Origin of the sequence: Mycobacterium florentinum (assembly GCF_010730355.1) — a bacterium.
Lineage (GTDB): Bacteria > Actinomycetota > Actinomycetes > Mycobacteriales > Mycobacteriaceae > Mycobacterium > Mycobacterium florentinum.
In genome coordinates, this window is the sequence record NZ_AP022576.1 from 1,206,400 (window position 1) to 1,321,742 (window position 115,343).

The 115,343-nt window shown below is 67.4% G+C and carries 109 protein-coding genes and 2 pseudogenes (2 of these 111 only partly in view); 38 read left to right on the forward strand and 73 right to left on the reverse strand.

Annotated features, from left to right (window positions below; translation table 11 throughout):
- The 7 genes from tkt to G6N55_RS05600 form a co-directional block, all read left to right on the forward strand.
- Positions 1-1,894, forward strand: partial view of a transketolase gene (gene tkt / locus G6N55_RS05570; RefSeq protein ID WP_085221798.1) — the 3' portion only. It extends 197 nt beyond the left edge of the window; 1,894 of the gene's 2,091 nt are visible here — the last part of the coding sequence; the start codon falls outside the window, past its left edge; its stop codon occupies positions 1,892-1,894.
- Positions 1,895-1,909: 15 nt separating this feature from the next.
- On the forward strand, positions 1,910-3,028 hold the full coding sequence (gene tal, locus G6N55_RS05575) for a transaldolase (protein WP_085221797.1): 1,119 nt from the start codon (positions 1,910-1,912) through the stop codon (positions 3,026-3,028).
- Complete coding sequence (zwf, locus tag G6N55_RS05580) at positions 3,025-4,566, forward strand: glucose-6-phosphate dehydrogenase (RefSeq protein ID WP_085221796.1); 1,542 nt, start codon at positions 3,025-3,027, stop codon at positions 4,564-4,566. Before tal ends, zwf begins: the two co-directional genes overlap by 4 nt.
- Complete coding sequence (gene opcA / locus G6N55_RS05585) at positions 4,566-5,477, forward strand: glucose-6-phosphate dehydrogenase assembly protein OpcA (RefSeq protein ID WP_085221873.1); 912 nt, start codon at positions 4,566-4,568, stop codon at positions 5,475-5,477. The genes zwf and opcA overlap by 1 nt, the downstream gene beginning before the upstream one ends.
- Positions 5,474-6,235, forward strand: coding sequence for a 6-phosphogluconolactonase (pgl, locus tag G6N55_RS05590; RefSeq protein ID WP_085221795.1), 762 nt, complete (start codon positions 5,474-5,476; stop codon positions 6,233-6,235). The genes opcA and pgl overlap by 4 nt, the downstream gene beginning before the upstream one ends.
- Before the next feature lie 175 nt (positions 6,236-6,410).
- On the forward strand, positions 6,411-6,809 hold the full coding sequence (locus tag G6N55_RS05595) for an ATPase (RefSeq protein WP_085221872.1): 399 nt from the start codon (positions 6,411-6,413) through the stop codon (positions 6,807-6,809).
- Entirely contained in the window at positions 6,810-8,111 is a 1,302-nt protein-coding gene (locus G6N55_RS05600; protein WP_232078929.1) for a cytochrome P450, read from the forward strand.
- Here the strand turns inward: G6N55_RS05600 and ppc are convergent.
- The 7 genes from ppc to G6N55_RS05635 form a co-directional block, all read right to left on the reverse strand.
- Positions 8,095-10,908 (reverse strand): phosphoenolpyruvate carboxylase, encoded by a 2,814-nt coding sequence (gene ppc / locus G6N55_RS05605; protein ID WP_085221794.1) that lies wholly within the window; start codon positions 10,906-10,908, stop codon positions 8,095-8,097. The genes G6N55_RS05600 and ppc overlap by 17 nt on opposite strands.
- A gap of 73 nt (positions 10,909-10,981) precedes the next feature.
- Positions 10,982-11,215, reverse strand: coding sequence for a preprotein translocase subunit SecG (gene secG / locus G6N55_RS05610; protein WP_085221793.1), 234 nt, complete (start codon positions 11,213-11,215; stop codon positions 10,982-10,984).
- Between the two features lie 54 nt (positions 11,216-11,269).
- Positions 11,270-12,055: a triose-phosphate isomerase gene (tpiA, locus tag G6N55_RS05615; protein WP_085221792.1), complete on the reverse strand. Its 786-nt coding sequence runs from the start codon at positions 12,053-12,055 to the stop codon at positions 11,270-11,272.
- On the reverse strand, positions 12,052-13,290 hold the full coding sequence (locus tag G6N55_RS05620) for a phosphoglycerate kinase (protein ID WP_085221791.1): 1,239 nt from the start codon (positions 13,288-13,290) through the stop codon (positions 12,052-12,054). The genes tpiA and G6N55_RS05620 overlap by 4 nt, the downstream gene beginning before the upstream one ends.
- A gap of 2 nt (positions 13,291-13,292) precedes the next feature.
- Positions 13,293-14,312: a type I glyceraldehyde-3-phosphate dehydrogenase gene (gap, locus tag G6N55_RS05625; RefSeq protein WP_085221790.1), complete on the reverse strand. Its 1,020-nt coding sequence runs from the start codon at positions 14,310-14,312 to the stop codon at positions 13,293-13,295.
- 170 nt (positions 14,313-14,482) lie between these two features.
- Positions 14,483-15,064 carry a hypothetical protein gene (locus tag G6N55_RS05630; RefSeq protein WP_232078930.1) on the reverse strand — a complete coding sequence of 194 codons (582 nt, stop codon included), beginning with the start codon at positions 15,062-15,064 and terminating at the stop codon, positions 14,483-14,485.
- A 65-nt stretch (positions 15,065-15,129) separates the two neighbouring features.
- Complete coding sequence (locus G6N55_RS05635) at positions 15,130-15,357, reverse strand: helix-turn-helix domain-containing protein (protein ID WP_139826802.1); 228 nt, start codon at positions 15,355-15,357, stop codon at positions 15,130-15,132.
- A 347-nt stretch (positions 15,358-15,704) separates the two neighbouring features.
- Between G6N55_RS05635 and G6N55_RS05640 the strand changes: the two genes are divergently transcribed.
- From G6N55_RS05640 to G6N55_RS05650, 3 genes are read left to right on the forward strand one after another with little or no spacing between them, the layout of a single operon-like run.
- Entirely contained in the window at positions 15,705-16,445 is a 741-nt protein-coding gene (locus G6N55_RS05640) for a lysophospholipid acyltransferase family protein (RefSeq protein WP_085221869.1), read from the forward strand.
- A gap of 3 nt (positions 16,446-16,448) precedes the next feature.
- Complete coding sequence (gene fadD12 / locus G6N55_RS05645) at positions 16,449-18,077, forward strand: acyl-CoA ligase FadD12 (RefSeq protein ID WP_085221787.1); 1,629 nt, start codon at positions 16,449-16,451, stop codon at positions 18,075-18,077.
- The gene (locus G6N55_RS05650; RefSeq protein WP_085221786.1) at positions 18,077-19,333 is read left to right on the forward strand and encodes an alpha/beta hydrolase; all 1,257 of its coding nucleotides are present in this window, start codon (positions 18,077-18,079) and stop codon (positions 19,331-19,333) included. Before fadD12 ends, G6N55_RS05650 begins: the two co-directional genes overlap by 1 nt.
- On the opposite strand, the gene G6N55_RS05655 is transcribed toward G6N55_RS05650, so the two are convergent.
- From G6N55_RS05655 to uvrC, 5 genes are all read right to left on the reverse strand, one after another.
- Complete coding sequence (locus tag G6N55_RS05655; protein ID WP_085221785.1) at positions 19,330-20,718, reverse strand: WS/DGAT/MGAT family O-acyltransferase; 1,389 nt, start codon at positions 20,716-20,718, stop codon at positions 19,330-19,332. The genes G6N55_RS05650 and G6N55_RS05655 overlap by 4 nt on opposite strands.
- Before the next feature lie 118 nt (positions 20,719-20,836).
- Positions 20,837-21,814, reverse strand: a complete 978-nt coding sequence (gene whiA / locus G6N55_RS05660) for a DNA-binding protein WhiA (RefSeq protein ID WP_085221868.1) — start codon at positions 21,812-21,814, stop codon at positions 20,837-20,839.
- Positions 21,811-22,887, reverse strand: coding sequence for a YvcK family protein (locus G6N55_RS05665; RefSeq protein WP_085221784.1), 1,077 nt, complete (start codon positions 22,885-22,887; stop codon positions 21,811-21,813). The genes whiA and G6N55_RS05665 overlap by 4 nt, the downstream gene beginning before the upstream one ends.
- Positions 22,884-23,816 (reverse strand): RNase adapter RapZ, encoded by a 933-nt coding sequence (rapZ, locus tag G6N55_RS05670; RefSeq protein ID WP_085221783.1) that lies wholly within the window; start codon positions 23,814-23,816, stop codon positions 22,884-22,886. The genes G6N55_RS05665 and rapZ overlap by 4 nt, the downstream gene beginning before the upstream one ends.
- Positions 23,813-25,765 (reverse strand): excinuclease ABC subunit UvrC, encoded by a 1,953-nt coding sequence (gene uvrC / locus G6N55_RS05675; protein ID WP_085221782.1) that lies wholly within the window; start codon positions 25,763-25,765, stop codon positions 23,813-23,815. The genes rapZ and uvrC overlap by 4 nt, the downstream gene beginning before the upstream one ends.
- Positions 25,766-25,940: 175 nt before the next feature.
- Between uvrC and G6N55_RS05680 the strand changes: the two genes are divergently transcribed.
- Complete coding sequence (locus tag G6N55_RS05680) at positions 25,941-26,279, forward strand: hemophore-related protein (protein WP_085221781.1); 339 nt, start codon at positions 25,941-25,943, stop codon at positions 26,277-26,279.
- 7 nt (positions 26,280-26,286) lie between these two features.
- On the opposite strand, the gene G6N55_RS05685 is transcribed toward G6N55_RS05680, so the two are convergent.
- Complete coding sequence (locus G6N55_RS05685; protein WP_085221780.1) at positions 26,287-26,970, reverse strand: hypothetical protein; 684 nt, start codon at positions 26,968-26,970, stop codon at positions 26,287-26,289.
- Between the two features lie 37 nt (positions 26,971-27,007).
- A pseudogene (locus tag G6N55_RS05690) lies at positions 27,008-27,229 on the reverse strand (PH domain-containing protein); the annotation flags it as partial.
- A 128-nt stretch (positions 27,230-27,357) separates the two neighbouring features.
- Between G6N55_RS05690 and G6N55_RS05695 the strand changes: the two are divergent.
- The 3 genes from G6N55_RS05695 (at position 27,358) to G6N55_RS05705 (ending at position 30,429) form a co-directional block, all read left to right on the forward strand.
- Positions 27,358-28,317: a LysR family transcriptional regulator gene (locus tag G6N55_RS05695; protein ID WP_085221779.1), complete on the forward strand. Its 960-nt coding sequence runs from the start codon at positions 27,358-27,360 to the stop codon at positions 28,315-28,317.
- 444 nt (positions 28,318-28,761) lie between these two features.
- Positions 28,762-30,000: a cytochrome P450 gene (locus G6N55_RS05700; protein ID WP_085221778.1), complete on the forward strand. Its 1,239-nt coding sequence runs from the start codon at positions 28,762-28,764 to the stop codon at positions 29,998-30,000.
- 63 nt (positions 30,001-30,063) lie between these two features.
- Positions 30,064-30,429, forward strand: a complete 366-nt coding sequence (locus G6N55_RS05705; RefSeq protein WP_085221777.1) for a hypothetical protein — start codon at positions 30,064-30,066, stop codon at positions 30,427-30,429.
- A 9-nt stretch (positions 30,430-30,438) separates the two neighbouring features.
- Here the strand turns inward: G6N55_RS05705 and G6N55_RS05710 are convergent, their stop codons facing one another.
- The 7 genes from G6N55_RS05710 to G6N55_RS05740 form a co-directional block, all read right to left on the reverse strand.
- Entirely contained in the window at positions 30,439-31,431 is a 993-nt protein-coding gene (locus G6N55_RS05710; RefSeq protein WP_163667700.1) for an IS481 family transposase, read from the reverse strand.
- A gap of 188 nt (positions 31,432-31,619) precedes the next feature.
- Positions 31,620-32,081, reverse strand: coding sequence for a PH domain-containing protein (locus tag G6N55_RS05715; RefSeq protein ID WP_139826824.1), 462 nt, complete (start codon positions 32,079-32,081; stop codon positions 31,620-31,622).
- A 5-nt stretch (positions 32,082-32,086) separates the two neighbouring features.
- Positions 32,087-32,566: a 6,7-dimethyl-8-ribityllumazine synthase gene (gene ribH, locus G6N55_RS05720; RefSeq protein WP_085222014.1), complete on the reverse strand. Its 480-nt coding sequence runs from the start codon at positions 32,564-32,566 to the stop codon at positions 32,087-32,089.
- Between the two features lie 73 nt (positions 32,567-32,639).
- Positions 32,640-33,917: a bifunctional 3,4-dihydroxy-2-butanone-4-phosphate synthase/GTP cyclohydrolase II gene (locus G6N55_RS05725; RefSeq protein ID WP_085222013.1), complete on the reverse strand. Its 1,278-nt coding sequence runs from the start codon at positions 33,915-33,917 to the stop codon at positions 32,640-32,642.
- 351 nt (positions 33,918-34,268) lie between these two features.
- Positions 34,269-34,631: a hypothetical protein gene (locus G6N55_RS05730; protein ID WP_085222012.1), complete on the reverse strand. Its 363-nt coding sequence runs from the start codon at positions 34,629-34,631 to the stop codon at positions 34,269-34,271.
- Between the two features lie 294 nt (positions 34,632-34,925).
- Positions 34,926-35,201, reverse strand: a complete 276-nt coding sequence (locus G6N55_RS05735; protein WP_085222011.1) for a hypothetical protein — start codon at positions 35,199-35,201, stop codon at positions 34,926-34,928.
- Positions 35,198-35,806, reverse strand: coding sequence for a riboflavin synthase (locus tag G6N55_RS05740; RefSeq protein WP_085222010.1), 609 nt, complete (start codon positions 35,804-35,806; stop codon positions 35,198-35,200). The genes G6N55_RS05735 and G6N55_RS05740 overlap by 4 nt, the downstream gene beginning before the upstream one ends.
- A 131-nt stretch (positions 35,807-35,937) precedes the next feature.
- Between G6N55_RS05740 and G6N55_RS05745 the strand changes: the two genes are divergently transcribed.
- The gene (locus G6N55_RS05745; RefSeq protein WP_085222009.1) at positions 35,938-36,642 is read left to right on the forward strand and encodes an LppX_LprAFG lipoprotein; all 705 of its coding nucleotides are present in this window, start codon (positions 35,938-35,940) and stop codon (positions 36,640-36,642) included.
- Positions 36,642-38,195 (forward strand): MFS transporter, encoded by a 1,554-nt coding sequence (locus tag G6N55_RS05750; protein ID WP_085222008.1) that lies wholly within the window; start codon positions 36,642-36,644, stop codon positions 38,193-38,195. The genes G6N55_RS05745 and G6N55_RS05750 overlap by 1 nt, the downstream gene beginning before the upstream one ends.
- Before the next feature lie 8 nt (positions 38,196-38,203).
- On the opposite strand, the gene ribD is transcribed toward G6N55_RS05750, so the two are convergent.
- Genes ribD through fmt form a run of 4 tightly spaced genes read right to left on the reverse strand, consistent with a single transcriptional unit; the run spans position 38,204 to position 42,262 of the window.
- Positions 38,204-39,193: a bifunctional diaminohydroxyphosphoribosylaminopyrimidine deaminase/5-amino-6-(5-phosphoribosylamino)uracil reductase RibD gene (ribD, locus tag G6N55_RS05755; RefSeq protein WP_276071941.1), complete on the reverse strand. Its 990-nt coding sequence runs from the start codon at positions 39,191-39,193 to the stop codon at positions 38,204-38,206.
- A 32-nt stretch (positions 39,194-39,225) separates the two neighbouring features.
- On the reverse strand, positions 39,226-39,924 hold the full coding sequence (gene rpe / locus G6N55_RS05760; protein ID WP_139826822.1) for a ribulose-phosphate 3-epimerase: 699 nt from the start codon (positions 39,922-39,924) through the stop codon (positions 39,226-39,228).
- 23 nt (positions 39,925-39,947) lie between these two features.
- Positions 39,948-41,333 carry an RsmB/NOP family class I SAM-dependent RNA methyltransferase gene (locus tag G6N55_RS05765; protein WP_085222006.1) on the reverse strand — a complete coding sequence of 462 codons (1,386 nt, stop codon included), beginning with the start codon at positions 41,331-41,333 and terminating at the stop codon, positions 39,948-39,950.
- A complete protein-coding gene (gene fmt / locus G6N55_RS05770) occupies positions 41,330-42,262 on the reverse strand; it encodes a methionyl-tRNA formyltransferase (RefSeq protein ID WP_085222005.1) in 933 nt (310 codons plus the stop codon). Before fmt ends, G6N55_RS05765 begins: the two co-directional genes overlap by 4 nt.
- 164 nt (positions 42,263-42,426) lie before the next feature.
- On the opposite strand from fmt, the pseudogene G6N55_RS05775 reads away from it, so the two are divergent.
- Positions 42,427-43,244, forward strand: a pseudogene (locus G6N55_RS05775) (class I SAM-dependent methyltransferase).
- A gap of 7 nt (positions 43,245-43,251) precedes the next feature.
- Here G6N55_RS05775 and G6N55_RS05780 read toward each other — a convergent pair.
- The 3 genes from G6N55_RS05780 to G6N55_RS05790 all read right to left on the reverse strand — a co-directional run bounded on the left by G6N55_RS05780 (position 43,252) and on the right by G6N55_RS05790 (position 47,179).
- Complete coding sequence (locus tag G6N55_RS05780) at positions 43,252-43,734, reverse strand: MarR family transcriptional regulator (protein ID WP_085222004.1); 483 nt, start codon at positions 43,732-43,734, stop codon at positions 43,252-43,254.
- Positions 43,735-44,351: 617 nt separating this feature from the next.
- Positions 44,352-46,295 carry a primosomal protein N' gene (locus G6N55_RS05785; RefSeq protein ID WP_085222020.1) on the reverse strand — a complete coding sequence of 648 codons (1,944 nt, stop codon included), beginning with the start codon at positions 46,293-46,295 and terminating at the stop codon, positions 44,352-44,354.
- 134 nt (positions 46,296-46,429) lie between these two features.
- Positions 46,430-47,179 carry a lysoplasmalogenase gene (locus G6N55_RS05790; RefSeq protein WP_085222003.1) on the reverse strand — a complete coding sequence of 250 codons (750 nt, stop codon included), beginning with the start codon at positions 47,177-47,179 and terminating at the stop codon, positions 46,430-46,432.
- On the opposite strand from G6N55_RS05790, the gene G6N55_RS05795 reads away from it, so the two are divergent.
- The 4 genes from G6N55_RS05795 to G6N55_RS05810 are packed head-to-tail and all read left to right on the forward strand — an operon-like array spanning position 47,178 to position 51,219.
- Entirely contained in the window at positions 47,178-48,146 is a 969-nt protein-coding gene (locus G6N55_RS05795; protein WP_085222019.1) for an alpha/beta hydrolase, read from the forward strand. The two genes, G6N55_RS05790 and G6N55_RS05795, sit on opposite strands and share 2 nt — an antisense overlap.
- 22 nt (positions 48,147-48,168) lie before the next feature.
- The gene (locus G6N55_RS05800) at positions 48,169-49,134 is read left to right on the forward strand and encodes an alpha/beta hydrolase (RefSeq protein ID WP_085222002.1); all 966 of its coding nucleotides are present in this window, start codon (positions 48,169-48,171) and stop codon (positions 49,132-49,134) included.
- 23 nt (positions 49,135-49,157) lie between these two features.
- Complete coding sequence (locus tag G6N55_RS05805) at positions 49,158-50,645, forward strand: flavin-containing monooxygenase (protein ID WP_232078931.1); 1,488 nt, start codon at positions 49,158-49,160, stop codon at positions 50,643-50,645.
- 10 nt (positions 50,646-50,655) lie between these two features.
- Complete coding sequence (locus G6N55_RS05810; RefSeq protein ID WP_085222000.1) at positions 50,656-51,219, forward strand: pyridoxamine 5'-phosphate oxidase family protein; 564 nt, start codon at positions 50,656-50,658, stop codon at positions 51,217-51,219.
- On the opposite strand, the gene metK is transcribed toward G6N55_RS05810, so the two are convergent.
- The 12 genes from metK to pyrR form a co-directional block, all read right to left on the reverse strand.
- Positions 51,216-52,427, reverse strand: a complete 1,212-nt coding sequence (metK, locus tag G6N55_RS05815; RefSeq protein WP_085221999.1) for a methionine adenosyltransferase — start codon at positions 52,425-52,427, stop codon at positions 51,216-51,218. The two genes, G6N55_RS05810 and metK, sit on opposite strands and share 4 nt — an antisense overlap.
- Positions 52,428-52,521: 94 nt before the next feature.
- Positions 52,522-53,772, reverse strand: a complete 1,251-nt coding sequence (coaBC, locus tag G6N55_RS05820) for a bifunctional phosphopantothenoylcysteine decarboxylase/phosphopantothenate--cysteine ligase CoaBC (RefSeq protein WP_085221998.1) — start codon at positions 53,770-53,772, stop codon at positions 52,522-52,524.
- Positions 53,773-53,825: 53 nt separating this feature from the next.
- Positions 53,826-54,149: a DNA-directed RNA polymerase subunit omega gene (rpoZ, locus tag G6N55_RS05825; protein WP_085221997.1), complete on the reverse strand. Its 324-nt coding sequence runs from the start codon at positions 54,147-54,149 to the stop codon at positions 53,826-53,828.
- 76 nt (positions 54,150-54,225) lie between these two features.
- Positions 54,226-54,852 (reverse strand): guanylate kinase, encoded by a 627-nt coding sequence (gmk, locus tag G6N55_RS05830; RefSeq protein ID WP_085221996.1) that lies wholly within the window; start codon positions 54,850-54,852, stop codon positions 54,226-54,228.
- A 58-nt stretch (positions 54,853-54,910) separates the two neighbouring features.
- The gene (mihF, locus tag G6N55_RS05835; RefSeq protein WP_003407240.1) at positions 54,911-55,228 is read right to left on the reverse strand and encodes an integration host factor, actinobacterial type; all 318 of its coding nucleotides are present in this window, start codon (positions 55,226-55,228) and stop codon (positions 54,911-54,913) included.
- A gap of 454 nt (positions 55,229-55,682) precedes the next feature.
- Positions 55,683-56,510, reverse strand: a complete 828-nt coding sequence (gene pyrF / locus G6N55_RS05840) for an orotidine-5'-phosphate decarboxylase (protein WP_085221995.1) — start codon at positions 56,508-56,510, stop codon at positions 55,683-55,685.
- Positions 56,507-59,872, reverse strand: coding sequence for a carbamoyl-phosphate synthase large subunit (carB, locus tag G6N55_RS05845; protein WP_085221994.1), 3,366 nt, complete (start codon positions 59,870-59,872; stop codon positions 56,507-56,509). The genes pyrF and carB overlap by 4 nt, the downstream gene beginning before the upstream one ends.
- A complete protein-coding gene (gene carA / locus G6N55_RS05850; RefSeq protein WP_085221993.1) occupies positions 59,872-61,008 on the reverse strand; it encodes a glutamine-hydrolyzing carbamoyl-phosphate synthase small subunit in 1,137 nt (378 codons plus the stop codon). The genes carB and carA overlap by 1 nt, the downstream gene beginning before the upstream one ends.
- A gap of 83 nt (positions 61,009-61,091) precedes the next feature.
- The gene (locus tag G6N55_RS05855) at positions 61,092-61,589 is read right to left on the reverse strand and encodes a PH-like domain-containing protein (RefSeq protein WP_085221992.1); all 498 of its coding nucleotides are present in this window, start codon (positions 61,587-61,589) and stop codon (positions 61,092-61,094) included.
- Positions 61,586-62,890, reverse strand: coding sequence for a dihydroorotase (locus tag G6N55_RS05860; protein WP_085221991.1), 1,305 nt, complete (start codon positions 62,888-62,890; stop codon positions 61,586-61,588). The genes G6N55_RS05855 and G6N55_RS05860 overlap by 4 nt, the downstream gene beginning before the upstream one ends.
- The gene (locus G6N55_RS05865; protein WP_085221990.1) at positions 62,887-63,855 is read right to left on the reverse strand and encodes an aspartate carbamoyltransferase catalytic subunit; all 969 of its coding nucleotides are present in this window, start codon (positions 63,853-63,855) and stop codon (positions 62,887-62,889) included. Before G6N55_RS05865 ends, G6N55_RS05860 begins: the two co-directional genes overlap by 4 nt.
- Positions 63,852-64,415 (reverse strand): bifunctional pyr operon transcriptional regulator/uracil phosphoribosyltransferase PyrR, encoded by a 564-nt coding sequence (gene pyrR / locus G6N55_RS05870; RefSeq protein ID WP_085221989.1) that lies wholly within the window; start codon positions 64,413-64,415, stop codon positions 63,852-63,854. Before pyrR ends, G6N55_RS05865 begins: the two co-directional genes overlap by 4 nt.
- A 261-nt stretch (positions 64,416-64,676) precedes the next feature.
- On the opposite strand from pyrR, the gene G6N55_RS05875 reads away from it, so the two are divergent.
- A complete protein-coding gene (locus G6N55_RS05875) occupies positions 64,677-65,309 on the forward strand; it encodes an SAM-dependent methyltransferase (RefSeq protein ID WP_139826823.1) in 633 nt (210 codons plus the stop codon).
- Here G6N55_RS05875 and G6N55_RS05880 read toward each other — a convergent pair whose 3' ends face one another.
- Positions 65,310-65,744 carry a cellulose-binding domain-containing protein gene (locus G6N55_RS05880; RefSeq protein WP_085221987.1) on the reverse strand — a complete coding sequence of 145 codons (435 nt, stop codon included), beginning with the start codon at positions 65,742-65,744 and terminating at the stop codon, positions 65,310-65,312.
- A gap of 150 nt (positions 65,745-65,894) precedes the next feature.
- Between G6N55_RS05880 and G6N55_RS05885 the strand changes: the two genes are divergently transcribed.
- Together G6N55_RS05885 and G6N55_RS05890 are read left to right on the forward strand one after the other, a co-directional pair.
- Positions 65,895-66,671 (forward strand): DUF6065 family protein, encoded by a 777-nt coding sequence (locus tag G6N55_RS05885; RefSeq protein WP_085221986.1) that lies wholly within the window; start codon positions 65,895-65,897, stop codon positions 66,669-66,671.
- A gap of 85 nt (positions 66,672-66,756) precedes the next feature.
- Entirely contained in the window at positions 66,757-67,584 is an 828-nt protein-coding gene (locus tag G6N55_RS05890) for a DUF6065 family protein (protein WP_085221985.1), read from the forward strand.
- 18 nt (positions 67,585-67,602) lie between these two features.
- Here the strand turns inward: G6N55_RS05890 and G6N55_RS05895 are convergent, their stop codons facing one another.
- Positions 67,603-68,766: a flavin-containing monooxygenase gene (locus G6N55_RS05895; protein ID WP_163667181.1), complete on the reverse strand. Its 1,164-nt coding sequence runs from the start codon at positions 68,764-68,766 to the stop codon at positions 67,603-67,605.
- Positions 68,767-68,906: 140 nt separating this feature from the next.
- Between G6N55_RS05895 and G6N55_RS05900 the strand changes: the two genes are divergently transcribed.
- The 3 genes from G6N55_RS05900 to G6N55_RS05910 all read left to right on the forward strand — a co-directional run bounded on the left by G6N55_RS05900 (position 68,907) and on the right by G6N55_RS05910 (position 73,909).
- Positions 68,907-70,112: a serine hydrolase domain-containing protein gene (locus G6N55_RS05900; RefSeq protein ID WP_169718488.1), complete on the forward strand. Its 1,206-nt coding sequence runs from the start codon at positions 68,907-68,909 to the stop codon at positions 70,110-70,112.
- A 4-nt stretch (positions 70,113-70,116) separates the two neighbouring features.
- On the forward strand, positions 70,117-70,656 hold the full coding sequence (locus G6N55_RS05905) for a GNAT family N-acetyltransferase (RefSeq protein ID WP_085221982.1): 540 nt from the start codon (positions 70,117-70,119) through the stop codon (positions 70,654-70,656).
- Between the two features lie 79 nt (positions 70,657-70,735).
- Positions 70,736-73,909, forward strand: a complete 3,174-nt coding sequence (locus tag G6N55_RS05910; RefSeq protein WP_085221981.1) for an ATP-binding protein — start codon at positions 70,736-70,738, stop codon at positions 73,907-73,909.
- Positions 73,910-73,914: 5 nt separating this feature from the next.
- Here the strand turns inward: G6N55_RS05910 and G6N55_RS05915 are convergent, their stop codons facing one another.
- From G6N55_RS05915 to G6N55_RS05940, 6 genes are read right to left on the reverse strand one after another with little or no spacing between them, the layout of a single operon-like run.
- Complete coding sequence (locus G6N55_RS05915) at positions 73,915-76,596, reverse strand: fumarate reductase/succinate dehydrogenase flavoprotein subunit (protein ID WP_085221980.1); 2,682 nt, start codon at positions 76,594-76,596, stop codon at positions 73,915-73,917.
- Positions 76,593-77,336 carry an ABC transporter ATP-binding protein gene (locus tag G6N55_RS05920; RefSeq protein WP_085221979.1) on the reverse strand — a complete coding sequence of 248 codons (744 nt, stop codon included), beginning with the start codon at positions 77,334-77,336 and terminating at the stop codon, positions 76,593-76,595. The genes G6N55_RS05915 and G6N55_RS05920 overlap by 4 nt, the downstream gene beginning before the upstream one ends.
- On the reverse strand, positions 77,333-78,205 hold the full coding sequence (locus G6N55_RS05925) for an ABC transporter permease (protein WP_085221978.1): 873 nt from the start codon (positions 78,203-78,205) through the stop codon (positions 77,333-77,335). The genes G6N55_RS05920 and G6N55_RS05925 overlap by 4 nt, the downstream gene beginning before the upstream one ends.
- Positions 78,202-79,590 (reverse strand): ABC transporter substrate-binding protein, encoded by a 1,389-nt coding sequence (locus tag G6N55_RS05930; protein WP_085221977.1) that lies wholly within the window; start codon positions 79,588-79,590, stop codon positions 78,202-78,204. The genes G6N55_RS05925 and G6N55_RS05930 overlap by 4 nt, the downstream gene beginning before the upstream one ends.
- Before the next feature lie 25 nt (positions 79,591-79,615).
- Entirely contained in the window at positions 79,616-79,846 is a 231-nt protein-coding gene (locus G6N55_RS05935) for a 4Fe-4S dicluster domain-containing protein (protein WP_085221976.1), read from the reverse strand.
- Positions 79,843-80,580: a GntR family transcriptional regulator gene (locus G6N55_RS05940; RefSeq protein ID WP_085221975.1), complete on the reverse strand. Its 738-nt coding sequence runs from the start codon at positions 80,578-80,580 to the stop codon at positions 79,843-79,845. The genes G6N55_RS05935 and G6N55_RS05940 overlap by 4 nt, the downstream gene beginning before the upstream one ends.
- A 239-nt stretch (positions 80,581-80,819) precedes the next feature.
- Here G6N55_RS05940 and G6N55_RS05945 point away from each other — a divergent pair, with 239 nt between their 5' ends.
- Positions 80,820-81,014: a hypothetical protein gene (locus tag G6N55_RS05945; RefSeq protein ID WP_139826820.1), complete on the forward strand. Its 195-nt coding sequence runs from the start codon at positions 80,820-80,822 to the stop codon at positions 81,012-81,014.
- Here the strand turns inward: G6N55_RS05945 and G6N55_RS05950 are convergent.
- From G6N55_RS05950 to G6N55_RS05985, 8 genes are all read right to left on the reverse strand, one after another.
- Positions 81,011-82,405, reverse strand: coding sequence for an aldehyde dehydrogenase family protein (locus tag G6N55_RS05950; RefSeq protein WP_085221973.1), 1,395 nt, complete (start codon positions 82,403-82,405; stop codon positions 81,011-81,013). The genes G6N55_RS05945 and G6N55_RS05950 overlap by 4 nt on opposite strands.
- Positions 82,402-83,715 (reverse strand): flavin monoamine oxidase family protein, encoded by a 1,314-nt coding sequence (locus tag G6N55_RS05955; protein WP_085221972.1) that lies wholly within the window; start codon positions 83,713-83,715, stop codon positions 82,402-82,404. Before G6N55_RS05955 ends, G6N55_RS05950 begins: the two co-directional genes overlap by 4 nt.
- A gap of 21 nt (positions 83,716-83,736) precedes the next feature.
- The gene (locus tag G6N55_RS05960; RefSeq protein ID WP_276071950.1) at positions 83,737-84,780 is read right to left on the reverse strand and encodes an ABC transporter ATP-binding protein; all 1,044 of its coding nucleotides are present in this window, start codon (positions 84,778-84,780) and stop codon (positions 83,737-83,739) included.
- Between the two features lie 81 nt (positions 84,781-84,861).
- Entirely contained in the window at positions 84,862-85,668 is an 807-nt protein-coding gene (locus G6N55_RS05965) for an ABC transporter permease (RefSeq protein WP_197747389.1), read from the reverse strand.
- A gap of 11 nt (positions 85,669-85,679) precedes the next feature.
- On the reverse strand, positions 85,680-86,573 hold the full coding sequence (locus G6N55_RS05970) for an ABC transporter permease (RefSeq protein WP_085221969.1): 894 nt from the start codon (positions 86,571-86,573) through the stop codon (positions 85,680-85,682).
- Positions 86,570-87,688 (reverse strand): polyamine ABC transporter substrate-binding protein, encoded by a 1,119-nt coding sequence (locus G6N55_RS05975; RefSeq protein ID WP_085221968.1) that lies wholly within the window; start codon positions 87,686-87,688, stop codon positions 86,570-86,572. The genes G6N55_RS05970 and G6N55_RS05975 overlap by 4 nt, the downstream gene beginning before the upstream one ends.
- Entirely contained in the window at positions 87,685-88,335 is a 651-nt protein-coding gene (locus tag G6N55_RS05980) for a TetR/AcrR family transcriptional regulator (RefSeq protein ID WP_197747390.1), read from the reverse strand. Before G6N55_RS05980 ends, G6N55_RS05975 begins: the two co-directional genes overlap by 4 nt.
- Positions 88,332-89,510, reverse strand: coding sequence for an aromatic ring-hydroxylating oxygenase subunit alpha (locus tag G6N55_RS05985; protein ID WP_085221967.1), 1,179 nt, complete (start codon positions 89,508-89,510; stop codon positions 88,332-88,334). Before G6N55_RS05985 ends, G6N55_RS05980 begins: the two co-directional genes overlap by 4 nt.
- Before the next feature lie 91 nt (positions 89,511-89,601).
- Between G6N55_RS05985 and G6N55_RS05990 the strand changes: the two genes are divergently transcribed.
- From G6N55_RS05990 to G6N55_RS06025, 8 genes are all read left to right on the forward strand, one after another.
- Positions 89,602-90,048, forward strand: coding sequence for a hypothetical protein (locus G6N55_RS05990; protein WP_085221966.1), 447 nt, complete (start codon positions 89,602-89,604; stop codon positions 90,046-90,048).
- Entirely contained in the window at positions 90,033-90,239 is a 207-nt protein-coding gene (locus tag G6N55_RS05995; protein WP_197747391.1) for a ferredoxin, read from the forward strand. Before G6N55_RS05990 ends, G6N55_RS05995 begins: the two co-directional genes overlap by 16 nt.
- Positions 90,236-92,287: an acetate--CoA ligase family protein gene (locus G6N55_RS06000; RefSeq protein ID WP_085221964.1), complete on the forward strand. Its 2,052-nt coding sequence runs from the start codon at positions 90,236-90,238 to the stop codon at positions 92,285-92,287. The genes G6N55_RS05995 and G6N55_RS06000 overlap by 4 nt, the downstream gene beginning before the upstream one ends.
- 9 nt (positions 92,288-92,296) lie before the next feature.
- Positions 92,297-93,466 (forward strand): acyl-CoA dehydrogenase family protein, encoded by a 1,170-nt coding sequence (locus G6N55_RS06005; protein ID WP_085221963.1) that lies wholly within the window; start codon positions 92,297-92,299, stop codon positions 93,464-93,466.
- The gene (locus tag G6N55_RS06010) at positions 93,467-94,291 is read left to right on the forward strand and encodes an SDR family oxidoreductase (RefSeq protein ID WP_085221962.1); all 825 of its coding nucleotides are present in this window, start codon (positions 93,467-93,469) and stop codon (positions 94,289-94,291) included.
- Positions 94,292-95,491: an acyl-CoA dehydrogenase family protein gene (locus G6N55_RS06015; RefSeq protein WP_085221961.1), complete on the forward strand. Its 1,200-nt coding sequence runs from the start codon at positions 94,292-94,294 to the stop codon at positions 95,489-95,491.
- Positions 95,492-95,495: 4 nt separating this feature from the next.
- Complete coding sequence (locus tag G6N55_RS06020; protein ID WP_085221960.1) at positions 95,496-96,239, forward strand: enoyl-CoA hydratase/isomerase family protein; 744 nt, start codon at positions 95,496-95,498, stop codon at positions 96,237-96,239.
- 116 nt (positions 96,240-96,355) lie between these two features.
- On the forward strand, positions 96,356-97,417 hold the full coding sequence (locus tag G6N55_RS06025) for a PPE family protein (RefSeq protein ID WP_085221959.1): 1,062 nt from the start codon (positions 96,356-96,358) through the stop codon (positions 97,415-97,417).
- Positions 97,418-97,420: 3 nt separating this feature from the next.
- On the opposite strand, the gene G6N55_RS06030 is transcribed toward G6N55_RS06025, so the two are convergent.
- A complete protein-coding gene (locus G6N55_RS06030) occupies positions 97,421-97,648 on the reverse strand; it encodes a hypothetical protein (RefSeq protein ID WP_139826818.1) in 228 nt (75 codons plus the stop codon).
- A gap of 1 nt (position 97,649) precedes the next feature.
- Between G6N55_RS06030 and G6N55_RS06035 the strand changes: the two genes are divergently transcribed.
- Positions 97,650-99,290, forward strand: coding sequence for a fatty acid--CoA ligase (locus G6N55_RS06035; protein WP_232078932.1), 1,641 nt, complete (start codon positions 97,650-97,652; stop codon positions 99,288-99,290).
- On the opposite strand, the gene G6N55_RS06040 is transcribed toward G6N55_RS06035, so the two are convergent.
- The 6 genes from G6N55_RS06040 to G6N55_RS06065 all read right to left on the reverse strand — a co-directional run bounded on the left by G6N55_RS06040 (position 99,280) and on the right by G6N55_RS06065 (position 105,296).
- On the reverse strand, positions 99,280-99,417 hold the full coding sequence (locus G6N55_RS06040) for a hypothetical protein (RefSeq protein ID WP_163667184.1): 138 nt from the start codon (positions 99,415-99,417) through the stop codon (positions 99,280-99,282). The two genes, G6N55_RS06035 and G6N55_RS06040, sit on opposite strands and share 11 nt — an antisense overlap.
- 108 nt (positions 99,418-99,525) lie before the next feature.
- Positions 99,526-102,372: an aminotransferase class I/II-fold pyridoxal phosphate-dependent enzyme gene (locus tag G6N55_RS06045; RefSeq protein WP_085222017.1), complete on the reverse strand. Its 2,847-nt coding sequence runs from the start codon at positions 102,370-102,372 to the stop codon at positions 99,526-99,528.
- 138 nt (positions 102,373-102,510) lie between these two features.
- The gene (locus G6N55_RS06050) at positions 102,511-102,897 is read right to left on the reverse strand and encodes an antitermination protein NusB (protein ID WP_085221957.1); all 387 of its coding nucleotides are present in this window, start codon (positions 102,895-102,897) and stop codon (positions 102,511-102,513) included.
- On the reverse strand, positions 102,894-103,412 hold the full coding sequence (nusB, locus tag G6N55_RS06055) for a transcription antitermination factor NusB (RefSeq protein ID WP_085221956.1): 519 nt from the start codon (positions 103,410-103,412) through the stop codon (positions 102,894-102,896). Before nusB ends, G6N55_RS06050 begins: the two co-directional genes overlap by 4 nt.
- A gap of 2 nt (positions 103,413-103,414) precedes the next feature.
- The gene (gene efp, locus G6N55_RS06060; RefSeq protein ID WP_085221955.1) at positions 103,415-103,978 is read right to left on the reverse strand and encodes an elongation factor P; all 564 of its coding nucleotides are present in this window, start codon (positions 103,976-103,978) and stop codon (positions 103,415-103,417) included.
- 199 nt (positions 103,979-104,177) lie between these two features.
- Positions 104,178-105,296 carry a M24 family metallopeptidase gene (locus tag G6N55_RS06065; protein WP_085221954.1) on the reverse strand — a complete coding sequence of 373 codons (1,119 nt, stop codon included), beginning with the start codon at positions 105,294-105,296 and terminating at the stop codon, positions 104,178-104,180.
- A gap of 33 nt (positions 105,297-105,329) precedes the next feature.
- On the opposite strand from G6N55_RS06065, the gene G6N55_RS06070 reads away from it, so the two are divergent.
- Positions 105,330-106,055 carry a B-4DMT family transporter gene (locus G6N55_RS06070; protein ID WP_179968122.1) on the forward strand — a complete coding sequence of 242 codons (726 nt, stop codon included), beginning with the start codon at positions 105,330-105,332 and terminating at the stop codon, positions 106,053-106,055.
- A 3-nt stretch (positions 106,056-106,058) separates the two neighbouring features.
- On the opposite strand, the gene aroQ is transcribed toward G6N55_RS06070, so the two are convergent.
- The 10 genes from aroQ to G6N55_RS06120 all read right to left on the reverse strand — a co-directional run.
- On the reverse strand, positions 106,059-106,499 hold the full coding sequence (aroQ, locus tag G6N55_RS06075) for a type II 3-dehydroquinate dehydratase (protein WP_085221952.1): 441 nt from the start codon (positions 106,497-106,499) through the stop codon (positions 106,059-106,061).
- Positions 106,496-107,584 carry a 3-dehydroquinate synthase gene (gene aroB, locus G6N55_RS06080; protein ID WP_085221951.1) on the reverse strand — a complete coding sequence of 363 codons (1,089 nt, stop codon included), beginning with the start codon at positions 107,582-107,584 and terminating at the stop codon, positions 106,496-106,498. Before aroB ends, aroQ begins: the two co-directional genes overlap by 4 nt.
- Positions 107,581-108,132, reverse strand: coding sequence for a shikimate kinase (locus G6N55_RS06085; RefSeq protein WP_085221950.1), 552 nt, complete (start codon positions 108,130-108,132; stop codon positions 107,581-107,583). Before G6N55_RS06085 ends, aroB begins: the two co-directional genes overlap by 4 nt.
- 7 nt (positions 108,133-108,139) lie before the next feature.
- Positions 108,140-109,351 carry a chorismate synthase gene (aroC, locus tag G6N55_RS06090; RefSeq protein WP_085222016.1) on the reverse strand — a complete coding sequence of 404 codons (1,212 nt, stop codon included), beginning with the start codon at positions 109,349-109,351 and terminating at the stop codon, positions 108,140-108,142.
- Between the two features lie 153 nt (positions 109,352-109,504).
- Entirely contained in the window at positions 109,505-109,912 is a 408-nt protein-coding gene (locus tag G6N55_RS06095) for a prepilin peptidase (RefSeq protein WP_085221949.1), read from the reverse strand.
- 10 nt (positions 109,913-109,922) lie between these two features.
- Entirely contained in the window at positions 109,923-110,762 is an 840-nt protein-coding gene (locus tag G6N55_RS06100) for a shikimate dehydrogenase (protein ID WP_085221948.1), read from the reverse strand.
- Positions 110,737-111,984, reverse strand: a complete 1,248-nt coding sequence (locus G6N55_RS06105; RefSeq protein WP_085221947.1) for an endolytic transglycosylase MltG — start codon at positions 111,982-111,984, stop codon at positions 110,737-110,739. Before G6N55_RS06105 ends, G6N55_RS06100 begins: the two co-directional genes overlap by 26 nt.
- The gene (gene ruvX / locus G6N55_RS06110; RefSeq protein WP_085221946.1) at positions 111,974-112,519 is read right to left on the reverse strand and encodes a Holliday junction resolvase RuvX; all 546 of its coding nucleotides are present in this window, start codon (positions 112,517-112,519) and stop codon (positions 111,974-111,976) included. The genes G6N55_RS06105 and ruvX overlap by 11 nt, the downstream gene beginning before the upstream one ends.
- Positions 112,520-115,225, reverse strand: a complete 2,706-nt coding sequence (alaS, locus tag G6N55_RS06115; RefSeq protein ID WP_085221945.1) for an alanine--tRNA ligase — start codon at positions 115,223-115,225, stop codon at positions 112,520-112,522.
- 89 nt (positions 115,226-115,314) lie between these two features.
- Positions 115,315-115,343: the 3' portion of a secondary thiamine-phosphate synthase enzyme YjbQ gene (locus tag G6N55_RS06120; protein ID WP_179968171.1), read on the reverse strand. Its footprint extends 361 nt past the window's final position; only the last 29 of its 390 coding nucleotides appear in the window; its start codon lies beyond the right edge, outside the window; the stop codon is at positions 115,315-115,317.

Genomic DNA, 115,343 nt, shown 5'->3' on the forward strand with positions numbered 1-115,343 from the left:
CGACCCGAGCGACCCGCACTGGCTCGGCCGCGACCGGTTCGTCCTGTCGGCCGGGCACAGCAGCCTGACCCTGTACCTGCAGCTGTACCTCGGCGGGTTCGGCCTCGAACTGTCCGACATCGAGGCGCTGCGCACCTGGGGCTCCAAGACTCCCGGCCACCCCGAGTTCCGGCACACCAAGGGTGTTGAGATCACCACCGGCCCGCTGGGCCAGGGGCTGGCGTCGTCGGTCGGGATGGCGATGGCATCGCGCTACGAGCGGGGCCTGTTCGACCCCGACACCCCGCCCGGAGAAAGCCCGTTCGACCACTTCATCTACGTGATCGCCTCCGACGGGGACATCGAGGAGGGCGTGACCTCCGAGGCGTCCTCGCTGGCGGCCGTCCAGCAGCTGGGCAACCTGATCGTGTTCTACGACCACAACCAGATCTCGATCGAGGACGACACCAACATCGCGTTGTGCGAGGACACGGCCGCGCGCTACCGCGCCTACGGCTGGCACGTGCAAGAGGTCGAAGGCGGCGAGAACGTCGTCGGTATCGAGGAGGCCATCGCCAACGCGAAGGCCGTCACCGACAAGCCGTCGTTCATCTCGCTGCGCACCATCATCGGCTACCCGGCGCCGACCATGATGAACACCGGCAAGGTGCACGGCGCCGCTCTCGGCGACGAGGAAGTGGCCGCCACCAAGCGGGTTCTGGGATTCGACCCCGACAAGAACTTCGAGGTCCGCGACGAGGTCATCACCCACACCCGGCGCCTGGTGGCGCGCGGCAAAGAGGCCCACGACCGCTGGCAGATCGGTTTCGACGCGTGGGCGCAGCGCGAACCCGAGCGCAAGGCACTGCTGGATCGGCTGCTCGCGCAGCAGCTTCCCGACGGCTGGGACGCCGAAATCCCGTACTGGGAACCGGGCTCGAAGGAACTGGCCACCCGCGCGGCCTCCGGCAAGGTGCTGTCCGCACTGGGTGCGAAACTGCCCGAGCTGTGGGGCGGCTCGGCCGACCTGGCGGGCAGCAACAACACCACCATGGATGGGGTCAAATCATTTGGGCCACCGTCGATTTCGACCGATGACTACACCGCAGACTGGTACGGCCGGACCCTGCACTTCGGGATTCGCGAGCATGCCATGGGCGCCATCCTGTCCGGCATCGTGCTGCACGGGCCCACCCGCGCCTACGGTGGCACCTTCCTGCAGTTCTCCGACTACATGCGTGGCGCCGTGCGACTGGCGTCGCTGATGGACATCGACCCCATCTACGTGTGGACGCACGATTCCATCGGTCTGGGCGAAGACGGCCCGACCCACCAGCCGATCGAGCACCTCGCGGCGTTGCGGGCCATCCCGAACCTCTCGGTGGTGCGCCCGGCGGATGCCAACGAGACCGCGTACGCGTGGCGCACGGTCATCGCCCGCGGCTCCAGCACCGGTCCGATCGGGCTGATCCTCACCCGGCAGGGTGTGCCGGTGCTCGAAGGCACCAATATCGAAGGAGTCGCCCGCGGCGGTTATGTCCTGGGCGATGCCGGAGACGAGGAGCCCGATGTCGTTCTGATCGGCACCGGCTCCGAGGTCCAGCTCGCGGTAGAGGCCGCAAAGCTGTTGGCGGACAAGGACATCATCGCGCGGGTCGTATCGATGCCCTGCGTGGAATGGTTCGAGTCGCAGCCGGCCGAGTACCGCGACAGCGTGCTGCCGCCGTCGGTCTCGGCGCGGGTGGCCGTCGAGGCGGGCATCGCGCAACCGTGGCACAAACTGGTCGGCGACACCGGAAAGATCGTTTCGATCGAGCACTACGGCGCATCCGCCGACGCCAAGACATTGTTCCGTGAGTTCGGCTTCACCGCGGAGGCCGTCGCTGCCGCCGCGGAAGAAGTAGTCGACAACTGAGAAAGGCTGATTCAGATGACCCAGAACCCGAACCTTGCGGCGCTGAGCGCCGCCGGCGTATCCGTGTGGCTTGACGACCTGTCGCGGGAGCGGCTGAACTCCGGCAACCTGCAAGAGCTGATCGACACCAAGAGCATTGTCGGAGTGACCACCAACCCGTCGATCTTCCAGAAGGCGTTCGCCGACGGCGACTCGTACGACCCGCAGATCGCCGAGCTGGCCGAGCGGGGTGCCGACGTGGACGCCACCATCCGCACCATCACCACCGACGACGTACGCACCGCATGCGATGTGCTTGCGCCGCAATGGGAGTCCTCCGATGGGATCGACGGCCGGGTGTCCATCGAGGTCGACCCGCGACTGGCCAACGAAACCGAGAAGACGATCGCGCAGGCCGTCGAGCTGTGGAAGATCGTCGACCGGCCGAACCTGTTGATCAAGATCCCAGCTACCAAGGCCGGCCTGCCGGCCATCACCGCCGTTCTGGCGGAAGGGATTTCGGTCAACGTCACGTTGATCTTCTCCGTGGAGCGGCACCGAGAGGTGATGGACGCCTACCTGGCGGGACTGGAGAAGGCCCGCGAGGCGGGACACGACCTGTCCAAGATCCATTCGGTGGCATCGTTTTTCGTGTCCCGGGTGGACACCGAGATCGACAAGCGACTGGAAAAGATCGGCTCCGAAGAGGCGCTCGGCCTGCGCGGCCAGGCCGGTGTCGCCAACGCCCGGCTGGCCTACGCGGCGTACCAGGAGATCTTCGAGGGTGGTGCGCGGTTCGAGGCGCTCAAGGCCAACGGCGCCCGGGTGCAGCGCCCGTTGTGGGCATCGACCGGTGTGAAGAACCCGGACTACTCCGACACCCTTTATGTCACCGAGCTGGTCGCGCCGAACACGGTCAACACCATGCCGGAGAAGACGATTGACGCCGTCGCCGACCACGGTGTCGTCACCGGCGACACGATCACCGGCACCGCCGACGCGGCCCAGGGCGTGTTCGACAAGCTGTCGGCGGTCGGGATCGACGTGGCCGACGTGTTCGTGGTCCTGGAGAACGAGGGCGTGGAGAAGTTCATCGAATCGTGGACTGAGTTGCTCGGCGAGACACAGAAACAGCTGAGCTCTCTTTCCAAATGACGGCGGGCGCTGATGGCGCGCAATGGCGTAACCCATTGCGGGACAAAGACGATAAGCGGCTGCCCAGGATCGCCGGCCCCTGCGCCATGGTGCTTTTCGGCGTCACCGGCGACCTGGCGCACAAAAAGGTGGTGCCCGCGGTCTACGACCTGGCCAACCGCGGGTTACTGCCTCCGACCTTCTCGCTGGTCGGCTTCGGCCGCCGCGACTGGGATCACGACGCGTTCGCCCAGGTAATCCACGACGACGTCAAGCAGTTCTGCCGCACCCCCTTTCGGCAGGCCATCTGGGAGCGGCTGGCCGAGGGACTGCGGTTCGTGTCGGGCGCCTTCGACGACGATGCCGCCTTCGCACGGCTGGCCGAGACGCTCGACAAGCTCGACGCCGAGCGCGGCATCGGCGGCAATCACGCGTTCTATCTGGCGATTCCGCCGAAGTCGTTCCCGGTGGTGTGCGAACAGCTGCACAAGTCCGGGCTGGCGCGGCCCCAAGAAGACCGATGGAGCCGGGTCGTCATCGAGAAGCCGTTCGGCCACGACCTGAAGAGCGCGTGCGACCTCAACCATGTGGTGAACTCGGTCTTCCCCGAGGAGTCGGTGTTCCGCATCGACCACTATCTCGGCAAGGAGACGGTCCAGAACATCTTGGCGCTGCGGTTCGCCAATCAATTCTGGGACCCGATCTGGAACGCGCACTACGTCGACCACGTGCAGATCACGATGGCCGAGGACATCGGATTGGGCGGCCGCGCCGGATATTACGACGGCATCGGCGCGGCCCGCGATGTCATCCAGAACCACCTGATGCAGCTGCTGGCACTCACCGCGATGGAGGAGCCGGTCAGCTTCAACGCGAAAGCGTTGCAGGCCGAGAAGATCAAGGTGCTCTCGGCCACCCAACTGGCCCAGCCGATCGACCAGACCACCAGCCGCGGTCAGTACGCGGCCGGCTGGCAGGGCGGCGAGGAGGTGGTGGGGCTGCTGGACGAGGACGGTTTCTCGAAGGATTCCACCACCGAAACCTTCGCGGCGATCACGCTCGAAGTGGACACCCGCCGCTGGGCCGGGGTGCCGTTCTACCTGCGTACCGGAAAACGCTTGGGCCGCAGGGTGACCGAGATCGCCCTGGTCTTCAAACGGGCCCCGCATCTGCCCTTCGACGCCACCATGACCGACGAGCTGGGCGAGAACGCCCTGGTGATCCGGGTGCAGCCCGACGAGGGCATCACGCTGCGGTTCGGTTCGAAGGTCCCGGGCGCGATGGAAGTCCGCGACGTCAACATGGACTTCTCCTACGGCTCGGCGTTCGCCGAAGACTCCCCCGAGGCCTACGAACGGTTGATCCTGGACGTGCTGCTGGGTGAGCCGTCGCTGTTCCCGGTGAACGAGGAGGTCGAATTGGCTTGGCAGATACTCGATCCCGTCCTCGCTCATTGGGCAGCGGACGGAAAACCCGACCCGTACGAGTCGGGCACCTGGGGCCCAGCCTCGGCCGATGAGATGCTGCACCGGACCGACCGCGAATGGCGGCGGCCGTAATGATCGTTGATCTGCTCGACACCACCACCACCGCGGTCAACAAGAAGCTGGATGCGCTGCGCGAGGAGGCCGGCGTGGTCATGATGGGCCGCGTCGGTACGCTGATCATCAAGTCGGACAACGACACTCTGCTCGAAGAGGCCATCGAGGCGGCCAACGCCGCCAGCCACGAACACCCGAGCCGGGTCCTGGTCGTGGCGGCCGGCGATACCGACGGTCGCGATGCCCGCCTGGACGCCCAGGTTCGAGTCGGTGGCGACGCCGGCGCCGGAGAGGTCGTGGTGCTCAGGCTGTCCGGCCCGTTGTCGGGTCACTCGGCCAGCGTCGTCATTCCCTTCCTGCTTCCCGACATCCCGGTCGTGGTGTGGTGGCCCGATGTCGCCCCAGCGGTTCCCGCTCAGGATCCATTGGGCAAGTTAGCGATTCGGCGCATCACCGATGCGACCAACACCGACGACCCGCTGTCGGTGATCAAGAGCAGGCTTCCCGGATATACCGCCGGGGACACCGATCTGGCCTGGGCGCGGATCACCTACTGGCGGGCCTTGCTCACCTCCGCGGTCGACCAGAAGCCGCACGAGAAGATCGAATCGGCGCTGGTTTCCGGTCTGCGCACCGAGCCCTCGCTCGACGTACTGGCGGGCTGGTTGGCCAGCCGGATCGACGGGCCGGTGCGCCGGGAGGTCGGCGAACTCAAGGTCGAGTTGGTGCGCAAGAGCGAAACGATCACCCTGAGCAGGCCGCAAGAGGGAACGACGGCCACCCTGAGCCGGACCGGCCGACCGGATGCACTTGTTCCGTTGGCGCGCAGGGAAACCCGTGAATGCCTGGCCGAAGACATGCGTCGCTTGGACCCCGACGAGGTCTACTTCAGCGCGCTCGAAGGAATCGATAAGGTGCAATACGCGTGAGCACAACCGTTGAAGTCTTCCCGGACAGTGCAACCCTGGTCGAGGCCGCGGGCCGCCGGCTGGTCGAGACCATCCGGGCCGCCGTGGCGGCGCGCGGGCGCGCCCAGATCGTGCTGACCGGCGGCGGCAACGGGATCGGCCTGCTGAAGTATCTGCGGGCCCAGGCCGACCAGGTCGACTGGTCGAAGGTTCATCTCTTCTGGGGCGACGAACGCTATGTCCCGTTAGCCGACGGCGAGCGCAACGAGAAGCAGGCCCGCGAGGCCCTGCTCGATCACATCGACATCCCCTCGAGCAACGTGCACCCGATGGCCGCCAGCGACGGCGAATTCGGTACCGACCTCGCCGCCGCGGCACTGGCCTACGAACAACTGCTGGCGGCCAACGCCGAACCCGGCGAGCAGGTACCGAATTTCGACGTCCACCTGCTCGGCATGGGCCCCGAGGGCCACATCAACTCGCTGTTCCCCGACACCGCGGCGGTGCGCGAGACCGCCCGCATGGTGGTGTCGGTCGACGACTCCCCCAAGCCGCCGCCGCAGCGGATCACCCTGACGATCCCGGCGATCCGGCGATCCCGGGAGGTGTGGCTGATGGTCTCCGGCAGCGCCAAGGGCGATGCGGCCGCCGCCGCCATCGGCGGCGCCCAGCCGGTCGACATACCGGCCGCGGGTGCGGTCGGGCTCGAGACGACGCTCTGGCTGCTCGACGAGGACGCCGCCGCCAAACTGCCCGCCCGGCCCGGGCAGCCGGACTAGGGCCCGGCCCGCTCCGCCTTCCGGTCGGCATAGCCGGCCGCATAATCACCCAATCGCCGCGTGACCGCGCACCCGCAGCCCCGGGTCAGCCGGCCCCGCCGGCCGCCGTCACAGTGTGGTCTGCTCACATCCAATTCGATGCATAGACGTTTTCCCCGGTTCCATCGCGGTCATAATTACCGTCATGGCAGACAGAACGGTGCGCAACGGGCCTGAGCGAAACCGGATCAAAACGCTCACTCAGGCGGCTCTGAACGCCGACAAGACGGTCGAGCAGGTCGAGGACGTCCTCGACAACCTCGGCAAGACCATGAACGAGCTGAGCAGCTCCCTGACCCGGTTGAACGGCACGGTCGAGCGCTTGGAGGGCGGCCTGGACCACCTGGAGGGAACCCTGGAAAGCCTCGACGAGCTCGCCAAACGACTCATCGCGGTGGTCGAGCCGGTGGAGTCGATCGTCAAGCGCATCGACTACATCGTGAGTGTGGGCGAGACGGTCATATCACCGCTGTCGATGACCGAGCACGCGGTACGCGGTGTGGTGGACCGGCTGCGGATCCGTCCGGCGCGGTAGATGGTGACCGGCGCCGACCCGGTGCCCGCACCGCCCTACGCCGACGGCACCGGTCTGCCGTGGGACGTCCCCGTCACCGACGCCGTCGCGGCGATCGCCGCCGCCCGCGCCCGACACGGCGACACGTTCGCCGTACACAGCGGCGACGATCGCTATCTGTTCACGTTCTCGCCCACCGGCGTCGAGTCGTTCTACGCGCTGCCCGAGGAGACCGCGAGCAAGGGCGTCGCCGACTACCTGATGCTGCGGCGCAAGCTGCCCGACGACATCTTTGCCGGCCGGCGCACCCTGCCGAACATGCTGTTTCGCCGCGGCGACGTGGCCAATTATCTGATCAACCTGGACCGGGCGCTCGAACAGACCGCGCTCGAGCTGGGCTCGGCGGGGTCGGTCGATGTGTTCGACCTGATGCGACGGCTCGGCCACCGGATGGGGCTGGCGTCGTGGGCCGGTCCCGGGTCGACCGACGGCGACACCTTCGAACGTCTGGTGCGCGCGTTCGACACCCTGGACGGCTCCGACGCGTTTGTCCACCCCGATCGGATGGCCGCGGTGGCGGCATCGGACAAGCGCGCCGAGCGGGCCGCGCTCGACGAGATCGCCGACGCCATCGGCGACGCGGTGCGCGGATTCGACGACGGCGACACCCGCGACCATGACCTCTTCGGCCGGATCGTGGCCGCCTGGTCGACGGAGGCGCAGCCGTCCCGGCTGCACGGGATCGCGTTCGACGTCGCGCTGATCCACATCGCATCCATGTCGAACCTGGCCGCCGCGTTGGGCTGGGCATTGGTCGACCTGCTCGAGCACCCGACCCAGCAGCAGCGAGTTCGTTTGGGCGACAATGCCTTTACCCAGAGTTGTGCGCTGGAGTCGACGCGCATCGCGCAACGCTCGATCATGTCGCGCAGCGTGCTGGCGCCGGTCTCGCTGGACACCGGCGCGATCACCTATCAGGTACCGCCGGGCTGGACCATAGCCACCCTGCTGCCGCTGCTCAACACCTCGGCGGCGCCGGGGCTGGCGCACTGGGATCCCGATCGATGGACCCGCCACCACCTGACCGAAAAGGACGCACTACCGTCGCCGATGCTGGTGACGGCGTTCGGACACGGCAGACATTCGTGCCCGGCCCAGCCGTTCTCGCTGTCGGCCATGACGGCGGCCCTGACTCACCTCGTGCGTGAGTACGAGATGACGCCACGGTGGACGTCGCATCCGCAACCCGTCGGAGCGCAGATCGGCGGTGTGGCGCGGGCGGCCGGGCCGTGTCCGGTCGACTACGTCAGCCGCTGTTCCTGAGCGCGCTGGCCAGCCCGTTCATCGTCAGCAGAATCCCCCGCTGCACCAGTTCGTCGTCGTCGCCCGAGCGGTAGCGCCGCAGCAACTCCACCTGAAGATGATTCAGCGGCTCCAGGTAGGGGAAGCGGTTGAACACCGAACGCGCCAGCGCCGCGTTGTCGGCCAGCAGGTCATCCTGACCGGTGATCAGCTTGTGCATCGCGATCGTGCGCTGGTGCTCGTCGGCGATCTTGTCGAACACCCTGTGCCGCAACGATTCATCGGCGACCAATTCCGCGTACCGCGCCGCCAGGCCCAGGTCACTCTTGGCCAGCACCTGCGCCATGTTGGACAGCACGCCGCGGAAGAACGGCCACCGCCGGTACAGTTCGCGCAGGACCGCGACCCGCTCCTGTTCGTCGCCGGCGGCGATCCACTGCTCGAATGCCGACCCGGTGCCGTACCACCCGGGCAGCATGACCCGCGACTGGCTCCAGGCCAGCACCCACGGGATGGCGCGCAGGTCGGCGATCGACTCGGTGGGCTTGCGCGACGCCGGACGGCTGCCGATGTTCAGCGACCCGATCTCGCTGACCGGCGTGGAGGCCTTGAAGTACTCGACGAAACCCGGTGTCTCGTGCACTAATTCGGAGTATGCGTCGCGTGCCAGCGACGCGATCTCTTCGAGCACCGCGTAGGCCGGCTCGGCCGCGTCGCCCAGGCCCTCCATGTCCAGCAGCGTCGACTCCAGCGTGGCCGCCACCAGGCTTTCCAGATTCCGTTGCGCCAGCAGCGGTTCGGCGTACTTGGCCGCGATCACCTCGCCCTGCTCGGTCAGGCGCAGCGAGCCGTTCACGGCGCCGGGCGGCTGCGCGAGGATCGCCTGATAGCTGGGGCCGCCGCCGCGGCCGACGGTACCGCCGCGGCCATGGAAGAGCCGCAACCGAATTCCGGTCTTGCGGGCCACCTCGGCCAGCGCCAGCTCGGCCCGGTAGACCGCCCAGTTGGCGGTCAGATAGCCGCCGTCCTTGTTGGAATCGGAGTAGCCGAGCATCACCTCCTGGCTGTCGCCGCGGGCGGCCACCACCGCTCGATAGATCGGGAGCTCTAGCATCGCGTGCAGAATCGAGGCCCCGTTGTGCAGATCGTCGATCGTCTCGAACAGCGGGGAAATGCCGACCGGACAATAGGGTTCGGGCCCGGAGACGTCCAGCAGTCCGGTTTCCTTGAGCAGCAGCGCGGCCTCGAGGACGTCCGAGACGGACTGGCACATCGAGATGACGTAGTTGGGCACCGCCGCCGGACCGTAGCGCTTGACGGCGTGCGCGGCCGCCTCGACCACGCTCAATTCCTTATGGGCCAGCTCCGATAACCGGGCGCGGTCGCTGAGCAGCGGGCGCCGGGTGGTCAGCTCGTCGGCCAAGAGTTCGACGCGCTGGTCTTCGGGCAGCGAACGATAGTCGGGATGCACCCCGGCCCAGGCCAGCAGCTCGCCGACCACTTCCTCGTGCACGTCGGAGTTTTGCCGCATGTCCAGGCCGCTGAGGTGAAATCCGAAGACGTGCACGCCTTCTCGTAACAACCCCAGCCGATCCTCGGCCAGCAGCGCGCTGCCGTGGGTGCGCAACGAGACGTCGACGATGTCGAGATCGGCCCGCAGTTCGTCCGGCGTGGCATACGGTTCCAAGCCCAGGTCGAGCAGCTGCTGCGGTTCGTCGTCGAGGATCTGGGCGGCCGTCGCGCTGAGCCGGCCGCGAATCACCCGCACCGCCCGCCGGTACGGCTCGTCGGCCCTGGCCTGTTCCGGGCAGCTGCGCTCCAGCTCCGCCAACTCGGTTGTGACACTGATCAATCGCGCCGACATCGAGAGCTCCTGCTCGAGATCGGTGAGCTCGGACAGGTAATGCGCCAGCGCGGTGAACGCGGCGCTGCTGGTGGCCCGCCGCACCACCGCGGCGGTCACGTTCGGGTTGCCGTCGCGGTCGCCGCCGATCCACGAGCCCGGCTGCAGGATCGGCGCGCAAAGCAACTCGGCATTGGGCCAGCGAGCGCGCAGCGCGTCGCGGACCTCGGCGTTGACCTGCGGGATCACCTCGAACAGCGCGGCCTGGTAGTACCGCAGGCCGACGTCGATTTCGTCGGTGATCTGCAGCCGGTGCAGCCGGATCAGCGCGGTCTGCCACAGCGTGAGCACCTGACGGCGCAGTTCGCGCTCGATGCTGCGGCCGTCGCTGGTCTCCCGGTGGCCCTCGGCGTGCAATCGCATCAGTTCGGTGATCCGGTGCTGGGCGACGAACACGGTGCGCCGGCGGGTCTCGGTGGGGTGGGCGGTGATTACCGGGGAAACCAGCGCGCCCTTGAGTGCCGCGGCCACGGTGGCCGAATCCAGTTCCGCGGAATCCAGTTTCGCGTAGGTGGCGGCCAGGCTGCTGTCTTGCGGGGGTTCCCCGGCGTCGACGTGGACATGGCGCCGGCGCTCGCGGTGGATGTCTTCGGCGACGTTGGCCAGCAGCGCGAAATGGCTGAACGCCCGGATGATGGGGATCGCCAGATGAATGTCGATGCCGTCGAACATGTGTGAGATCTCGGCCCGATCGATCTCCGAGCGACGCACCCGAAAGGATTCCACGCGGGCGCGTTCGACCAAGTCGAATACCTCGTCACCGCTCTGTTCGCGCACGGTGTCGCCGAGGATGGTGCCGAGCATCCTGATGTCGGCGCGCATCGGCTCGGTCGCCTCGCGACCGAGCCGGGTCCGCTGCACGGCACCGATCGGCGCCAGCGCGGCTTCGGAAACGTGCTCGGAGACCTCAACCATGCGTTCCAGTATCGGTGCGGATCGGGTAGTGCGCCCGCCGAGCGGCCGACGGGTGAGTGCTACTTGAGCAACGTCACTTGTATTTGATCTGCAGCGCCATGCCGATGATGCACACCAGCCAGATGCCGACCACGAACACCGTCAGCCGGTCCAGGTTCTTTTCCACCACCGTGGACCCGGACAGGCTGGACTGCACACCACCACCGAACAGCGTGGACAGGCCGCCTCCCTTGGCGCGGTGCAGCAGCACCAGCAGCACCACCAGGATGCTGGTGACCACCAGGGTGATCTGTAGGCCCAAAACCATGTGCGACAGCTTACCGGCTATCGCTCGAGCGGCCGTAACCGGCGCTCGCAGCGCTCAGGGCAGCGGACCACCGGCGGCGATGGCCGCCAGGGTGGCGAATTGCTCCCCGTCCAGCGACGCTCCCCCGACCAGCCCGCCGTCGACGTCGTTCTGCGCGACGATCTCGCCGACATTCTTCGCGTTCACCGAGCCCCCGTAGAGCACCCGCACGGTGTCCGCGATCTTGGGTGACGCCAGCTCGGCCAGCTGCCGGCGGATCGCCCCGCAGACCTCCTGGGCATCCCCGGAGCTGGCCACCCGCCCGGTGCCGATCGCCCAGACCGGCTCGTAGGCGATGACCACCTGGCCGATCTGGTCGGCCGAGAGCCCGGCCAGTGACTCGCGCACCTGCTTCTCGCAGTGGCTGACATGCTCGCCGGCCTCGCGGATATCGAGGTGTTCGCCGACGCACACGATCGGCGTCAGGCCGTTCTTGAGCGCGGCGGCGGCCTTCGCGGCCACCAGCGCGTCGTCCTCGTTGTGGTAGGTGCGCCGTTCCGAGTGGCCGACGACGACGTAGCTGCAGCCCAGCTTGGCCAGGAAGGTGCCGCTGATGTCGCCGGTGTAGGCGCCGGACTCGTGCGGGGACAGGTCCTGGGCGCCGTAGGTCAACCGCAGCTTGTCGCCGTCGACCAGGGTCTGCACGCTGCGCAGGTTGGTGAACGGCGGCAGCACCGTGACGTCGACCTTGTCGAAGTACTTGTCCGGCAACGCGAATGCGATCTTCTGCACCAGCGCGATGGCCTCGAAGTGATTGAGGTTCATCTTCCAGTTGCCGGCGATCAGTGGCTTACGGCTCACGAGTCCCCTCCGCTCGGCTGGGCACTACCCAACACTTCGATGCCGGGCAGCTGCTTGCCCTCCAGATATTCCAGCGATGCGCCACCGCCGGTTGAGATGTGCGAGAAGTCACCCTCGGGGATCCCGAGCGCACGCACGGCGGCCGCGGAATCACCACCGCCCACCACGCTGAAGGCGCCCTTCGCGGTCGCCGCGACGATCGCCTCGGCGACACCGCGCGTGCCGGCCGCATAGGCCGGGAACTCGAAGACGCCCATCGGGCCGTTCCAGAACACCGTCGCGGCGTTGGACAGCAACGCGGCGAACCGCTTGACCGAACCCGGGCCGATGTCCAGACCCATCAGGTCGTCCGGAATCGCGTTGGCGGCCACGAACTGTGGTGGCGAGTCGGCGCCGAACTTCTCGGTCACCACGATGTCGCCGGGCAGTCGCAACACGTCGACGTAGGTGTCCAGCAGGTTGCGGCAGGTCTGGACCATGTCCCCTTCGAGCAGCGACTTACCGACTGAATAACCCTGTGCGGCAAGGAAAGTGAAGCACATTCCGCCACCGATCACGATGCTGTCGGCCTTGGTCGCCAGCGACTCGATGACGCCGAGCTTGTCGGACACCTTCGACCCGCCGAGCACCACCGCGTAGGGACGCTTGGTCGAGCTGCACAGCCGCTCGAGCACCTCGATCTCGTCGGCCACCAGCGTGCCGGCGTAGTGCGGCAGCAGCGTGGCGATGTCGTACACCGAGGCCTGCTTGCGGTGCACCACACCGAAGCCGTCGGAGACGAAAGCGCCTCCCGGCCAAACCAATTCGGCCAGTTTCTTGGCCAGCGCCAACCGCTCGCCGTCGTCCTTGCTGGTCTCTCGCGGGTCGAAGCGGATGTTCTCCAGCAACAGGATGTCGCCGTCGGTCAGACCCTCGGCGCGGGCCAGCGCGTCGGTCCCGACGACATCACCGGCCAGCTGCACGTGCCGGCCCAATTGCTCACCCAGCGCCGCGGCGACCGGCGCCAGCGACAGCTTCGGGTCGGGGCCGTCCTTGGGGCGACCCAGGTGCGCGGTCACCACCACCTTGGCGCCGCCATCCAGCAACGCCTTCAGCGTCGGGACCGACGCCGTGATCCGGCCCTGGTCGGTGATCTCGCCGGCGTCGTTGAGCGGGACGTTGAGATCGGAGCGCACCAGCACGGCGCGACCCGAAACACCCTCGGACAGCAGATCTTCGAGGTTTGGGACGCCCACGGTTAGAGCGACTTGCCGACCAGCGAGACCAGGTCAACGAGCCGGTTGGAGTAGCCCCACTCGTTGTCGTACCACGAGACCACCTTGGCCTGGTTGTCGATCACCTTGGTCAGGCCGGAGTCGAAGATCGAGCTGTGCGGGTCGGTGACGATGTCACTCGACACGATCGGCGCGTCGTAGTACTTCAGGATGCCCTTCATCGGCCCCTCGGCCGCGGCCTTCATCGCGGCGTTGATCTCGTCGGCGGTGGCCGACTTCTTCAGCTCCGCGGTCAGGTCGGTGACCGAGCCGGTGGGGATCGGCACCCGCAGCGCGTACCCGTCGAGCTTGCCCTTCAGCTCGGGCAGCACCAGGCCGATGGCCTTGGCCGCGCCGGTGGAGGTCGGCACGATGTTCAGGCCGGCGGCGCGGGCGCGGCGCAGGTCCTTGTGCGGCCCGTCCTGCAGGTTCTGGTCCTGGGTGTAGGCGTGGATGGTGGTCATCAGGCCCTTGACGATGCCGAACTCGTCGTTGATGACCTTGGCCAGCGGACCGAGGCAGTTCGTGGTGCACGACGCGTTGGAGATGATGTTCTGGCTGCCGTCGTATTTGTCGTCGTTGACGCCCAGCACGATGGTGATGTCCTCGTCGCTGGCGGGCGCGGAGATGATCACCTTCTTGGCGCCGGCGTCCAGGTGGCCCTGCGCCTTGGCGCGGGCGGTGAAGATGCCCGTGGATTCGACGACGACGTCGACGCCCAAATCACCCCACGGCAGCGCGGCCGGGCCCTCGCGAACCGCCAGCGCCTTGATCTTCGCCGGGCCCACCACGATGGTGTCCTCGCCTTCGAGGCTGACGTCGTGCGCCAACCGGCCCAGGATGGAGTCGAATTTCAGCAGGTGCGCCAGGGTGCTGTTGTCGGTGATGTCGTTGACCGCCACCACTTCGATGTCAGCGCCGCCCTGCTCCTGCTGGGCCAACAACGCACGGTAGAAATTGCGTCCGATTCGACCGAAGCCGTTGATGCCTACTCGGACTGTCACTTGTGTCTCCCTCGTCTTCAAGTCTGGTGTCGAACCCCTGGCCGTCAGCCTAGATCAGTAGTCGCAACGGTTGCTGGGCCGGTAACAGTCCCGAAACCTCGAGAGCCAAACGCCGAGCTAGATGACACCTGCCGAGTCAGGCGGTGCGATTGCGGTAGGTCGTTGCGGCCCTAGTGGACCACGAGCCGCGGCGCCGGCGCGGCGTCAGATGTGGGCTGAGCCACAAATCGGCGCTGCAGATTTTCGATCAGGCCGTCCAGTGCCGTGCTCTCCTGCTCCTCGGCGCGTGCGGCGCGCCGGAAAACGCACGCGCTTTCGGCGTCGCCGCGGGCTTCGGCGACGGCAATCGCGTTGTAGTAGCTGTCGATCCGTTGGTCGATCAAACGGCGGTTCTGAGTGAGCAGACGCAGAAAGTAGTCGGCCTGGCGCTGATCCGCCGTGTCGGACACAACGGTGGCGCGGTCGAGAGCACCGGCAGGACGGCTCGCGGTCACCGCCGAGCCCGATTGATGGACATGTGCCGAGCCGGGACGGACTGCGGCGCCGCGAGGCTGACGTCCGCGGCGGTCACGGGCACCACTCGAAATGTGGGCTGTGACCGAGCGCGCATCACGCTCGTCAGACAAACCAGCGAAGTCCATCTTTTCTTCTCTCAACTGGCAGTTCAGTGTTTTGCGCGGTAACCATAACCCCCCGAATCCGGCCAGCGCCATACGCTTCGGCGACGAAGCGTAGGTCGCTTTTGCTAGCACGCGACAAATGGCAGGTCAGCCGCTCGGAGGCGGTGACTACTTCGGGGTCTGAGAGGCGGTGGCTACTAAGCACATTCTTGGGCCATGTGCAGCAGCGTCGGAGCCATCCACCGACAGGCCTCCAGCGCGATCTGTACTCGGAACATCGCGTCGGGGTCGCCGAAAGCCTGCCCGCACAGGTGCATGGCCCGCGCGACGGCCTCCTGAATGATGTTGGGAGGCAACTGTATTGCGTAGGCCGTCGCCACATGATTGCGACTTCGGGACAGATACTCACACAACGTCTCGCGCAACCACCCGGTGCGTTCTCGGCCCTGATCTCCTCGAAGACCGCGGCGATGAAGTCATCGCGGATGCGGTCCATCTCGCGGGCGATCACCGACATGGGATCCGCAACGACCTCGACCGTGCCGGCCACCTTCCCTCCCGTTGTCCCCGCCCATCACAGTGCGCGCGATCGCGAGAAGGCAAGAGAGTTTGCCTGTTAGCCCTCCACTAGAAAGCCCTAGCTACCATCTAGGGACTCAACGCGCGAACTCTCGAGCGACGCCAAAGGGGGCATTCGGTGAGCGAAGCGAGCGATACCGGCAGTGACGATCCCGAGCTCGGCAAATTCGACCCCGGTCTGACCCAGCGCCTGATGGGGGTGCTGCGCCCGGTATTGAAGAGGTACTTCCGCTCCGAGGTGCACGGACTGGAGACCTTCCCGCCCGGCGGCGCACTGGTGGTCGGCAACCACTCCGGCGGCATGTTACCGATGGACGTCCCGATCTTCACCGTCGACTTCTACGAGAAGTTCGGCTACGACCGCCCGGTCTACACGCTGAGCCACGACATCTTGTTCATGGGCGTCACCGGCGGGCTGTTCCGGCGGCTCGGCTATATCCGGGCCAACCGCGAGAACGCGGCCAGCGCCCTGCGATCCGGTGGCGTGGTGGTGGTGTTTCCCGGCGGTGATTACGACGCGTACCGACCGACGATGTCGGAGAACGTCATCGACTTCAACGGCCGCAAGGGCTATGTCCGCACCGCGATCGAAGCCGGCGTGCCGATCGTTCCCGCGGTGTCCATCGGCGGCCAGCAGACGCAGCTCTATCTGACCCGCGGCACCTGGCTGGCCGAGCGGCTGGGCATCAAGCGCCTGCTGCGCAGCTCGATCCTGCCGGTGTCGTTCGGCTTCCCGTTCGGGTTGAGCGCGGTCGTCCCACCGAATGTGCCGCTACCTACCAAGATCGTCACGCAGGTGCTCGAACCCATCGACATCGCCGCGCAGTTCGGCGAGGACCCCGACATCGACGAGGTCGACGAGCACGTGCGCTCGGTGATGCAAGAAGCCCTCAAAGACCTCGCCGCCAAGCGTCGCTTCCCGATTCTGGGCTGAGCCATGGCCTCTCCCCTGGACCAGGCTCGCGGCGTCTTGGGCGTAGTGGCCACGCTGCGACGCGCCGGAATGATCGCGCCGATGCGGCCCGACCGCTACCTGAAGATGGCCGCGGCGATGCGCCGCGAGGGCATGGGCATGACGGTCGGTTTCGCCGGCGCCGCGCAGCGCTGCCCGGACCGCCCCGCCGTGATCGACGAACTCGGCACGCTGACCTGGCGGCAGCTCGACGAGCGGATCAACGCGCTGGCGGCCGCGCTGCAAGCCCTGCCGGGCGGCCGGCCACGGGTCATCGGAATCATGTGCCGCAACCACCGCGGCTTCATCGAGGCGTTGGTGGCCGCCAACCGGATCGGTTCCGACGTTGTGCTGTTGAACACGTCGTTCGCCGGGCCGGCGATGGCCGAGGTGGTCAACCGCGAAGGCGTCGACGCCGCCATCTACGACGAGGAGTTCACCGACACGGTGGACCGGGCGCTGGCCGACAAGCCGGCCGCCACCCGCATCGTGGCGTGGACCGACGGACCGCACGAGCTCACGGTAGGGAAGCTCATCGCCGGCCACCTCGGCGAGCGGCCGGAGCGCACCGGCCGCAAGGGCAAGATGATCCTGCTGACCTCCGGGACCACCGGAAGTCCCAAGGGCGCCAAGCAGTCTGGCGGCGGTGCCGGGATCGGCACGCTCAAGGCGATCCTGGACCGCACGCCGTGGCGCGCCGAGGAGACGATCGTGATAGTGGCGCCGATGTTCCACGCGTGGGGTTTCTCACAGTTGATCTTCGCGGCGTCGATGGCGTGCACGATCGTCACCCGGCGCAAGTTCGACCCGGAGGCCACCCTGGAGCTCGTCGACCGCCACCGGGCGACCGGCCTGGCCGTGGTCCCGGTGATGTTCGACCGCATCATGGAACTGCCCGACGACGTCCGCAACCGCTACACCGGCCGGTCGCTTCGCTTCGCCGCGGCGTCGGGTTCGCGGATGCGACCCGACGTGGTCATCTCGTTCATGGATCAGTTCGGCGACGTGATCTACAACAACTACAACGCGACCGAGGCGGGCATGATCGCGACGGCCACCCCGGCGGATCTGCGCGCCGCGCCCGACACCGCGGGCAAGCCGGCCGGCGGGACCGAGATCCGGATCCTGGACCCGGAATTCAACGAGGTGCCCACCGGCGAGGTCGGCACCATCTACGTGCGCAACGACACCCAATTCGACGGCTACACCTCCGGCAAGACGAAGGATTTCCACGCCGGGTTCATGTCGTCGGGTGACGTCGGCTATGTCGACGAGGCCGGACGGCTGTTCGTCGTCGGCCGCGACGACGAGATGATCGTGTCCGGCGGCGAGAACATCTACCCGATCGAGGTGGAGAAAACGCTTGCCGCACACCCGGAAGTGGCCGAAGCCGTGGTGATCGGCGTGGACGACGAACAGTACGGCCAGCGGCTGGCTGCGTTCGTGGTGCTCGGGCCCGGCTCGGCGGCCACGCCCGAGACGCTCAAACAACACGTTCGCGATAACCTCGCCAATTATAAAGTGCCACGTGAGATTTCGGTTCTCGACGAGCTGCCCCGCGGCAGCACCGGCAAGATCCTGCGCGCCGAACTGCAAGCACGGGTGAACGGCTGATGCGCCGGCTCAAGCCCCGGCCGCTGGCCCGCGCGGCGCTGGAATTGGCCAACGCCGCCAACGGATTACGACCGCTGGCCCGCAAGGGCTATACCACCGTGCTGGTGTTCTGGTTCGGCTGGCCGACGTCGGAAGTGCCCGGCCTGTATTTCGCCGGCTCGTTGCTGGACGTAGTGCGGCGCGGCCGCCGCGGTGACTTCGCCGGGCGGCGGGGCAAGGCGGCGCTGGCCCTGACGGCGGCCTCCTGGGCGATCCTCGCGGTGATTCGCCATCGCAACGTCACCACTCCCGGCCCGGTGCTGGAGGCGGGGCTACGCGAACAGCTGGGACCCGATTACGCCGAGGCGGTGGCCGCGCTGCCGCAGAACAAGCCGGAGCGCAGAGGGCGGCTCAGCCTGCCGCTGGGCATCACGGTGGCGCGGCGGCACTATGTCGAGAAGACCAACGTCGTGTCCTACGGTCCGCATCGCGCCAACCGCGCCGACATCTGGCGCCGCCGCGACCTGCCCCGCGACGCCAAGGCGCCGGTGCTGGTGCAGATCCCCGGCGGCGCCTGGGTGATCGGGATGCGCCGCCCACAGGCCTATCCGCTGATGAGCCATCTGGCGGCGCGGGGCTGGGTGTGCGTGTCGGTCGGCTATCGGGTTTCCCCGAAGCACACCTGGCCCGACCACATCGTCGACGTCAAGAAGGCGCTGGCGTGGGTGAAGGAGAACATCGCGGCCTACGGTGGCGACCCGAATTTCGTTGCGATCACCGGCGGCTCGGCGGGCGGGCACCTGTCGGCGCTGGCCGCGCTGACACCCAATGACCCCGAATTCCAGCCGGGTTTCGAAGACGCCGACACGTCGGTGACCGCCGCGGTGCCGGTGTACGGGCGCTACGACTGGTTCTCGACCGCGGGCGAAGGCCGTCGCGAGTTCGTCGAGCTGCTCGAAAAGTTCGTCGTAAAGCGCAAACTCGAGACGCACCGCGAGGTCTACCTCGACGCGTCACCGATCCGGCAGCTGCGCGCCGATGCGCCGCCGTTCTTCATACTGCACGGCCACGACGACTCACTGATTCCCGTCGGTGAGGCGCGCGAGTTCGTCGAGGAGTTGCGAGCGGTATCGAAGTCCCCCGTCGCCTACGCCGAATTGCCTTACGCACAGCACGCTTTCGACATCTTCGGATCCCCGCGGGCCCACAAATCGGCCGAGGCCGTCGCGCGCTTTTTGTCCTGGGTGTACGCGACGACCTACCTGAACCGCGACTAGCCCGCCGGCGCGGCCTTCTCCAGCTCGGTCAGCGCCGGTTCGATCGCGTCGGCCATTTCGTCGATGTCACTGGCGACCTCGGGTGTCGTCACGAATCCGAAGTCCAGCGAGTCCTGATAGGAGAAGCAGGTGATGTTCAGCGCGACGTCCATCACCGGCGGTCCCAGGGGCGCCAGCATGTCCAGCTTCGCGCCCGCCATGTACAGCGGCATCGGCGGTCCCGGCACGTTCGACACCACCAAGTTGATCGGCGCCAGGTTCCTCGACAGCCCGCTGGCCGTGTAGGCCCGCGCGGCCAACTGCAGCAGCCCGGGCGGCGTGGTCTCGGTGAGCCCCATGATCTGATGCGCGGACAATGCCTGGGCCATCACCTTGGCGCTCGTGGTGCTTTCGTGGATGGCGCGCAGCCGCTCCGCCGGGTCGTCGATGTCGGTGGCCAGCGACGCCGTCATCGAGCTGATCTTGTTGCCGACGTCGTCCTTGGTCTCGTCGGTGCGGGTGGACACCGGGATCTGCGCGATCAGCGGCTTGGCCGGAAGCTCGTCGCGCTTCAGTAGGTATTCGCGGGCGGCGCCGGCCACCAGTGCCAGCACGACGTCGTTGAGCTTGACGCCGTAGGCGTCCTTGACGGCCTTGGCCCGGGCCAGCTCGACGCGAGCGCCGCTGATCCGCCGGTGCGGAGAAACCGCGGCGTTGAACCGTGTCTTGGGCGCTTCGAAGTAGCGCGGCGGGCGACTGGTCAGACCCAGCGCGGCGATCTGCTGGCGCACCGTCTGCTCCACCAACCGGGCAATCCGGAACGGCGTCTTGACGCCGACGTTGATCAGTGCGCCCACCGCGCGCCGCTCGATCCCCGGAATCTCGAGTCCCACCAGCGACCCCACCGTCTCCTGTTGCGGCGGACGGGGTTCCGGCGTGATGTCCAACAGGATTTCACCCAGCCCGGCGCCCGACACCCCGTCGACGATCGCGTGATGCATCTTGGTCAGGGTGGCTGTCCGGCCGCCCTCGACGCCCTCGATCACCCACAACTCCCACAGCGGCCGGGAACGGTCCAGCTTGTAGGACATCAACCTGCCGACCAGCTCTTCGAGCTCGCGCCGGCCACCGGGCCCGGGGACGCCGATGCGGCGCAGGTGGTAGTCGATGTCGAGGTCCTCGTCTTCGACGAACCAGGGCCGGTCCAGGCCGAGCGGCGCCCCGGTGACGCGCCACCGCAACTGCGGCAGTTCCGGCAATCGCTCGATCAGAATTTCCCGCAGTCGGGCAAAGCTGTAGTCGGGCGCATCGCTGGGATCGCAGATCGCCAGCGCGCCCACATGCATGTGCCAGCCCGAAGTCTCCGCCGACCAAAACGCCGCATCAACACTGGAAAGCCGCTTCATGCGATGACCGTAGTCCTCGCCAGCAAACCAAGTCGAGCAATCGCCAACAAACCCACCACGCGCCCCCGTTTCCCCCTCGCCGTCCCCCGCAAGCGGGAGGTGCCCCCAGTCGCAGCAGTTAAGCATCCTCCAACAGGTCCGGCGTCACCGCCGACTCGGTGTCAGGGATGCCTTCGACCTTCGCCTTGCGGTCGGCCATCGACAGCAAACGCCGAATACGTCCCGCCACAGCATCTTTCGTCATCGGAGGGTCGGCAAGTCGGCCCAGCTCCTCCAGCGAAGCCTGCCGGTGCTCGACGCGCAGCTTGCCGGCCGAGGCCAGATGGTCGGGGACGGTGTCGCCGAGGATCTCCAGCGCCCGCTCCACCCGGGCCGCCGCGGCCACCGCGGCCCGTGCCGAGCGGCGCAGGTTGGCGTCGTCGAAATTGGCCAGCCGGTTGGCCGTCGCCCGCACCTCGCGGCGCATCCGGCGTTCCTCCCAGACCAGCCGGGTGTCCTGGGCGCCCATCCGGGTCAGCAACGCGCCGATCGCTTCGCCGTCGCGCACCACCACGCGATCGGCACCGCGCACCTCGCGGGCCTTGGCGCTGACCCCGAGCCGTCGCGCCGCGCCCACCAGTGCCAGCGCCGCCTCGGGGCCGGGGCAGCTGACCTCCAGCGCCGACGAACGCCCGGGCTCGGTCAGCGACCCGTGCGCCAGAAAGGCACCCCGCCACGCGGCTTCGGCGTCCCCGACGCTGCCGCCGACCACCTGGGCCGGCAGACCGCGCACCGGGCGCCCCCGCATGTCGAGCAGCCCGGTCTGGCGGGCCAGCGCCTCGCCGTCGTTGGCCACCCGCAGCACGTAGCGGGTGCTCTTGCGAATCCCGCTGGCCGACAACACATGCACGACGGCGTTGTAGCCGTACAGGTCGAAGATGTCCTTGCGCAGCCGGCGCGCGATGTTGCCCAGGTCGACCTCCGCCTCGACGACCACGCGACCGCCCACGATGTGCAACCCGCCGGCGAAGCGCAGCAGCGAGGTGACCTCGGCTCGTCGCGCGCTGACCGATTTCACTACCAAGCGGCTCAGCTCGTCCTTGACTTCGGTCGTCATCGCCACGCGTCGTCACCCCTTGGTCCGCTGCCAGCCGGTCCGTTCACGCCCGTCGTTGAGCTTTCACCGTCAACCCGAATCTCTGCGGTGGCCTTCGCCGAAGGCGCTGCCGGACCCGTGCGGCCCGTTCGGACCCCGTCCAGGGCCGCCGCAAGCTTGCCCGGATCATGTAAAGGTGTACCAGGTCGGGACACGTCGGCGAAGTGGACCTCGGCCTTTAGCAGGGTCGCGGTGCGGCGCAGTTGCTCGCGCTCGCGCTCACTCGGCACCCGATCGGCGTCGATGATGATGTCGTTGACGGTGAACCCGGGTGCGTGCTGGGCCAATACGTGCAGATGTCGCTCCACCGAGAACCCGGCCGTCTCCCCCGGTTCGGCCACCAGGTTGAGCACCAGGGCGCGCCGCGCCGAGGTGGTCCGCAGCGCGGCGACCAGCTCCGGGACCAGCACGTGCGGGATCACGCTGGTGAACCAGGAGCCGGGCCCCAGCACCACCAGGTCGGCGGCCATGATCGCGTCGACGGCCTGCCGGGTCGCCGGCGGATCCGGCGGCAGCAGCCGGACCCGGCGCACCTTTCCCGGTGTGGTCGCGATGGCGACCTGGCCGCGAATCAGCCGGAACATCCGCGGGTCGGCCTCCAGACCGGACACGTCGGCCTCGATCTGCAGCGCGATCGGGCACATCGGCAGCACCCGGCCCTTGACGCCGAGGATGCGCCCCAGCTCGTCGAGGGCGGCGACCGGATCGGCCAGCACCTCGGACAGGCCGGCCAGCAGCAGGTTGCCGATCGGATGCCCGGCCAGGGCCCCGTTGCCGCCGAATCGATGCTGCAGGATGGTCGCCCACAGTCGCCCGTAAGGGCTGTCAGATGCCAACGCCGCCAACGCCATTCGCAGATCCCCTGGCGGGACCACGTCCAATTCGCTGCGCAGCCGGCCCGACGATCCACCGTCGTCGGCGACGGTCACCACGGCGGTGACGTAGGGCGTCAGCCGGCGCGCCGCCGACAGCGTCGCATACAAGCCGTGCCCACCGCCCAGCGCGACGATGCCCTCGCTCTGTGGTGGACTCATTCGCGGCCCAGATCCCGGTGCAGCACCCGCACCGACAGTTGTTCATCGGCCCGCAACAACTGCATCAATGCCTCCGCGATCGCGACGCTGCGGTGTTTACCGCCGGTGCAGCCGATCGCGACCGTCATGTAGCGCTTGCCCTCCCGGCGATAGCCGTCGACAACCAGAGATAGCAGTCGATGGTAAGCGTCGAGGAACTCCGCCGCCCCCGGTTGGCCCAACACATAGTCGCGCACGGCGGGGTGCTGGCCGGTGTGCGGCCGCAATTCGTCGACCCAGTGCGGGTTCGGCAGAAATCGCACATCCATCACCATGTCGGCGTCCATCGGCAGCCCGTACTTGAAGCCGAACGACTCGACCGTGACGCTCGTCGACAAACTCGCGGCACCGCCGAAGGAGCGCTCGATGCTTTCCCGCAGGCCCCGCACCGACAGCGTGGAGGTGTCGATGATCAGATCCGCGGTCGCGCGCACCGGTGCCAGCATCCGGCGCTCGGCCGCGATGCCCTCGGCCAGCGTCTGCTGGCCCTGCAGCGGGTGGCTGCGGCGGTTGTTTTCGTAGCGCCGCACCAGCATGTCGTCGGACGCTTCCATGAACACCACGCGCGGGTTGATGTTGCGGGTGGCCAGTTCGTTGCGGACCTCGTCGAGGTCGCCGGTGAATCCGCGCGACCGCACGTCCATCACGACGGCGAGCTGGGTGATCCGCGATCCGGCCGCCAGCCCGAAATCGACCATCCGGGTGATCAGCTGGGGTGGCAGGTTGTCGGCGACATACCAGCCGAGGTCCTCGAGCACCTTGGCCGCGGTACCCCGCCCCGCCCCGGACAGTCCGGTGACCAGAACGACGTCGATCCCGGCGGCGTCACCCGGGTGGCCGTCGCCCCGCTCCGCCTGCGCGGACCACTGCTCGCTGTCGTGACTCGTCATGCCGAGGCTCCGGGTGGTTCCGGTGGCTCGGGTCGTAGCGCCTCGAGAACGGCCGTGGCCGTTGCCACGCCGATACCCGGAACGGCGGTGATCTGGTCGACGGTGGCCTCCTTGAGGCGGGCTATCGATCCGAAGTGAGTGACCAGCGCCTTGCGGCGATGTTCTCCCAATCCTGGCACCGAATCCAGCGCTGAGGCGGTCATTCGCTTGGATCGCTTGCTGCGATGGTAAGTGATCGCGAACCGGTGCGCCTCGTCACGCACCCGCTGCAGCAAATAAAGTCCCTCGCTGTTGCGGGGCATGATGATCGGATCCGGCTCCGACGGCACCCACACCTCTTCCAGCCGCTTGGCCAGCCCGATCACCGCGACATCGGTGATGCCGAGCTCCTCGAGAACGGCGCTGGCCGCATTGACTTGCGGCGCCCCGCCGTCGACGACATACAGATTGGGCGGATAGGCGAACCTGCGTGATTTGCCTTCCGGGGAAAGTATATTCGGGTCGCTCTGATCGCTGAGGTGGCGCAAGAAGCGGCGCCGAGTCACCTCGGCGATGGACGCGACGTCGTCGGAGCGGCCCTGCCCGGCGGCTTCCCGGATGCCGAAGTGCCGGTAGTCCGACTTGCGGGGCAGACCGTCCTCGAATACCACCAGCGAGCCCACGACATCGGTGCCCTGCACGTGGCTGATGTCGACACACTCGATCCTCAGCGGCGCATCGGCCAACCCCAGTGCATCCTGAATGTTCTGCAGCGCAGCCGATCTGGCGTTGAAGTCACCGGCCCGCTTCAGCTTGTGTTGCTGCAGAGCCTCTTTCGCGTTGCGCTGCACGGTTTCAGCCAGCGCACGCTTGTCGCCGCGGCGCGGCACCCGCAGCGCCACCCGCGATCCGCGCAGCCCGGACAGCCAGCTGGTCAACTCGTCGGCATTGGACGGCAGGCACGGCACCAGCACCTCACGCGGAACCGGGTTGGTCGATTCGTCGGCGGCGCCGCCCAACTCCGCCTGATCGCCGTAGAACTGCGTCAAGAACTGCTCGACCAACTGCTCCTCACCGGAATCGCCTGCCTCTGCGGACTTTTCGACGATCCAGCCGCGCTGGCCGCGAACCCGGCCACCGCGCACGTGAAAAACCTGCACCGCGGCCTCGAGGTCGTCGTCGGCGAACGCCACCACGTCGGCGTCGGTGCCGTCGCCGAGCACCACGGCCTGCTTCTCCATCGCCCGCTTGAGTGCACCGAGGTCGTCGCGCAGCCGGGCAGCCCGTTCGAAATCGAGGTGATCCGACGCGGCGTGCATCTGCTGTTCCAGCTCGCGGGCGAACCGGTCGGTGCGGCCGGACAGGAAGTCGCAAAAGTCGTCGACGGTTTGGCGATGTTGCTCGGCGCTGACCCTGCCGATGCACGGCGCCGAGCATTTGTCGATGTAGCCGAGCAGACACGGGCGGTCGATCTGCTTGTGCCGCTTGAACACTCCGCCGGAACAGGTTCGCGCGGGAAACACCCGGGTGAGCAGATCCAGGGTCTCCCGGATCGCCCACGCGTGCGAGTACGGGCCGAAGTAGCGCACCCCCTTGCGCCGTGGGCCGCGGTAGACCATCAGCCGGGGAAACTCCTCGTTGAGGGTGACGGCCAGCACCGGGTAAGACTTGTCGTCGCGGTAACGCACATTGAAACGTGGATCGAATTCCTTGATCCAGTTGTATTCCAGCTGCAGCGCCTCGACTTCGGTGTTGACCACCGTCCACTCGACCTTGGCCGCGGTGGTCACCATCTGCCGCGTGCGCGGGTGCAGATTCGCGACGTCGGCGAAATATGACGTGAGCCGGCTGCGCAGGCTCTTGGCCTTACCGACGTAGATCACCCGCCCGTGCGCGTCCCGGAATCGGTAGACGCCCGGCTCGACCGGAATGGATCCGGGAGCGGGTCGATACGTGGCGGGATCTGGCACGTATCCAGGCTAGTAGCCGCTAAACGGGCGGCGGCGGATCGGGATCGCGTGGCGGAAATCGACCGCTTTTCGCCCGCCGTAAACAAACCGGACGGTTTGGCGGGCCCCGGTTCGGGCTAAGCACCGGGTTAGCTGTGACGCTACAGTGGGTGGCAATAGCTGGAGGGAGCTACACATGAGCAAACGACCGTTGGCCGGGCTGGCCGTGGGGGTTGGGTGTCTGGCACTGTCGCTGACCGCGGGGTCCGGGATCGCATCCGCCATCCCCGACATCGGCCCGATGGTGAACACCACCTGCACGTATGACCAGGCGATGCGGGCCGTGCACGCGGAAAACCCGATGGCCGCGCAGTACCTCGACCAATCGCCGCCGAACCAGCAATTCCTGCAGCAGTTCATGGCTTCGACGCCGGACCAGCGGGTGAACCTGCTCAAGGCGATCCAGAACAACCCGGGAGCCGACCAGGCGTTCCCGATCTTCCGGCAGATGATGATCAGCTGCAAGAACTACTGAGCAAACTTCAGGCCGGTCGGCTGTCCAGCTGCGCTCGGCGTTTCGCCGCCCAATCGGCCATCGGAAATCCGGGTTTGACGTCGCACGCCGAGAGCATCAGCGCGATGCGCGGGACCACGACCAGTCCGTAGTCGCAGGTCCAATCCGGGCGGGTCATGGTCCACACCAGGACACCGCTGGACGGGGTGCCGAAGGATTTGAGCCGCATCGGCCGGAAATCGCCGAGGGACGAATGGCCGATCGCGTCGCCGTGGCATTTCGCAACGGCGCCAAAGCCCTTCCACACCACGTCGTGGGCGTTCAGCTTCTTGTCGTACACATCGGCCGATTCCGCATACAGCGCCTGGCTGCTGAATTTGTATTCCGATTCGGCATGGTCGGCCGAGCGGGCCGGCGGCAGCGGCGAACCCTTGAACAGCATCGCCGCGGCGCACTCGGTGGGCTGCACGCTGGTGAAGTAGGTAGCACCCACCGGAACCGCCGACGCCACCCCGAACGGGGTGCTGTCGCCATCCTGCAGCAGCAAGTCGCGCGCCGGGATCCGTCCGGGCGACGGGTTGGCGGATGTCGAACCGCCGGGTGGGGACTGCTCGGGAGCGCGAATCGCACGGCCGCTGACCGACGTGGTGCATGCGCAGGTTGTCAACGCGATCAGGAACGCCGCGACAGCCCCGCGCATTTGCCGTGCCATCGGGCGATCGTACGGCAGATGTCGTCGCTCTCGGTGTTCAGCGCGCGCGCAGGTCAGGCCGATAGCGGGCCAGCGCCGACCGCACGGAGTCCATCGCATCGACGGCCCGGCCCTTGTCGACGGCCTGGATCGCCATCACCGGGATGTACTCGTCGTCCGGCAGGTCGATGTGCGCCCAGCGGCTGCCGACCGGGAACGACACGCCGACCAGATCTGACCAGATAATTAGTCTGTCCCCCAACAGATTTCGCACCGACAGTCGATACGCCCATCCTGGCGGGGCCAGGTGGGTCTCGCGAGGCGATGTGCCATTGAACGCAGGTGGAAGGAATACGCGCAATCGGCGGTTACACCTGTGGAGCAGGTCACCGGAGGAGGGCTGCGAGTATGACTGAGACAAATCCGGACGAGTCGGGCGATGTTGTCGGTGCCGCTGGTGCCGTACGCCGCGCCGACCTCAACCTCCTTCCAGCATTGGCTGCGCTGCTCCATGAGCGCCACGTGACGCGCGCTGCCGAAACTATCGGGATCGGGCAGCCTGCGATGAGTTCGGCGCTGAGGCGCCTGCGAAGGTTGTTCAAAGATCCCCTGTTGGTGCGGAACGGCCAGATACTCGAGCTCACGCCCTTGGGTCGCGCCTTGGTCGATCCCGTGCACGATGTACTCGCCGAGCTGGACCATTTGCTCAGAATCAGACCGACGTTCGATCCGGCGTCCGACCATCGATCCTTCACGATCGCCGCCAGCGACTATGTCACCCTGGTGCTGTTGCGGCCGCTGCTAGAGCAGCTCCACCGCGAAGCACCCAACGTCACCGTGAACGTGGTTCCGATCAATTTGTCGACATCGATCGCCATCGAGCGTGCCCAGCTGGACTTGGCAATCATTCCGGATCAGTACATGACCTCGAAAGCGCCGTATATCCGGCGCCGGCAGTTGTTCACCGACAACTACGTGCCCGTTGTTGCCAAGCAGAATCTTGAGGCCGGCCGTACTTTGGAACGCGAAGCGATGCAAAGCCTGCCGTATGTCTGCTATTACGACCAATCTTGCGGCCCAGCGTTGGTTGACCAAGCGCTTGCTGAGATGGGAATCGAGCCGCGGATTGCGCTTGCCACAGCAAGTATCACGATGGTTCCAGTGTTCGTCTCTGGCACACCCTATTTCGGGTTTGTACAACGACGACTACTCCGTCACTGCCACGTCCGCGACGACCTGCGCACGCTGCGCACACCGGTCCGCATCCCCTCGATTGTCGAGCACATGTACTGGCACCCGGTGATGCACCGAGATCCCGCCCATCAGTGGCTGCGCGAACGAGCGACCACGTTGTCCGCCAACATCTAACGACCGGTCATTGATCGGATCAATGACCGTCATCGTCGAATCCATCTGGCCGGGCGAGTCGAGTTCGGCCTAGCGTCGGTGGCGTAGAACGACGATAGAAAGCCACCCCATGTACACGCCTACCTCCGCATTGCCCTCGACGGCGAGGCCACCGCGAGTGATCTTCATCTATCTGCCGGGCGGCCATCCTCGGGTCTTTGGTCGACTGCGCGTCTTCGTTGGCGCTGTCATTGAAACCTTCAGGAGCACAACCGAAAACAAGGTGCGGAAGCTCGCTCCCCCATGGCTTTCGCAGGATATCGACGGTAACCGCCAAGGACCAGGTATGTCGGGTTGACAACCCGGACGAGGGAATCGAGCGCGCCCAGCTTGTCCTAACGCGAAGAAGCCTGAAGCAGGCCAACAACACATGTCATCGTCCCGTGCCATCTGAGGAGATCCTGCATGCCTACTAGCAGCGAATCGATATCCACCATCGTCGCCGGTGGCATCCAGAATCCCTTCCCGCTGTACAACGAACTACGCGAGCTCAACAACGGCATACACTGGGCCGGAGCACTCGGTGGTGGCTGGCTGTATACCCGCTACGAGGACATTCGCCGCATCTACACCGAGCACGAAACCTTCTCTAGCGAATACTATTCCGACCTGCATGACGGGGCGTACGGACCAGCGGTAGGTGAGGATCGCCGGTTCTTCGACATTTTTGTGCAGCAGTTCATGCTGACCGACCCGCCCGCGCACACCGAAATCCGGTCGATGCTGCGCGGCGCTTTCACCCGGCGCTACCTGCAACGCTGGCATTCGGTGATCACGGAGGTCACTGCGGCCACGCTGAATAAGTTCGAACCTGGCTCCGACGTCGATGTGATGACCGAGCTGGCCCCGGTCGTGCCGATCGCGGTGATCGCCGCAATGCTGGGCGTGCCGCCCGGGGACACCGAGCGCTTCCGCTGCTGGACCGACGCGTTCGTAGCCACCTTCAACCCGACGATCGCCGGCGCGGAGCGCGACCAGTACGTCGCAACTAGCCTGGAGCTATTCGACTATCTCGCAGACCTCGTCGAGTACCGACGGGTCAACCCCGCTGACGACCTGATCACGTTGGCAGGCACCACACCGCTGGGAAATGGTTCGCCGATGACGGTAACCCGGGCGGTTGCGCAACTTGCGCTGTTGTTGGCCGCAGGGAACGAGACGACGGCCAATCTCATCGGCAACGGCGTAACGTTGTTGATCGAAAACCCTTGTGCGCAGCGTGAACTCCGCGGTAATCCAGCCTTGCTGGCCGCCGGAATCGAGGAGATGCTTCGCCTCGACCCCCCGTTTCACCTACTGGTGCGCAAAGTTGTCAAGCCAACAACGGTGGGCGGTCAACCACTGCGTCCCGGTGAATTATGTTGGCAACTAATTGCTTCCGCGAACCAAGACCCGCGTGTCTTCACCGATCCGTATTCGTTCAGGTTGGACCGCCGCAATAACCCGCACCTCGCCTTTATTAACGGCATCCATTTCTGCATTGGCGCACCCTTGGCGCGCATGGAAGGTCAGATAGTGTTCAAACACCTCCTCGAGCGCTACACGCACATTCTCGCTGGCGCCGAACCAGCCGTCCGCAAGACCCAGGCGATCATCTCCCGCGGATGGCGTACTCGCCCGGTCTCACTCGCCGAGGCAAAGTGACGAAGGCAATGCCGTCGCTCTGGCTGTTGGACTGACCATGCGAGCGAAAGGCTGGAGCGGCCGATGAAGATGTCCGGAGCCGAAATGCGCGAAATCCTGGAGTCGCTTCAACGCGACTGGCCCCCACTAGAGGAAGCACGGACAACACGCGAGCGATTTGTTGCCACCTCGATCAAGACGGCGATTGTGATGCTCGACGTTTCGGGCCCTGGCCTCGGTGGGGTAACCGGATCAGCCGCGCTCCCTCGAGCGGTAAGGGATAAGGCGCTAGCGGTGGCTGTTGCGAACTACGAGTTGGTACGCAGACTGATCGATCAAGAAAGTGTTAGCAACAAAGCATTTTATGACCACGTTATACGCGAGGTTGCGATCCTCGCAGAACAGGGAGCGGAAGTGAGCCAGATGATCGCGAAAGCGATTGAGCAATAGTCCGTCGCTCTAGCTGTACTGCCCAGGCAGGTTGGTCAACCGTGTGATGGGCGGGACCTTCCCGATCGCTGAGTGTTGCCGATGGTGATTGTAGGTATGCAGCCAGGGTGCTAATGCGGACCGGCGCTGGGCTTCGCTGTGGTAGTGACGGCTGAATGCCCATTCTGCTGCCATTGTGCGGTGGAAGCGCTCTGCTTTGCCGTTGGTCTGAGGCCGATATGGGCGGGTGTGTTTTGGCTTGACGCCGAGCTCTGAACACGCGTGTCGCCAGGCCTTGGACTTATAACAGCTGCCGTTGTCGGAAATCACTCGTTCAACGACGACTCCCCGCGCGCGGAACCAACTCACTGCTCGGCGTAGGACCGCTATAGCAGTGTCGGCGGTTTCATCGTCGTGGATCTCGGCATAGGCCGCCCGGGAGTGGTCGTCGACGACGGTATGGACAAAGGCGTGGCCGAGCAGCTCATCGCGATTGCGGCTGCGGCGGATGCCAGGCGTCGCCGCGCGATTCTTGCTGCCCTGCGCACGTCCGACGAACCGCCACCCGCCGCCAACAGGAATGTTGCCCAGTTTCTTGACATCGACGTGGATCAGCGAGCCTGGGTGTTCGTGCTCGTAGCGGCGAATCCGCTCACCCGTGCGGATATCGATGTGGGACAACCGGTTCAGTCGACACCGAACCAGCACCGCGTGAACCGTCGAGGCCGGCATCGACAGACGCGACGCGATCGCCAACGGCGAGAGGCGGTGCCGCCACCGCAACGCCACGATCCGCCGGACAACAACCTCTGGAGTGCGGCTGGGACAGTGGTGTGGCCGGCTCGACCGATCGCCCATCCCGACCACACCCATGGCCACATAGCGGCTAGCCCAACGCTTGGCGGTTGGCCAGGACACACGGAAATGTTCGGCTGCCCGGGCAATCGGCCAGCCTTCGTCAACAATGCGGCGCGCGAGCAACAACCGCCCACGAGGGGTCAATACGGCATTAGCGTGGACCACGAAGGTCTCCTGTTCGTTGTGGGTGCAGTGGTAGCAGCTCCACTCCACGACAGGAGACCTTCACCCATCAACGACCGCTACAGCGTGTCGTCACACTTCCTCAACCAACCTGCCTGGGCAGTACATCTAGCGAGCCATAACCTGTGCCCGAACACCCTGGCCTCATCTCACGTCGTCGGTCCCGTTGTTCAGCGCGTGCGCAGGTCGGGCCGATAGCGGGCCAGCAGCGACCGCACGGAGTCCATCGCGTCGACGGCCCGCTCCTTGTCGACGGCCTGGATCGCCATCACCGGGATGTACTCGTCATCGGGCAGGTCGATATGGGCCCACCGGCTGCCGGCCGGAAACGACACGCCAACCAGCTCTGACCATGGAACTAGCCGGTCTCCCAACAGGTTTCGCACCGACAGCCCGGTGGGCCCGACGCGCAGCCGGGGCCGGGCGAACAGGAGTATGACGCCGGCGATGACCAGACCCAGAATTGCCATCGCCACCTGGTCGGCGGTTTGGAAGACCACGCCGCTGGCGCTCACCTTGAGTAGCAAGCCGACGGCAATGTGCGCCGCAGCGACCAGAAATGCCGCGCCGTAGGCAAAGATCGGTGTCCAATGCGGACGCAGTTCGGCATCCCACTCCGCGCGCGACGACAGTCGCGTCACGACCGAGCGCGCAGGTCACGCAATGTCAGCGCGGCGGTCAGCGCGGCCCCGGCCGCCTGAGCTCCCTTGTCCTCCGCGGACGTCGGAAGTCCGGCCCGGTCCAGGGCCTGCTCTTCGGTGTTGGTGGTCAGCACCCCGTTGCCGACCGGTGTGGCGGCGTCCAGCGAAACCCGAGTGAGACCCTGGGTCACCGCGTCGCACACGTATTCGAAATGCGGTGTGGCACCGCGGATTACGACGCCGAGCGCGATGACGGCGTCGTGGTTGCGAGCCAGCTCCTGGGCCACCACCGGGATCTCGATCGCCCCGTGCACGCGGACCACCGTCGGGCTGTCGATGCCCGACTTCGCGGCTACTTTCTGGGCGCCGGCCAGCAGCGCTTCGCAGATGGTGCTGTGCCAGGTGCTGGCGACGATGCCGAGCCGCATGCCGGACGCGTCGAGCTCCCCCACCTCCGGAACGCCGACTCCGCTCATTTGCGCCACCCTCCCCCGCAAGCCGGAGGTGCCCCCACAGCATCACGCCGTTCTGCATCGTCGCCGGCGCGGCTCACAAAGCACCACCGAATTCGCCTGGCAGATGGACGGATTCGTGGAAGTCGTCCAGCCCGGCCAAGTCGTGTCCCATCCTGTCCCGTTTGGTCATCAGATAGCGAATGTTCTCCGCGTTGGCGCGCACCGGAAGAGAGACGCGCTCGATGATGTGCAGCCCGTACCCGTCCAGCCCCACGCGCTTGGCCGGATTGTTGGTCAGCAGGCGCATCGAGCGGACCCCGAGGTCCGAGAGAATCTGCGCGCCGATCCCGTAATCCCGGGCATCCGCCGGCAGTCCAAGCTTGAGGTTGGCGTCCACGGTGTCGTCACCGGCGTCTTGCAGCTGATAGGCCTGCAGCTTGTGCATCAGGCCGATGCCGCGGCCCTCGTGACCGCGCATGTAGAGCACCACGCCGCGGCCCTCTCGCGCGACCATGGCCATCGCCGCGTCGAGCTGGGGCCCGCAGTCGCAGCGCCGCGAGCCGAACACGTCGCCGGTCAGGCATTCGGAGTGCACCCGCACCAGCACGTCGTCGCCCTCACCGTTGGGCCCGGCGATGTCGCCCCGCACCAGCGCGACGTGCTCGACTTCCTCGTAGATGCTCGCGTAGCCGATGGCGCGAAACTCGCCGTGCCGGGTCGGAATGCGCGCCTCGGCGATCCGCTCGATGTGCTTTTCGTGCTTGCGCCGCCACTCGATGATGTCGGCGATGGTGATCAGCGCCAGATCGTGCTCGTCGGCGAAGACGCGCAGCTCGTCGGTCTGGGCCATCGAGCCCTCGTCCTTCTGGCTGACGATCTCGCAGATCGCTCCCGCGGGTTGCAGGCCGGCCATCCGGGCCAGGTCGACGGCGGCCTCGGTGTGGCCGGGCCGGCGCAGCACGCCGCCGTCCTTGGCGCGCAACGGAACCACGTGGCCGGGGCGGGTGAAATCGTCGGCGACACTGGTGGGGTCGGCCAACAGCCGCATCGTGGTGGCGCGGTCGGATGCCGAAATCCCGGTACCGACACCGATTTTTGCATCGACGGTGACGGTGTATGCGGTCCCGTGCTTGTCCTGGTTGACCGCGTACATCGGCAGCAGGCCCAGCGTGTCGCAGATCGCGCCGTCCAGCGGGACGCACAAGTAGCCCGAGGTGTAGCGCACCATGAATGCCACCATCTCCGGCGTCGCCTTCTCGGCGGCGAAGATCAGGTCGCCCTCGTTCTCGCGTTCCTCGTCATCGATGACGACGACGGCCTTGCCGGCCGCAATGTCGGCAACCGCCCTTTCGACGGAGTCCAACCTCGTCATCTGTGCTGCCTTGCTCTCGTGCCGAGCAACGCGCGAAGCCCGCGCATTGCATCAAGTATGAACCACGCGGGGCACAGGGTTATTGCGCCTTCTTCGGGCACCACGTAGAGAGTGACGGCGCGGATTCGCGTGCCGTTCATACCGGCGGCGGGGAGCTTGCTTCGTCGTGCCTGCGTATACCGGTGTTCCGCCGCGTCACTACCCGTTCTGACCAGCGGTGACCGCGCGTCCGGGGGCCCGGGAGACAGGGCGCGTTGTGACGATTCTTACCGGAAATTGTTGAGCGCACGACGATCGATATCCGCGCCGGGCCGCGGCTGCTGGCGGCAACTGGGCGGCTGGCGAGACGTGCTAAACGCTGCGCCTCATCGGCATCTGGATGACCTGGCCGCCACCGCAATCGACCGCGTAGTGGGCCAACCACCTGCCGACCGAGCCGCCGACCTCGATGAAGTGCGTCCACTTGCTGACCGCGGCGGTGGCGGCGGGGTAAGTGGAGAACCGCCCGAGCGACACGTCGCGCCCGTCGTCGCCGACCAATTCGTAGCTCGTGTAGTCGCGCACCCGGTGCTCGACGATCGTCAGGGTGGTGTCGTTGACTTCCCTGCTCCACACCGCTCGTGATTGCGCTTCGGCCTTACGAGGGGCAAGTGTCGCTACCGCTTCGAATGCGAGGTCTTCGTAGACGGCCTCGGCCAACCTTTCGACGGACATTTTTGCAGCTCCTTCGCATAGTCCTTCGCGTAATAAAGGCGGCCGCCCTATGCGCTTGAGTATGGACCCGCGACGGGCCGCGTGGGGATTTAGAACAGGCGTGTCGCCATGGTGTAGTGGGATCGTGACTATTGTTACCAAAATGAAATCTTTCGCCCGGGGCAATATTGCGGCCGGGGATCACCCGAAAAGGGCATGAGGCGATCGAGGGCGACACCCTCAATTGCCGATCAAAGCCGCCCGCACCCCTATCTGGGGTCAGCAATTCACTTGCGGCAGAGCGGGTTTCGCTTTCTAGCGCCAGCCGGCCGGTAAGTCGATCACGTGATTCGGGCAGAAGTCCTGGGTCGCCAGCGAGATCACGTTTCGGGCGTCCCCGGCCGTCATCTTCCCGCGCAACACCATGAAGGCATATTCGGCCGGCTGATAGCCCAAATCATGTCCGGCGGGATCATCCATGAGCTGACACGCCTCTTGTTCCTGATCCGCGTTGGCATAAGCGCTGCCGGCGCCGCACAGCGAGGCGGTCCACAGCAGGGCGCCGGCGGCGATTGCCGCGACGGCCCTCATTCGTTCTTTGCGGTCATCAGCCGTTCGACGTATTTCGCGATCACGTCGACTTCGAGGTTCACCTGGGTGCCGACCGGAGCGGCGCCGAGGGTGGTCAGCTCACGGGTGGTCGGGATCAGCGAGACCTCGAACCAGTCCCGCGGTTGCGCGCCGAGCCCGGAGACCGTCAACGAGATCCCGTCGACGGTGATCGACCCCTTCTCCACGACGTAGCGCGCGACCGCGGCGGGAATCTCGATGCGCACCACTTCCCAGTGCTCAGAGGGAGTGCGGGCCACCACCTGGCCGGTGCCGTCGACGTGCCCCTGCACGATGTGCCCGCCGAGCCGGCTGTTGACCGCGGCGGCGCGCTCCAGATTGACGCGCTTGCCGACCTGCAACCCGCCCAGGTTGGACCGGTCCAGGGTCTCGGCCATCACGTCGGCGGTGAATTGGCCGTCGGCGAGCAGCTCGACGACGGTCAGGCACACCCCGTTGACGGCGATCGAATCCCCGTGGCCGGCGTCGGCGGTGACGACGGGCCCGCGGATGGTCAGGCGGGCGGCGTCGGCGAGCACGTCGCGGCCGGTGACCTCGCCGAGTTCCTCGACAATTCCGGTGAACATTCCATCAGGCTAATTCGCCGGTGCTTTGCCTGGTGAGCGCCCACGACCGACACGCGAAACGCCCACGTCGCGGGGCCGTGCCGACCCCGCGTTCCGGAGTCCGGTCATCGCGCTCCTCTACGATGCACGTTATGCAGACACGACGCCGACTCTCGGCCGTCCTCGCTTCCCTGACTGTCGCCACCGCCCTGATCGCGGGCTGCTCGTCGGGTTCGAAGCCGAGCGGTGGCCCGTTGCCCGACGCCACAACTTTGATCAAGCAGTCCGCCGACGTCACCAAAACCGTCAAGAGCGTGCACCTGGTGTTGTCGACTCAGGGCAAGATCCCCGGACTGCCGATCAAGCAGCTGACCGGCGACCTGACCACCGTCCCGAGCACCGCCGCGTCGGGCAACGCGCAGCTGTCGATGGCGGGATCCGACATCGACGCCAACTTCGTCGTCTACGACTCCGTGCTGTACGCCACGCTGACGCCGAACAAGTGGAGCGACTTCGGTAAGGCCTCCGACGTCTACGACGTCTCGGTGCTGCTCAGCCCGGAAAACGGCCTGGCCAATGTGCTGGCCAACTTCACCAACGCCAAGGCTGAGGACCGCGAAACGATCAACGGCCAGACCACGATCAAGATCAGCGGAAATGTCGCGGCGGATGCGGTGAACAAGATCATCCCGAGCATGAGCGCCAGCCAGCCGCTGCCCGCCACCGTCTGGATTCAGGAGAGCGGCGACCACCAGCTGGTCCAGGCCAACCTGCAGAAGAGCCAGGGCAACTCCGTTCAGATCACGGTGTCGGACTGGGGCAAGCCGGTCACGGTCACCAAGCCTCCGGTGAGCTGATGAGCACACGAGCAGGACGCGGAATCGCGATCAGCGCGGGCAGCCTCGCCGTACTGCTGGGCGCCCTGGACGCCTATGTCGTCGTCACGATCATGCGCGACATCATGAGCGACGTTCATATCCCGATCAACCAGCTGCAGCGCATCACCTGGATCATCACGATGTACCTGCTCGGCTACATCGCCGCCATGCCGCTGCTGGGGCGGGCGTCCGACCGGTTCGGCCGCAAGCTGGTGCTGCAGCTCAGCCTGGCGCTGTTCATCGTCGGCTCGGTGATCACCGCGCTGGCCGGGCATTGGGGTGATTTCCACCTGCTGATCGCCGGCCGCACCATCCAGGGCGTCGCCAGCGGTGCGCTGCTGCCGGTCACCCTGGCCCTGGGCGCCGATCTGTGGGCGCAACGCAACCGCGCCAGCGTGCTGGGCGGCATCGGTGCCGCCCAGGAGCTCGGCAGCGTGCTCGGCCCGCTATACGGGATCTTCATCGTCTGGGTGTTCCACCAGTGGCAGTACGTGTTCTGGATCAACGTGCCGCTGACCTTGATCGCGATGGTGGCCATCCAGTTCAGCCTGCCGTCGCACCAGCGCGTGGACCAGCCGGAAAGGGTCGACGTCGTCGGCGGTGTGCTGCTGGCCATCGCGCTGGGCCTGGCGGTCATCGGCCTGTACAACCCCCAGCCCGACGGCAAGACGATATTGCCCAGCTACGGATTGCCGTTGGTGATCGGGGCGGTCGTCGTCGGGGTGGCATTCATTCTCTGGGAGCGCTTCTCGCGTACCCGGCTCATCGAACCGGCCGGCGTGCACTTCCGGCCGTTCCTGGCCGCGCTGGGCGCCTCGGTGGCCGCGGGCGCGGCGCTGATGGTGACCCTGGTCAACGTGGAGCTCTTCGGCCAGGGCGTGCTGCAGATGAGCCAGACGCAGGCCGCCGGATTGCTGCTGTGGTTCCTGATCGCGCTGCCGGTCGGGGCGGTGCTGGGCGGTTTCATCGCGACCCGGATCGGCGACCGCGCGATGACCTTCATCGGGCTGCTGATCGCGGCGTACGGCTACTGGCTGATCCACTACTGGCGGATGGATGTGATGACCCAGCACCACGACGTCTTCGGGGTCAGCCTGCCGCTGGTGCACACCGACCTGCTGGTGGCCGGTCTGGGACTCGGCCTGGTGATCGGGCCGCTGACCTCCGCCGCGTTGCGGGTGGTGCCGTCGGCGCAGCACGGCATCGCCTCCGCGGCGGTGGTGGTGGCCCGGATGACCGGCATGCTGATCGGTGTCGCGGCGCTGAGCGCCTGGGGCCTGTACCGGTTCAACCAGATCATCGCCGGGCTGTCCGCGAATATCCCGGCCGACGCGACGCTGCTGGAACGAGTCGCCGCCCAGGCCACCCTGTACCTGAAGGCGTTCGCCCTGATGTACGGCGACATCTTCGCCGCCACCGTCGTCATCTGTGTGGCGGGCGCGCTGCTGGGTCTGCTGCTGGGCAGCCACAAGGAGCACGCCGAGGAGCCGGAAGTCGCCGAGCAGGAAGCTGTGTCACTCGGGGAGCGCTAGCCGCCCTGTTAGCCGCGCTGCGGCACCAGGCTGAGCAGCAGATCCGGGCCGACCCGGTCGGCGCCGTCGAAGCGCCACCGCAGGGCCCGCGCGATGGTGGGCACACCCACGTCGCCGACCGCGGTGACGGGTCCGCCGAGCAGGATCGGCGCGACGTAGGTCAGGATCCGGTCGACGGCGTCTTCGCGCAGGAAGGCACTCGCCAGGGTGGGACCGCCCTCCAGCAGGACGTCGGTGCGGTCCGAAAGCGCCTTGAGCACCTCCATCGGATCGCGGGTGCGAATCACCATGGTGCGCGAATCGTCGTTGAGAACCTTTGCCTCGGAATGTATTTCGCGCATGCCGACCACGACGCGCAGCGGTTGTCTGTCCGCCAGCGAACCGTCGGGCAGCCGGGCGGTCAGCGCCGGGTCGTCGGCCAGGACGGTGCCGGTCCCGACGATGATCGCGTCGGCGGCGGCGCGGCGGCGATGCAGATCCAGACGTGCCGCCTCGCTGGAGATCCACCGGCTGGTGCCATCGGCGGCGGCGCTGCGGCCGTCGAGGCTGCTGGCGTATTTCCATGTCACGTGCGGTAATCCGGTCCGCTGCTTGTGCAGCCACTCGCGCAGCGGACCGCCGGCGGCCTCGTCGGCGAGCACGCCGGACCGCACCTGCATGCCCGCTCCCGACAGCCGGGCCGCGCCGCCCGCCGCGATCTCGTTCGGATCGGTGACGGCGTAGACGACCGTCCGCACGCCTGCGTCGATCAGCGCGTTCACGCACGGCGGAGTCTTGCCGTGGTGGTTACACGGCTCCAGCGTGACCACCGCGGTGCCACCGGCCGCCAGGCCGCCGGCCCGGCGCAGCGCCAGCACCTCGGCGTGGTCGCCGCCGGCCGGCTCGGTGCCGCCGACGCCGACAACCCGGCCTCCGGCATCCAGGATCACCGCACCCACCGGCGGGTTCGGATAGGTGTTGCCCTTGACCAGATACGACTGTTCGATCGCCAAACGCATTGCGGCGTCCAGGCTCTCGACAGGCTGACCGCTCACAGCCGTAGATGCGGCGACACGGCGCCGGCCTGGCGTCGCAGCGCCTCGACCGCGGCCTCGGGGTCCTGCGCGCCGTAGACCGCGGAACCGGCAACGAAGCAGTCGACCCCGGCCTCGGCGGCCTCCTCGATGGTGTCCTCGTTGATGCCGCCGTCGATCTCGACCAGGATCGTCAACTCCCCCGCGTCGACCATCTTGCGCACGATGCGGACCTTGCTCAGCACCTCGGGGATGAAGCTCTGACCGCCGAAACCGGGCTCGACCGACATGATCAGCAGGGTGTCGAACTGCGGCAGGATCTCCAGATACGGCTCCAGCGGGGTGCCCGGCTTGACGCTGATCCCGGCCTTGGCGCCCGCGGCCCGGATGTCGCGGGCCACCCCGATCGGGTTCTCGGTGGCCTCGGCGTGAAAGGTGACGTTGTAGGCGCCCGCCTCGGCATACGGCGGCGCCCACCGGTCCGGATTGTCGATCATCAAATGGCAATCCATCGGAATGCGCGTGGCGGCCAGCAGGCTCTCCACCACCGGGAGACCGATCGTCAGGTTGGGCACGAAGTGACCGTCCATCACGTCGACGTGGAGCCAGTCGGCGCCCGGCACCGCCGCCGCCTCGTCGGCAAGCCGGGCGAAATCGGCGGCCAGGATCGACGGAGCTATCAGGGGTCCACCGGAGCTGCCAGCCATGTGCGCCACACTACTGAGCCCCGCGGGTTCCCTCACGCCAGGCGACCCAGCACGGCGGCAAACATCGCATCCGTACCGTGCCGATGCGGCCACAGCTGCACCTGTGGCCCCTCTCCGAGCTCCACCGGCTCGAACAGCGGCCGGGTATCCAAGGCCCGCACCGGATGACGGCGCAGCGCGTCGGCCACCACCCCGACCGTTTCGGCGAGATGCGGCGAGCAGGTCGAGTAGAGCACCACGCCGCCGGGGCGGGTCAGCGCGATCGCGGCGCCCAGCAGCTCGCGCTGCAGCTTGGCCAGCGCCGGCACGTCGGAGGGCTGACGGCGCCACCGGGCCTCCGGCCGGCGGCGCAGGGCGCCCAGCCCGGTGCAGGGCACGTCGACGAGCACCCGGTCGAAACCCGGCTCGAGGCCGGTCTCGCGCCCGTCGACCCGCAGCACGTCGACGTCTAGCCCGCGGGTGTTCTCGACGACCAGGTCCGCGCGACCCGACGACGGCTCGACCGCGGTGACCCGGGCTCCGCGTTCCACGGCCAGCGCGGCCAGCAGCGCGGTCTTACCGCCGGGGCCGGCACACAGGTCGAGCCAACGTCCGGTGTCACCGGGGACCGACGCCAGCGTCAGCGCACGCGCGACCAGCTGGCTGCCCTCGTCCTGGACCAGGGCCCGGGCGTCGCGCACCGGTGCCAGCGCTCCGGGATCACCGCCCGGCAGGTACACCGCGTACGGCGAGTAGCGGCCGACGGTGCCACCGACCGCCTCGGCCAGCTCCCCCGCGCTCAGCACGCCCGGGCGCGCGGCCAGGTGCACCTGCGGCCGTTCGTCGTCGCTGGCCAGCACCGCGTCGAGTTCGCCGGCGTCGGAGCCCAGCGCGTCGGCGAAGGCCTGCGCGATCCAGCGCGGGTGGGCGTGCACGAACGCGGCATGCCCGATCGGATCGCGCACCGGGTCGGGGGCCAGTTCGTCCACCCAGGACTTCTCGTCGCGACCCGCGATGGTCCGCAGCACGCCGTTGACGAAACCGGCTCGCGCCGAATCGAATTCGATCCCAGCTTGTTCGACGGTGGTCGACACCGCGGCGTGCGCGTCGACTCGGGTGCGCAGCAGTTGGTAGGTGCCCATCCGCAGCAGATCGAGCAGCACCGGGTTGATCGCATCCGGCGGGCGCTGCGCGGCAGCGCCGATGACCGCGTCGAGCAAGCCGCGGGTGCGGCAGGTGCCATAGGTCAGTTCGGTGGCGAACGCGGCGTCGCGTCCGGTGATGCCCCGGTCGCGCAACAGCGCGGGCAGCGCCAGGTTCGCGTACGCATCGCGCTCGCTGACGGCGCGCAGCACCGCAAGGGTGGCGGCCCGGGCCGGATCCAGCGGCTTACGCCTTTTGGGCGGTGCGGGCCGGCGTTGTTTCGGGGCGGGGGTCATGACGCCCGCGCCGTGGCGTCGAGCCGGGCGCCGCGCGCCCAGTCCACGGCGTTCATGAATTTCTTGCCGGGCGGCTGAATCTGGCCCAGCCGCACCGGTTCCGAGCCGGTGCCGATCCGCACGTTCTTGCGGTCGATGTGAATTGCGCCGGGCGCCAACGACTCCGGAGCATCGGCGTCGATCTGCACCGGTCCCAGTTTGATCCGCAGGTCGTCGATCATCGTCCAGGCCCCCGGGTTGGGTGTGACGGCGCGGATCCGCCGCTCGACGACCGCCGCCGGCAGATCCCAGCGCACCCGGGCCTCCTCGACGGTGATCTTGGGCGCGATGCTGACGCCGTCGGACGGTTGCGGTTGCGGCGTCAGCGACCCGTCGGCAATGCCGTCCAGCGTGGCCAACAGCAGCGCCGCACCCGAAATAGCAAGTCGTTCAAGCAGATCGCCCGAGGTGTCCGTCGGCTGAATCGTCTCGGTCACGACGCCGTACACCGGTCCGGAGTCCAGGCTGGGCTCGATCCGAAACGTCGTCGCCCCGGTGATCGCGTCGCCCGCGGCGATGGCGGCCTGCACGGGCGCCGCCCCGCGCCAGGCCGGCAGCAGCGAGAAGTGCAGGTTCACCCAGCCACGCGGGGGCATACCGAGCAGGCCGTCGCGCAGCAGCGCGCCGTAGGCCACCACCGGGCAGCACTCCGGCGCGAACTCCGACAGTTCGGCGACGAACTCCGCCGAGTTCGGGCGCGACGGCCGCAGCAACGGAATGCCGCGGTCGAGCGCCTCGCGGGCCACCGGCGACGGCTCCGGCTTGCCGCGGCGCCCGGACGCGGCATCGGGCCGGGTCAGCACCGCGACGACCTCATGACCGGGCGCGTCGATGAGGCGACGCAGCGCGGGAAGCGCGGGTTCGGGGGTGCCGGCGAAGACGAGACGCACGGGGACAGTCTAGGAAGCGCCGGATCCGGCTCGACGGCGCGAGTGGTTTCGAGTAGCGCATGTACAGTTTCCTATGCATACTATTGCTAGAGTATATGTTTGTACGGAATGCCGGCGACAACGAGGTCGGGTGCGCAGCTCTTTCTAACCGCTCAGGAGGACTGATGACTCTCGACGTGACCATCCCCGAAGACCTTGCGGCCACCCATCGCGCCATGTGGGCGCTGGGCGACTACGCGTTGATGGCCGAGGAGGTGATGGCTCCCCTGGGCCCGATCCTCGTCGCCGCCACCGGCATTGGCCCCGGCGTTCGAGTACTCGACGTCGCCGCCGGCTCGGGCAATATCTCGCTGCCCGCGGCCGGCACGGGCGCCACCGTCGTTTCGACCGACCTCACACCGGAGTTGCTGCAGCGATCCCAAGCGCGGGCCGCCGCGCAGGGGCTGACGCTGGACTACCGGGAAGCCAACGCCCACGCGCTGCCGTTCGGCGATGGCGAATTCGACGTCGTGATGTCGGCGATCGGCGTGCAATTCGCGCCCGACCACCAGCGCGCGGCCGGCGAACTGGCCCGGGTCTGCCGGCCCGGCGGGACGATCGGCGTGATCGGCTGGACCCCGGAAGGTTTCTTCGGCCGGATGCTGGCGACGCTTCGGCCCTACCGGCCGAGCCTGTCACCGGCGGTGCCGCCCGCGGCACTGTGGGACGTGAAAGCTACGTCACCGGGCTGCTCGGCGACCGCATCGTTCGCGTGACGGCGCTGCGCCGCATGCTGGAGGTCAACCGATTCGACTGTGCCACAGCCGTTCACGAGTACTTCAAGAATTACTATGGTCCGACGATCGAGGCCTACGCGAACATCGGCGACAATCGGGTGCTGGCCGCCGAACTCGACGCGCAGCTCGTCGAACTCGCCGAGGAACACCTGACCGGCACCACGATGCGGTGGGAATACCTGCTGCTCACCGCCGAAAAGCGCTGAGGCCCAACTACAGATCGATGTCCAGGTTGGCGTCGGGCTCGCCGCCGGCCGCGGTGAAGGCCGTCAGGGCCCGTACCAGCCCGTGGCGTTCGGCCTCCGGCATCTTCTCCACGATGGCGGCGATCTCGGCGCGACGGTAGGCGGTGACCCGACGCACCACCTCGCGGCCCCGGGTGGTCAGGGCGGCGATCAACTCGCGCCGCGACGTCGGGTGCGGCAGACGGTCGATCAGGCCGGCGGCGACGAGTCGGTCGACCATACGTCCGGTGGCCGACGGTTGCACGCCCAGCAGACTGGCCAGCGTGGCCAGATTGACCGGCCCGCGATTGGACAAAATCACCAGGGTGCGGAACTGCGCGATGGTGATGTTCTCGTCGACCTGTCCGATCGACCGGGCCGAGATGCCGACCAGCAACCGCGAAGCGGTGAGCAATGCGTCGGTGATGACGTCCAGCGACTCGCTGGCTTCCACCGTGTTTTCCGTGGACATCCTGGCTCCCCTTTCCAGGGCCCCTACGAATGCCGTAGGAAGGGACTATTGCTCATGCATACTATCGCTGCGGTAGGCGATCCGCGCGGTTAACCCGGAAATTGCTGTCCGGTTGGTGCAACCGTGCCGGCTAGCCGATGTGCGGCGCAAGGAAATTTGCTCTGGCATTCGCTGCGCGCTCACCCCGGCAACGTGCCAGGATGAGTCCCGGCCCGACCGCGACCCCTGCGCGCGGCAAATCAATTCCGTCGCACGGCTGCGTTTTTCACCTAACGCTCGCCAACGCCGATACTGGTTTGGGCTGCGAAATCCAGCCCGGCCGCCGGTCGGATTTCCGAAACGTGTTGCGCCCCAGTGCTATAGATTCCCTTCTAGCCGACCACCCGGCCCGAGTATCTGAAGTTCACCAACGTCCATATCGTGTTGCCGGCGGTGACCCGCGTGGTGCTGCCGACTTCGTGGCAATCGGTCTGCAGTTGTTTGCGATACGGGTGATTGCACAGGCTGGTCCTGATCTCGTTCTACTTTTGCTTATCATCCGCCGGCACGGTGATTTTCGTGCCCGGCCCGTCGGCGCTGGCCTTGACGTGTTCCCGGGTTTGCCCGCTCTCGCCGAGCTAACCGATTTGCAGCGGGTCGATCTGCACCCGTGCCGGTTCGTGAGCTTGCCGGGCGCTGAGCACGCCGACACCGCGGCGCAGGCTGGCCGCCAACTGAAGACCCTGTTCGCGACGGACCCGCACCAGCATCCTGACCACCGGCACGCCGGCCGGCGTGCCCGGCGGGCGGCGCACCCCGTGCGGCAGGTCGACCGGGCCGAGCAGTTCGGCCCCGTCGGGCAGCGCCGCCTCGTCCAGCAATGCCGTCACCGCGTCGGTGCTGCCGTCGATGGCCGCCATGTGCACACTCGGCGGCAGCCCGACTTCGGCGCGCGCCGTCAGGTCGGCGTCGGCATGACCCACGGGATCCCATCGGATCAGCGATTGTACTGTGGGAATGGATGATTCGGCGATCACCGTCACCACACCGCCGTCGCCGCGGGCGCGCACCAGCGCCCCGGCGCTCATCCAGCGCCATAGCGCGTCCTCGGCGGCACGCAGATCCTGACGGCCCAGCAGTGCCCAGGTGTCCAGCAGCAGCGCCGCGCCGTACCCGCCGTCGGCGCGGGGTTCGGCACCCGGCGTGGCGACCACCAGGGCCGGGTGGGCGGCGACCTCGGCCACGATCGCGTCGCCCGACGAGGTGATGACCTGCGTGCCGGCGAAGGCGCGGCCCAGCTCCTCGGCGGTGCGCCGGGCCCCGACCACCACCGCGCGCACCGCATCCGACCCGCACCGCGTGCACCGCAGCGCCGGCTCGGCCCGTCCACACCACCGGCACACCGCCCCGGGTCCGCGCTCCTGCAACGACATCGGCCCGGTGCAATGCCGGCACCGGGCTATCGCGCGGCACCGTCCGCAGGCCAGCGACGGCACGTAGCCGCGGCGCGGCACCTGGACCAGCACCGGCGCCCCGGCCTCCAGCGCCGAGCGAGCGGCGCGCAGCGCGATCGACGGAATACGCGCGGAGCGGGCCGCCGGGTCGCGTTCGTCGGCGTAGCCGGTGTCGTCGAGCGCGACCACCCGCGGCGTTCGGGACCGCACCACCTGCCGTGTCGCGACGATGTCGTGCGCCCAGCCGCTGCAAACCAGGGCGTGGGCCTCGGCGGTGCGCGCGTAGCCGCCGATCAGCGCGGCGCACCGCGCCTGATGCGCACGCAACATCGCGACCTCGCGGGCATGCGGGTAGGGCGCCCGCGGCTCGGCCAGGCTGTCGTCGGCGTCGGACCAGACCATGACCAGCCCCAGGTCGTTCAGCGGCGCGAAAACCGCGCTGCGCGTGCCGATCACCAGCCGCGCCTTGCCGCGCAGCGCCGCCAGCCAGCGCCGGTAGCGTGCGGCCGGCCCCAGGCCCGCCGACAGCGCGACCACGAAGTCCTCGTCGATCCGCGCGGTCGCGGCCAGCCACAGCGCGTCGAGATCTCGCTGATCGGGCACGATCGCCAGCGCCGCGCGCCCGGTGCGCACCGTTTGCGCGGCGGCCTCGGCGAACCGGTCCACCCACTGCTCGCCCGGCAGCGCCTGCCACACCGCACGCGCGGCGCGCGATTCGGCGAGCGCGGCCAGGAACTGCTCTCCGCGGCCGTACACCGCCCAGCTGGAGGGGTCGACGGGCGCCACCACCGGCGGTGGCGGGATCGCGATCGATTCCCGCTCCACCCGGGCGTGCCGGGCCGGGATGGCCAGTCGCAACACGTCCGGGCGGGTCCCCGCGTAACGCGCCGCGACGGCATCGACGAGCCGGAGGATTTCGGGGGTGAGCACCGGCTCGGGAGACACGACGCGATCGAGCCAGCCCAGCTTGCCGACGTGGTCGGTGTCGTTGCGGCGCTCCAGCACGAACCCGTCGACCAGGCGGCCGTGGAACCTGACCCGCACTCGCACGCCGGGCTGGGCGTCGTCGGATTGCTCGGCCGACACCAGGTAGTCGAACTCGCGATCCAGGTGCGGCACCGACAGCATCGGCAGCACGCGGGCGATCGGCTCCACCTCGAGGGGCGTGCGCGCGGCACTCACCGCGCCCTCGTATCACGAAATATATTGCCAGCCAACATTCTTACCGTCCGTGGCCATACCGTAGCGGCGACCACCGACAGTCAGCCCTCGGCAGGCTCGCGGTCATTGTCACCGGCGCCGGGGGCAACGTCACGGCCGAAGAAGAATCCCGCCGTGATCAGGATCAGGGCCGCGGCGTACAGCCACCAGATCGGCACCGCCAGCGCCTGGTGGCCCAGGATGAACCGGCTGATCGCGATCATCGCGTCCGAGGCCATGAAGCACACCGCACCCACCGGCACCCAAATCGTCGGCAGCCGTGCCGCTATCGCCGTGCACGCCATCGCGGTCAGCACCACGACGTAGACCGTCACCGGGAGCGTCAAGTTGTCCTCACCCAGATGCGGCCAGAACCACACCAGCAATGCGATCGCCGTCACGCACAGCACCGCCATCACCGCGATGCGCGCGCGGGTCACCGACTCTTTGTCCACCAACGGCAGCAGCGCGCCCATAATGCACAGGTGCGCGCACAGAAAAGCGGCCAGCCCCAAGACAAATGACATGGTCCACCACGGGATCGCCAGCAGCCAATCGCCGGTCGCCGACAGCAGCATCGCGGGCATCAGCCAGCGCCGCTCGCTGACGATGGGATGCGCGAACGCGGCGACGGTCAGCAGCAGCGCCATCAAGGCCTTGAACGGCGGCTGCAGAATCCAATGTCCGGTGAGTTCGGTGCCCGGCGCCGATTGCACCGCGATCACGGTCAGGAACACGCCGTAGGCGATGCCCGCCCAGCAGGCCGCCACCCAGCATCCAGCCATCACGCGGGGTGCGTACGGTACCTGCATGCCCAGCTTTGACAAAGCCGACGAGAAACCTCCTATCGACCCCATTCTGCTGAAGGTACTCGACGCGGTTCCGTTCCGGCTATCCACCGACGACGGCATCGACGCTGCGCGCCAGCGGTTCCGCGATCTGCCGCGCCGGCCGCTGCATCCCGAACTGCGCGTCGAGGACCGCACCATCGAGGGCCCGGGCGGCGTCATCCCGATCAGAATCTATTGGCCGCCAACAGATTCCGGTGACGGCACGCTGCCCGTCGTGGTCTACCTGCACGGCGGCGGCTTCGTGCTCGGCGACCTGGACACGCACGACGGCACCGCCCGACAGCACGCGGTGGGCGCCGACGCGATCGTGGTGTCGGTCGACTACCGGTTGGCCCCCGAGCACCCGTATCCCGCGGCCGTCGAAGACGCTTGGGCCGCAACGTTGTGGGTCGTCGAGCACGGCGCAGAGCTGGGCGCGAACCCCGCCCGGCTGGCCGTCGCCGGGGATTCCGCGGGCGGCAACATCGCCGCGGCGATCGCCCAGCAGAGCCGCGACGAAGCCGATCGGGGCGCACCGCCGATCGTCTTCCAGCTGTTGTGGTATCCCTCCACGCTGTGGGACCAGTCGCTGCCGTCCTTCGCGGAGAACGCGACCGCGCCGATTCTCGGCACCCGGGCCATCGCGCAGTTCTCCCGTTGGTACGCAGGCGATGTCGACTTGTCCAACCCCCCGGTGCGCATGGCGCCCGGTCGGGCGAAGGATCTGACCGGCCTGCCGGCGGCGTACATCGGCGTCGCCGGCTACGACCCGCTGCGCGACGACGGCATCGCCTACGGCAAGCTGCTGGCCGCCGCGGGCGTGCCCGCCGAGGTGCACAACGCCGAGACGATGGTGCACGGCTATCTCGGCTACGCGGGCGTGGTTCCGGACGCCACGGCCGGGTTGGACCGGGGGCTCGCGGCGTTAAGGAATGCGCTGTACAGGTAAACGGCAGGGGTACGGTGAACGAATGATCGAGCCGCCCCTCGCCCGACCGGGTATCGACCCGACCTTCAAAGCGTTGCTCGACGCCTTCACCATGACGTTCAACGCGGACGACGGCGTCGAACTTGCCCGCACCCGGCTACGCCAGCTCAAGGTGCCGGAGGAAATGCTGCCGCCGATGCGGATCGAGGACCGCACGGTCGGCCACGGAGATCTCACCGATATCCCGGTCCGGATCTACTGGCCGCCGGATACCGAGGCTCCCCCACCCGTCGTGGTTTTTTACCACGGCGGCGGTTTTTGTCTGGGTGATTTGGACACCCACGACCCCGTCGCGCGCGGGCACGCGCTCGGCGCCGAGGCCATCGTGGTGTCCGTCGGCTACCGACTCGCACCCGAACACCCGTTTCCGGCCGGCGTGAACGACGCCTGGGCCGCCTTGCAGTGGGTCGGCGCGCACGCCGCCGAGCTGGGCGGTGACCCGGGCCGGATCGCCGTCGCCGGTGATTCCGCGGGCGGCAACCTCGCGGCGGTCACCGCCCTGCTGGCCCGCGACAACGACGGGCCCGCGCTGACGTTCCAGCTGCTGTGGTACCCGGTCGCCACCGGTGACCTGTCGCTGCCCTCGCACACCGAGAACGCCGTCGCGCCGGTGCTGGACCGCGAGGTGATCGAGGCGTTCCTGGCCTGGTATCTGCCCGACATCGACATCGACGGCGATCCCAAGACGTTGCCCGTCACCGTGGCCCCGGCCAACGCCGACGACCTGTCCGGATTGCCACCTGCCTACATCGGGACGGCCGGGCACGATCCGCTGCGCGACGACGGGTCGCGCTACGCGGAGCTGCTCAGCGCCGCGGGGGTGCCCGTCGAGCTGAGCAACGAGCCGACGATGGTGCACGGGTACGCCAGCTTTGCCATGGTGATCCCGGCCGCCGCGGAAGCCACCGAGCGCGGGTTGCGGGCCCTGCGGAAAGCGCTGCACCCGTAAGCCGGACGTCGATGAGACCGGACGTGCCAGGGAACCCCGACCATCACATCGTGATCGTCGGAGCGGGATTCTCCGGTATCGGCGCCGCGATCAAACTCGACAAGGCCGGGCTAGGCGACTATCTCGTGATCGAAGCCGGCGACGGCGTGGGTGGCACCTGGCATTGGAACACCTATCCCGGTATCGCCGTAGATATTCCGTCGTTCTCCTATCAGTTCTCGTTCGAACAGAGCCGGCAATGGTCGCGGACCTACGCGCCGGGCCGGGAGCTGAAGGCCTACGCCGAACATTGCGTCGACAAATACGGGATCCGATCGCGAATCCGGTTGAACACCAAGGTTCTTTCCGCCGAATTCGACGACAAGCACGCGCTGTGGCGCCTCCAGACGGATCCGGGCGGCGAGGTCACGGCCAGATTCCTGATCAGCGCCAGCGGCGTGCTGACCGTGCCGAACCTGCCCGACATCGACGGCGTGGACTCGTTCGACGGCGTCACCATGCACACCGCGCGCTGGGATCACCGCCAGGACCTGACCGGCAAGCGCGTCGCGATTATCGGCACCGGCGCCTCGGCCGTCCAGGTCATCCCCGAGATCGCGCCAATTGTCAGCCAGCTCACCGTATTCCAGCGCACCCCGATCTGGTGCTTCCCCAAATTCGACGTCCCGTTGCCGGCGGCGCTGCGCGCGGCGATGCGGATTCCCGGCGGGCAGGTCTTACAGCGGCTGCTCAGTCAGGCGTTCGTCGAGCTGACCTTCACGATCGCCGCGCAGTACTTCACGCTGGTTCCGCTGGCCGGGCGGATGGGCGACGCCGGTCGCCGCTATCTGCGTGAGCAGGTCGACGACCCGGAGGTGCGCGCGCAGCTCACGCCGCAGTACGCGGTGGGCTGCAAACGGCCCGGCTTCCACAACGGCTACCTGGCCACGTTCAACCGCGACAACGTGCGGCTGGTCACCGAGCCGATCGACAAGATCACGCCCGACGCGGTGGCCACCACCGACGGCGAGAACCACGAGATCGATGTGCTGGTGCTGGCGACCGGATTCAAGGTGATGGACGCCGACCACATGCCGACCTTTGCGATCACCGGAAGCGGCGGCACCACGCTGACGGAGTTCTGGGACTCCCACCGGCTGCAGGCCTACGAGGGCGTCAGCGTCCCGGGATTCCCGAACATGTTCAGCGTGATGGGCCCCTACGGCTACGTCGGCTCTTCGTATTTCGCGTTGATCGAGACGCAGACCCACCACATCGTGCGGTGCCTGAAGCGGGCCCGGCGCACCGGCATGGCACGTGTCGAGGTCACCGAGAAAGCCAACAGCCGCTACTTCGACGAGATGATGCGCAAGCGGCACCGTCAGATCTTCTGGCAGGACACCTGTCAACTGGCCAACAGCTACTACTTCGACAAGAACGGCGACGTCCCGCTGCGTCCGGCCACCACGATGGAGGCCTACTGGCGCAGCCGTCGTTTCGACCTCGACGACTACCGATTCGCCAGCCGCTAGGCTCGGCGGCATGGCCAAGGAGTTTTCGCGTCTCGACGAGTCGCTCCGAGAATTCATCGACGGCCAGGCCATGTTCTTCGTCGCCACCGCCCCGTCCGAAGGCGGCCGAATCAACCTGTCCCCCAAGGGGTATCGCGATACCTTCGCAGTGCTCGACGATCACACCGTCGCCTATCTCGATCTGTTCGGCAGTGGCGTGGAAACCATCGCGCACCTGCGTGACAACGGGCGGATCACGCTGATGTTCTGTTCGTTCGCGCGCAATTCGCGCATCCTGCGGTTGTACGGTACCGGCCGCTCGGTCCGGCCCGACGACGCCGATTTCCCGGCTCTGCTAACGCATTTCGGGGATCAGCACGCCGGCGTACGGGCCGCCATCGTCATCGACGTCGAGCGGATCGCCGACGCCTGCGGATTCGCGGTGCCGTACTACGAACTCGTCGACGAACGGCCGGTGCTCGACACGTACCACGCGAAGGCATCCAAGGAAGCCCGCGTGCACGGCATCGAACGCAACCAGCGCAGCATCGACGGACTGCCCGGGCTAGAACCCGACCATCCCGTGCTCGGCTAGATGGCGCGCTTGAGCTCGTCGACCTTGTTCAGCTGCTCCCATGGCAGGTCGATGTCGGTGCGGCCGAAGTGGCCGTACGCGGCGGTCGGTGCGTAGATCGGACGCAGCAGGTCCAGGTCGCGGACGATCGCTCCCGGCCGCAGGTCGAACACCTCGGGCACGATCTTCTCGATCTTGACCGGGTCGACGGTGGCGGTGCCGAACGTCTCGATGAACAGGCCGACCGGGGCGGCCTTGCCGATCGCGTAGGCCACCTGCACCTCGACCCGCTCGGCCAGGCCGGCGGCGACGATGTTCTTGGCCACCCAGCGCATCGCGTACGCCGCCGAGCGGTCCACCTTGGACGGGTCCTTGCCGGAGAACGCGCCGCCGCCGTGGCGGGCCCAGCCGCCGTAGGTGTCGACGATGATCTTGCGGCCGGTCAGGCCGGCGTCACCCATCGGGCCGCCGACGACGAACTTGCCGGTCGGGTTGATCAGCACCCGCGTCGACGAGGAGTCCAGCGTCTCGTGGGCGAGGTCCGCCAGCACGGTCTTGATCACGTGCTCGCGCAGGTCAGGGTCCAGCGTCTGCACCAGGTCGATGTCGGCCGCGTGCTGGGTGGAGATCACCACGGTGTCCAGCCGGACCGGGACGTCGTCCTCGTAGGCGATGGTGACCTGGGTCTTGCCGTCCGGCCGCAGGTAGGGCAGCGTGCCGTTCTTGCGGACCTCGGTCAGTCGCCGCGACAGCCGGTGGGCCAGCGCGATGGGCAGCGGCATCAGCTCGGGGGTGTCGCTGATCGCGTAGCCGAACATCAGGCCCTGGTCGCCGGCGCCCTGGGAGTCCAGCGGGTCCGCGGCGCCCTCGACGCGCGTCTCGTGGGCGGTGTCCACACCCTGCGCGATGTCGGGCGACTGCCGGCCGATGCCGATGTTGACGCCGCACGTCTCCCCGTCGAAGCCCTTGGCCGAGTCGTCGTAGCCGATCTCGAGGATGCGCTCGCGCACCGTGTTGGCGATGTCGGCGAACGCCTCCTTCGCGGTCGTCGTCACCTCGCCGATGACGTGCACCTGACCGGTGGTTACCGCCGTCTCGACCGCCACGCGCGAGCGCGGGTCCACGGCCAGCAGCGAGTCGAGCACCGAGTCGCTGATCGCGTCACAGATCTTGTCCGGATGCCCCTCGGTCACCGACTCACTGGTAAACAGCCGACCCTTTTCGCTCACTGCGTCATCCTTCCGTACTCACTAATGTTAGTTAGGCAAATTATCTTAGGTGCCTTCAACTCAACCGGCTCGGTCGGGCGATTGCAACCTTGCGTTATCCGTTGTCGCCCTGCAGAAAAGTGACAATCGCGTCAACGATGCGACTGGCCATCAGCGTCTTCGACCCGTGCTGCAGCGCGGCCTCGGTTCCGTCGGACGCCAGCAGCCAGCCGTCGTTGCTGTCCACCTCGAACGCCCGGCCGTCGCCCACCGCGTTGACCACCAACAGGTCACATCCCTTGCGGCGCAACTTCGCTCGCGCATGGAACAACACGTCCCCGTTGGCGTCGCCGGTCTCGGCGGCGAAACCGACGATGGCCCGCATGTTGGGCAGCTCGCCGTGCGCTCGCGCGCGGACCGCGCCGGCCAGCACGTCGTCGTTGCGCACCAACTCGATGGTCGGCGCGTCGTCGTTATCGTTCGGGCCTTTTTTGATCTTCGCGGCGGCAACGTGCGCGGGCCGGAAGTCGGCGACCGCGGCGGCCATCACCAGGACATCGGCGGCTGGAGCGTGCTTGGAGACCGCGTCGGCGAGTTGCTGGGCCGAGCTGATGTGCACCACGTCGACACCGGCCGGGTCGATGAGCCCGACGGTGTGGCCGGCGATCAGCGTGACCTCGGCGCCGCGCTGGGCGGCGACCCGCGCGACGGCGTAGCCCTGCTTGCCGGAGCTGCGGTTGCCGATGAAGCGGACCGGATCGATCGGCTCGCGGGTGCCGCCCGCGGTCACCAGGAGCTTGCGGCCGGCCAGGTCAAAGGGCAGCGCGTCACCGCGTTCCAGCAGCAGATGGGCCAGGGTGGTGATCTCCTCGGCCTCGGGCAGCCTTCCTTTGCCGCTGTCAGCGCCGGTGAGCCGTCCAAACGCCGGTTCCAGCACAACAGCGCCCCGACGGCGCAATGTCGCCACATTGTCGACAGTGGCCGGGTGTAACCACATCTCGGTGTGCATCGCCGGGGCGAACAGCACCGGACATCGCGCCGTGAGCAGCGTGGCGGTCAGCAGATCGTCGGCCCGGCCGTGCACGGCGCGGGCCAACAGGTCGGCGGTGGCCGGTGCCACCACGACCAGGTCGGCGTGCTGACCGAGCCGAACGTGCGGCACCTCGGGAACGTCGGAGAACACACCGGTGTGCACCGGCTGCCCGGACAGCGCCTCGAACGTGGCGGCGCCGACGAAGCGCAATGCGGATTCGGTCGGGATGACGCGGACGTCATGGCCGGCCTCGGCGAGCTGCCGGACGACGGTGCACGCCTTGTACGCGGCGATACCCCCGGAGACACCGACGACGATCCGCTTGCGGTCCACCTATGCCGGCCCTTCTTCGTTGAAGCGGCTCTCCACGCCCGGCCCCCGACCTGTTACTCGCCCTCGGTGTGCTCGAGCAGGTCGGCGTGGATCTCACGCATCGCGATCGAGAGCGGCTTTTCCTGCAAACCGGGCTCGACCAGCGGGCCGACGTACTCGAGGATGCCCTCGCCGAGCTGGTTGTAGTAATCGTTGATCTGCCGGGCTCGCTTGGCCGCGTAGATGACCAGTGCGTACTTGCTCGAGACGCGGTCCAGCAATTCGTCGATGGGCGGGTTGGTGATGCCCAATGGGGTGTCGTAGGCGCGCTGCCCTCCTGCCGAAGGATCGAATTGATCCACGGCGGTCAGCGTCGCGTCGGACTGCGGAATACTCACTTAAGACATTCTCCTGGCGCGTAGAGCGGTTGAAACGGCTAGAAACTTGATTCGTGATCGCGTCTGACGAGTCGGCTCAGGCCGGACCAGGCGCGTTTCCCACCAGCAAGGATACCAATTCGGCGCACGCAGACTCCAATTGACTGTTGACCACTACCTGGTCGAAGTCGTCTTGAGCTGCCAGTTCCTCCCGCGCGGTCTCCAGGCGGCGCGCGATGGCCTCGGGCGTTTCGGTGCCACGCCCGAGGAGCCTGGCCTCCAAATCCGCCCAGCTGGGCGGGGCCAGGAACACCGTGATCGCCTCCGGCATCGCCTTCTTGATCGCCCTGGCTCCGGCCAGGTCCACCTCGATGAGCACCGGAAATCCCGACCTGGTCGCGGCCCGGACCGGTTCGGCCGGGGTGCCCGATCGCTGCAGTCCACCGTGGATTTCGGCCCACTCCAGCAGGGCGCCCTCGTCGATGAGCTGCTGAAAGCGGGCGGGACTGACGAAGTGGTAGTCGACGCCGTCGACCTCGCCCGGCCGCGGCGCCCGCGTCGTGGCCGAGACGCTGAAATGCAGGTCCGGTACCCGCTCTCGCAGACACCGGACCACTGTTGATTTACCGACCGCTGAGGGACCGGACAGCACCACCACACGTCCCTCGCCTGATGGTTCGAGACGTGCGCGGTGCCCGGCGTCCGGTCCCTCGTCGACGTTCACTGGCGCCCCTGAGTCGGCGCGCCCACAGGCCAATCGGCCTGCATCGCCGCAGATCGGGTTAGGCGGAGCCGAACTTTTCCAGCAAGGCCTTGCGCTGGCGATCGCCCAGACCCCGCAGGCGGCGGGTCGGTGCGATTTCGAGCTCGGTCATGATTTCCTGCGCCTTGACCTTGCCCACCTTCGGCAACGCCTCAAGCAGGGCCGACACCTTCATCTTGCCCAGGACTTCATCACTCTCGGCATCCTTGAGCACCTGGGTCAGGTTGGTGCCACCACGCTTGAGACGGTCTTTCAGCTCTGCACGCGCTCGACGTGCGGCAGCCGCCTTCTCCAACGCGGCCGCGCGCTGCTCGTCGGTCAACTGGGGAAGGGCCACGATTCCTCCGTATCTAGATCAATCTCGTGTCTCTGCCGGGTACTTGGGCCCAGCGGAGACGACCGTACTCACGCTTCCTGACGAAATCTAACCCGACCCCCTGGTTAAGACGATAAATGCCCAGCTTGCGCCGCGCCCACAGATGCTGTCAGCGGCCCGCTTCGGCATCGCTGGCAGCGTCCCGATCGGGCCCTTCGGCGGCGGCGCGCCGTCCCCGGCAAGGACCCGGATTATGCCGTTTACCTGCGGTTTTATGTCCGCCGGGCGAGGCGCCGGACGTCGGGTGAGGGACAGCCGCGGACCGCGAAAACTGATAGCCGTGGGGCCCGTGCGGGCCATCACGATTTGCCATGGCGTGTCGCGCGTGTCGCGGCGCGGACAAACACCAGGTCGCCGGGTGGAAGTTGGTGGGGAAAGATTCCGATGCTGTTAACCGGGGCCCCGAAGGTGCCCGTTATTCGACGCCGAGATAGGCGACGGAGTCCAGCATTCGTTCGCCGGCCGCCCGCAGGTCCGAGACGCTCGGTCCGGCCCGCAACACCTCGCGGGCCACCGCGGGCAGCAATTGGCCCGGAGCGGCCCCACCCAGGCCCGCCAGGGCCTCAGGACGGCCGCCCTGGACGCCGACGCCCGGCACCAGCACCGGTCCGCCCAGCGCGCTGACGTCGGGCGCCTCGAAAACCGTCGCACCGACGACCACGCCGACGTATCCCGGTTCATTCGGCGTCGACGACCGGTTGACCACCGCCGCCTGGTCGATGACCAGCTGGGACACCGTGCGGCCGTCGAAGGTGGCCCGCTGCACGGTGGCGCCCTCCGGGTTGGAGCTGGCCGCCACCACGAACACCCCCCGGCCGTGCGCGGCGGCGGCCTCCAGCAGCGGGCGCAGCGAGCCGAACCCCAGATAGGGCGACGCGGTCACCGCGTCGGCGGCCAGCGGCGAATCGCCGGCCCAGGCCGTGGCGTAGGCCGCCATCGTCGTCCCGATATCGCCGCGCTTGGCGTCGGCCAGCACCAGCACCCCGGCCGAGCGCAGCGCGGCGATCGTGCGTTCCAGCACCGCGTAGCCGACGGAGCCGTAGGACTCGAAGAACGCCACCTGGGGCTTGACGACGGCGAAACCGGAAAAGGCCTCCACGCAGATGTCGCAGAACTTGGCCACGCCGTCGGCGGTGGTGGGCAGGTCCCAGGCCCGCAGCAGCTCGGGGTGCGGGTCGATGCCCAGGCACAACGGCCCGCGACTCGCCTTTGCCCCGGCCAGCCGGGCGCCGAACCCGGTCATCGAGCGTCCTTTTCGGCTGTCCCGTTGGGCCCGATCATGCTGTGCAGCTCCTGCAGCGACCGCACCCCGATATCTCCGCGGATGCCGGCCTCGATGCCCTGTACGGCCGCCGATGCGCCCTGCACGGTCGTCACGCAGGGGATGTTGGCCGAGACCGCGACGGAACGGATTTCGTAGCCGTCGATACGCGGACCGGAGTTGCCGTACGGCGTGTTGATCACCATGTCGACCTGGCCTGCCTTGATCGCCTCGACCGCCGACATCTCGGGACGCCCGGGCTGCGGTGGCTCGAAATGCTTGCGCACCTCGTCGCAGGGAATTCCGTTGCGGCGCAACATCTCCGCGGTGCCTTCGGTGGCCAGCACCCGAAAGCCCAGGTCGGCGAGGCGCTTGACCGGAAATACCAGCGATCGTTTGTCGCGGTTGGCGACCGACACGAAAATGGTGCCCTGGGCCGGCAGCGAGCCGTACGCGGCGGTCTGGCTCTTGGCGAAGGCGCTGCCGAAGTCGCGGTCGATGCCCATCACCTCACCGGTCGACTTCATCTCCGGGCCCAGCAGGGAATCGATGGCCGATCCGTCGGCGCGGCGGAACCGGTGGAACGGCAACACCGCCTCCTTGACCGCGATCGGGGCGTCCAGGGCGGCGTTGGCCCCGTCCCCGGTCGGCACCAGCATGCCCTCGTCGCGAAGCTGGGAGATGGTGGCGCCCAACATGATTCGGGCGCACGCCTTGGCCAGCGGGATCGCGGTGGCCTTGGACACGAACGGCACGGTGCGGCTGGCCCGCGGATTGGCCTCCAAGACGTAGAGCACATCGTCTTTGAGGGCGTACTGCACGTTGAGCAGGCCGATCACACCGATGCCGTGCGCGATGGCCTCGGTGGCCCGGCGCACCTTCTCGATGTCGCTGCGCCCCAACGTCACCGGCGGCAGCGCGCACGCCGAGTCGCCGGAGTGGATGCCCGCTTCCTCGATGTGCTCCATGATGCCGCCGATGTACACCTCGGGGCCGTCGCAGAGCGCGTCGACGTCGATTTCGACCGCGTCCTCGAGGAAACGGTCGACGAGCACCGGATGCTCCGGGGAGAGCTCGGTGGCGCGGGTGATGTAGCTCTTCAGCGTCTCTTCGTCGTAGACGATCTCCATGCCGCGCCCGCCCAGCACGTAGGACGGCCGCACCAGCACCGGGTAGCCGATCTCGTCGGCGATCCGGCGGGCCTGCGCGAAAGTCGTTGCGGTGCCGTATTTCGGCGCCGGCAGACCCGCGGTGGTCAGCACGTCACCGAAGGCGCCGCGGTCCTCGGCCAGGTCGATGGCCTCCGGCGGGGTGCCCACGATCGGCACGCCGGCGTCGGCGAGCCGCTGGGCCAGCCCCAGCGGGGTCTGCCCGCCGAGTTGCACGATGACGCCGACCACTCCGGGGCCTCCGAGCGCCGACTGCGCCTCGGCGCGGTACACCTCCAGGACGTCCTCGAACGTCAGCGGCTCGAAATACAGCCGGTCGGCGGTGTCGTAGTCGGTGGAGACGGTCTCCGGGTTGCAGTTGACCATCACGGTCTCAAAGCCGGCCTGGCTCAACGTGGTTGCCGCGTGCACACAGCTGTAGTCGAATTCGATGCCCTGCCCGATCCGGTTCGGCCCCGACCCCAGGATCAGCACCTTGGGCCGTTCGGTCTGGGGTGCGACCTCGCTCTCGGCGGCCGGGTCGAGCTCGTAGCTGCTGTAGTGATAAGGCGTCTTGGCTTCGAACTCCGCCGCGCAGGTGTCGACCGTTTTGTACACCGGGTGGATGTCGAGCCGCTCGCGCAGCGACCGCACCCCGTTTTCGCCCGCCAATTCGGGCCGCAGCGCGGCGATCTGACGATCGGACAGCCCACTGTGCTTGGCCTGGCGCAGCAGATCGGCGTCGAGCACCGGCGCCGACACCAGCTCGGCGCGCAGGTTCTCCAGCTCCCCGATTTGCGCGATGAACCACGGGTCCACCCCGCTGGCCTCGGCGACTCGCTCGACCGACGCGCCCAGCCGCAACGCCAACTCGATGTCGTAGAGCCGGCCTTCGGTCGGGGTCCGCAGCCGCGTCAGCACCTCTTGGACGTCGCCGTGCTCGTCGGGCTTGGTCCAGAAGCCGGCGCGGGTGGTCTCCAGCGACCGCATCACCTTGCCGAGCGCCTCGATGAAGTTGCGGCCCAGCGACATTGCCTCGCCGACGGATTTCATCGTGGTGGTCAGGGTAGGGTCGGCGCCGGGGAACTTCTCGAACGCGAACCGCGGTGCCTTGACCACGACGTAGTCCAGGGTGGGCTCGAAACAGGCCGGCGTTTCCTTGGTGATGTCGTTGACGATCTCGTCGAGCGTGTAGCCGATGGCCAGCTTGGCGGCGATCTTGGCGATCGGGAAGCCGGTGGCCTTGGAAGCCAGTGCGCTGGAACGGGATACCCGCGGGTTCATCTCGATGACGATCAGCCGGCCGTCGGTCGGGTTGATCGCGAACTGGATGTTGCAGCCGCCGGTGTCGACGCCGACCTCACGCAGGATCGCGATGCCCAGGTCGCGCATCCGCTGGTATTCCCGGTCGGTCAGCGTCATGGCCGGCGCGACGGTGACGGAGTCACCGGTGTGCACGCCCATCGGGTCGACGTTCTCGATCGAGCACACCACCACGACGTTGTCGTTGCCGTCGCGCATCAGCTCGAGCTCGAATTCCTTCCAGCCGTAGATCGATTCCTCGATCAGCACGTTGGCGCTGGGGCTGGCGGCCAGCCCGGCGCCGGCCATCCGGTCGACCTCCTCGACGGAGCGTGCCATGCCCGAACCCAGGCCGCCCATCGTGAAGCTGGGCCGCACCACGACCGGCAGGCCGAGCTCGTCGACCGTCTCCCCGACCTCTTCCATCGTGAAACAGACTCGGCTGCGGGCGGATTCACCGCCGACCTTGGCGACGATGTCCTTGAACATCTGCCGGTCCTCGCCGCGCTGGATGGCGTCGAAATCGGCGCCGATCAGCTCGACGCCGTGTCGTTCCAGCGCCCCGTTCTCGTACAGCGCGACCGCGGTGTTGAGCGCGGTCTGCCCGCCCAGGGTCGCCAGCACCGCGTCGATCTTGTTGCCGCGCTCGGCCTGTTGCACGATCACCTTCTCCACGAAGGCGGCGGTGATCGGCTCGACGTAGGTGTGGTCGGCGTACTCCGGGTCGGTCATGATGGTGGCCGGGTTAGAGTTGACCAGGCTGACCTGCAGACCCTCGGCGCGCAGCACCCGGCACGCCTGGGTGCCGGAGTAGTCGAATTCGCAGGCTTGACCGATGACGATCGGCCCGGAACCGATCACCAGCACGTGGTTGAGGTCGGTGCGACGTGGCACTAGCGGCCCCTTCCGCTTTCTCGGGAAGCCATCAGTTCGGCGAATTGATCGAACAGGTATTCGGCATCGTGGGGGCCGGCGGCAGCCTCCGGATGGTACTGCACCGAAAACGCCTTTCCGTCAAGCAGTTTGACGCCTTCCACCACTCCGTCGTTGGCGCAGGTGTGGCTGACGATCGCTTGGCCGAACGGCGTGTCGAACCGCTGGCCGGCCTCACCTTCCAGCGCGAAGCCGTGGTTCTGCGCGGTCACCGCGACCCGCCGGGTGGCGTGGTCGATGACCGGGATGTTGATGCCGCGGTGACCGAAGACCATCTTGTAGGTGGACAGCCCGAGCGCCCGGCCCAGGATCTGATTGCCGAAACAGATGCCGAACAACGGGATTCCGGCGCCCAGCACGGCGCGGGTGAGCGCGACGACGTGGTCGGCGGTGGCCGGGTCGCCGGGCCCGTTGGACAAGAACACCCCGTCCGGCTTGAGATCGGCGATCTGGTCGAAGGTGGCCGACGCCGGCAGCACGTGGCTGCGGATTCCGCGCCGGGCGAAGTTGCGTGGCGTGTTGGTCTTGATGCCGAGGTCGAGGACGGCGACCGTAAAGCGCTGCGACCCTTCGGGTTCCACGACATAGCTGCCCGGGGTGCTGACCTCGCCGGCGAGATCGGCGCCCAGCATCGACTGCTGGTCGCGCACCCGGTCCAGCAACTCGCCGGGCTCGGCCAGCGCACCGCCGGAGAACACCCCGGCCTTCATCGAGCCGCGGCTGCGCAGGTGGCGCACCACGGCGCGGGTGTCGATGCCCGCGATCCCGACGATGTCCTGGCGGATCAGCTCGTCCTCCAGGGTTCCGGTGGCACGCCAGTTGGAGGCGCGCGGCGACGGGTCGCGGACCGCGTAGCCGGCGACCCAGATCTTGTCGCCCCGGCTTTCGGCGTCCTCGCCGTTCCACCCGGTGTTGCCGATCTGCGGCGCGGTGGCCACCACGATCTGGCGGTGATAGCTGGGATCGGTCAGCGTCTCCTGATAACCCGACATGCCCGTGGAGAACACGGCCTCCCCGAGAGTCTGGCCGATCTTGCCGAACGGCCTCCCGGTGAAGACGCGGCCGTCTTCCAGCACCAGTTGAGCTACTTCGGTCACGGGCGCCGCCCTCCCCCTGGCCGTTTCACGGCGGGGAGGTACCCCCACCTCGTTACTGCGTGCCGCATCGTCGTGGGCGCGGCTCACGCGGCCTCCTCCAGCCAGCCGTCGTATCCCTCGCGATTGCCGGCCCGGAACCCGGTGTCGATTTCGACACCGGACGGTAGCCGCCAGCGGATGGCCAATACCCCACTGCGGGCGGCGAGCTTGCCGGCCATCACGCGTTCGGTGCGCACCTCGGAAATCGCGCTCTGCGGAATCCAAATCGGATTGGCGCCGATGCGTTCCAGCAGGATTCCCTCGGGATAGCGGCTCAGCACCGCCTTGCTGCGGAACCCGAGATCGCCGGCCGTGACCCGTTCATTGGATTCCGGGGCCAGCGTCGACCCGACGTAGACGCCGCGCAGCGTGGTGGTCGCCGTGCCCACCTCGTCGGGTATGGCGGGCAGGTTGCCGATCAGCTCCTGCTGGCGCAGCGACCGCCGGCGCCAGCCCAGCATCATCAGCTGGATCACCACCGCGATGACCACCACCAGCACAGCCGCGAAGATCAGCGATCCCACCAGAGTCGGAGAATTCATGCGGGGCTCTTCCCATCCCGAGCGGTGATCTTTCCGCGCAGCAGCGTGGCCGTCACGGTGGCGGGCAAGCTCATCGACTCGAAAGGAGTGTTGGCCGAGCGGCTGGCGAGGTCTCCTCCAGTCACGGTCCACGTCGCATCCGGGTTCACCACGGTGAGGTTGGCCGGCTCCCCCACCTCCAGCGGCCGGCCGTGATCGGGCAATCCGACTATGCGCGCCGGGTTTTCACTCATCACCCGCGCGACGTCGCGCCAGCTGAGCAGTCCGGGTGCCACCATCGTCTGCACCACCACCGACAGCGCGGTCTGCAGCCCCAGCATGCCGGGGCGGGCGGCGGAGAACTCGCAACATTTCTCGTGCTCGGCGTGCGGGGCATGGTCGGTGGCCACACAGTCGATTACCCCCTCGGCCAGCGCGTCACGCAACGCGATCGTGTCGGCGGCCTCGCGCAGCGGCGGATTGACCCGGTTCACCCCGTCGTAGCTGACCAGTCGGCTGTCGTCGAGCAGCAGATGATGCGGCGTCACCTCGGCGGTGATGGAAATGCCTTGCCCCTTGGCCCATTTCAGCAGCTCCACGGTTCCCGCAGTCGAGGCGTGGCAGATGTGCACCCGGGCGCCGGCGTCGCGGGCCAGCAGCGCGTCGCGGGCGACGATCGATTCCTCGGCCGCCCGCGGCCAGCCCGCCAGCCCGAGCCGGGCGGCCGTCGGCCCCTCGTGCGCCACCGCGCCGACGGTCAGCCTCGGCTCCTCGGCGTGCTGGGCGATCAGCACGCCCAGCCCGGTGGCGTATTCCAGGGCGCGGCGCATGATCAGCGGGTCGTGCACGCAGCTGCCGTCGTCGGAGAACATCCGCACCTGTGCGACGCCGGCCGCCATCATGCCCATCTCGGTGAGCTCGGTTCCGGCCAGCCCGACCGTGACCGCGCCGACGGGGTGCACGTCCACCAGGCCGACCTGCTGGCCGCGATGCCAGACGTGATCGGTGACCACCGGGCTGTCGGCCACCGGCTTGGTGTTCGCCATCGCGAACACCGCCGTGTATCCACCCAAAGCGGCTGCCGCCGAACCGGTTTCGATGTCCTCGGCGTATTCGCGGCCGGGCTCGCGCAGGTGGGTGTGCAGGTCGACGAACCCGGGCAGCAGCACCTGATCCGTGGCATCGATGACGTCGGCCGTATCCGGGATAGCCAGCTTGACCCCGATTTCGGCGATCTGGCCTGCAAAACCGGGACTGTCGATCAGGACGTCGACCCGGTCGCCTTCGCCGTACAACCGGACCCCGCGAAGCAGCACGGTCACGCGGCACCCTCACTTCCAGCAGATTCGGTACCCACCAGCACGTGGAACAGCACGGCCATCCGCACGTGCACGCCGTTGGAAACCTGTTGCAGCACCGCGGATTGCGACGAATCCGCCACCGAGGACGCGATCTCCATGCCGCGCACCATCGGGCCGGGGTGCAGCACCACGGCGTGGTCCGGCAGCATGGCCTGGCGCCGGTCGGAAAGGCCGTAGCGCACCGAGTATTCGCGCACCGACGGGAAGAACCCGCCGTTCATCCGCTCGGCCTGCACCCGCAGCATCAGCACCGCGTCGGCGGCGGGCAGTTCTGCGTCGAAATCGTAGGAGACGGTGGCCGGCCAGCCGTCGACGCCGACCGGCAGCAGTGTCGGCGGCGCCACCAGCACCACCTCGGCGCCCAGCGTGGCCAGCAGCATCACGTTGGAGCGGGCGACCCGGCTGTGCAGGATGTCACCGACGATCACCACACGCCGGCCCTCGATCTCGCCCAGCCGCTGGCGGATGGTCAGCGCGTCCAGCAGCGCCTGCGTCGGGTGTTCGTGCGTGCCGTCCCCGGCGTTGATCACCGACGGGCCACCGTATTCGCTGTTGGAGTGAGCGGTCCAGTCGGCCAGCAGGTGCGCGGCACCGGAGGCCGGGTGCCGGATGATCAGCGCGTCGGCGCCGGCCGCGTGCAGCGTCAATGCGGTGTCGCGCAGCGACTCCCCTTTGCTCACCGACGATCCGGACGAGCTGACGTTGATCACGTCGGCGCTCATCCACTTGCCGGCCACCTCGAACGACACCCGGGTGCGGGTGGAGTTCTCGTAGAACATCGTGACCACGGTGCGCCCGCGCAGGGTGGGGAGTTTCTTGACCTCGCGCCCGACCAGTGCCTGCGCGAACCGGTCGGCGTCGTCGAGGATGGCGGTGGCCTGATCGCGACTCAGATCGCCCGCCGCCAGGAGGTGTCGCGTGCTCATCGGGAGATCACCACCCCGTCGTGGCCGTCGTGCTCGCGCAGCTGGACGTGCACACTCTCGGTGCGCGAGGTCGGCACGTTCTTGCCGACGTAGTCGGCACGCACCGGCAGCTCGCGATGGCCGCGGTCGACCAGCACCGCGAGTTGCACGGCCCGCGGCCGGCCCACGTCTCGCAGCGCGTCCAGCGCGGAGCGCACCGAGCGACCGGAATACAGCACGTCGTCGACGAGGATCACCAGCGCGTCGTCGATGCCGCCGGCCGGGATCGAGGTGACCTCCAGCGGCCGGGGCGGCTTGGTCATCAAATCGTCACGGTACAAAGTGATGTCGAGCCCACCATGGCCGACTTCGACGCCACAGAATTCGCCGATATTGGCAGCCAGCCGCGCGGCCAGCGTCACCCCGCGGGTTGGGATTCCCAACAGCACCACGCGGGGCGCGTCGGGACCGTCCAGCGCGGTCTTTTCGATGATCTGATGCGCGATACGGGAAATGGTTCGGCCGACGTCGGCCGCCGACATCAATTCGCGGCCCGTTGCGGAATCACCCGCGGCACTCATGCGAAACCTTGACCTCCTTCTCCGCCTCTCCGGACGGATCGTTAAAGGATGTCGACTGTCGGGCAGCGTAGCATTTCGCGGCTCGCGCGACGATGGCGGACGCGCCCGGCCCCGAACGCCGGGCCGTGATGACCGTGCTGCTGCGCCGAAACAAACGCTGGTTCTGGTGGCCCCGCCAGGTCCGCACCCACCACCGAATGAGGTTCGGCGGCTACGCTGGCGGAAATGACAGCCAGCAACCCCTCCGGCTTTCCGTCCGGATTGCAACGCATGGATTTCGACGCCCTGTACCGCGGCGAGAGCCCGGGCGAGGGTATCCCGCCGATGACCACCCCGCCGTGGGATACCAAGGCGCCCAAGGAGAACGTCATCGGCTGGCACACCGGCGGCTGGGTGCACGGCGATGTTCTGGACATCGGCTGCGGGCTCGGCGACAACGCCGTGTATCTGGCCAAAAACGGCTACTCGGTGACCGGCTTGGACATCTCCCCGACCGCGCTGATCACCGCCGAGCGGCGGGCCAAGGACGCCGGAGTCGACATCAGGTTCGCGGTGACCGACTCCACCAAGCTCGAGGGCTACACCGGCGCGTTCGACACCATCGTCGACAGCGGCATGTTCCACTGCCTCGACGACGAGGGCAAGCGCAGCTATGCGGCCGCCGCACACCGGGCGACCAAGCCGGGCGCCACGCTGCTGATCAGTTGCTTCTCCGACGCCAACCCGCCCGATCCGGACCGGCCACGGCCCGCGGTATCCGAGCAGACGCTGCACGACGTCCTCGGCGGCGCCGGGTGGGATATCGAAGCCCTGGAACCCGCCACGGTGCGACGCGAGGTCGACGGCAGCGAAATCGAAATGGCGTTCTGGTACGTCCGCGCGCGGCGCCGCTGACTACCCCACGGTGCAAGAGTATTGCCCGTTGACCACACAATTCGACGGCGGCGTGTAGGTACCACTCAGCACGCCCCGGAAACCACCCGTGGCTGTACCACCGGGACCGATCTCGCGATCCCAATTCGCGGGGGTGACCACATAGTGCGTGCCGGATTGGGTAACGGTGCTATTCCACGCGTGCAGGACCGATTGTCCCGCCGGCATGTCGAAGTCGATCCTCCAGTCGGCCAGCGGCGACATGTTCGGGTTGGTGACGGTGAAGTGGGCGATGAAACCGGTCTGCCAGGTATGTTCCACCTGCAACGTCGCCATGGCCGCGGCCGCGTCAGCCGCGGGTGCGCTGGCGAGTCCGAGGGTGGCAACTATCGCTGCCGACAGGGCTATGTGAAGCGCTGCGCGACAGCGCTTCACATAGCTGATAAGTCTGGCCATAGCAGCCAACACTAGAGCCAGACAGGCGATATCGGCCCTCGCATCGCGGGGTAGCTGCAGCAACTTTGCCCAACCGAAACCGTTATGAAATTTTCAGCCCCGATCCGACGCCGTGGTCATCGCGGCGCGTTCGCCGCTAATCTGACTCGCGTGAGCGACAACGCCGACGGGCCGGCCCGCCCGCTGATCGGGTTCATCACCGGCGACAACGCGCCGCAGATCACCCCGGCACCGGCCGGCCGGGCCTGGATGACAGCGCAGGCGGAGGCGGACAAGGGTTGGCCCAGTCGGTGTTTGCCGATGCTGATCGCCAACCAAAGCGGCTGGGAGTTGCGCAATCCGTGTGCCTTCACCGCCACCTGGATAGCTCAAGACGGCATGGACGTCATGATCGAGCCCGATCGGTACGTACCCGATCAGTTCCTGCCGGCCGGCCATTTCGGCAACGGCATCTTCACCTGGCGTCTGCCGATGCTGTTTCGCACTCCCCCGGGCTACAACCTGTTGGTCCGCGGGCCGGCGAACTATCCGAAGGACGGCGTGTGCGCGCTGGAGGGCATCGTCGAAACCGACTGGGCAAGTGCCAGTTTCAGCATCAACTGGAAAATCACCCGCAAATCGATGCCGGTGCGATTCGACATCGACGAGCCGATCTGCATGATCGTGCCGCAGCGGCGCGGCGAGCTCGAAGAGTTCGCGCCCGAAATCAGGCCCATCGCGGCCGATGAGGAGCTACAGCGCAAACATCAGTTGTTCCTTCGCGAACGCGACGCCACCAAGCACGCCGAACAACTCGCGCGAGTCGCCGCGGGAGAGCGAGTGGACTGGCAGGGTGACTACACGCGAGGCAAGCACCGAGATGGTGAGGCGGGCGCACCGGATCACCAGACTCGCCGTCAGCTGCGTCCCTTCGACGCGCCGGAATAGGCTGACACCGGCTGTTTTCTCGCATCGACCAGGTCTGACCCAAACCCCAAGCGAACTCCCAGGTTTCCCTTTTAGTCTCACTCAAGTGAGTGACAGGTCCGACGAGACGCCCCGTCCGTTGATCGGCTTCACTACCCGCGACAACGCGCCACCCATTGCCCCGGCACCCATTGGCCGCGCCTGGATGCCCGAGATGTCCAAGACGCGTACGGGTTGGCCGAATCGGTGTTTACCGATGCTGATCGCCAATCAAAGCGGCTGGGAGTTGCGCAATCCGTGCGCGTTCACCGCCACCTGGATGGGTCAGCCGAATGGCGTGGATGTGATGATCACACCCCATCAGCGCAACACCGGTCACCTGCTGCCGGCCAGCCATTTCGGAAACGGCATCCTGACCTGGCATCTGCCGATATTGTTTCGAACCCCGCCGGGCTACAACCTGTTGGTCCGCGGACCGGCGAACTATCCCAAGGACGCCATCTGCCCGTTGGAGGGCATCGTCGAAACCGACTGGACAAGTGCGAGTTTCAGCATGAACTGGAAGCTCACCCGCAAACTGATGCCGGTGCGATTCGACGTCGACGAGCCGATCTGCATGATCGTCCCGCAGCGCCGCGGCGAGCTCGAAGAGTTCGCCCCGGAACTCAAGAGCATCGAGTCCGATGAAGAGCTACACCGCAAGTACGAGTTCTTTCTTCGCTCCCGCAGCAGGGCAAAGCAAATCGAGCAACTGGCCCGGATCGATGCCGGAGAACAAGTGGAATGGCAGGGCGACTACACGCGGGGCAAACATACCGACGGCGAGGCGGGGGCACCGGATCACCAGACTCGCCGTCACCTTCGTTCCTTTGCTGAGCAACATCATGCGCAGCGCCACGAGGCGTCCTGGGACTTGGGCGCGCAACAGGGCTAGCAAGACAGCTCGGTTGATTCACCTGTGCTTCAACACCTCTCGCGGATACCGGGCGTACGAAGTCGACTGCGCGGCGATCTGCTTGGCGAGCTGCCGTGACTGCTTGCCCACATGCCTGATCAGCGACGGACGCAACTGGTAACCGATGAACCACAGCCCGGGCGCGGCCGGTTCGGGCGCCAGTCGCATCGGATAGCCCCTGTGGTCGAGGAGGCCGAGATGACCGACGACGGCTTGGAGCCCGGAGCGGAAGCCCGTCGCGCAGATCACAACATCGGGCTCTAACCGAGAGCCGTCGACCAGGGACACGGTGCTCCCGTCGAAGCTGTCGATCGTCTTGACCACCTCGATGGATCTATTCCTGATCGACTCGATCACGCCGGTATCGACAACGGTCGGCGGATCGTTGCGCGCCGCGCAGGCCGCGAACGGACCGTCGTCCGGGATGGGCAAGCCATACGGGGCGAGATCGCCGACGGTGCGCAGTCGGACGAAACGGGCGACCGCGTCGGCCACGGCAAGCGGGGCGTGATAAAGCGGAGCTGCGATGAGCTCCGGCGAGATCCCCTGGAACCCATTGCGTATCAAGATATTCGGTGGATTTCGAATCGCGAGCCATACCTTTGCCGCCACCGGCGCCACCGCGTGAGCGGCCTCCAGGCCGCCCGGGCCCGAGCCGACCACCAGTACCCGCTTGGCGGCGTGGTCGGCAGCATCGCGGAATTCCGACGAGTGCAGCAGTTCACCGGTGAAAGTGTTCAGCCGCGCCCACGCCGGAATGTACGGGGTGTTCGCATGGCCGGTCGCGATGACGACGTTGTCGGTGGCGATGTCGCCGTCGGACGTCACCACGGTCCAGCCACCCGGTTGCGAATCGATGCGCTCAACCGTGGTTCCCAGCATTAGCCTGATGCCGTCTTGGTGTGCGTAGCGATCGAAGTAGTCGGCGACCTGACCGCAGGTTGGAAATGTGGGCGTGCGCTTGGGATACGGGCGACCCGGCATATGCGAGAGTCGGTTAGGGGTATTGAGTCTGTCCATCTCGCCGCGGCTTCGCCACCAATTCGCCACCCGGTCCGCGCGCTCCAGCAGAATCGGTGCCACTCTCCGATCCCAAAGGCTGACCGCCGTGGAAACGCCGGCCGGGCCCGCGCCGACGATCACCGCACGTTCTTGGTGCATTTTCCTGGCCTCGACCTCATGACCCCAAGTTATCTTTATCTGATGGCATATGCAATCAGATTGCATGTGATCTCAGATACTCCCGTCATTCGGCCGGTGTGCTGCCGAGGACCTGACAACGCGCCGCTACCCTGATTCGCGTGAAGCTCGACGGCAATCAGACCTCCATCCGCGAGGTCTGCGATGCCGGCCTGCTCGCCGGTGCGGTAACGGTGGTATGGCAGCACGGAGAAACCCTGCAGGTCAACGAGATCGGCCACCGGGACGTCGGCGCGGGCCTGCCGATGCAGCGAGACACGCTGTTTCGCATCGCGTCGATGACCAAACCGGTCACCGTGGCCGCGATCATGAGCATGGTCGACGAGGGCAAACTGACGCTCAAAGACCCGATCGCGCGCTGGGCGCCGGAACTGGCCGGCCCGCGGGTGCTCGACGACCCGCGTGGTCCGCTGGACCGCACGCACCCGGTCAACCGGGCGATCCTGATCGAGGATCTGCTGACCCATACCAGCGGTCTGGCCTACGGATTTTCGGTATCCGGGCCGATCTCCCGGGCCTACCTGCGGCTGCCGTTCAATCAGGGCCCGGATATCTGGCTCGAGGAGCTGGCCAAGCTTCCGTTGGTGCATCAGCCGGGCGAACGGGTCACCTATAGCCACTCCATAGATCTGTTGGGCGTCATCGCTTCTCGTGTCGACGGCAAGCCGTTCCACGAGGTGCTCGACGAGCGGATCCTGGGCCCGGCGGGCATGCCCGACACCGGATTCTTCGTCACACCCGAAGCCCGGCGACGTGCCGCGACGATGTATTCGCTCGACGACGATCACCAACTGCGCCACGACGTGATGGGGCCGCCGCACATCAGGCCACCGTCGTTCTGCAATGCCGGCGGCGGATTGTGGTCGACCGCGGACGACTACCTGCGGTTCGTCCGGGTGCTGCTCGGCGACGGGACCGTCGACGGCGTGCGGGTGTTGTCGCCCGAATCGGTGCGCCTGATGCGGACCGACCGGCTCACCGACGACCAGAAGCGGCACGACTTCCTGGGGGCGCCGTACTGGATGGGACGCGGGTTCGGGTTGAACCTGTCGGTGGTGACCGACCCGGCGAAGTCAGCACCGCTGTTCGGGCCGGGCGGCATGGGAACGTTCAGCTGGCCGGGCGCCTACGGGACGTGGTGGCAGGCGGATCCGTCGGCGGATCTGATCCTGCTGTATCTGATTCAGAACATGCCCGACCTGACCGTGGACGCGGCCACCGCCGTCGCGGGCAACACGTCGTTGGCGAAACTGCGCACCGCGCAACCGAAGTTCGTCCGCCGCACATATCAAGCGCTCGATCTCTAGTGCCGTGGTCGCCCACCCACCCGATCGCATCGTCGGCCCGCGGCTGGTGCTGCGGCTGCCCACGCTCTCCGACGCCGGCGCGCTGTACCAACGGGTCGCCCGCGATCGCGCGGTGACGAAATATCTGCTCTGGTCGCCGCATCCCGATGTGGCGACGACGCGGCGGGTGATCGCCGAGAAGCTCAACGCCAGCGACGACGAGCGAACCTGGGCCGTCGAACTGCGGCATAGCGGCGACGTCATCGGGCTGACCAGCTGCCGGCGCTCGGCGCCCGACTCGGTCGAGATCGGTTACTGCCTGGGCCGGAAGTGGTGGGGCAAGGGTCTGATGTCCGAGGTGCTGGACATGCTGCTGACCGCCCTGCGCGCCGACCCGGAGTTATCGCGCGTCTGGGCGACCTGCAGCGTCGACAACGTGCGATCGGCGCGCCTGCTGGAGCGGGCCGGGTTCGTGCTGGAGGCCCGGCTGGCACGCCACGCCGTCTACCCCACGATCGGACCCGAGCCGCGGGACGCCCTGCGCTACGGCATGACCCTGCGCTGAGTGTGCTGCCCCGACTTCGGCGCCGGACCTTATTCTGGGAAGGCCCGAAGCTGTGGGACCCGGATTGTCGGAGGCGTGCATGACGGCCGCAATTGTCTGCCACACCTGTGGGATCGAACCGCTGGAGAGCGCCCGGTTTTGTCACGGATGTGGCTCACCGGTTGCCCAGGCCGATACCCCCGCGGAGTACAAGCAGGTGACGGTGCTGTTCGCCGACGTGGTGCGTTCCATGGACATGGCGACGGCCGTGGGTCCGGAACGGTGGCGCGAGATCATGGCCGAACTCGTCACCCGCTCGGCGGCCGTGGTGCAGCGTTACGGCGGGACACTCGACCAGTTCACCGGTGACGGCATCATGGCCGTATTCGGCGCGCCGACCGCTTTGGAGGATCACGCCTTACGGGCGTGTCTGACCGCGCTTGGTGTTCTAGAGGAAGCCAAGCGTCTGGCCGTCGAAATCCTTGGCCGCGACGGTGTCGATTTGCGGCTGCGGCTGGGCCTCAACTCCGGCCAGGTGGTCGCCGGCAAGATCGGTTCTGCCGGTTTGCGTTACACCGCGATCGGCGTACAGGTCGGGATGGCCCAGCGAATGGAATCGGTCGCATCGCCCGGCACGGTCATGCTGAGTGAGTCCACCTCGCGGCTGGTTGAGGGCGCGGCGGTGCTCGGAGAGCCGCAGCTGGTGCGGATCAAGGGCAACGAAGATCCGGTGCCGGCCCGCCAGCTGCTGAGTGTGCCCGGACAACTCGAACGGACCGGTGCCGCCTATGCGCCGTTGGTGGGCCGCGAATGGGAAGTGTCGGCGTTGGCTGCGATGCTCGATCGCTCGATCGGCGGACGTGGGTCTGTGGTTTCGGTGGTGGGTCCGGCCGGCGTCGGGAAGACCCGACTCGTCCGGGAGGTCATGCAACTGGCGAAAAGCCGTGGCGTTGAGGTGTTTACCACCTTTTGTGAATCGCACGCCACCAATGTCTCGTTCCGCGTAGTGGCGCGCCTGTTGCGCGCCTTCGGCCATTTGCGCGGCCTCGACGATCAGGAGGCGCGGGCGCGGATACGCGAGCAAGTTCCCGACGCCGATCCGCAGGACCTGCTGCTGCTCGATGAGCTACTTGGCATAGCTGATGCCGCGGTTGCGCTGCCCAAGATCGATCCGGCCGCACGGCGGCGGCGGCTGACCGCGCTGATCAACGCGGCCCAGCTGGCCCGCAGCGAACCCGCGGTCTTCGTCGTCGAGGATGCGCACTGGATCGACGAGGTAAGCGAATCCATGCTGATGGACTTGCTTGCGGTGATCGCGCACACCCGTTCGATGGTAATGGTGACCTTCCGTCCCGAATATCGGGGAGCGCTGGGGCGCGTCGCGGACGCGCAGACGATCGCCCTTGGGGCACTTACTGATTCGGAGACCTCGACCCTGGTAGCCGAATTGCTGGGCGCCGACCCGTCAGTGGACCAGATCGGCGACATCGTCGCCGGGCGTGCCGCCGGCAACCCGTTCTTCGCCGAGGAGATGATCCGTGAGCTCGCCGAACGGGGCGTGCTGGTGGGCCGGCGCGGTAGCTACGCCTGCAACACCGACGTCGGAGATGTCCGGGTGCCGGCCACGGTGCAGGCGACCATCGCCGCCCGCATCGATCGGCTGGGCCCGGCGGCCAAGCACACGCTCAGCGCGGCGGCGGTCGTCGGGCCCCGCTTCAGCCTTGATCTGCTGGCCGGCCTGGGCATCGATGCATCGGTCGACGAATTGATCTCCGCCGAGCTTGTCGACCAAGTACGGTTCACGCCCCGAGCCGAATATGCGTTCCGGCACAACCTGATTCACGCTGTGGCCTACGAATCGCAACTGAAATCCGATCGCGTCCAGATGCATCGACGGCTGGCCGGGGCGATCGAAGCCCGCGAGCCACAATTGGCCGACCAAAACGCCGCGCTGATCGCCGAACATCTAGAGGTCGCCGGCGATCTGCACGCCGCCTACGGCTGGCACATGCGCGCCGGATCGTGGGCCCACAAGCGCGACATCAACGCCGCGCGGCTGAGCTGGGAGCGCGCCATCCGGATTGCCGATTCCCTACCCGTCGACGACCCGAACCTGGCGGTCATGCGGATCGCTCCCCGCACCATGCAGTGCGGGCTCGCGTTTGTGGCCCGCGCCGACGTCGCGGGCGCCCGGCTGGACGAATTGCGCGAGCTGTGTGGCGCTGCCGGGGACAAGGCGTCGCTGGCCATAGGGATGGCGGGGTTGGTGATGCATCACGCGTATCAGGCGCGGACACCCGAGGCGTCGCGGCTGGCGTCCGAAGCGATGGCCCTCATCGAGTCGATCGACGATCCGAATTTGACTGTGGGACTGTCCTTTGCGGGCATCTACGCCAAGGCCATGAACAACGAGTGGAGTGACACGCTGCGATGGTCGCAGCGGGTGGTCGAGCTGGCCGACGGCAACCCGTCCAAAGGCAAAGTGATTTTCGGTTCGCCGGTAGCGCTTGCCTTCACGACGCGCGGAATCGCCCGGTACTGGCTGGGTCTGCCGGACTGGTCCGATGACCTGGAGCAGGGCCTGACCCTGGCCCGCGGCGCCGACCACATGTCCTATGCCACGGTCGTCAGCTACGTCTACTTCATGGGGATACCGATTGGCGCCCTGACGGCCGACGATGCGGCGGTGCGCGAAATCGAGGATGCCCTCCGAATCGCCGAACGATCCAGCGACGACCTCGCGTTGGCCTTCGCGCAGATGACGTTGGGTGTCGCGTTGGTCGAGCGACCAACAGCCACCGAACGTGAACGTGGACAAGCGGTTTTGACCGAAGTCGCCGAAGTCTTCCAGCTTCGGGGGCATAACCTCGGTGAGCTACCGTTGGTGAATGTCTACCTGGCCCGGGAGATGGCGCGGCGCGGAGATCGTGACAGCGCCATACCGCTGATGCGTACCGCCGTCGACAAGCTGTTCCGGGACGGACGACCGCTGGCGTGGGCGGTACCGGCGGCAGGGGTGCTGGCGCACACATTGCTCGAGAGCGGGACCGAAAGTGATGTGGCCGAAGCCCAGGCCACAATCGAGCGGTTGGCGACGGCACCGCCCGACGACGGCCTGAACATGCGCGAGATCGTGCTGTTGCGGCCGCGAGCGCTGCTGGCGCGGGCTCGTGGCGATACGGCAACGTATGAAAGCCTGCGGGATCGCTACCGCGACCTGGTGACGTCGGCCGGCTTCGACGGGCATATCGCTTGGGCGAAGGCGATGCCGTAACTTCCTCAGGCGTGATCCAACGCCCGGCGCGCATACGCCCGCACGTCGGCGTCGCTGTCCTTGAGCGCGATCCCCAGTGCATCACGCGCGGCGGCGTCATCGGCCCAGCGAGTCAGGCTCAGGACCGCCGCCTTGCGCACGTCGAGGTGTGCGTCGGACAGCGCATCGGCCAGCCGCGGCACCGCGAGTTCGGTCGCGGCCCCGGCCAGCGCCCGGGCCGCGCCCTCGCGTATCTGCCATGCCGGTGCCTGCAACGCACGTTCGACGGCAGCGAAATCATCTTGACTGCACCCTAATTCACCCAGTGCCGCGAGTGCGGCCGCACGCACCAACGGATCGGGGTCGGCAATCAGCGCGCTGACCGCCTCGACACCGGCCCGCAACGTGGCCAGGCCGGCGGCCGCGGCGATGCGGACCTCCCGGCTCTCGTCACGAGTCGCCGCCTCCACCCCGTCGACGTCGTCGACCGAGACCAGCGCGCGCACCGCCTCGATCCGCACCCGGTGGTCGGGATCGTCGAGCGCGCGCCGGTATTGGCCGGCCGCACCGGCCCGGCGTGCGGACAGCAGGTAGACGGTGGCCGCACGCACGACCGTATCGGCCGACAGCAGATACGGCTCGGCTCCGGCCGGGTCGGGCAGCACCTCGACCAGTTCGCGGATGCCCTCGGCGCTGGTGCGGCGCACCCCCGCGTCGGCGTCGTCGAGCGCGGCGAACAGCGCGGGCGCATAGCCGTCCGGAATGGACTCGGTGAGCGTCGCCACGGCGGTCCGGCGCACCCCGGGATCGGCGTCGGCCAGATACGGTTGCAGGTCGGCGATCGTCGGCTCCTCGAGGGCGAGGACCTCGGCGATCCGCGGCGACGGCGGCTCGAACGTGGTTGCGGCCGAGGCGATTCGCGAGCCGGCGGTGGCCGGCGCTTTGCCGCCGACCAGCGGCGGCTGCTCCACCTCGTGCACCTTCTGGTCGGCCGGCGGCAGCCCGTCCAGCTCCGGGACCGAGACCAGGTACGGGGCCACCGGGCGCTTCAGGAATGCCATCTCGCCGTCGGGTCCCTTACGCAGATTCAGGTGATAACCCCACTCGCTGTCGTCACGCACCGGCATGTCGGCGCGTTCGTGGTAGAGGCCCCAACGAGATTCGGTGCGGGTAAGCGAGGATCGCGCCGCCATCTCGGCGCAGTCCCGGATGAACGACACCTCGACGGCCCGCATCAGCTCGTGCGGATTGCGGGCCCCCATCCCGGCGATCTCGTCTTGCATCCGGTCGAAGGTGCGCACCGCGATCGACAGCTTGGCCGCCGTCTTCGGCGGGGCCACATAGTCGTTGACGAACCGACGCAGCTTGTATTCCACCTGCGGCTGCGGCGGCCCGTCCGGGTGCCGCAACGGCCGGTAGATCAGCTCATGCGCGTCCCGCAGCTGGTCTTCCGGGAGTTGCTGTGGTGCAGCGACTTCCGTCCGTATCGAGGCGGCGTGCGTGCCGGCCAGATCGCCGAACACGAAGGCCCCGATCATGTAGTTGTGCGGGACACAGGCCAGATCACCCGCGGCATACAGGCCGGGCACCGTGGTCCGCGCGTGCTCGTCTACCCAGACCCCCGAAGCAGAATGTCCACTGCACAGCCCGATTTCGGAGATATGCATCTCGATGTCGTGCGTCCGGTAGTCGTGCCCGCGGTTGGCGTGGAAGGTGCCCCGGGTGGGCCGCTCGGTGGTGTGCAGAATGTTCTCCAGCGCGGTCAGCGTCTCGTCCGGCAAGTGCGACACCTTGAGATAGATCGGCCCGCGCGCCGAGTCGATCTCGCTTTTGACCTCGGACATCATCTGCCCCGACCAGTAGTCGGAGTCGACGAATCGCTCGCCGTCGGCATTGACCTGGTATCCGCCGAACGGATTGGCCACATAGGCGCAGGCCGGGCCGTTGTAGTCCTTGATCAACGGATTGACTTGAAAGCACTCGATACCGGACAGCTCGGCGCCCGCGTGATAGGCCATCGCGTACCCGTCACCGGCGTTGGTCGGGTTCTCGTAGGTGCCGTACAGGTAGCCCGACGCGGGCAGCCCGAGCCGGCCGCACGCTCCCGTCGACAGGATCACCGCCTTGGCGCCGATGGCGACGAATTCGCCGGTGCGCGTGTTCAATGCGGCGGCCCCGACGGCCCGGCCCTCGTCCACCAGCACGCGCACCGGCATCAGCCGGTTCTCGATCTGGATCTTCTCACGCATCGACCGTTGCCGCAGCACCCGGTACAGCGCCTTCTTGACGTCCTTGCCTTCGGGCATCGGCAACACGTAGGAACCCGAGCGATGCACCCGGCGCACCGCGTACTCGCCGTGCTCGTCCTTCTCGAACTTCACCCCATAGCGTTCCAGCCGCTGCACCATCGCGAAGCCGCGGCTGGCCGTCTGATAGATAGTGCGCTGGTTGACGATTCCGTCGTTGGCGCGGGTGATCTCCGCGACGTAGTCCTCCGGTTCGGCCTTGCCCGGGATGACGGCGTTGTTGACCCCGTCCATGCCCATTGCCAGCGCACCGGAGTGCCGCACGTGGGCCTTCTCCAGCAGCAGCACCTGCGCGCCGTTCTCGGCGGCCGACAGTGCCGCCATGGTTCCCGCGGTGCCACCGCCGATCACCAGCACGTCACAGTCCAGGCGCACCGGCGTCAGATCTGGGGCTTCCATCATGCTGCCACCGCCGAATGATCGAGCGCGGCAATGACTTCGGCGCGCAGCGCGGTGCGCTGCTGATCGATGCGCGGCTCCGGGACGTCGACCAGGGCACGCAGCGGCCGGCCGGCCTTGCCGAGTACGGCGATGCGGTCACCCAGCAGCAGCGCCTCGTCGACGTCGTGGGTGACGAACACGATCGTCGTCGGATGCGCGCTCCAGGTCTCGATCAGCAATCGCTGCATGGCCGTGCGAGTTTGGGTGTCCAGCGCGCCGAACGGCTCGTCCATCATCACCGCACGCGGCGTCCCGGCCAGGCCGCGGGCCAGTTGCACCCGCTGACGCATACCGCCGGACAGGCTCTTGGGCAGGTAGTCGCCGAAGCCGGTGAGTCCGAGCTCGGCGATCCAGCGGTCGGCCTCCGCGCGGCGGCCGGCCCGCGGCACCCCGCGCAACCGCAGTGCCAGCTCGATGTTGGACCGCACGGTGCGCCACGGCAGCAAGGCGTTGTCCTGGAACACCATTGCGCGGTCGCCCGAGGTGGTGGTCACGTCGGCGCCGTCGGCCAGGATCCGGCCGGCGTCGGGTCGCAGCAGTCCCGCCACGGCACGCAGCACGGTCGACTTGCCGCAGCCCGAGGGGCCGGTGAGCACCAGGATCTCCCCCGGGCGCACGGCCAGGCTCAGCCCGTCGATCACCGGACCTCCGGTGTAGGACAAGCGAACTCGTTCCAGCTCCAAGCTCATACCGACAGTCATCGCTGCTCCTCCTCTGCGCGCGGCAGCCAGCTGGTCACCCGGCGGCCCATGACCTCGACGGCCGCGGCGGTCGCGAATCCGAGCACACCGATCGTGATGATGCCGACGAACACCTGGGGGTAGGCCAGCACGGTGTAGTCCTGCCAGGTGCGATAACCGATGCCGAGACGGCCCGAGATCATCTCCGCGGAGATCACGCAGATCCACGCCACCCCCATGCCGACCGACAAGCCGCCGAACACTCCCGGCAGGATGCCCGGCAACACGACCTGTTTCAGCACGTCCCACCGGTTGCCGCCCAGGGTGCGCACCGAGTCCTCCCACAGGGTGGGCAGCGCCCGAACAGCGTGCCGGGTGCTGACCATGATCGGGAAGTAGGCCGCGAGGAAGGTGATGAACACGATCCCGGCCTCGTCGGTCGGGAACAGCAAGATCGCCACCGGAACCATCGCGATCGCCGGGATGGGCCGGGCCAGTTCGGCGAGCGGACCGAAGGTGTTGGCGAACAACCGGGAACGGCCCAGCAGCACGCCCGTCGCGACGCCGATCACGGCGGCCAGCCCGAAGCCGGTGAGAATCCGGATCAGCGACTGCGCCAGGTCAAGCCAGTACTCGTAGGTGCCGAGCCGGCGCTGCAGCGCGTGGACGATCTCGGTGACGGTGGGCAGCGTGTCGAATCGCAGCAGCAGCCGCACCTTGTCGGCGGTGAGCACCTGCCACAACCCGATCGCGGCGGCGACCGAGGCGAGCCGCAACAGCCGCCATTGCCAGGGCGAGGTGGTCCGCCGCGGTGTGCGGATCGCGGGGACCGCGTCGACGACGTGGCCGGTGACCGGGGCTGCCGGATCGCCGGTCAGGTAAGCAGTCATACCGAACCTCCAAGGGCCTGCTGGTAATTGACGATTGTGCCGCCGGGGTGGGTGGCAAGATAGCGATGCGCGCCGGCCGGGGTTCCGAACGGCAGGTAGTGCTGGCCGTCTTGCACCCAGACCGCCTTGTCGGCGAACCAGCGGGTGCCCAGTTCGGCGTCGGGAACATAGGCGGCACGCACTTTGGCGCCGTGGGCCGTCGCGTCCCGCACCGCCCGCAGCAGGCCGGTCGGATTGGCGAGTGTCTGGGTGGCGTCGGATCCGTCCAGCCACAGCTCGCTGGCCAGGGCGGGATCGCCGCTGAGCACGGACGGATTGGCGGTCGCGGCCCGGGTCGCGTCGTAGTTGCGCCCGCGGGCGCCGAACACGGCACGCAACGGCGCGTCCTGGACGAAGCCGGCGACGTCGAGTTCGGCGAAGTCGCCGATCGACTTCAGGTACGGCACATCGTTTTTCAGCGCCTCGACGAGTGCTGGTTTGAGCGTGGTGTCGAATGACGTGCCGCCGGGACCGTTGTAGAGGTAGACCACTTCGGGCGGTAGCCCGCTGGCCTGCGCGACGATCCGGGCCGCCTCGAGCGGCTTCTGGTTGAGGAAGTCGGTGGCGTCGAGCTGCGACTGCAGGAAAGCTGCCAGCACCTCGGGATGCGACGACGCATACGCGCGACGTACCACCACGCCGTGCAGGGTCGGCAGGTTCAGCTCGGCGCCGTCGTACAGCAGTTTGGCCTTGCCCTGGAACACCAGCAGTCCGGGCCAGGCGACGAATTGCGAAAGCCCCTGTACCTGACCGGACTCCAGGGCAGACGCGCCGACCTGCGGCTGCTGGTTGAGCACCTCGACACCCTTGATCCCGCCCCTGTCCAGGGCGCGCATCAGCGTGCCGTGACCGGCCGAGCCCACACTCGCCGAGACCTTCGAGCCGGCCAGGTCGTTCAGCGTGGTGGCCAGCGAACCGGGCGCCACCACAACCATGTTCAGCGCGCCCTTGGGGTTGTAGCCGGTGATCGAGACGATTTCGGTTTTCGCCAGCGGATTGGCCTGCGTCTTGGAGCCGTTGATCAGCATGGGGTAATCCCCCATCGAGCCGATGTCGATCTTTTCGGCCAGCATCTGCGCGGTGATCGGGGCGCCGGTGTCGTAATCCTGCCAGCGGACCGCGTATTTGGTGCCGGTGCGGGTGGTGATGTCGGCGAGCCGGCGCTCCAGGTAGCCCTGGGCGCGCAGCAGCGTCCCGGCGGTCACGGTGTTGATCGTCTTGGACTGGTAGCCGATGACGACGTTGACCACACCGGAGGACGCCGAGAGTGATTCCAGCGAGCAACCGGACACCACCGCGATGATCACGGCCGCGACCGACACCAGCGCAGTGGCGTGTCGTTTCATGAAAAATCCTGGGCTGTAGGGTATTTCAGCGAAGTAGATACGGCATGTTGACCGTGACGGCACCGGTCGGGCAGCGGGCCGCGCAGGGGCCGCAGTACCAGCATTCGTCGACGTGCATGAACGCCTTGCCGGTGTCCGGATTGATGGCCAGCGCGTCGAGCGGACAGACGTCGACGCAGAGCGTACAGCCGTCGATACACAGCGACTCGTCGATCGTGACCGGCACGTCGACCCGGTTGTTGTTGACCAGCGTCATGGCTTGCTCCTAATGAGGTGGCCGCGCATCGTGATTCGATCGCCGCGCATCCGGATGTATTCGAGGTCGACGGGCCTGCCGTCGTCGAGACTGGTCAGACGCTCGAGCATCAGCAGCGCCGACCCGTCGGGCACGTGCAGGGTGGCCGCCGAATGCACATCGGCGGGGATGGCCTCCAGCGCCAGCGATGCCTCGCCCAGCCGGTGTCCGCTCACCTGCTCGATCAGGGCGAAGAGGTCGTTGGTTTCCAGCGGGTGATCCAGAATCTGCGCTCCGATATCCGGGGCGAGATAGGTCAGGTCGAGGCTGAGCGGCAAATCACCGAGGTAGCGCAACCGCTCGATGAACACCGCCTGCTCGCCGGGCTCCAGCCGCAGCCGGCTGGCCACCGCCGGCGGAGCGACCACCGGCATGGCGGCGCGCACCTCGTTGCGGACCTCGCCGATGTGTTTGAAGGTCTCTTTCAATCCCAGCAGCGAGTCGATCCGGTGGTCGTACTTGCGCTGGGCGACGTGGGTGCCGACCTTGGGTCCACGGTCGATCAAACCCTCGTGCTTGAGGATGCCCAGCGCCTCGCGAATGGTGTTGCGGGACACCGTGAACTCGGCCGACAAGTCGCTGTCGGGCGGCAGGCCGTCCGGATAGGCGCCGGCGTGGATCTGCTGGCGCAGCACATCGGCCACCCGGCGGGCACGGTCGGCCCGGGGTCCGCGAATGGGTATCGCCTCAGCCACGCCGCCACGCTAACGCAGCTCAGGGCCATATTTCGGGTGGGCAATCGGCGCCCGCCGCCGCCTTGCGTATTGCGCCACGGGATGTTCGGCTACGACCAGCTAAAACCTGGACCTGTAGGGATATTGCGCCACCTTGGAGCGGACGTGCCCTTTGTGATCGCGATGAGCGGAACCGATTGCGCCCTGCGAGGAGCGCGGCATTATCCGCATTCCGCCAAAGTCATTGCAACCGGTTGGTTTTGCTCACGCTGCACGAACCGCCGCTGGGCTTCATTGACCGGCATGGCCAAGTGATGTGCCGTGCGCAGGATTTCCGCGGCGCGCTCGCCGACAACGACGCATGGCGCCTGGTCGAAATCACACCGGCGGTGCTGCGGGCCGTGCTGGAAACGGGCCTTGATCCGTGGGCCGAACAGCAGCATCGGCGATGCTAGCGCCGACCGTGATTGAGGTAGATGTGTTTGGACTCGAGGTATTCCTCTAGCCCGTGCGCGCCCAGCTCACGACCGATGCCGGACTGTTTGAACCCACCCCAGGGTGCCTGCAGCGGCGCTGCCTGCGTCTCGTTCACCCACACCACGCCCGCCCGGATCGCGCGGCCGGCTGTCAGGGCCAGGCTCAGGTCCGAGGTCCACAGCGTCGCGGCCAGACCGTACGGACTGTCGTTGGCCATCCGGAGCACCTCGTCGGTTTCGGTGAATCGCACCACCGCCATGACCGGGCCGAAGATCTCTTCCCGCGCGACGACCGCCGTGTGCGACACCTCCAGCACAGTGGGCGCCACGAAAAAACCGTTCTCGAGGGCAGGGTCGGTTGGCAGCCGACCGCTGACGGCGACGTTGCCTTCCTTCTCGCCGATGCGGATGTACTCCGTTACCCGCTCCTGCTGAGCCCGGCTCACCAAGGGACCCATCGTAGTATCTGGATCCAGCCCGGCGCCCAGTTCGAGGTCGGCCGCAATTGCGCAAATACCTTCCAGCACTTCGTCATACACGTCCGCGTGGAGGTAGACGCGCGAACCCGAGGAGCATATCTGCCCCTGGTTTGCGAACACCCCCGCCGCGGTGCCGGCGATGGCCGCCGCAACGTCGGCGTCCGGGAAGACGATGTTCGGCGATTTGCCTCCCAGCTCCACCCCGACCCGCTTGATCGAATCCGCCGCCGAACGCAACACAAGCCGGCCCACCGCGGACGACCCGGTGAACGACACCTTGTCCACCCCGGGGTGTGCGACGAGGGCGGCGCCCGCTCGGGCGCCGCCCGTCGCCACCTGAAACACCCCGTCCGGCAATCCCGCTTGCGCGAAGATCTCCGGCAACCGCAACGAGGTAAGCGGTGTCTGCTCGGCCGGTTTCAGGATCACGCTGCAACCGGCAGCCAATGCTGGAGCTACCTTTTGGGCGGCCAGCATCAGGGGGTAGTTCCACGGGGTGATCGCGGCAACAACCCCGACGGGTTCATGGATGACGATGCTCAACGCCTCGGCCGACACGGGGAAGCTCTCCCCCGCCAATTTTGTCGGCCAGCCGGCGTAATACTCCAGAATCCGGGCGGCTTCCGCCACGTCCCACTGCGCTTCGGCCAGCGGCTTGCCGACATCCAGCGACTCGAGCCGGGCCAGCTCGTCGGCGTTGGCGCGCACCAACTCCGCGGCACGTGCGAGCACTCGCCCACGCTCGTCGTCGGGCGTACCCGGCCACCACTGGCCGCCGTCGAACGCACGGCGCGCCGTGGCCACGATGCGGTCGACGGCGCCTTCGTCCATGTCTTCGATGGACGAGATCTGTTGCGCGGTGGCCGGGTCGAGAACCTCGATCGTGTTCATCCGTGCACCAACGCTTCGGCTGCCGCGGCGCGACCGGTGCGAACCGCACCTTCCATATAGCCCGCCACCCACTGATCGGAGCCGCACACGTAGAACGGTGGCTCGTGGGTGCCGTGCAGTGGGCCCACTCGATGGACATCGCCGGGACGCCACTGGGTCACGTATCCCTGTGTCCAGGTATCTGTCCCCCACAACCGTTCGAAAGTCGCGACGGGGCTCAACGCCTGCGCTCCGAACCAGCTGGCGAGTTCGGCAAGCGCCTCCTCCCGGCGGTACTGCGTCGACGTGGACAGGTAGGCGGCGATCCGCTCGGGCGGAACCAGGCAAGAGAGCACACCCTCGGTCTGCGGCCACGAGGACCCCAGGATGCCTTCGGATTCCGTCAAACCGTTCTGTCCCCGATCGCGCCAGAACGGCCGCGTATATGCGGCAACGAATTTCGCGGCCAGGGCGTGCCGCTGCCGGTGCAGCGACTGCATCCGGGCATCCGACACGCCCTCCACCGTGATGTCGCGCAACGGTCCCGCCGGCAGCGAGCTCACCACCGCATTCGCCTGGATCAACTCGCCCGAGATCAGTTGCACGGTGCTGCTTCCCGGCGCCACCTTGATCGCGCGGACGGGGGAATTCAATCGAATGCGGTCCCCCAACTCGGCGGCCATCCGCAGCGCGACCGTCGCCGAGCCCTCGGCCACCCGAAGGTTTTCCCATTCGTCATACGAGTACAGCTCCTTGCTCGGCATGCTGGCCGCCTTGCGCAGCAATGCGAGCAGCGAAGTGCGTTCGAACGAACCCGAACTCAGCCCCAACTGGCCGGCCTCGAGCGCACGCCGTACGTTCGGTGTCGCACCGATGCTGCCCAGCCAGCTCATCACCGGCATGGTGTCCAGCGACATCGCGTCCGGGTGCGACCACGGGTCGTCGGCATCGACGGTCGCGGCGAGCGCCGCGAACTCCCGCTTGACGGCGTGCATGCTGCGGTGATCCTCGTCGGAGAACCACGACGGCTCGTCACCGACGTAGACATCGTCATGCAGGATGTAGGTGAGCTCACCCGGCTCGGCGACGTAACTCGGAATCAGGGTGAGTCCGAGTTCGGCGACCAGTTGCTGATATGCGGTGTGCCCGTTGCCCACTACCTCACCACCGAGCTGGACGATGCGGCCGTCGTCGAGCGTAACCTGCTCGACACGTCCGCCCACTCTGCCGCGGGCCTCGAGAACGACAACGTCGGCGCCGGCCCCCATCAGGTCGCGGGCAGCGGACAGGCCGGATAGGCCGGCACCCAGAACTGCTACATCGTAAGGCATTGTCTTAGTTCCTGATTCGGCTCATAGTGCGAGACAGTGTTCGGCGCGCCAACCGATTCGAACGCGCTCACCATCGGCCCAACGTTCCTCGGTGCGCGCCGCGTCCACGTTCTGTTCCAGTACCGAAAGCTCCACTCCCGGTGCGACTTCGAACAGGTAGGTGGTGGTGGCTCCCCCGTAGACGGTGGCCTTGAGGATGGCGTCGGTCTGCACCATGTTCGGGGTGAGGCCAGAAATCCAGATCTTCTCGGGGCGCACGGCGATCGACACCTCGTCGCCGACGGCACGGCCGTCGAGCGGGCCGGTGCGCAACGATACTCCCCCGGGCAGCGTGAGACCCGTTCCCACGTATCGCCCGGTCATCAGGTTGGCGGTGCCGATGAACTCCGCGACACAACGGTTCGCGGGTCGCTCATAGATGTCCTCGGGTGTGCCGCACTGCTGGATGGCGCCGCCGCTCATCACCGCGATGCGGTCCGACATCGTCAGCGCCTCCTCCTGGTCGTGCGTGACGAACACGAAGGTGATGCCGACGTCACGCTGGATGCGTTTGAGTTCCACCTGCATCGTCTTGCGTAACTTGAGATCCAGCGCGGCCAGCGGCTCGTCGAGCAACAACACCGATGGACGGTTGACCAGGGCCCTGGCCAGCGCGACACGCTGGCGCTGCCCTCCGGACAGCGCATTCGGCTTGTCCTGGTCCCGACCGGTGAGCCGCACCATTTCGAGCATCTCGCCGACGCGCCGGGTGATCTCGGATTTGCCTACCTTGCGGCGGCGCAAGCCGAACGCGACGTTGTCCCAGATACTGAGGTGGTCGAAGAGTGCGTAGCTCTGGAAAACCGTGTTGACGTCCCGGCGATTCGGCGGCAGATGCGTGACGTCGTTGCCGGCCAACCACACCTGGCCGGACGTGGGATCGACAAAGCCACCGAGCATCCACAGCGTGGTGGTCTTACCGCAGCCGGAAGGCCCGAGCAGCGAACAGAATTCACCCGCCGCGATGTCGAGGTTCAGCCCCCGCACCACGGTGCTGCCGCCGTACGACTTCGAGATGTTGCGCAGCGAGACGGCGGCGGGCGGCGCCGGAGGCGGTGCCGCGCCGACCGCGACCGTGCTCACATCACCGATTGCTGTAGACAATTCTCATCCTCCTAATAAGTTGAGGCCGCTGCCGCGCCTGCCGAAGAATCGCGGGACGAGTAGGGCGATCGCGATGAGAGCCAATGAGGCGACCAACATCAGCGTGCCGACGGCGTTGATGGACGGCTGGATTCCGAACCGGATCGCGGAGTAGATGCGCACCGACAGCGGTTGAGGATCGACACCGCTGGTGAAGAACGCCAGCACGAAGTCATCGAAGACCAGGGTGAAAATCAGGATCAGGGCCGACATGATGGCCGGCAACATCATCGGTAGCGTCACCAAGCGAAGCGACTGCAAGCGCGTGGCGCCGAGGTCCATTGCGGCGGCCTCGACCTCCGGATTCAGCTCCGCGACCCGGGCCCGCAGGATCACCGTCACATAGGAGATCGAAAACGTCGCCTCGGCGAGGATCAGGGTCGTCAACGACGGTTGCAGCCCAACACCTTTGAACAGCATCAGCGATGCGACACCGGTGACGATCTCCGGGGTGATCAGGGGGATCAGCATGATCGCGTTGGCGGCGCTGCCCAGCCTCGAGCGCGCCCGGACCAGGCCGAAGGCCAGCGGGACGCCGATCGCGACCGAACCGATCATCGCCGCGATCGCCACGATGACGCTCGTATTCAGGGATTGGATCAGCTCGGTGTCGTTGAAGAACGCCTCATACCAACGAAGCGACCAGCCGTCGAACACGGTGAGCGATTTCTTGTTGTTGAAGGAGAACAGCACTACGGCGATGATCGGCAGGTAGAGCAACACGAAGAACAGCGCCGTGACCGCAATGGCAAAGCGTGGCTTGCGATTCATGCCCGAGCCCCTCATCGGCGTGCCGCCTTCGCATCGCGTGCCGTTTGCCGCAAGTAGCCGAGCATGCAGATCAGCAGCAAGATCATCAACGCCATGGTCAGTGCGGCCCCGCCCGGCCAGTTCTGGCCGGCGAAAAACTGGTTCTGAATGAGGTTGCCGATCATCAGGTTGTCGGGGCCGCCCAGCAACTGCGCACTGATGAAATCCCCCATCGCGGGCAGGAATACGAGTGCGAGCCCCGCGTAGGCGCCCGATCTCGACATCGGCACGGTCACGGACAAGAAGGTGCGCAGCGACGTTCCATAGAGGTCGCGCCCCGCTTGGATGAGCGCGCCGTCCATGCGTTCCAGCGACGCGTAGATCGGCAGGATCATGAAGACGACATAGCCGTAGACCAGTCCACCGATCACCGCCACGGAGGTATTGAGGATCTGGAAGTCCGCCGAGAAGCCCAGCCCGCGCAGCCAGGTCATCACTATCCCCTCGTCGGACAGCAGCGTCTGCCAGCCGTACATCCGCACCAGGTAATTGGCGAAGAACGGCACCACGAGCAGTGCTACCAGAGCGTTCTTGTAACGCCCGCCGTGGCGGGCGATCGCGTAGGCGACCGGGTAGGCGATGAGCAGGCAGATCAGTGTCGCGACACCGGCGTACACCAAACTGCGCACGGCAACCCGAAAATAGGTTGGGGTGAAGATGCGCACGATGTTGTCGAGTGTGCTGCCGAAGCGCGGGTTGCCCAGTGCGTCAGTGGTTCCGAAACTCAGCGCGATGAGCAGCAGGAGCGCGAAGACGAAGAACGCCGACATCCACAGCGCGCCCGGCACCAACATCGCAGTCCACATGCGTTCGCCGCGGGCGCGCGGTGGCGCCGGGGCGGTGGCCTGAACCGTTGTGGTGGTCATCCCCCGACCGTCATTTCCGTGTAGGCGGCGTCGCGGGCTTGGGTCTTGGCCACACTGTTGTTGGCGTAGAAGAGATTGCGCGATAGATCGTCGACGGTGACGGCACATGACGGGAACGCCGCGACGATCCCGGCATAGGTGTCCTCGGTCCCGTGTACCGGCATCGGGTAGCCGATGTGATCGATGTTCTTCCTGACGTTCTCCGGGCGCAGCATGTAGTCGATGAAGAGCAAGGCGGTGCCGGGATGGCGCGCGTTGACCGGGATGGCGTAGGCATCGGTATTGATCGGCGCGCCTTCCTTGGGCGCCTCGAATCCGTAGATCGACGGGTCCGGCGCCTGCCGAAGCAGCGCGGCGATGTCTCCACTCCAGGTCTGGTGCATCCAGGCGTCGCCGGACAGCAGGTTGTTGTAGTCGTCGCTGGAAAACCCGCGCAGGTAGGGACGCAGGCCGCGAAACTTCCGGACCATCGCCGCAAGTTCGCGGTCATCGGCGGTGTTGAGGTCATACCCGAGCAACAGCGCCAGCATGCCGAGCACTTCGTTGCGGTCGGCCAGCACGAACGTGTGTCCTTTCGACGCCTCGTTCCACAGATCCGACCAGCTGCCGGGCAGCTTTTCACCGAGTTTGTCTTTTCGCCAGGCGATTCCGGTTTTGTACATCGTGAACGGGATGGAGTGCGCCGAATGCTGGTCGTACCAGGGATTCCGGAAGTACGAGTAGTGGTCGAAGATCAGCGAAGCGTTCTTCAGCGTCGACGGGTCGATAACGCGTAACTGATTGGCAGCGACCATTTTCTGCACCCACTGCGCCGAGGGAAAGATGATGTCGTAGCAATTTCCCGCGGAGAGCTTGGCCTGCATGCTTTCCATCGAGTCGAAATTCGACTGGATCACCTTGACGCCGTACTCCCGCTGGAACCCCTCGAACACGGCGGGATGCACGTAATCCGCCCAGTTGAAGTACACGAGGTCACCGTCGATCCGCGGCTTGACGGGCTCGGTCGCGACTGCCTGCAGCTTGGGCGTCAGGTAGGCGCAGCCGGGCGCGGCAAGAACCGCCGCGACGGCCGCACTGCCGGCGAGGAATCTGCGACGATCAATACGGGTACTCATCGCCAACCGTAGTCAGGGAATTCGCCGGTGACCCCCAGCACAGCGCCGACCTGCTCCCAGATCGCCGCACGAACGGAATCGACAGTCAGCGACGGGTTCTCGAGCATCAACTGTCCACCGAAGCCGTCACACAACGCGCTGATCAGCCGGGCGTGCGCACCGATGTCACACGGATTGAACTCCCCCGAAGCCACACCATCGGCGATGGTTTCGGCGATCCAGTCTTGCTGCGCGCGGTCCAGTTCGATGGCCAGAGCGCGCGACTCCGGGTTGCGAAGCGCTCGACACCACAACTCCTGATACATGGCCCATTCTCGGCGCAAGGCTTCCGTGCTCGGCAGCGACGCGGAGATGATGCGCGCCAGGCGCGCTGTCGCGCTATCGGTTTCGTCGTTCGACTGGTAGACGTCTCGGCCGGTGTTCTCGAAGGAATACCGCAGCGCTTCGGCGAAGAGCTTCTCCCGGTTGTCGAAGTGGTAGTGCAGCGCCGCGGTGGATACCCCGGCCCGCTCGGCGACCATCCGCATCCGAATGCTTTCAAAGCCCTCTTCGCTGATGATCGCGCACGCGGCGGACAGGATCGCTTCCCTGGTCTCGGCCGCGATTTCGGCTCTGGTGCGCCTGGTGGTTTCGGACGCCATCATCATTTGCGGCCGTCCTCCCCGTCCAGGTCGCCCAGGTCGGCACGGATGCGGCCCGCGAACCAGGCGACACCCCGCTCCCGCAAGGACAGTGGCCCCGGCTGAAAGTCGATGTTGCCCATACCGATTTGCATCCGCTGCACGAGATCTTCGTCCTCACGCGTGGTGATCGCGCTGATGTAGAAGTTGAGCCGTTGCGCGATGCGGGTGCGGGTGTCGCAGTTCGCCCGTCGCAGATAAGCGCCGGGAACGTCGACCCGGTCGACACCACGCGGGTTCATCTTCCAGACGAGCACGTGATCGGGATACAGGTCGATCATGGTGTTCGGGTAGATCGCGATGTAGCGAAAGACGCGGCGGTCTTCCTCGAGCAACCCCGGCATCGGGCGTACCACTCGCTGATAGAGCCGCTCGGCCCAGTTGTCAGAAGCCTTGTCGCGCAACGGCGCATCGTAGACGGCGTAGAGATCGGCGGTGTCCACCGAATAGCGCTTGTAATCGAGCAGCCGCATCAGGCCAGGGTGCGCGACCGGGACGTGGTAGCCCTCGAGGTAGTTGTCGACCGCCACCTTCCAGTTCGACTCCTGCGCGTCCTGCGGGTTGTTGATGTGCACTCGCGCCTTGCCGAACGGCTCCATCGTGCCGCCCAGGTAGCGCTCCAGCAGGGGGCGGACGCCTTCTAGCTGCGGTCCGAGCGGTTCGGCGGCCATGTCGAGATTGACGAAGATCAGTCCGCAGAACACCTCGGCCCGGGCGCCGAACAGCGACAGTTTCGATTTGTCGAGGCAGGGGATCGTGCGGTTCTCCGGCGCGCCGACGAGCTTGCCGTCGAGGTGATATGTCCACCCGTGATACGGACAGCGCAGCGCCTTGCCCTCACCCGGCTCCGCGACCAGGCGGGTACCGCGGTGCCGGCAGGTGTTGAGGTGTGCGCGGATGCCGCCGTCCTCGGTGCGGACGACCACGACCTCTTTGCGCCCCACCGTGCCGACGATGCGCGACCCCGGGTTCGGCAGGTCCGTCACGTGTCCAACCAACTGCCAGGTGCGGTCGAAGATCCGTTTCTGCTCGAGATCGGCGACCCGCGGATCGGTGTAGTAACGCGAATCCAGCCCCGGCTCCAGCGGCTTGACGTCGCCTTTTACCAGGCGTGGTCGGGCCTTGACGGATGTCTCGTTCATCTCCTGCGACGCGTCCTTCTGCTCGGCTTCCGAAATTTGGAACTAGCTGACTAACTGATTAGTTTGTTACTCTGCCAGTGTCAGGCATCACATGTCAAGGGTTAGGAGGTTCGGCATCACTCCGCAAAAGTGGCCACAAGCTCGGGAAAAGCCATTCCGGGCGCCAACCGCCTGGCTGGGACTGACCCCCGAGCCCGAGCGGTCGCTTCCCGCGCTGCTGGCCGGCCTGCAAGGCGAGGCGACGGTTGCGCGGGAGCGCAATTACGTCACCAGGCTCATCCTGCGGGGCACCAGCCGGCGCTGGTTGCGCTATCTGGACCGAGCGGCCCAACTCGCGCTCGATGTCGCCGGCGGCCACCGCCAAGGCGACCCGCAGTTGGCGCTCGCCGTCGCGCACGTCGTGCTCGATCACGACCGGATGCTGATCGGGTTACCGGGCAACGCCTACTACCGCACCGCCGAACGCCGCAAGCGCCTCGCCGCGGCCATCCCCGAACTCGAAGCACGTATCAACACCGACCCATGGGAGATCTCGTGAAGCTGCTCCTCGACCAAGACACCTGTCAGGGCTACGGCCTGTGCCAGGTAGCCGCTCCGGCGCTCGTCGACCTCGACGATTCCGGCTATGCCCGATTGATCGGCGGCGACAGCGTGCCAGCATCCGAGCGCAACCATGCCCACGACGCGGTGGCCGCCTGCCCGGCGCGAGCCTTGCGGGTGCGCGCATGAGCCGGGATCTGCGGAGCTTGTTCGACCCGGCCTCGATCGCGGTCGTCGGTGCCAGTACCGATCCGGCCAAGTGGGGCAATGCCGTTACGCTGCAGGCGCTTCGCGGCGCGTACCGGCACCGGGTGCAGCTGGTCAACCGAAGTGGCGCAGATATCCTCGGGCAACCGACCCTCACGTCGGTCGCCGACCTGGACGGGCCCATCGACCTGGCTGTCATCGCGGTGCCCGAGGCCGGATTCGAAGAAGCCGTCGACGGCGTACTTGCCAAGGGCGCGCGTGCCATCGTCGCGATCACCGCGGGCCTGGGCGAAGCCGACGAAACGGGACGGGCCCGCGAGGATGCCCTGATTGCCCGCGTCCGAGCGGCCGGCGCGGTGCTGGTGGGCCCCAATTGTCTTGGCCTGGTCGATAACACGACCGCCACATATCTGTCGTCGAATCAATTCGCAACCGGTGACATCGCGCTGCTGAGCCAGAGCGGCAACCTCGCCATCGAACTGGATCGGCTGTTCAGCAGCCGGGGACTGGGGATCTCGCGGTTCGTCTCGCTGGGCAACCAGGCCGACGTCAACGTTGTCGAGTTGATCGACGCGTGCGCGGCCCATCCCTGGACTTCGGCGATCGCCGTGTACATCGAGGACTTCCGGGACGGTCGCGGGTTCGTCGACGCCACCGCGGCCGCGGTCGCCTCGGGAACGCCGGTGGTGGTGCTGGCCGCCGGTGCGAGCACCGCCGCGGCCCGCGGCGCCCAGTCGCACACCGGTTCTCTCACCAGTGATTCGGCGGTGATCGCCGCGGCGTGCCGGGTGGCGGGCGCAATGCTGGTTCGCACCCCCCGTGAACTGGCCGATGTGCTGTGCGCGCTGCGGCAACGGGCGGTTCCGCGCGGGCGCCGGGTCGCCGTCCTGACCGACGGTGGCGGGCACGGCGTTATCGCGTGTGACGTGGCCGAGGCCGCCGGGCTCGACGTGCCCGCCCTCGGCGAGCACACCCAGGCTCGACTCCGGGACGTGTTGTGGTCGCAGTCGCACGTCGGCAACCCGGTCGACCTGGCCGGGGCCGGCGAGATGGATCCCGACAGCTACGCGCGGGCATACGCGGTGCTGCAGGCCTGCGACGAGGTCGACGGGATCCTGATGACCGGGTACTTCGGCGGCTATTCGAGCGGCGAGGACGGCCTGACGGGTCTGGGGCCGGCCGAGTGTGCCGCGGCCAAACAGATCGCCGCCGACGCGGCCGGCGCCAAACCGACTGCGGTGCAATCGATCTTCCCCGAAGCACCGGCGACCCGGATTCTGCGCGACGGCGGCGTGCCCGTCTTCGGCGCGATCGCGGACGCCGCCGCCGCGCTGGCCGCCGTGACCGGGCAGGCACCGACGGCCGCGCTGCTCGACCTGCCGGCACCGGCACCACCTGTGGCCGCCATCGACTACATGGCATCGCGGCGCGCCTTCACCGCCGCGGGAATCGAATTCGTCGCGGCCCGGGAGATTCGCACCATCGACGAATTGTGTGCCGCCGCCGACGAACTGCGTCCGCCATACGTCCTCAAGGCATTGGGACTGCTGCACAAGTCGGATGCCGGCGGCGTGGTGGTGGGCCTGGCATCACGCGAAGACCTCTTCAACGCACGCGCTCGCCTTTCCGCGAAGCTGAGTCCCCCATCGTTCTCGGTCGAAGAGATGGCGGATCTGGCAAGCGGAATCGAGCTGATCGTCGGCGCCCGTTGGGATTCCCGCTTCGGGCCGACCGTCTTGGTGGGAATGGGCGGCACCGCGACCGAGGTGCTGCGCGATGTGCAGGTGGCACTCGCTCCGGTCGACGAGGCCGCGGCGACGCGCATGATCGAGCGGTTACGCACCGCGCCACTGCTCTACGGGCACCGTGGTAAGCCGCCGGTCGACGTGGCGGCCGCCGCCCGGACCATTGCCCGTTTCAGCCACTACGCCGCGGCCCATCCCGAAATTGCCGAGCTCGAGATCAACCCGTTGTTGGTCACCCCGTCGGGGGCAACGGCTCTGGACGCCCGAATCGTCAAACACCACTAGGAGATTGCGATGGACTTCACCTACACCGCCGCCCAGCAAGAACTGAAGGCGCGCGCGGCTGCCTACGCCGAACTGCTGATGGGCTACGAGAACGAGGCCGAGCAGGCCGGCGGCCCGCTGCCGCCGGAAACGGTCGACAAGCTGGCCAAGGCGGCGATGGATGCCGGGATGTACGGCATCAACATGCCGGTCGAGTGGGGCGGAGCGGGGCTCACGCTGCTCGAACAGGTGATCGTCGAGGAGGAATTCGGGAAAGTCACGAATTGCCTATGGGACATCCCGTGGCGGCCCTCCAACGTGCTGGCGCTGGCCTCGCCCGAACAGCGGGAGCGCTACCTGCTGCCCATCCTGCGCGGGGAACGTTTCGACGCATTCGCCACGACCGAACCGGACGCCGGATCCGACGCGGGCGCGATCGCGACGACGGCGACTCCGGTCGACGGCGGCTGGCTGCTCAACGGTGAGAAGTGGTTCGTCACGTGCGGCGACATCGCGGACTTCCTGCTGGTGCAGGCAAATGTGCTGCCCAACAACGAATCCACCCTGTTCTTCGTCGAGAAGAACACCGAGGGCGTGCGGATGAGCCGGGTACCGCACTTCATGCACTCCGCCGTCAACGGTCACCCCGAGTTCATCTTCGAGAACGCCTTCGTGCCTGCCGATGCCATCCTCGGTGAAATCGGCCAGGGCTTTGAACTCACCAAGGACTGGTTCACCGACGAACGTCTGATGATCGCCGCACGAACCGTCGGGGTAGCCGAGCGCGCACTGCGACTGGCCCGCGATTGGGCCACCCAGCGCAAGCAATTCGGATCCCCGATCAGCGACTTCCAGATGATCCAGTCCATGCTCGCGGACTGCGCCGTCGACATCGCCGTCAACCGCGCCTACACCCACCAGGTCGCCTGGGAGGCCGACAATGGTGCGGACCGAAAGACATTGCACGCCAAGGCATCCATCGCGAAGCTGTCGGCGAGCGAAGCCGCGGGCCGGGTGGTCGACCGCTGCCTTCAGATCTTCGGTGGCCGCGGCTACGACCGGGCTTACCCCATCGAGCGGATGTACCGCGAGGTGCGCGTCGACCGCATCTGGGAGGGTACCTCGGAAATCCAGCGCGTGATCATCGCGAACGAACTCATCAAGCGCGGCACAGCGTTTCTCGATCTGCCGGTTGCCTAGATGAGTCAGGTACTGCGATCCGACGCGCACCGCGGGGCGGTAGCGCTGGTCACCGGCGGCGGCACCGGGATCGGCCGGGCCGTCGCCCTCGACCTGGCGCGCTGCGGCGCCGACGTGGTGATCGCCGGCCGCCGCCCTGAGCCGCTGCAGAAGGCAGCCGCCGAAGTGGAATCCCTTGGCGCGCGGGCCCTGCCGGTCGCCACCGATGTTCGCGACGACGAACAGGTCCAGCGTTTGGTCGATCGCTGCATCGAACGGTTCGGCCGGATCGACATCCTGGTGAACAACGCGGGCGGTCAGTTCAGCGCCCCCGCCGAACAGATCACGGTCAAGGGCTGGCGCGCGGTGCACCGCGTCACGGTCGATGCCGCATGGGCGGTGACTCGTCAGGTCGCGGTGCGCACCATGATCCCGCAGCGAGCCGGCACAATCTTCTTCCTGGCGTTCTCGCCTCGCCGCGGCATCGCGACGATGGTGCACGCCAGTGCCGCCCGGGCCGCACTGGAGAACTTGGCGGCAGGACTTGCCCTGGAATGGAGCCGATTCGGCATTCGGACCATCTGCATCGCGCCGGGCACGATCGCGACCGACGGCATGCAGCGCAACTACTCCCCCGCCGACCGGGCCAACTGGGAAGCCGCGGTGCCGCTGCGCCGATTCGGCACGCCGGCGGAAGTCTCCGAAGTGATCGCATTTCTCGCCTCACCCTCGGGGAGCTATGTCACCGGGACGACTGTCGTGATCGACGGCGGTGCCGATGCCTTGGGAGCCGGACAACCGGCACCCGAACTGGATAGAAAATATAGTGAAAGGATCTGTTGTTAAATGGAATTCGCATACACCCCACGGCTAGCCGAGCTCAAAGACCGCGCCCGCGCCCTTACCGAGAAGATCATGCCCTTCGAGGACGAGTGCGAACGCCACAACGGACTGTCGACCGAGTCGCACGCGTCGATCAAGGCCGCCGTGCTGGGCTCGGGCCTGCAGGCGATCAACACGGCAACCGAGTTCGGCGGGGCCGGACTCAGTGTGCTGGAACAGGTGGTCGTGCAAGACGAACTCGGCAAGCTGACGAACGCACTGTGGGACACGGTGTGGCGGCCGGCCAACCCGCTCGCGCACGCCTCCGCGGAGCAACGCGAGCGGTATCTGATCCCCAGCGCGCGCGGTGAGCGGCGTGACGCGGTTGCCATTTCGGAATCCGCGGCCGGATCCGACTTCTCGGCCGCCCAGACCACCGCGCTGCCGGACGGCGACGGTGGCTACGTGATCAACGGCGAAAAGTGGTTCGTCACCGTCGGAGACGTCGCCGACTATCTCATCGTGCTCGCCTACGTCGAGCCGGAGCACGCTCCGACCATGTTCCTGGTGGACGTCGCCACACCGGGTGTGGCCATCACCAATGTCCCGCGCTACACCCACACTTTCGTCTACGAGCACCCCGAATTCAGCTTCACCGACGTCCGAGTGGGGGCGGATGCGGTACTCGGTGGCATCGGCGCCGGGCTGGAACTGACCCGGGATTGGTTCACCGAGGAGCGATTGATGATCGGCGCGCGGACCATCGGCGCCGCGGAGCGCGCGCTGACGCACGCGGTCGACTGGGCGCGCGAACGCGTGCAGGGCGGCCAGCCGCTGATCAACCGGCAGCTCATCCAGGGCATGATCGCCGACTCGGTCGTCGACATCACCACCAACCGCGCCCTCACCCACCAGGTCGCCTGGGAATTCGACCAGGCCGATCTGAGTGATCCCGACCAACGAAAGACGTTGCACGCCAAGGCCGCGACTGTGAAACTTGCGGCGTCCGAGGCGTCGAACCGGGTGGCGGATCGCGCGGTGCAGATCTTCGGCGGCCGTGGCTATATCCGCGACTATCCGGTCGAGCGGCTGTGGCGAGAGCTGCGGGTCGACCGGATTTGGGAAGGGACCTCGGAGATTCAACGCCTCGTCATCGCGAACGAGACCAACAAGCGCGGGCTGGAAAAGCTGCTGTCATTCCGCACACTGACGGACCAGCGATAACCCGATGTCGGGGGACATCGTTGGGGCGGTTGATGTTTCGCGGCACGACGACGTCGCGGTGATCACGCTGCGGCGGGAGCGCAAGCTCAATGCGCTCTCGTCGCACATGGAATCCGAATTGCTGCGTGCGCTGCACGGTCCCGAAGTCAAATCCAGCCGGGCCGTCGTCGTCACCGGCGGCGACGCCGTATTCTCGGCGGGCGCGGACACCACCGAACTGCAGCTGATGACGACGCGCGACATCGTCGACTACTACCGCGGCTCGGGCCGAGTGTACGAGGAATTCGCGATGCTGCCGCAGCCGACGGTGGCCGCGATCACCGGCTACTGCCTGGGCGGCGGACTCGAATTGGCGCTGGCGGCCGACGTGCGAATCGCCGATGCCGCAGCGGTTTTCGGCTTTCCGGAGGTATGCATCGGAATCCTGCCCTCCTCGGGAGGACTCACCCGCATCGTTCGGGCCGTGGGAGCGGGGCGCGCAAGCGACCTGGTGCTGCGCGGCAGACGGCTCACCACCCGGCAGGCGGAGCAGTGGGGCATCGTCACCGAAATCAGCCCGCCCGGCCGGCATGTGCAGCGCGCGATCGGCATTGCGCGGACGCTCGCCGCGCACTCGCCGCTCGCCCTGCAGATCACCAAACGGGTGCTGAACGTGAGCTTCGATGCGCCAAGGGAAGCTGCGTTATTGCTCGAGCAGCTTTCCTATGCGGTCCTTAACGACGCGGGCGAATTCGTAGACAGTCCATAAGAATTCGCGTGCGAGCGCGACGCGTACGAACAATCAGTCTCAAACTTTTCACCACGAATTGTTTGGGTTCTGCTGCGCACCCAGAAACAGAACTAGGACGAACGAAAGAATGAGCGATGACCGTCCCGGCAGTTTTCGCATTACGGCCACCTGAAATCAATTCCGCACTGATGTATGCGGGAAACGGTTCCGGCTCGATGCTGGCCGCGGCATCGGCGTGGCGAAGTCTCGCCGCAGAACTGCATCACACCGCGTCGGCGTTTGCCTCGACGATAACCGCGCTGGTCGACGAGCACTGGCACGGCCCGGCGTCGGCATCGCCGGCAGCCGCCGCCGCGGCACGCTATACGAGGTGGATGAAGTCCACCGCGGCCTGGGCCGACCGCACCGCCATGCAAGCCGACGCGGCCGCGGTCGCTTACGAAACCGCTTTCGCCGCAACCGTTCCGCCGGCAGTGGTCGCGGCCAACCGCAGCGAGCTGGCTTACCTGGTGGCGACCAACCTCCTCGGTCAGAACACCCCGGCAATCATGGCCACCCAGGCGCAGTACATCGAGATGTGGGCGCAAGACGCCGATGCGATGACCGGCTACGCGGTCGCGTCGATGGCCGCCGCGCAGCTGACTCCTGCTGTCGTACCGCCCAAGGTCGCCAACCCTGGCTTGACCGACGACCCACCCGCGCCACCATGGCAGCCGCCGCAATGGTGGACGGACTTCATCAACAACTGGGGACCGAACTCGAACTTGGTGAACTCCCTTGCCACCATGGTCTCCGGCTTCGCCCTGCCCACCACGTATGCGGGCTTGAGTGGCAGCGGCGACGTGGCGGCCGCGGCCGGGGATGGTGCCGCGGCAGCGGCGGATGCGGCAGCTGTTGACACCGGGGCGATCGGTGCCGAGCTGGCACGAGCGACCGGTTTCGGAGCCGTCGCGGCCGGCACGGGCAACGCGATGCCGATCGGCAAGCTGGCGGTGCCGCAGAGCTGGACCACCGCCGCCGAAATAACCCGCGTCGTCACGCCGATCGGCACTCCGCTGGTTGCGCCACCGCACGAGGCGGCGGCCGGTATGCCCGCGATGCCGATCGCGAACGTCGGCGGCCGAAACGTCGCGCGCCACGCCCCGCAGTACGGCTTCCGCCCACAGATCGTCACGCGGCCGCCGTCGGCGGGCTGAGCGTCAGGCGTCCTCGGTCTGCTTGACGCAATCGCCGTTGCGCGCGCCGTGCGGCCGTAGAACTCCCCCGCCGCCGCCGCGGCGCTGGCCGGCCAGTGCGGGTTGCTCGATGAGCCGGCCGCCACGGGGCAACGACAGCGCTGACAAGGCGGCCGCAGATCGGCCCGCGCAGGCCAGGACTGGCCTGCCCGGACAGTGGGCTGAGCCGTCGCGCGACAGCAGAGTCGACATCGTGGACAGCACCATGCAAGACCTGCCGTTGACCGTGGCGGCCATCCTGCATCACGGCACGACCGTGCACGCCCGGCGCAAGGTGACCACCGCGACCGCCGACGGCTACCGCGAGGCCAGCTACGGCGGGGTCGGCGCGCGCAGCGCGCGGCTGGCCAACGCGTTGCGCGGCCTCGGCATCAGTGGCGACCAACGCGTGGCCACCTTCATGTGGAACAACCAGGAGCACCTCGAGGCCTACCTCGCCGTGCCGTCGATGGGCGCGGTGCCGCACACCTTGAACATCCGGCTGCCCCCGGATCAACTGATCCACATCGCCACCCAGGCCCGGGACGAGGTGATACTCCTGGATCTGTCCCTGGCGCCGACTTTCGCGCCGGTCGTCGCCGGCCTGCGCGACGTCCACTCGATCGTCGCGGTCGGGGACGGTGACCTCGATGTCCTGGTCGGCACCGGCAAGACGGTGCTGCGCTACGAGAGCCTGCTTGCCGATCAACCGGCCACCTTCGCCTGGCCGGACCTGGCCGAAAACACCGCCGCCGCAATGTGTTACACCAGCGGCACCACCGGCGATCCGAAAGGTGTCGTCTACAGCCACCGGTCCACCTACCTGCATTCCATGGCCGCGTGCAGCGCCAATGGTCTGGCCGTCGCGGACGGTGACCGGCTGTTGCCCATCGTGCCGATGTTTCACGCCAACGCCTGGGGGCTGCCGTATGCCGCGCTGATGGCCGGAGCCGACCTGCTGCTGCCGGACCGCTTTCTGCAGGCGCCGCGGCTCATCGAGATGATCGAGGCGCAACGCCCAACCATCGCCGGGGCGGTCCCGACGATTTGGAACGACGTCGCGCAACGATTGGACGACGACCCCGGCCGCGACATCTCCAGCCTGCGACTGGTCGCGTGCGGCGGGTCGGCGGTGCCGCCGGCGATGATGATGGACTTCGAGCAGAAATACGGCGTGGCGATCCGCCAAGCCTGGGGCATGACCGAAACCTCGCCGCTGGCGGCCATCGCCTGGCCCCGCCGGACGTTTCGTACGAGGAGCACTGGGCGTTGCGCGCGACGCAGGGCCGTCCGGTGCGGCGTGCGGGCCCGCATCGTCGGCGACGATCGGGAAGTGCTGCCCAACGACGGAACATCGGTGGGCGAGTTGGAGGTCCGCGGGCCGTGGATCACCGGGTCCTACTACCAACATGCCGACGATTCGAATTTCCATGACGGCTGGCTGCGCACCGGCGATGTGGGAACCATCGATGACCGCGGCTACATCACCCTGACCGACCGGGCCAAGGACGTGATCAAATCGGGTGGCGAATGGATCTCCTCGGTCGAACTCGAACATCGCATCATGGAGCACCCGGCGGTCCACGAGGCCGCGGTGGTGGCGGTGCCCGACCCGCGTTGGCAGGAGCGGCCATTGGCGGCCGTGGTGGTCAACGACCCCGCGGTGGGGGCCGTGGAGTTGCGTCGGTACCTCGCCGACCGCGTGGCGCGTTGGTGGTTGCCGGAGCGGTGGACATTCGCCGACGAGATCCCCCGGACCACCGTCGGGAAATTCGACAAGAAACTGATTCGGGCCCGCTACGCCGAGGGCGCCTTGTCCATCGTGGAATGTCGCGACCCAGTGGTCAGTAGCTGATCCGGATCGTCTGAGACGGACACATCGACGCGGCACGCACGATCGACTCCTGTTCGCTTGCACCAGGATTGGGATTCAACACCATCACCTGCTCGCCGTCGTCGGGCAGGTCGACGGTGACGTGCATGATGTCTCCCGGGTCAAATCGCTTCTGCCGCAAGTATTGCGTCGTTTCCCCGGGCCGCCGCGGCCCGCGCGCGCCAACGGTGGCCTGACCGTGCCATCGGGCTAAACGTCAGGCGTCTTCGCCGACCGATTGCCGAACGCGGTCCCCGTTGCGCGCCCCGTTCAAAACCGATGTGTCCGCCGGTAACTCGAAGCCCGGGAACACCGATCCGACCGCGGCGCTGGCCGCGCTGCGTTGGGCTTCCAAGCGGGCCAGCGCCTCGGAAGTGAACACCGACAACCCGAGATCCGGGTTGTATCCGTGGATTTCCTTCACGTCGAGTTGGGCCAGGAAATACAGGATCTCCTTCGAAACCACCTGACCCGGGACCAGCACGGGGAAACCCGGCGGGTAGGGCACCACGAACGTGGTGGACACCAGCTTCCTGCCCTCGGCGATCCGCCGCCCGGCCTGACCGATCTGCACGTACTCGCGGTCGGACTCCTCGTAGCCCGCGTAGAACGCCGCCCGCATGTCGCCGAAAACGCAGTTGTCCACGGGACGGAACGCGATGTCGAATTCGCTGAAGTCGGGCAGGTGCGGCAGATCCTCGGTGATCTCCTCGACGCGGCGGTTGTGCAGCGTCCAGTCGGCCACACTGGCCAATTCCCGCTCCCGATCCAGGTCGGTGGCCACCCGGCGCAGCACGTCGAGCAGGTGGTGCACGCTCGACCAGGTGACACCGATCGTGAAGATCAGCAGCACGCTGTTGATCGACGTCTTGTTGATCTGAATGCCGAAGCGCTCCATCAGGATCTTCTCGCGGAAGTCGTACCCGTTCATTCCGGTGTTGCCGAGGAACAGGGTGACACGCGTCGGATCCAGCACGAACTGGTCGGACCGCCAGGCTTCGTTCCACTCGGCCAGCGCGCCTTGCCGAACCTCGCGGTAGGAGCTCACCGCCGACGCCCGGAACTCCTCGGGCACCAGGTCGGCCTCGTCGAGAATGCGGAACCACTTGCTGATCAGCCGGTCCTTGCGGACGCGGTGCCGGAAGACCAGCGCCATGTCGTAGACCTGGCGGACCAACTGGAATCCTTCGATGTCGACCTGGCGGCGGGCCAGGTCCAGCGAGGCCAGCAGTTGCTGGTTGGGCGACGTCGAGGTGTGCGTCAAGAACGCCTCACCGAACGCGTCGCGGGCGCGCGAGTTGAAGTCCCGGTCGCGCACGTGAATCATCGACGCCTGCCGGAACGCCGACAGCGACTTGTGCGTGGAGTGCGTCGCGTACACCCGCACCCGCGCCTTGCTCGGGTCGGGCAGCAGCCGGTGGTTGACCCACTCCGATCGCGGGATCCCCTCCATCGACGCGGCCCAATCACGGTATTCCGCAGCGTATTCCGGCGATGCCAGCATCTGCTCGAGCCGGTCCGCCGCGACCATGGCGGTGCGTTGGCGGGCCCACGGAACCGCGGTCGCAAACGCGTACCACGCCTCGTCCCACAGGAAGCAGATGTCCGGCTTGATCGCCAGCACCTCCTCCATCACCCGCAGCGGGTTGTAGACCACACCGTCGAAGATGCAGTTGGTCACCAGCAGCATGCGCACCTTGTCCAGCTGACCCCGCTCCTCCAGGTCCAGCAGCGCCTTCTTGATCGTGTCCAGCGGCACCGCCCCGTAGATCGCGAACTGCGGCAGCGGATACGCGTCCAGATACAGCGGGTAAGCGCCGGCCAGCACCAGGCCGTAGTGGTGCGACTTGTGGCAGTTGCGGTCGATCAGCACGATGTCGCCGGGCCGGGTCAGCGACTGCACGACGATCTTGTTGGCCGTCGACGTGCCGTTGGTGACGAAGTACGTCTGGTTGGAATGCCACGTCTTGGCGGCCTTGTCCATCGCCTTCTTGATGTTGCCGTGCGGGTCCAGCAGCGAGTCCAGACCGCCCGAGGTGGTCGAGGTCTCGGCCATGAAGATGTTGCGGCCGTAGAACTCCCCCATGTCCTGCAGCGACCGGGAATTGAAGATGCTGGCGCCGCGCGCGACGGGCAGGGCGTGGAACTGGCCGACGGGCGAGTCCGCGTAGGCCCGCAGGGCGTCGAAAAACGGCGTGGCGAAACGGCTTCGCAGACCGGCCAGCACCGTGCTGTGTAGATCGGTGACGTCGTTGAGCCGGTAGAACGTCCGGTCGTAAACGTCGTTTTCCTCGTCGTTGCCCGCCGCGATCGACTCGTCGGTGAGCAGATAAAGGTCGATGTGCGGCCGCAATTCACGGATCCAGTCACCGCATTCGATGCAGTCGCTGCCGCAGTCGCGTCCGACCGCGTCGTCGGCGACACCCAGCAACGTGTTCATCAACGGCACCCGGTCCCGCGAGCGCAATGCCACGTCGTGGCGGATGATCGCGGCCTGAATCTCGCCGTTGAGGGCGACGGCGGTGATGGCGTCCTCGACGCTGGGCACCACCAACAGCTCGAACTGCACGTCGTCGGACGGGCAGCGCAGCGCCCGCAGGGCTTCGGCCAGGCAGTCGGGCCCGGTATTCGGCGAGTCGTCGGCGAGCAACACCGTATAGAACTGCTGCTGCTTGGCCTGGGCCACCAACTCCTGGTCGGCTAACGGCGCAGACGTGTCGAAAAGTGCTGTGCGGTCGCCGTATTCGCTGAGCAGGCGCACCGCCAGCGACACCTCCTCGGCGAGCCGCACCGTGGACAGGCTCTCCAGGTGGGCGCGGTAGGCCGCCAGGTTGTGCGCGCCGGGAAACAGCCAGTACCGCTCGTAAGCAGCCAGGCGGTCCATCAGGCGCTTGACCTTCGCCAAGTCATGCGTTTTGTCCAGCCCGGCCAGGTCGACCTCCGCGAGGTGACGGCATGCGTCGTCGAGCAGGTTCCAAGTGTCGATGCGGGTGTACGACGGGTTGGCCACCGCCGCCAGCGCGGAGACGCGCAGCCGTCGCGGGTGGGCACTGTAGGGATTCATGTCGTCACCTGTTTCTGGCGCGGGCTGGGTCATGCTGCCGCTTCCGTAGTTAGCGGGTATCGCTCGACAAGTCCGCCACCATTGTTATCCGGTCTGGCCTGAGTCGGCGATCTTTTTGCTCAGGATTCACCGGATCGGTCAGCGCTCGGTGTCGTCGCCGTCGACCACGCGGCGCCCGCCGCGGCTGCCGTCCATCCACCGCAGCATCGGCAGCTCCCGCCCGCGCGCCGGCAGCTCGGTGACGTCGGTGAGCGAGCGCACCACGGCCTGCGTCAGGCCCATCAGAGCGGCCATCACCGGTAGCAGCGGCTGCAGAGGCCTGGCCGCCGACCGCACCGTGCTGATGCGGCGAGCGACGATCAGCCGCTCGATCGAGTGATACAGCCAGGCGCCCACACCCAGCGCATAGATCGACAGCGCCGCGGCGACGATGGTGAGTCCGTACGCGGCGCAGATCACGGCGCCCAGCACCACCGTCGCGGCCAGGAAGACAGCGAGGTAGGCGCGGAGCTCCAGTCGGGTCATGACGGCGGTTCGGGGTTCTCCGGTGTCGGGGCCGCGACCGTTGCGGCTCGGACGGCCTTGGCGGCGGCCCGGATCTGCGGCGTTACCAGCATGACCTGGCCGAGGACCCCGTTGACGAACCCCGGTGACTCGTCGGTGGACAACTCCTTGGCCAGCTGCACGGCCTCATCGACCGCGACCGCCTCCGGCACGTCGTCGGCATAGAGCAGCTCCCACACCGCGACGCGCAGGATCGCGCGGTCGACCGCCGGCAGCCGGTCCAGTGTCCAACCCTGCAGGTGACTGCTGATCAGGTCGTCGATGTGGGCGAATTGATCGCCGACGCCGTACGCCACCGCGATCGTGTACGGGTGCAGTGCCTTGACGTCGGGGTTGGCCTGGGCCAACTCAACGCGCACGTCGGCCACCTCGATCGGGCTCAGGCCGCGGGCCTCGGCCTCGAACAACAAATCCACCGCACGCTTACGGGCGTGATGGCGTCCCTTGGTGGGCCTCGGCGATTTACCGTCCGGCATGGTCAGGCGTTGACCCGACCCAGGTAGCTGCCGTCGCGGGAATCCACCTTCAGCTTGTCGCCCGTGTTGATGAACAACGGCACCTGCAGTTCGGCGCCGGTCTCCACGGTCGCGGGCTTGGTGCCGGCGCTGGACCGGTCGCCCTGCAGGCCCGGCTCGGTGTGGGTGACCACGAGTTCGACCGAGACCGGCAACTCGAGGTACAGCGGTGCCCCATTGTGGAAGGCCACCTGCACCGGCAGGCCCTCCAGCAGGAACCGGGCGGCGTCGCCGACCAGCGATTCCGGCAGCGGATGCTGTTCGTAGTCCTGGCTGTCCATGAACACGAAATCCGAGCCGTCCCGGTACAGGTAGGTGGCGTCGCGGCGGTCGACGGTGGCGGTATCCACCTTCACGCCGGCGTTGTACGTCTTGTCGACGACCTTGCCCGAGAGCACGTTCTTCAGCTTGGTACGTACGAAGGCCGGGCCTTTACCCGGTTTGACGTGCTGAAACTCGGTGATCTGCCAGAGCTGGCCGTCGATCACCAGCACCAGTCCGTTCTTGAAGTCGGCAGTCGATGCCACGGTCGCTCTATCTCCTACAGGATGGCCAAATTTTCAGGGCGTTTTCCAAGGCCGGGCAGGTGCCCGGCAGCGGGTTCTACCGCAGACGGTGCGCGCAGAACAGCACCGGATGCAGCTTACCCGCGCCCCGGTCCCGCACTCACCACGCCGCTAACGGAGCTGCCCGACCGTTCACGGAGACGTCGGGGCGTCGCTCCAGCTACGTCAGAATGGCCAGTTCCTTGGGGAACCGAGTCAGCAGCTCGGCGGTCTGCCCGCCGGCTTCCGACGCCTCGCCGGCGACCACCAGGGTGTCCTCGATGCGGACACCGCCGCGGCCCGGCAGGTAGACGCCCGGCTCCACCGTCACGACCGAACCGGCCAGCAATGTCCCGCACGAGGTGGCACCGATTCCCGGCGCTTCGTGGATCTGCAGGCCCACCCCATGCCCCAAACCATGGCTGAACTGCTCGCCGTAACCCGCGTCGGCGATCACCCGGCGCGCGGCGCCGTCCACCTCACGCAGGTCGGCGCCCGGCCGCAGCGCCTCCCGGCCGGCCCGCTGCGACTCGGCGACCAGCTGGTAGATCTCCAGCTGCCAGTCGGCGGCCTTGCCCAGCACGAACGTGCGGGTCATGTCGGAGTGGTAGCCGCCGACCAGCGCGCCGAAGTCGATCTTGACGAAGTCACCGTCGGCGAGGACCGCGTCGGTCGGGCGGTGGTGCGGGATCGCCGAATTCGGTCCGGCGGCCACGATCGTCTCGAACGAAATCGCGTCGGCACCGTGGTCGAGCATCAGGCCCTCGAGCTCGCGGCTGACCTCGCGTTCGGTTCGGCCGGGCCGCAGACCGCCGCGCGCGACCAGGTCTTTCAGGGCGGCGTCGGCGGCCTCGCAGGCCAATCGCAGCAGCGCCACCTCACCGGCGTCCTTGATCTCGCGCAGCGCTTCGACCGTTCCGGCGGCCCGCACCAGCTCCGTCTTCCCGCCGTGCTCGCCCAGCTCGGCCTCCAGCACGTCGAATCCGTCCACCGTGACCACATTGCTTTCGAAGCCCAGCTTGGACACGCCCGCGTCGCCCGCCTGCCCCGCCAGGTAGCGCCCGACGGCCCGCTCGATGGCGACTTCGAGATCGGGCGCCTGCGCCGCGGCCTGGGTGCGGTAACGGCCGTCGGTGGCCAAAATGGCTTCACGATCGTCGGCAAAGACCAGCAACGCGCCGTTGGATCCGGAGAAACCTGACAGATAGCGCACGTTAATCAGGTCCGTGACCAGCATCGCGTCCAACCCGCTGGCACCGATCCGGCTTTTTAGATTGTCTCGACGCTGGGAATGTGTCACGACTCACGACGGTACTCGCTACGCTGATTGGCCATGAGTAACTGGATGCTGCGTGGATTGGCGTTCGCTGGACTGATGGTTGTCGTCCGGCTGGTCCAGGGGGCGATCATCAACGCGTGGCAGACGCAGGCGGGATTGATCAGTGTTGTACTGCTTCTGCTGTTCATCATCGGCGTAGCCGTATGGGGGGTGCTGGACGGCCGGGCCGACGCGAAAGCCAACGCGGATCCTGATCGTCGAGCGGACCTGGCGATGACCTGGCTGTTGGCCGGGCTGTTGGCCGGGATTCTGAGCGGGGCCGTGTCCTGGCTCGTCGCGCTGTTCTACAAGGGCCTCTACACCGGGGGGCTGATCAACGAGGTGACGACGTTCGCGGCGTTCACCGCGCTCTGCGTCTTCCTGCCCGGGATCGTCGGGGTGGCCGTCGGTCGCTGGCGGGTGGACCGCAATCCCCCGCCGGACCGGCCGGGCGGGCCGGACGAGGAGCGGGCTGACACCGACGTGTTCACCGCCGCCAGTGCCGACGAGGCGCCGACCGGTGAGGTGCCGGTGCAGCATCCCGGGGCGCACGCGGCGGCGCAGCCGTCGGCGGTGGCCACCGCCGAACGGGACGCGCCCACCGAGACCATCCCGACTCGTGCGGACGACGCCAAAACCGAAACGATCTCGACTCGTGCCGATGACGCCAAGACCGAGGTGATCCGCACCGATGAGCCGGGTTCGGAATGGCCGAGCTCGCAGTGGGGAAAGAAGGACTAGCCGCTAGTCCTGATTCGTCTCGGCCAGGTAGCGCAGGGCCAGCAGATAGCCCTGGACGCCCAGCCCGACGATCACTCCGGTCGCGACCGGGCTGAGATATGAGTGACGCCGAAACTCTTCGCGCGCATGCACATTGGAGATGTGCACCTCGATCAGCGGGGCGCGCAGTTCGGCGCACGCATCGCGCAGCGCCACCGATGTATGAGTCAGGCCGCCGGCGTTGAGTATCACCGGCTCCCCCGCGTCGGCGGCCGCGTGAATCCAGTCCAGCAATTCGGATTCGTTATCACTTTGCCGCACAACAGCTTTGAGCCCAAGCCCGGAGGCCTCGCGTTCGATCAGCGCCGCCAGCTGGTCGTGCGTGGTGTCGCCGTAGACCTCGGGCTCGCGCCGGCCCAGCCGGCCCAGGTTGGGGCCGTTGATGACGTTGACTGTCGTGGTCATGGCGCACAGACTCCCGCGTAGGCCGTCACCAGCAGGCCCGGGTCCGGTCCCACCAAGCGGCCGGGCTTGGCCAGGCCGTCGAGAACCACGAACCGCAGCACACCGGCGCGCGATTTCTTGTCTCCCGCCATGTATTCCAGCAGCTGGGGCAGCGCGTCGGGGTCGTAGCTGACCGGCAGGCCCAGCGAGGTCAGGATGGCGCGGTGCCGCGCGGCGGTGTCGTCGTCGAGCCGGCCGGTGAGCCGGGCGAGCTCGGCAACGAACACCAGGCCCACCGATACCGCGGCACCGTGGCGCCACTGGTAGCGCTCCCGACGTTCGATGGCGTGCGCCAAAGTGTGCCCGTAGTTGAGGATTTCGCGCAGCTCGGATTCTTTTTCGTCGGCGGCGACCACCTCGGCCTTGACGGCGATCGCGCGCCGGATCAGCTCCGGCATCACCTCACCCTTGGGATCCAGCGCCGCCTGCGAGTCGGCTTCGATGAGGTCGAGGATCACCGGATCGGCGATGAACCCGGCCTTCACCACCTCGGCCATCCCGGCCACGATCTCGTTGTGCGGCAACGTTTCCAGCGTGGCCAGGTCGACCAGAACCGCGAGCGGCTGATGGAAGGCACCGACCAGATTCTTGCCCGCATCGGTGTTGATGCCGGTCTTGCCGCCGACCGCGGCGTCGACCATACCCAGCAGCGTGGTCGGAACATGCACGATCGAGACGCCGCGCAGCCAGGTGGCCGCGGCGAAGCCGGCGACGTCCGTGGCCGCGCCGCCGCCGAGGCTGACCAGCGCGTCCTTGCGGTCAATTCCGATGCGGCCCAATACTTCCCAGATGAAGCCGACGACCGGCAATTCTTTTCCGGCTTCGGCGTCCGGGATCTCGATGCGGTGCGCGTCGACGCCCTTGTCGACCAGGTAGCTGCGGATCGCCTCGGCGGTCTGCGCCAATACCGGTTGATGGAGGATCGCGACGCGGTGGCGGTCGCCGAGCAGCTCGCCCAGCTCGGTGAGCAATCCGGTGCCGATCACCACCGGGTACGGCGGGTCGACGGCCACCTGTACGGTGACCGGTGGGGTGGGTTCTGTCATGTGGTTGCCTCGGCGCCGGGCGTGACCGGCTGTTGGGTGGTTTGCAGGGGCAGCCGGGACATGATGTAGCGCACCACCGCCCCGGGATTGCGGCGGTTGGTGTCGACCCGGAGGGTCGCGACGCGCCGGTACAGCGGAGTTCGTTGCGCCATCAGGGCGCGGTATTTCTCGGCCCGGTCCCCGCCGGCCAGCAGCGGCCGGGCGGAGGTCCCGCCGGTGCGCCGCACGCCTTCTCGGGCGCCGATCTCCAGGAAGATGACGGTGTGCCCGGCCAGCGCCTCGCGCACCCCCGCCGTGGTGACCGCGCCGCCGCCGAGCGACACGACGCCGTCGTGGGTAGCCAGCGCCGTGCGCACCACGTCCTCCTCGATGCGGCGGAATTCCTGCTCCCCGTCGGTGGCGAAGATGTCGGCGATGGTGCGGCCCGTCTGCTGCTCGATCAGCACGTCGGTGTCGGCGTAGCCGACGCCCATCGCCTTGGCCAGCCGGCGCCCGATGGTCGACTTGCCCGAGCCGGGCAATCCGACCAGTACGGCCTTGGGGGTCACGGCGGGCCTACCCGGACGCCTGGGCGCGGGCGGCCGGTGCTTCGCGCTCGGCGACCGCGCGCTGGTAGGCCTCGATGTTGCGCCGGGTCTCGGCCAGCGAATCGCCGCCGAACTTGTCCAGCGCGGCCCGGGCCAGCACCAGCGCCACCATGGTCTCGACGACGACGCCGGCGGCCGGCACCGCGCACACGTCGGAGCGCTGGTGGATGGCGACGGCCTCGTCACCGGTGGCCATGTCGACGGTGGCCAGGGCCCGCGGCACGGTCGAGATCGGCTTCATCGCCGCCCGCACCCGCAGCACCTGGCCGTTGGTCATGCCGCCTTCCAGGCCGCCGGCCCTGTTGGTCGAGCGGATCACGCCGTCGGGACCCGGGTACATCTCGTCGTGGGCCTGGCTGCCGCGGCGGCGCGCGGTCGCAAAGCCGTCGCCGATCTCCACGCCCTTGATCGCCTGAATGCCCATCACGGCGGCCGCCAGCTGGCTGTCCAGGCGGTTGTCGCCGCTGGTGAACGAGCCGAGCCCGACCGGCAGGCCGAGCGCGACGACTTCCACCACGCCGCCGAGGGTGTCGCCGTCCTTCTTGGCGGCCTCGATCTCGGCGATCATCGCCTGCTCGGCGGTCTTGTCGAAGGCGCGCACCGGGCTGGCGTCGATCGCGTCCAGGTCGTCGGATCCGGGCGGTGGTCCGTCGTAGGGCTGCGACGGGCCGATCGCGATCACGTGGGAGAGCACCTCGACGCCGAGCGCCTGGCGCAGAAACGACCGGGCGACCGTGCCCGCCGCGACGCGGGCGGCGGTCTCGCGCGCGCTGGCGCGCTCGAGCACCGGGCGGGCGTCGTCGAAGCCGTATTTGAGCATGCCGGCGTAGTCGGCGTGTCCGGGCCGGGGCCGGGTGAGCGGCGCATTGCGCGCGATATCGGCCAGCTCGGCGGGGTCGACGGGGTCGGTGGCCATCACGGTTTCCCATTTCGGCCATTCGGTGTTGCCGATCTCGATGGCGATCGGCCCGCCCAGGGTCACGCCGTGGCGCACGCCGGCCAGCACGGTCACCGCGTCGCGTTCGAACTGCATGCGGGCGCCGCGGCCGTAACCGAGCCGGCGGCGGGCCAACTGGTCGCCGATTTCGGTCGAGGTGACCTCGACGCCGGCGACCATGCCTTCAACCACGGCTACCAACGCGCGGCCATGGGACTCCCCCGCGGTGATCCAACGCAACACGGGTGCCATTCTCCCATGGGGGCATGCATGGACTTAAATCCCCGCGACGCGTCAGAAGAAACTGCTCGCGGGCAGTTCCGCGCCGTTGACGGCGAGGTCGCCGAGCATCCGCGGACCGGCAACGATTTCCAGCGTCACAATTTTTGAGCGGGCTCAACCCAGCAGCACCGCGGCCGCGGTGGCCAGGCACATCGACGGACCGTGCGGCACCGCGCCGCGCAAAGCCACCCCGACCACGGCGGTCAGCAGCGGCGCGGCCAACGCCGCCAGAAACCACACCGCGATGCCGAAGCAGCCGGCCAGCGCGCCCAGGCCGATCGCCAGCTTCACATCGCCGGCTCCCATCCCGGCCGGCGCGATCAGATGCACGAGCAGATACAGCCCGGTCAATGCGGCGGCCCCGGCCACGGCGGGCACGCCGCGTCCGGCACACCAGGCGACCACCAGGATCACCGCGCCCCCGGGCAGCGTCAGCCGGTTGGGCAGTCTGCGGTGCCGGAGGTCGTAGCAGCTCAGCACCACCAGCCAGACCGCGACCACCGTCGCCGCCGTTGCCCGCACGCGCGGGACGCTAATCCAGGGCGGCCAAAGCGCAAGTCATCGCGTCGCGCGGCGCGGGCAACCCGGTGAATTGCTCCACCTGTGCGAAGGCCTGATGCAGCAGCATCTGCACACCGTTGATCGCCCGCCCACCCGCGGCGGCGACGGCGGCGGCCAGCGGGGTGGGCCAGGGGTCGTAGACGGCGTCTAGCAGCACCGGAATCATCGCGAAGGTGCGGGCGTAGCGCGCGGCGACCTCGGCCGGGATCGTGCTGACCAGTACCTCCGCGGCCGCCACCTCGGCGGCCAGGCCCCTGGCGTCGGGGTCGTCCAGCTCGCAGAACCGCGTCGGCACGCCGGCGCTCGCCCCCAGATCCACCAGCCGGGCCGCCTTGTCCGGGTTGCGCGCCACGACGGTGATGCCGCTGACGCCGAGCTGAGCCAAGCCCACCACGGCGGCGGGCGCGGTGCCGCCCGATCCACAGACCAGCGCCCATCCCGAGGCCGAGCCGATCGCCCCACTCACCCCGTCGATGTCGGTGTTGTCGGCCCGCCAGCCGCGGGGCGTGCGCACCAGCGTGTTGGCCGAACCCACCTGCTGTGCGCGTTCGGTGCGCTCGTCGGCGAAGTCCAGCGCGGCGAACTTGCCCGGCGCGGTCACCGATACCCCGACCCACTCCGGCCCGAATCCGCCGACGACGCCCGGCAGCTCCTCGGCACCGCACTCGATGCGCTCGTAGGTCCAGTCGTCCAGGCCCAGCGCGTGATAGGCCGCGAGGTGCAGTTGCGGTGATTTCGAATGCGCGATCGGCGACCCGAGGACGGCCGCTTTTCTCGGGCCCGGGCTAGCGGGGGGTGCTGTCGAGGACACCGTTGTGCTTAGCCAGCTCGATGTTGGCCAAATGCTGCTTGTAGTCCTTGGTGAACAGCGTGGTCCCCTGGGCGTCGATGGTGACGAAGTACAGCCAGTCACCGGGTTCGGGATGCTCGGCGGCACGCAACGCGTCGATGCCGGGCGAGCAGATCGCCGTGGCGGGCAGACCCGGGGAGACGTAGGTGTTCCACGGGGTCTTCTGGGCCCGGTCGGCGTCGCTGGTGGCCACCTCGCGGCGGTCCAGCGGATAGTTCACCGTCGAGTCGAACTCCAGCGTGTGGTGTGCGTTCAGGCGGTTGTAGATGACCTGCGCCACCTTCGCGAAGTCCTGCGAGTTGGATTCCTGCTGCACCAGCGAGGCCACCACCAGGATGTCGTACGGCGACAGCTTCATGGCCGCCGCGGTGTCCACCAGCCCGGACTGCATGTACGTCGCGGCCCCCGCGCTGATCAGGTTCGCCAGGATGTCCTGCGGCGCGGCCGAGGGGTCGACGTTGAACGTCCCGGGTGCGATCAGCCCCTCGAGGCGGCGGTGGTCGGTGCCCAGCTCGGTGACCGGCTGTACCGCCCAGGCCGGCACCGACAACACGTTGGGCGGGGTGTTGCCCGCGGCCGCGCGCAGGTCCTGCACCGAGATGCAGTGCTTGTTGCCGTCGAGTTCCACACACGAGGCGCGGGAGATCAGCGTCAGGATTCCCGGGTTGACCTTGTTGGTCTTCATGTCGGTGGTGTCGTCGAGCTGACGTCCCTCCGGAATGACCAGCTTGCCCACCCGGTTGCCGGGGTCGGTCAGCCGCTCGACCGCGGACGCCGCCGGGATTTCGGTGCGCATCCGATAGAAGCCGGGCTGGATCGAGTTGATCGCGGCGTTGCCGTGCGCGGCGTTGATGAAGGCCCGGACGGTCTTGATCACACCCTGGTTGAGCAGCGTCTCGCCGACTATCGTCGTCGAGTCGCCGGCCTGGATCTGAATCACGATGTCGCTCTTGCCGTCTCCGCTGTAGTCGTCGCCGGCGCCGAACACCGTGTGCCACATCTTGGAGCCGACGAACACCGCGGCCACCACGATCACGACGAGCACGCCTAACACGATGCGGCCGGTGAAACGGCGCCGCCGGCGTCCACGCTCGGCCTTGATCCGGGCCATCCGGCTGGTTCGCTGCCGGGGTGGACCGACCGCGGTCGGCTCGGCCCGTTCGTCGCGCGCGCTATCCACCATCGATGACATCCCCCGCCGCCTGGGCCCCGGGCTCGGCCACCGTGGCCCGGCGCTGGTCGAGCCAGCTCTGCAGGATCGCCACGGCCGCGGCCTGGTCGATCACCGCCCGCTGCTCCTTGCCCCGCACACCCGCCGCGCGCAGGGAACGCTGCGCGCTGACGGTGGTCAGTCGTTCGTCGGCGAGCCGCACCGGCGTGGGCGAAACCCGCCGGGCCAGCGCCTCGGCCAGCTCGATCGCGTCGAGCGCCGACGGCCCGGTGCGGTCGGCCAGCGTGCGGGGCAGTCCGACGACCACCTCGACTGCTTCGGTTTCGGCGACGAGCTCGGCCAGCCGGCGCAGGTGCTTGCCGGAGCGCTCCCGGCGCACCGTTTCGACCGGTGTGGCCAGAATGCCGTCGGGATCGCTGACGGCCACGCCGATGCGCACGCTGCCGACGTCGACGCCGAGGCTTCTCCCTGGTCGGCGGCCCCCGCCCGGATTGTCCTGGTTAGGGTCGCCGGGCCGGTCGGGCAAGCGATGCTGTGCCAACTCCACTCAGCCGACCCGCGCTATCCCGGCGATCTCGGAGCGGACCGCGTCCAGCGCCGCGTCGATGCCGGTCGGATTCTTGCCCGAGCCCTGCGCGAGGTCGGGCTTACCGCCGCCGCGGCCATCGACTGCCGCGGCGAGCTGTTTGACCAGTTCGTTGGCGCGCAGCCCGAGGTCTTGGGCGGCCGGATTGGCGGCGACGGCATACGGCACCGATTCGCCTTCACCCTCGGCGATCAGCGCGACCACCGCGGGATCGCTGCCCAGCTTGCCCCGGATGTCGCCGACCAGGGTGCGCAGATCACCCGCCGTCATCCCGCCCGACATCCGCTGCGCCACTACACGGACGTTACCGATCTGCTCCGCGCCGGCCGCCGCATTCGCCGCCGCGGCCAACGCGGCGGCCTGCCGGGCGCGTTCGAGTTCCTTCTCGGCGGCCTTGAGCCGCTCGACCAGATTAGCCACCCGCGCGGGCACCTCAACGGATGGCACCTTCAGCGACGACGCCAGCCCCGCCATCAGCGCGCGCTCCTTGGCCAGGTGCCGGAACGAGTCGAGCCCGACGTAGGCCTCCACCCGGCGCACCCCGGAGCCGACCGACGATTCGCCCAGGATTGTCACCGGGCCGATCTGCGCCGAGTTGTGCACATGCGTCCCGCCGCACAGCTCCAGCGAGAACGGCCCGCCGATCTCCACCACCCGCACTTCGTCCGGGTAGGCCTCGCCGAACATCGCCATCGCACCCATCGCCTTGGCCTTGTCGAGCTGCTCGTGGAACGTGTGCACTTCGAAGTCGGCCTGCACGGCCTCGTTGGTCACTTCCTCGACCTGGGTGCGCTGCTCGTCGGACAGCGGGCCCTGCCAGTTGAAGTCGAAGCGCAGGTATCCCGGACGGTTCAGCGATCCGGCCTGAACAGCGTTGGGGCCCAACACTTGTCGCAGTGCGGCATGCACCATGTGGGTACCCGAGTGCCCCTGGGTGGCACCCCTGCGCCAGCCCGGGTCCACCGCCGCGACGACGGTGTCGCCCTCCACGAATTCACCGGACTCGACGTTAACCCGATGCGCGAACAAGGTTTTGGCGATCTTCTGCACATCGGTGACCGCGGCACGTGCGCTCTCGCCGGCACCGGTCCCGCTGATGGTGCCGACGTCGGCGATCTGGCCACCCGACTCGGCGTAGAGCGGCGTGCGGTCCAAGATCAGCTCCACGCGATCGGCGCCGACGGCGTCGCCGTGCGACACGACCGGAACCCGCTTGCCGTCGACGAAGATGCCCAGAATCCTTGCCTCGGATGTCAACTCGTCGAAGCCGGTGAACTCGGTGGGGCCGGCGTCGACCAGCTCCCGGTACGCGGTGAGGTCCTCGTGCGCGTGCTTGCGGGCAGCGGCATCGGCCTTGGCGCGCCGGCGCTGCTCGGCCATGAGCTCGCGGAAGCCGGCCTCGTCGACCTGCAGGCCGGCCTCGGCCGCCATCTCGAGGGTGAGCTCGATCGGGAAGCCGTAGGTGTCGTGCAGGGTGAAGGCGTCCGAACCCGAAACCACCTTGGCCCCAGCGGCTTTGGTGGTACCGGCCACCTCGTCGAACAACTTCGAGCCTGACGCCAGGGTGCGGTTGAACGCGGTCTCCTCGGCGACGGCGATGCGCTTGATCCGGTCGAAATCGGCGACGAGTTCGGGATACGACGGGCCCATCGCGTCGCGCACGGTGGTCATCAGGTCGCCGACGATCGGGCCGTCGATGCCCAGCAGCTTGGCCGAGCGGATCACCCGGCGCAGCAGCCGGCGCAGCACGTAGCCGCGGCCGTCGTTGCCTGGGCTCACGCCGTCACCGATCAGGATCGCGGCGGTGCGGCTGTGGTCGGCGATCACGCGGTAGCGCACATCGTCGTCGTGGTTGCCGGCGTCATAACCGCGCGGTGCGCGCTCGGCCACCATGTCGATGACCGGACGCAGCAGGTCGGTTTCGTACACGTTGTGCACGCCCTGCAGGATGAACGCGACCCGCTCCACACCCATGCCGGTGTCGATGTTCTTGCGCGGCAACGGCCCAAGGATCTCGAAGTCTTCCTTGCTGGTTCCCTCGCCGCGCTCGTTCTGCATGAACACGAGGTTCCAGATCTCGATGTAGCGGTCCTCGTTGGCGATCGGGCCGCCCCCGATCCCGAATTCCGGGCCGCGGTCGTAGTAGATCTCCGACGACGGGCCGCATGGTCCGGGGATGCCCATCGACCAGTAGTTGTCGGCCATGCCCCGGCGCTGAATCCGCTCGGCGGGCAGGTTCGCGATCTCCCGCCACAGATCGGCCGCCTCGTCGTCATCGAGATAGATTGTGGCCCAAAGCCTTTCCGGGTCCAGGCCGTAGCCTCCCTCGGAGACGCTGTTGGTCAGCAGGTCCCACGCCAACGCGATGGCCTCGCGCTTGAAGTAGTCGCCGAACGAGAAGTTGCCGGCCATCTGGAAGAAGGTGTTGTGCCGGGTGGTGATGCCCACCTCGTCGATATCCGGCGTGCGGATGCACTTCTGGATGCTGGTGGCCGTCAGGTACGGCGGTGTGCGGGCGCCCAGGAAGAACGGCACGAACTGGACCATGCCGGCGTTGACAAACAGGAGGTTGGGGTCGTCGAGGATCACCGATGCGCTCGGCACCTCGGTGTGACCCGCCTTCACGAAGTGATCAAGAAATCTTTTCCTGATCTCGTGTGTCTGCACTCTTTTTCGCTTCTTCCTATAAAAGGCTGTCTAACGACGCGTTTCGACCGCTCACAGTACCGGGCCGGGCGCCGTCGGTTACCCGGCAGCTAACCCTCCAAAAAGCTCAACCGCACCG

Bases quoted from the DNA above. Each gene is read 5' to 3' on its own strand.
- tal (WP_085221797.1), top strand. From the start codon at position 1,910: ATGACCCAGAACCCGAACCTTGCGGCGCTGAGCGCCGCCGGCGTATCC.
- zwf (WP_085221796.1), top strand. From the start codon at position 3,025: ATGACGGCGGGCGCTGATGGCGCGCAATGGCGTAACCCATTGCGGGAC.
- opcA (WP_085221873.1), top strand. From the start codon at position 4,566: ATGATCGTTGATCTGCTCGACACCACCACCACCGCGGTCAACAAGAAG.
- G6N55_RS05600 (WP_232078929.1), top strand. From the start codon at position 6,810: ATGGTGACCGGCGCCGACCCGGTGCCCGCACCGCCCTACGCCGACGGC.
- ppc (WP_085221794.1), bottom strand. From the start codon at position 10,908: ATGGTTGAGGTCTCCGAGCACGTTTCCGAAGCCGCGCTGGCGCCGATC.
- secG (WP_085221793.1), bottom strand. From the start codon at position 11,215: ATGGTTTTGGGCCTACAGATCACCCTGGTGGTCACCAGCATCCTGGTG.
- G6N55_RS05640 (WP_085221869.1), top strand. From the start codon at position 15,705: ATGGGGGTGCTGCGCCCGGTATTGAAGAGGTACTTCCGCTCCGAGGTG.
- fadD12 (WP_085221787.1), top strand. From the start codon at position 16,449: ATGGCCTCTCCCCTGGACCAGGCTCGCGGCGTCTTGGGCGTAGTGGCC.
- G6N55_RS05650 (WP_085221786.1), top strand. From the start codon at position 18,077: ATGCGCCGGCTCAAGCCCCGGCCGCTGGCCCGCGCGGCGCTGGAATTG.
- G6N55_RS05655 (WP_085221785.1), bottom strand. From the start codon at position 20,718: ATGAAGCGGCTTTCCAGTGTTGATGCGGCGTTTTGGTCGGCGGAGACT.
- whiA (WP_085221868.1), bottom strand. From the start codon at position 21,814: ATGACGACCGAAGTCAAGGACGAGCTGAGCCGCTTGGTAGTGAAATCG.
- G6N55_RS05665 (WP_085221784.1), bottom strand. From the start codon at position 22,887: ATGAGTCCACCACAGAGCGAGGGCATCGTCGCGCTGGGCGGTGGGCAC.
- rapZ (WP_085221783.1), bottom strand. From the start codon at position 23,816: ATGACGAGTCACGACAGCGAGCAGTGGTCCGCGCAGGCGGAGCGGGGC.
- G6N55_RS05680 (WP_085221781.1), top strand. From the start codon at position 25,941: ATGAGCAAACGACCGTTGGCCGGGCTGGCCGTGGGGGTTGGGTGTCTG.
- G6N55_RS05685 (WP_085221780.1), bottom strand. From the start codon at position 26,970: ATGGCACGGCAAATGCGCGGGGCTGTCGCGGCGTTCCTGATCGCGTTG.
- G6N55_RS05695 (WP_085221779.1), top strand. From the start codon at position 27,358: ATGACTGAGACAAATCCGGACGAGTCGGGCGATGTTGTCGGTGCCGCT.
- G6N55_RS05700 (WP_085221778.1), top strand. From the start codon at position 28,762: ATGCCTACTAGCAGCGAATCGATATCCACCATCGTCGCCGGTGGCATC.
- G6N55_RS05705 (WP_085221777.1), top strand. From the start codon at position 30,064: ATGAAGATGTCCGGAGCCGAAATGCGCGAAATCCTGGAGTCGCTTCAA.
- ribH (WP_085222014.1), bottom strand. From the start codon at position 32,566: ATGAGCGGAGTCGGCGTTCCGGAGGTGGGGGAGCTCGACGCGTCCGGC.
- G6N55_RS05725 (WP_085222013.1), bottom strand. From the start codon at position 33,917: ATGACGAGGTTGGACTCCGTCGAAAGGGCGGTTGCCGACATTGCGGCC.
- G6N55_RS05730 (WP_085222012.1), bottom strand. From the start codon at position 34,631: ATGTCCGTCGAAAGGTTGGCCGAGGCCGTCTACGAAGACCTCGCATTC.
- G6N55_RS05735 (WP_085222011.1), bottom strand. From the start codon at position 35,201: ATGAGGGCCGTCGCGGCAATCGCCGCCGGCGCCCTGCTGTGGACCGCC.
- G6N55_RS05740 (WP_085222010.1), bottom strand. From the start codon at position 35,806: ATGTTCACCGGAATTGTCGAGGAACTCGGCGAGGTCACCGGCCGCGAC.
- G6N55_RS05745 (WP_085222009.1), top strand. From the start codon at position 35,938: ATGCAGACACGACGCCGACTCTCGGCCGTCCTCGCTTCCCTGACTGTC.
- G6N55_RS05750 (WP_085222008.1), top strand. From the start codon at position 36,642: ATGAGCACACGAGCAGGACGCGGAATCGCGATCAGCGCGGGCAGCCTC.
- ribD (WP_276071941.1), bottom strand. From the start codon at position 39,193: ATGCGTTTGGCGATCGAACAGTCGTATCTGGTCAAGGGCAACACCTAT.
- G6N55_RS05765 (WP_085222006.1), bottom strand. From the start codon at position 41,333: ATGACCCCCGCCCCGAAACAACGCCGGCCCGCACCGCCCAAAAGGCGT.
- G6N55_RS05780 (WP_085222004.1), bottom strand. From the start codon at position 43,734: ATGTCCACGGAAAACACGGTGGAAGCCAGCGAGTCGCTGGACGTCATC.
- G6N55_RS05785 (WP_085222020.1), bottom strand. From the start codon at position 46,295: ATGCTGTCGGTGCCGCACCTGGATCGCGAGTTCGACTACCTGGTGTCG.
- G6N55_RS05795 (WP_085222019.1), top strand. From the start codon at position 47,178: ATGCCCAGCTTTGACAAAGCCGACGAGAAACCTCCTATCGACCCCATT.
- G6N55_RS05790 (WP_085222003.1), bottom strand. From the start codon at position 47,179: ATGCAGGTACCGTACGCACCCCGCGTGATGGCTGGATGCTGGGTGGCG.
- G6N55_RS05800 (WP_085222002.1), top strand. From the start codon at position 48,169: ATGATCGAGCCGCCCCTCGCCCGACCGGGTATCGACCCGACCTTCAAA.
- G6N55_RS05810 (WP_085222000.1), top strand. From the start codon at position 50,656: ATGGCCAAGGAGTTTTCGCGTCTCGACGAGTCGCTCCGAGAATTCATC.
- pyrF (WP_085221995.1), bottom strand. From the start codon at position 56,510: ATGACCGGGTTCGGCGCCCGGCTGGCCGGGGCAAAGGCGAGTCGCGGG.
- G6N55_RS05855 (WP_085221992.1), bottom strand. From the start codon at position 61,589: ATGAATTCTCCGACTCTGGTGGGATCGCTGATCTTCGCGGCTGTGCTG.
- G6N55_RS05865 (WP_085221990.1), bottom strand. From the start codon at position 63,855: ATGAGCACGCGACACCTCCTGGCGGCGGGCGATCTGAGTCGCGATCAG.
- pyrR (WP_085221989.1), bottom strand. From the start codon at position 64,415: ATGAGTGCCGCGGGTGATTCCGCAACGGGCCGCGAATTGATGTCGGCG.
- G6N55_RS05880 (WP_085221987.1), bottom strand. From the start codon at position 65,744: ATGGCCAGACTTATCAGCTATGTGAAGCGCTGTCGCGCAGCGCTTCAC.
- G6N55_RS05895 (WP_163667181.1), bottom strand. From the start codon at position 68,766: ATGCACCAAGAACGTGCGGTGATCGTCGGCGCGGGCCCGGCCGGCGTT.
- G6N55_RS05910 (WP_085221981.1), top strand. From the start codon at position 70,736: ATGACGGCCGCAATTGTCTGCCACACCTGTGGGATCGAACCGCTGGAG.
- G6N55_RS05915 (WP_085221980.1), bottom strand. From the start codon at position 76,596: ATGATGGAAGCCCCAGATCTGACGCCGGTGCGCCTGGACTGTGACGTG.
- G6N55_RS05920 (WP_085221979.1), bottom strand. From the start codon at position 77,336: ATGACTGTCGGTATGAGCTTGGAGCTGGAACGAGTTCGCTTGTCCTAC.
- G6N55_RS05925 (WP_085221978.1), bottom strand. From the start codon at position 78,205: ATGACTGCTTACCTGACCGGCGATCCGGCAGCCCCGGTCACCGGCCAC.
- G6N55_RS05930 (WP_085221977.1), bottom strand. From the start codon at position 79,590: ATGAAACGACACGCCACTGCGCTGGTGTCGGTCGCGGCCGTGATCATC.
- G6N55_RS05935 (WP_085221976.1), bottom strand. From the start codon at position 79,846: ATGACGCTGGTCAACAACAACCGGGTCGACGTGCCGGTCACGATCGAC.
- G6N55_RS05950 (WP_085221973.1), bottom strand. From the start codon at position 82,405: ATGAACACGATCGAGGTTCTCGACCCGGCCACCGCGCAACAGATCTCG.
- G6N55_RS05955 (WP_085221972.1), bottom strand. From the start codon at position 83,715: ATGCCTTACGATGTAGCAGTTCTGGGTGCCGGCCTATCCGGCCTGTCC.
- G6N55_RS05965 (WP_197747389.1), bottom strand. From the start codon at position 85,668: ATGAATCGCAAGCCACGCTTTGCCATTGCGGTCACGGCGCTGTTCTTC.
- G6N55_RS05970 (WP_085221969.1), bottom strand. From the start codon at position 86,573: ATGACCACCACAACGGTTCAGGCCACCGCCCCGGCGCCACCGCGCGCC.
- G6N55_RS05975 (WP_085221968.1), bottom strand. From the start codon at position 87,688: ATGAGTACCCGTATTGATCGTCGCAGATTCCTCGCCGGCAGTGCGGCC.
- G6N55_RS05980 (WP_197747390.1), bottom strand. From the start codon at position 88,335: ATGATGATGGCGTCCGAAACCACCAGGCGCACCAGAGCCGAAATCGCG.
- G6N55_RS05985 (WP_085221967.1), bottom strand. From the start codon at position 89,510: ATGAACGAGACATCCGTCAAGGCCCGACCACGCCTGGTAAAAGGCGAC.
- G6N55_RS05990 (WP_085221966.1), top strand. From the start codon at position 89,602: ATGTCAAGGGTTAGGAGGTTCGGCATCACTCCGCAAAAGTGGCCACAA.
- G6N55_RS05995 (WP_197747391.1), top strand. From the start codon at position 90,033: ATGGGAGATCTCGTGAAGCTGCTCCTCGACCAAGACACCTGTCAGGGC.
- G6N55_RS06000 (WP_085221964.1), top strand. From the start codon at position 90,236: ATGAGCCGGGATCTGCGGAGCTTGTTCGACCCGGCCTCGATCGCGGTC.
- G6N55_RS06005 (WP_085221963.1), top strand. From the start codon at position 92,297: ATGGACTTCACCTACACCGCCGCCCAGCAAGAACTGAAGGCGCGCGCG.
- G6N55_RS06010 (WP_085221962.1), top strand. From the start codon at position 93,467: ATGAGTCAGGTACTGCGATCCGACGCGCACCGCGGGGCGGTAGCGCTG.
- G6N55_RS06015 (WP_085221961.1), top strand. From the start codon at position 94,292: ATGGAATTCGCATACACCCCACGGCTAGCCGAGCTCAAAGACCGCGCC.
- G6N55_RS06020 (WP_085221960.1), top strand. From the start codon at position 95,496: ATGTCGGGGGACATCGTTGGGGCGGTTGATGTTTCGCGGCACGACGAC.
- G6N55_RS06025 (WP_085221959.1), top strand. From the start codon at position 96,356: ATGACCGTCCCGGCAGTTTTCGCATTACGGCCACCTGAAATCAATTCC.
- G6N55_RS06030 (WP_139826818.1), bottom strand. From the start codon at position 97,648: ATGTCGACTCTGCTGTCGCGCGACGGCTCAGCCCACTGTCCGGGCAGG.
- G6N55_RS06040 (WP_163667184.1), bottom strand. From the start codon at position 99,417: ATGCACGTCACCGTCGACCTGCCCGACGACGGCGAGCAGGTGATGGTG.
- G6N55_RS06045 (WP_085222017.1), bottom strand. From the start codon at position 102,372: ATGAATCCCTACAGTGCCCACCCGCGACGGCTGCGCGTCTCCGCGCTG.
- G6N55_RS06050 (WP_085221957.1), bottom strand. From the start codon at position 102,897: ATGACCCGACTGGAGCTCCGCGCCTACCTCGCTGTCTTCCTGGCCGCG.
- nusB (WP_085221956.1), bottom strand. From the start codon at position 103,412: ATGCCGGACGGTAAATCGCCGAGGCCCACCAAGGGACGCCATCACGCC.
- G6N55_RS06070 (WP_179968122.1), top strand. From the start codon at position 105,330: ATGAGTAACTGGATGCTGCGTGGATTGGCGTTCGCTGGACTGATGGTT.
- aroQ (WP_085221952.1), bottom strand. From the start codon at position 106,499: ATGACCACGACAGTCAACGTCATCAACGGCCCCAACCTGGGCCGGCTG.
- aroB (WP_085221951.1), bottom strand. From the start codon at position 107,584: ATGACAGAACCCACCCCACCGGTCACCGTACAGGTGGCCGTCGACCCG.
- G6N55_RS06105 (WP_085221947.1), bottom strand. From the start codon at position 111,984: ATGGTGGATAGCGCGCGCGACGAACGGGCCGAGCCGACCGCGGTCGGT.